Source organism: Polyangiaceae bacterium, from assembly GCA_016715885.1.
Lineage (GTDB): Bacteria > Myxococcota_A > Polyangia > Polyangiales > Polyangiaceae > Polyangium.
This window is the reverse complement of the sequence record JADJXL010000001.1, coordinates 447,672-563,014: the sequence shown is the minus strand read 5'-3', so window position 1 is coordinate 563,014 and position 115,343 is coordinate 447,672. Positions and strand designations below refer to the sequence as shown.

At 60.2% G+C, this 115,343-nt stretch carries 95 protein-coding genes (2 of these 95 cut by a window edge); 46 read left to right on the top strand and 49 right to left on the bottom strand.

What is annotated here, in order from left to right:
* The 6 genes from tssM to IPM54_02415 form a co-directional block, all read right to left on the bottom strand.
* Window positions 1-672, bottom strand: the 5' end (the start) of a protein-coding gene (tssM, locus tag IPM54_02440; GenBank protein ID MBK9258675.1) for a type VI secretion system membrane subunit TssM. The gene continues 3,096 nt to the left of window position 1, outside the view; 672 of the gene's 3,768 nt are visible here — the first part of the coding sequence; its start codon is at window positions 670-672; its stop codon lies beyond the left edge, outside the window.
* Between the two features lie 39 nt (window positions 673-711).
* Complete coding sequence (locus IPM54_02435; protein ID MBK9258674.1) at window positions 712-1,389, bottom strand: DotU family type IV/VI secretion system protein; 678 nt, start codon at window positions 1,387-1,389, stop codon at window positions 712-714.
* Window positions 1,390-1,423: 34 nt separating this feature from the next.
* On the bottom strand, window positions 1,424-2,782 hold the full coding sequence (tssK, locus tag IPM54_02430; GenBank protein ID MBK9258673.1) for a type VI secretion system baseplate subunit TssK: 1,359 nt from the start codon (window positions 2,780-2,782) through the stop codon (window positions 1,424-1,426).
* Between the two features lie 148 nt (window positions 2,783-2,930).
* The gene (gene tssJ / locus IPM54_02425; protein MBK9258672.1) at window positions 2,931-3,617 is read right to left on the bottom strand and encodes a type VI secretion system lipoprotein TssJ; all 687 of its coding nucleotides are present in this window, start codon (window positions 3,615-3,617) and stop codon (window positions 2,931-2,933) included.
* Between the two features lie 169 nt (window positions 3,618-3,786).
* A complete protein-coding gene (gene tssH / locus IPM54_02420) occupies window positions 3,787-6,453 on the bottom strand; it encodes a type VI secretion system ATPase TssH (protein MBK9258671.1) in 2,667 nt (888 codons plus the stop codon).
* A 113-nt stretch (window positions 6,454-6,566) separates the two neighbouring features.
* Window positions 6,567-8,372 carry a transglycosylase SLT domain-containing protein gene (locus tag IPM54_02415; protein MBK9258670.1) on the bottom strand — a complete coding sequence of 602 codons (1,806 nt, stop codon included), beginning with the start codon at window positions 8,370-8,372 and terminating at the stop codon, window positions 6,567-6,569.
* A 135-nt stretch (window positions 8,373-8,507) separates the two neighbouring features.
* Here IPM54_02415 and IPM54_02410 point away from each other — a divergent pair, with 135 nt between their 5' ends.
* Together IPM54_02410 and IPM54_02405 are read left to right on the top strand one after the other, a co-directional pair.
* Entirely contained in the window at window positions 8,508-9,818 is a 1,311-nt protein-coding gene (locus tag IPM54_02410) for an FHA domain-containing protein (protein ID MBK9258669.1), read from the top strand.
* A 46-nt stretch (window positions 9,819-9,864) separates the two neighbouring features.
* Entirely contained in the window at window positions 9,865-10,563 is a 699-nt protein-coding gene (locus IPM54_02405; protein MBK9258668.1) for a phosphatase PAP2 family protein, read from the top strand.
* A 113-nt stretch (window positions 10,564-10,676) separates the two neighbouring features.
* Here IPM54_02405 and IPM54_02400 read toward each other — a convergent pair whose 3' ends face one another.
* Window positions 10,677-11,561: a hypothetical protein gene (locus tag IPM54_02400; protein ID MBK9258667.1), complete on the bottom strand. Its 885-nt coding sequence runs from the start codon at window positions 11,559-11,561 to the stop codon at window positions 10,677-10,679.
* A gap of 329 nt (window positions 11,562-11,890) precedes the next feature.
* On the opposite strand from IPM54_02400, the gene tssE reads away from it, so the two are divergent.
* The 3 genes from tssE (at window position 11,891) to tssG (ending at window position 15,227) form a co-directional block, all read left to right on the top strand.
* Window positions 11,891-12,256 carry a type VI secretion system baseplate subunit TssE gene (gene tssE / locus IPM54_02395; GenBank protein ID MBK9258666.1) on the top strand — a complete coding sequence of 122 codons (366 nt, stop codon included), beginning with the start codon at window positions 11,891-11,893 and terminating at the stop codon, window positions 12,254-12,256.
* 71 nt (window positions 12,257-12,327) lie between these two features.
* On the top strand, window positions 12,328-14,097 hold the full coding sequence (gene tssF, locus IPM54_02390) for a type VI secretion system baseplate subunit TssF (GenBank protein ID MBK9258665.1): 1,770 nt from the start codon (window positions 12,328-12,330) through the stop codon (window positions 14,095-14,097).
* On the top strand, window positions 14,061-15,227 hold the full coding sequence (gene tssG, locus IPM54_02385) for a type VI secretion system baseplate subunit TssG (GenBank protein ID MBK9258664.1): 1,167 nt from the start codon (window positions 14,061-14,063) through the stop codon (window positions 15,225-15,227). The genes tssF and tssG overlap by 37 nt, the downstream gene beginning before the upstream one ends.
* Before the next feature lie 199 nt (window positions 15,228-15,426).
* Here tssG and IPM54_02380 read toward each other — a convergent pair whose 3' ends face one another.
* Window positions 15,427-16,092 (bottom strand): hypothetical protein, encoded by a 666-nt coding sequence (locus IPM54_02380; GenBank protein MBK9258663.1) that lies wholly within the window; start codon window positions 16,090-16,092, stop codon window positions 15,427-15,429.
* Window positions 16,093-16,333: 241 nt separating this feature from the next.
* On the opposite strand from IPM54_02380, the gene IPM54_02375 reads away from it, so the two are divergent.
* Together IPM54_02375 and IPM54_02370 are read left to right on the top strand one after the other, a co-directional pair.
* Window positions 16,334-16,885 (top strand): hypothetical protein, encoded by a 552-nt coding sequence (locus IPM54_02375; protein MBK9258662.1) that lies wholly within the window; start codon window positions 16,334-16,336, stop codon window positions 16,883-16,885.
* Window positions 16,886-16,937: 52 nt separating this feature from the next.
* Entirely contained in the window at window positions 16,938-18,140 is a 1,203-nt protein-coding gene (locus IPM54_02370) for a hypothetical protein (protein ID MBK9258661.1), read from the top strand.
* A 4-nt stretch (window positions 18,141-18,144) separates the two neighbouring features.
* Here IPM54_02370 and IPM54_02365 read toward each other — a convergent pair whose 3' ends face one another.
* Together IPM54_02365 and lon are read right to left on the bottom strand one after the other, a co-directional pair.
* Window positions 18,145-19,359: an FHA domain-containing protein gene (locus IPM54_02365; protein MBK9258660.1), complete on the bottom strand. Its 1,215-nt coding sequence runs from the start codon at window positions 19,357-19,359 to the stop codon at window positions 18,145-18,147.
* Between the two features lie 151 nt (window positions 19,360-19,510).
* Complete coding sequence (gene lon, locus IPM54_02360; GenBank protein ID MBK9258659.1) at window positions 19,511-21,964, bottom strand: endopeptidase La; 2,454 nt, start codon at window positions 21,962-21,964, stop codon at window positions 19,511-19,513.
* Between the two features lie 381 nt (window positions 21,965-22,345).
* Here lon and IPM54_02355 point away from each other — a divergent pair, with 381 nt between their 5' ends.
* Complete coding sequence (locus IPM54_02355) at window positions 22,346-23,176, top strand: SUMF1/EgtB/PvdO family nonheme iron enzyme (GenBank protein ID MBK9258658.1); 831 nt, start codon at window positions 22,346-22,348, stop codon at window positions 23,174-23,176.
* Between the two features lie 12 nt (window positions 23,177-23,188).
* On the opposite strand, the gene IPM54_02350 is transcribed toward IPM54_02355, so the two are convergent.
* Window positions 23,189-24,121, bottom strand: a complete 933-nt coding sequence (locus IPM54_02350) for a methionyl-tRNA formyltransferase (GenBank protein ID MBK9258657.1) — start codon at window positions 24,119-24,121, stop codon at window positions 23,189-23,191.
* Window positions 24,122-24,252: 131 nt separating this feature from the next.
* Between IPM54_02350 and IPM54_02345 the strand changes: the two genes are divergently transcribed.
* From IPM54_02345 to IPM54_02330, 4 genes are all read left to right on the top strand, one after another.
* Window positions 24,253-24,486, top strand: coding sequence for a hypothetical protein (locus IPM54_02345; GenBank protein MBK9258656.1), 234 nt, complete (start codon window positions 24,253-24,255; stop codon window positions 24,484-24,486).
* Between the two features lie 22 nt (window positions 24,487-24,508).
* Entirely contained in the window at window positions 24,509-25,216 is a 708-nt protein-coding gene (locus IPM54_02340; GenBank protein MBK9258655.1) for a YeeE/YedE family protein, read from the top strand.
* 9 nt (window positions 25,217-25,225) lie between these two features.
* Window positions 25,226-25,663, top strand: coding sequence for a YeeE/YedE family protein (locus IPM54_02335; protein ID MBK9258654.1), 438 nt, complete (start codon window positions 25,226-25,228; stop codon window positions 25,661-25,663).
* A gap of 176 nt (window positions 25,664-25,839) precedes the next feature.
* Window positions 25,840-26,877, top strand: coding sequence for a hypothetical protein (locus IPM54_02330; protein MBK9258653.1), 1,038 nt, complete (start codon window positions 25,840-25,842; stop codon window positions 26,875-26,877).
* 124 nt (window positions 26,878-27,001) lie between these two features.
* On the opposite strand, the gene IPM54_02325 is transcribed toward IPM54_02330, so the two are convergent.
* The 3 genes from IPM54_02325 to deoC all read right to left on the bottom strand — a co-directional run bounded on the left by IPM54_02325 (window position 27,002) and on the right by deoC (window position 30,451).
* A complete protein-coding gene (locus IPM54_02325; protein ID MBK9258652.1) occupies window positions 27,002-27,844 on the bottom strand; it encodes an aldehyde dehydrogenase family protein in 843 nt (280 codons plus the stop codon).
* A 106-nt stretch (window positions 27,845-27,950) separates the two neighbouring features.
* Complete coding sequence (locus IPM54_02320; protein MBK9258651.1) at window positions 27,951-29,474, bottom strand: aldehyde dehydrogenase family protein; 1,524 nt, start codon at window positions 29,472-29,474, stop codon at window positions 27,951-27,953.
* A gap of 29 nt (window positions 29,475-29,503) precedes the next feature.
* The gene (deoC, locus tag IPM54_02315) at window positions 29,504-30,451 is read right to left on the bottom strand and encodes a deoxyribose-phosphate aldolase (GenBank protein ID MBK9258650.1); all 948 of its coding nucleotides are present in this window, start codon (window positions 30,449-30,451) and stop codon (window positions 29,504-29,506) included.
* Window positions 30,452-30,553: 102 nt separating this feature from the next.
* Between deoC and IPM54_02310 the strand changes: the two genes are divergently transcribed.
* From IPM54_02310 to IPM54_02300, 3 genes are all read left to right on the top strand, one after another.
* Complete coding sequence (locus tag IPM54_02310) at window positions 30,554-31,423, top strand: alpha/beta hydrolase (protein ID MBK9258649.1); 870 nt, start codon at window positions 30,554-30,556, stop codon at window positions 31,421-31,423.
* 123 nt (window positions 31,424-31,546) lie between these two features.
* Window positions 31,547-31,858 (top strand): pentapeptide repeat-containing protein, encoded by a 312-nt coding sequence (locus IPM54_02305; GenBank protein ID MBK9258648.1) that lies wholly within the window; start codon window positions 31,547-31,549, stop codon window positions 31,856-31,858.
* Window positions 31,859-31,917: 59 nt separating this feature from the next.
* On the top strand, window positions 31,918-32,565 hold the full coding sequence (locus tag IPM54_02300) for a hypothetical protein (protein ID MBK9258647.1): 648 nt from the start codon (window positions 31,918-31,920) through the stop codon (window positions 32,563-32,565).
* Window positions 32,566-32,690: 125 nt separating this feature from the next.
* Here IPM54_02300 and IPM54_02295 read toward each other — a convergent pair whose 3' ends face one another.
* Together IPM54_02295 and IPM54_02290 are read right to left on the bottom strand one after the other, a co-directional pair.
* Window positions 32,691-34,262 carry a protein kinase gene (locus IPM54_02295; GenBank protein ID MBK9258646.1) on the bottom strand — a complete coding sequence of 524 codons (1,572 nt, stop codon included), beginning with the start codon at window positions 34,260-34,262 and terminating at the stop codon, window positions 32,691-32,693.
* A gap of 343 nt (window positions 34,263-34,605) precedes the next feature.
* Window positions 34,606-35,844: a right-handed parallel beta-helix repeat-containing protein gene (locus tag IPM54_02290; GenBank protein ID MBK9258645.1), complete on the bottom strand. Its 1,239-nt coding sequence runs from the start codon at window positions 35,842-35,844 to the stop codon at window positions 34,606-34,608.
* Between the two features lie 627 nt (window positions 35,845-36,471).
* Here IPM54_02290 and IPM54_02285 point away from each other — a divergent pair.
* The 5 genes from IPM54_02285 (at window position 36,472) to IPM54_02265 (ending at window position 41,395) form a co-directional block, all read left to right on the top strand.
* Window positions 36,472-36,867, top strand: a complete 396-nt coding sequence (locus tag IPM54_02285) for a YkgJ family cysteine cluster protein (GenBank protein MBK9258644.1) — start codon at window positions 36,472-36,474, stop codon at window positions 36,865-36,867.
* 42 nt (window positions 36,868-36,909) lie between these two features.
* Window positions 36,910-37,572 (top strand): hypothetical protein, encoded by a 663-nt coding sequence (locus IPM54_02280; GenBank protein MBK9258643.1) that lies wholly within the window; start codon window positions 36,910-36,912, stop codon window positions 37,570-37,572.
* Between the two features lie 308 nt (window positions 37,573-37,880).
* Window positions 37,881-39,119 (top strand): hypothetical protein, encoded by a 1,239-nt coding sequence (locus IPM54_02275; protein ID MBK9258642.1) that lies wholly within the window; start codon window positions 37,881-37,883, stop codon window positions 39,117-39,119.
* Complete coding sequence (locus IPM54_02270; GenBank protein MBK9258641.1) at window positions 39,116-40,141, top strand: hypothetical protein; 1,026 nt, start codon at window positions 39,116-39,118, stop codon at window positions 40,139-40,141. The genes IPM54_02275 and IPM54_02270 overlap by 4 nt, the downstream gene beginning before the upstream one ends.
* 42 nt (window positions 40,142-40,183) lie before the next feature.
* Window positions 40,184-41,395 (top strand): hypothetical protein, encoded by a 1,212-nt coding sequence (locus tag IPM54_02265; GenBank protein ID MBK9258640.1) that lies wholly within the window; start codon window positions 40,184-40,186, stop codon window positions 41,393-41,395.
* A gap of 8 nt (window positions 41,396-41,403) precedes the next feature.
* Here the strand turns inward: IPM54_02265 and IPM54_02260 are convergent, their stop codons facing one another.
* From IPM54_02260 to IPM54_02250, 3 genes are all read right to left on the bottom strand, one after another.
* The gene (locus IPM54_02260) at window positions 41,404-42,813 is read right to left on the bottom strand and encodes an MFS transporter (GenBank protein MBK9258639.1); all 1,410 of its coding nucleotides are present in this window, start codon (window positions 42,811-42,813) and stop codon (window positions 41,404-41,406) included.
* Window positions 42,814-42,917: 104 nt separating this feature from the next.
* Window positions 42,918-43,970 carry a nucleotidyltransferase domain-containing protein gene (locus IPM54_02255; protein MBK9258638.1) on the bottom strand — a complete coding sequence of 351 codons (1,053 nt, stop codon included), beginning with the start codon at window positions 43,968-43,970 and terminating at the stop codon, window positions 42,918-42,920.
* Window positions 43,971-44,054: 84 nt separating this feature from the next.
* On the bottom strand, window positions 44,055-45,338 hold the full coding sequence (locus tag IPM54_02250; protein MBK9258637.1) for a hypothetical protein: 1,284 nt from the start codon (window positions 45,336-45,338) through the stop codon (window positions 44,055-44,057).
* Between the two features lie 203 nt (window positions 45,339-45,541).
* Between IPM54_02250 and IPM54_02245 the strand changes: the two genes are divergently transcribed.
* Entirely contained in the window at window positions 45,542-46,303 is a 762-nt protein-coding gene (locus IPM54_02245; GenBank protein ID MBK9258636.1) for a hypothetical protein, read from the top strand.
* 22 nt (window positions 46,304-46,325) lie between these two features.
* Here IPM54_02245 and speA read toward each other — a convergent pair whose 3' ends face one another.
* On the bottom strand, window positions 46,326-48,197 hold the full coding sequence (gene speA, locus IPM54_02240; GenBank protein MBK9258635.1) for a biosynthetic arginine decarboxylase: 1,872 nt from the start codon (window positions 48,195-48,197) through the stop codon (window positions 46,326-46,328).
* Window positions 48,198-48,464: 267 nt separating this feature from the next.
* Window positions 48,465-48,839 carry a hypothetical protein gene (locus tag IPM54_02235; protein ID MBK9258634.1) on the bottom strand — a complete coding sequence of 125 codons (375 nt, stop codon included), beginning with the start codon at window positions 48,837-48,839 and terminating at the stop codon, window positions 48,465-48,467.
* Between the two features lie 142 nt (window positions 48,840-48,981).
* Between IPM54_02235 and IPM54_02230 the strand changes: the two genes are divergently transcribed.
* From IPM54_02230 to IPM54_02220, 3 genes are all read left to right on the top strand, one after another.
* Window positions 48,982-50,850 carry a VacB/RNase II family 3'-5' exoribonuclease gene (locus tag IPM54_02230; protein ID MBK9258633.1) on the top strand — a complete coding sequence of 623 codons (1,869 nt, stop codon included), beginning with the start codon at window positions 48,982-48,984 and terminating at the stop codon, window positions 50,848-50,850.
* Between the two features lie 80 nt (window positions 50,851-50,930).
* A complete protein-coding gene (locus IPM54_02225; GenBank protein MBK9258632.1) occupies window positions 50,931-52,412 on the top strand; it encodes a PAS domain-containing protein in 1,482 nt (493 codons plus the stop codon).
* Window positions 52,413-52,465: 53 nt separating this feature from the next.
* Window positions 52,466-53,770: a peptidase M1 gene (locus IPM54_02220; protein ID MBK9258631.1), complete on the top strand. Its 1,305-nt coding sequence runs from the start codon at window positions 52,466-52,468 to the stop codon at window positions 53,768-53,770.
* Between the two features lie 41 nt (window positions 53,771-53,811).
* On the opposite strand, the gene IPM54_02215 is transcribed toward IPM54_02220, so the two are convergent.
* On the bottom strand, window positions 53,812-54,561 hold the full coding sequence (locus tag IPM54_02215; GenBank protein MBK9258630.1) for a YkgJ family cysteine cluster protein: 750 nt from the start codon (window positions 54,559-54,561) through the stop codon (window positions 53,812-53,814).
* Between the two features lie 243 nt (window positions 54,562-54,804).
* Here IPM54_02215 and IPM54_02210 point away from each other — a divergent pair, with 243 nt between their 5' ends.
* Window positions 54,805-57,171, top strand: coding sequence for a beta-propeller domain-containing protein (locus IPM54_02210; GenBank protein MBK9258629.1), 2,367 nt, complete (start codon window positions 54,805-54,807; stop codon window positions 57,169-57,171).
* On the opposite strand, the gene IPM54_02205 is transcribed toward IPM54_02210, so the two are convergent.
* A complete protein-coding gene (locus tag IPM54_02205; GenBank protein ID MBK9258628.1) occupies window positions 57,172-59,058 on the bottom strand; it encodes an OPT/YSL family transporter in 1,887 nt (628 codons plus the stop codon).
* Between the two features lie 222 nt (window positions 59,059-59,280).
* On the opposite strand from IPM54_02205, the gene IPM54_02200 reads away from it, so the two are divergent.
* Both IPM54_02200 and IPM54_02195 read left to right on the top strand, forming a co-directional pair.
* Window positions 59,281-59,898, top strand: coding sequence for an L-2-amino-thiazoline-4-carboxylic acid hydrolase (locus IPM54_02200; protein MBK9258627.1), 618 nt, complete (start codon window positions 59,281-59,283; stop codon window positions 59,896-59,898).
* On the top strand, window positions 59,895-62,192 hold the full coding sequence (locus IPM54_02195) for a M20/M25/M40 family metallo-hydrolase (GenBank protein ID MBK9258626.1): 2,298 nt from the start codon (window positions 59,895-59,897) through the stop codon (window positions 62,190-62,192). The genes IPM54_02200 and IPM54_02195 overlap by 4 nt, the downstream gene beginning before the upstream one ends.
* Window positions 62,193-62,199: 7 nt before the next feature.
* Here IPM54_02195 and IPM54_02190 read toward each other — a convergent pair whose 3' ends face one another.
* Window positions 62,200-62,580: a hypothetical protein gene (locus IPM54_02190; GenBank protein MBK9258625.1), complete on the bottom strand. Its 381-nt coding sequence runs from the start codon at window positions 62,578-62,580 to the stop codon at window positions 62,200-62,202.
* A gap of 37 nt (window positions 62,581-62,617) precedes the next feature.
* Complete coding sequence (locus IPM54_02185; protein ID MBK9258624.1) at window positions 62,618-63,277, bottom strand: hypothetical protein; 660 nt, start codon at window positions 63,275-63,277, stop codon at window positions 62,618-62,620.
* 113 nt (window positions 63,278-63,390) lie between these two features.
* Between IPM54_02185 and IPM54_02180 the strand changes: the two genes are divergently transcribed.
* Entirely contained in the window at window positions 63,391-64,224 is an 834-nt protein-coding gene (locus IPM54_02180; GenBank protein ID MBK9258623.1) for a maleylpyruvate isomerase N-terminal domain-containing protein, read from the top strand.
* On the opposite strand, the gene IPM54_02175 is transcribed toward IPM54_02180, so the two are convergent.
* The 6 genes from IPM54_02175 to IPM54_02150 all read right to left on the bottom strand — a co-directional run bounded on the left by IPM54_02175 (window position 64,214) and on the right by IPM54_02150 (window position 74,737).
* Window positions 64,214-65,923, bottom strand: a complete 1,710-nt coding sequence (locus IPM54_02175) for a hypothetical protein (GenBank protein MBK9258622.1) — start codon at window positions 65,921-65,923, stop codon at window positions 64,214-64,216. The genes IPM54_02180 and IPM54_02175 overlap by 11 nt on opposite strands.
* A gap of 149 nt (window positions 65,924-66,072) precedes the next feature.
* Window positions 66,073-66,504: a hypothetical protein gene (locus tag IPM54_02170; protein ID MBK9258621.1), complete on the bottom strand. Its 432-nt coding sequence runs from the start codon at window positions 66,502-66,504 to the stop codon at window positions 66,073-66,075.
* Window positions 66,491-70,129, bottom strand: a complete 3,639-nt coding sequence (locus tag IPM54_02165) for a DEAD/DEAH box helicase family protein (GenBank protein MBK9258620.1) — start codon at window positions 70,127-70,129, stop codon at window positions 66,491-66,493. The genes IPM54_02170 and IPM54_02165 overlap by 14 nt, the downstream gene beginning before the upstream one ends.
* Window positions 70,126-72,156 carry a hypothetical protein gene (locus IPM54_02160; GenBank protein MBK9258619.1) on the bottom strand — a complete coding sequence of 677 codons (2,031 nt, stop codon included), beginning with the start codon at window positions 72,154-72,156 and terminating at the stop codon, window positions 70,126-70,128. The genes IPM54_02165 and IPM54_02160 overlap by 4 nt, the downstream gene beginning before the upstream one ends.
* Window positions 72,153-73,460: a hypothetical protein gene (locus IPM54_02155; protein ID MBK9258618.1), complete on the bottom strand. Its 1,308-nt coding sequence runs from the start codon at window positions 73,458-73,460 to the stop codon at window positions 72,153-72,155. Before IPM54_02155 ends, IPM54_02160 begins: the two co-directional genes overlap by 4 nt.
* A gap of 614 nt (window positions 73,461-74,074) precedes the next feature.
* A complete protein-coding gene (locus IPM54_02150) occupies window positions 74,075-74,737 on the bottom strand; it encodes a cytochrome b/b6 domain-containing protein (GenBank protein ID MBK9258617.1) in 663 nt (220 codons plus the stop codon).
* Window positions 74,738-75,001: 264 nt separating this feature from the next.
* On the opposite strand from IPM54_02150, the gene IPM54_02145 reads away from it, so the two are divergent.
* Complete coding sequence (locus tag IPM54_02145; protein ID MBK9258616.1) at window positions 75,002-75,775, top strand: SDR family NAD(P)-dependent oxidoreductase; 774 nt, start codon at window positions 75,002-75,004, stop codon at window positions 75,773-75,775.
* On the opposite strand, the gene IPM54_02140 is transcribed toward IPM54_02145, so the two are convergent.
* The 3 genes from IPM54_02140 to IPM54_02130 all read right to left on the bottom strand — a co-directional run bounded on the left by IPM54_02140 (window position 75,772) and on the right by IPM54_02130 (window position 79,241).
* Window positions 75,772-76,938 (bottom strand): acyl-CoA dehydrogenase, encoded by a 1,167-nt coding sequence (locus tag IPM54_02140; protein ID MBK9258615.1) that lies wholly within the window; start codon window positions 76,936-76,938, stop codon window positions 75,772-75,774. The genes IPM54_02145 and IPM54_02140 overlap by 4 nt on opposite strands.
* Window positions 76,939-77,143: 205 nt before the next feature.
* Window positions 77,144-77,671 carry a hypothetical protein gene (locus tag IPM54_02135; GenBank protein MBK9258614.1) on the bottom strand — a complete coding sequence of 176 codons (528 nt, stop codon included), beginning with the start codon at window positions 77,669-77,671 and terminating at the stop codon, window positions 77,144-77,146.
* 85 nt (window positions 77,672-77,756) lie between these two features.
* Window positions 77,757-79,241: a hypothetical protein gene (locus IPM54_02130; protein ID MBK9258613.1), complete on the bottom strand. Its 1,485-nt coding sequence runs from the start codon at window positions 79,239-79,241 to the stop codon at window positions 77,757-77,759.
* A gap of 180 nt (window positions 79,242-79,421) precedes the next feature.
* On the opposite strand from IPM54_02130, the gene IPM54_02125 reads away from it, so the two are divergent.
* A complete protein-coding gene (locus IPM54_02125) occupies window positions 79,422-80,201 on the top strand; it encodes a hypothetical protein (protein ID MBK9258612.1) in 780 nt (259 codons plus the stop codon).
* Between the two features lie 330 nt (window positions 80,202-80,531).
* On the opposite strand, the gene IPM54_02120 is transcribed toward IPM54_02125, so the two are convergent.
* The 5 genes from IPM54_02120 to IPM54_02100 all read right to left on the bottom strand — a co-directional run bounded on the left by IPM54_02120 (window position 80,532) and on the right by IPM54_02100 (window position 85,854).
* A complete protein-coding gene (locus tag IPM54_02120; GenBank protein ID MBK9258611.1) occupies window positions 80,532-81,263 on the bottom strand; it encodes a hypothetical protein in 732 nt (243 codons plus the stop codon).
* An 87-nt stretch (window positions 81,264-81,350) separates the two neighbouring features.
* Window positions 81,351-82,460: an arginase family protein gene (locus IPM54_02115; GenBank protein MBK9258610.1), complete on the bottom strand. Its 1,110-nt coding sequence runs from the start codon at window positions 82,458-82,460 to the stop codon at window positions 81,351-81,353.
* Window positions 82,461-82,548: 88 nt separating this feature from the next.
* Entirely contained in the window at window positions 82,549-83,082 is a 534-nt protein-coding gene (locus IPM54_02110) for a single-stranded DNA-binding protein (protein ID MBK9258609.1), read from the bottom strand.
* A 76-nt stretch (window positions 83,083-83,158) separates the two neighbouring features.
* Complete coding sequence (gene recA, locus IPM54_02105; protein MBK9258608.1) at window positions 83,159-84,184, bottom strand: recombinase RecA; 1,026 nt, start codon at window positions 84,182-84,184, stop codon at window positions 83,159-83,161.
* Between the two features lie 104 nt (window positions 84,185-84,288).
* Complete coding sequence (locus IPM54_02100) at window positions 84,289-85,854, bottom strand: YifB family Mg chelatase-like AAA ATPase (protein MBK9258607.1); 1,566 nt, start codon at window positions 85,852-85,854, stop codon at window positions 84,289-84,291.
* Window positions 85,855-86,174: 320 nt separating this feature from the next.
* On the opposite strand from IPM54_02100, the gene pqqA reads away from it, so the two are divergent.
* From pqqA to pqqE, 5 genes are read left to right on the top strand one after another with little or no spacing between them, the layout of a single operon-like run.
* Window positions 86,175-86,303, top strand: coding sequence for a pyrroloquinoline quinone precursor peptide PqqA (gene pqqA / locus IPM54_02095; protein MBK9258606.1), 129 nt, complete (start codon window positions 86,175-86,177; stop codon window positions 86,301-86,303).
* Between the two features lie 6 nt (window positions 86,304-86,309).
* Window positions 86,310-87,239, top strand: coding sequence for a pyrroloquinoline quinone biosynthesis protein PqqB (pqqB, locus tag IPM54_02090; GenBank protein ID MBK9258605.1), 930 nt, complete (start codon window positions 86,310-86,312; stop codon window positions 87,237-87,239).
* Complete coding sequence (gene pqqC, locus IPM54_02085; protein ID MBK9258604.1) at window positions 87,236-87,976, top strand: pyrroloquinoline-quinone synthase PqqC; 741 nt, start codon at window positions 87,236-87,238, stop codon at window positions 87,974-87,976. The genes pqqB and pqqC overlap by 4 nt, the downstream gene beginning before the upstream one ends.
* 11 nt (window positions 87,977-87,987) lie before the next feature.
* Window positions 87,988-88,260, top strand: coding sequence for a pyrroloquinoline quinone biosynthesis peptide chaperone PqqD (pqqD, locus tag IPM54_02080; protein MBK9258603.1), 273 nt, complete (start codon window positions 87,988-87,990; stop codon window positions 88,258-88,260).
* A complete protein-coding gene (gene pqqE, locus IPM54_02075; protein ID MBK9258602.1) occupies window positions 88,257-89,351 on the top strand; it encodes a pyrroloquinoline quinone biosynthesis protein PqqE in 1,095 nt (364 codons plus the stop codon). Before pqqD ends, pqqE begins: the two co-directional genes overlap by 4 nt.
* Window positions 89,352-89,432: 81 nt before the next feature.
* Here pqqE and IPM54_02070 read toward each other — a convergent pair whose 3' ends face one another.
* Window positions 89,433-90,680: a PQQ-dependent sugar dehydrogenase gene (locus tag IPM54_02070; GenBank protein MBK9258601.1), complete on the bottom strand. Its 1,248-nt coding sequence runs from the start codon at window positions 90,678-90,680 to the stop codon at window positions 89,433-89,435.
* A 203-nt stretch (window positions 90,681-90,883) separates the two neighbouring features.
* Between IPM54_02070 and IPM54_02065 the strand changes: the two genes are divergently transcribed.
* On the top strand, window positions 90,884-91,315 hold the full coding sequence (locus IPM54_02065; protein ID MBK9258600.1) for a hypothetical protein: 432 nt from the start codon (window positions 90,884-90,886) through the stop codon (window positions 91,313-91,315).
* A 30-nt stretch (window positions 91,316-91,345) separates the two neighbouring features.
* On the opposite strand, the gene IPM54_02060 is transcribed toward IPM54_02065, so the two are convergent.
* The gene (locus tag IPM54_02060) at window positions 91,346-93,514 is read right to left on the bottom strand and encodes a hypothetical protein (protein ID MBK9258599.1); all 2,169 of its coding nucleotides are present in this window, start codon (window positions 93,512-93,514) and stop codon (window positions 91,346-91,348) included.
* Between the two features lie 142 nt (window positions 93,515-93,656).
* On the opposite strand from IPM54_02060, the gene IPM54_02055 reads away from it, so the two are divergent.
* A complete protein-coding gene (locus IPM54_02055; GenBank protein MBK9258598.1) occupies window positions 93,657-94,313 on the top strand; it encodes an HAD-IA family hydrolase in 657 nt (218 codons plus the stop codon).
* Here the strand turns inward: IPM54_02055 and IPM54_02050 are convergent.
* Window positions 94,256-95,362, bottom strand: a complete 1,107-nt coding sequence (locus IPM54_02050; GenBank protein ID MBK9258597.1) for a hypothetical protein — start codon at window positions 95,360-95,362, stop codon at window positions 94,256-94,258. The genes IPM54_02055 and IPM54_02050 overlap by 58 nt on opposite strands.
* A gap of 387 nt (window positions 95,363-95,749) precedes the next feature.
* On the opposite strand from IPM54_02050, the gene IPM54_02045 reads away from it, so the two are divergent.
* From IPM54_02045 to IPM54_02020, 6 genes are all read left to right on the top strand, one after another.
* A complete protein-coding gene (locus tag IPM54_02045) occupies window positions 95,750-97,015 on the top strand; it encodes a PEGA domain-containing protein (GenBank protein MBK9258596.1) in 1,266 nt (421 codons plus the stop codon).
* Between the two features lie 39 nt (window positions 97,016-97,054).
* Complete coding sequence (locus IPM54_02040) at window positions 97,055-97,921, top strand: hypothetical protein (GenBank protein ID MBK9258595.1); 867 nt, start codon at window positions 97,055-97,057, stop codon at window positions 97,919-97,921.
* A gap of 59 nt (window positions 97,922-97,980) precedes the next feature.
* Complete coding sequence (locus IPM54_02035) at window positions 97,981-99,414, top strand: insulinase family protein (GenBank protein ID MBK9258594.1); 1,434 nt, start codon at window positions 97,981-97,983, stop codon at window positions 99,412-99,414.
* Window positions 99,411-100,940, top strand: coding sequence for an insulinase family protein (locus IPM54_02030; protein ID MBK9258593.1), 1,530 nt, complete (start codon window positions 99,411-99,413; stop codon window positions 100,938-100,940). Before IPM54_02035 ends, IPM54_02030 begins: the two co-directional genes overlap by 4 nt.
* A 448-nt stretch (window positions 100,941-101,388) precedes the next feature.
* Window positions 101,389-101,691: a hypothetical protein gene (locus IPM54_02025; protein MBK9258592.1), complete on the top strand. Its 303-nt coding sequence runs from the start codon at window positions 101,389-101,391 to the stop codon at window positions 101,689-101,691.
* A gap of 67 nt (window positions 101,692-101,758) precedes the next feature.
* Window positions 101,759-102,970: a hypothetical protein gene (locus IPM54_02020; GenBank protein ID MBK9258591.1), complete on the top strand. Its 1,212-nt coding sequence runs from the start codon at window positions 101,759-101,761 to the stop codon at window positions 102,968-102,970.
* Between the two features lie 240 nt (window positions 102,971-103,210).
* On the opposite strand, the gene IPM54_02015 is transcribed toward IPM54_02020, so the two are convergent.
* Both IPM54_02015 and IPM54_02010 read right to left on the bottom strand, forming a co-directional pair.
* Window positions 103,211-104,560, bottom strand: a complete 1,350-nt coding sequence (locus tag IPM54_02015) for a putative metal-binding motif-containing protein (GenBank protein ID MBK9258590.1) — start codon at window positions 104,558-104,560, stop codon at window positions 103,211-103,213.
* Window positions 104,561-104,570: 10 nt separating this feature from the next.
* Complete coding sequence (locus IPM54_02010; GenBank protein ID MBK9258589.1) at window positions 104,571-106,205, bottom strand: hypothetical protein; 1,635 nt, start codon at window positions 106,203-106,205, stop codon at window positions 104,571-104,573.
* A gap of 136 nt (window positions 106,206-106,341) precedes the next feature.
* Here IPM54_02010 and IPM54_02005 point away from each other — a divergent pair, with 136 nt between their 5' ends.
* Entirely contained in the window at window positions 106,342-108,195 is a 1,854-nt protein-coding gene (locus IPM54_02005; protein ID MBK9258588.1) for an ABC transporter ATP-binding protein, read from the top strand.
* 7 nt (window positions 108,196-108,202) lie between these two features.
* On the opposite strand, the gene IPM54_02000 is transcribed toward IPM54_02005, so the two are convergent.
* A complete protein-coding gene (locus IPM54_02000) occupies window positions 108,203-109,048 on the bottom strand; it encodes a hypothetical protein (GenBank protein MBK9258587.1) in 846 nt (281 codons plus the stop codon).
* Window positions 109,045-110,949: a hypothetical protein gene (locus tag IPM54_01995; GenBank protein ID MBK9258586.1), complete on the bottom strand. Its 1,905-nt coding sequence runs from the start codon at window positions 110,947-110,949 to the stop codon at window positions 109,045-109,047. The genes IPM54_02000 and IPM54_01995 overlap by 4 nt, the downstream gene beginning before the upstream one ends.
* 94 nt (window positions 110,950-111,043) lie before the next feature.
* On the opposite strand from IPM54_01995, the gene IPM54_01990 reads away from it, so the two are divergent.
* The gene (locus IPM54_01990; protein ID MBK9258585.1) at window positions 111,044-111,445 is read left to right on the top strand and encodes a nuclease A inhibitor family protein; all 402 of its coding nucleotides are present in this window, start codon (window positions 111,044-111,046) and stop codon (window positions 111,443-111,445) included.
* Window position 111,446: 1 nt separating this feature from the next.
* Here IPM54_01990 and IPM54_01985 read toward each other — a convergent pair whose 3' ends face one another.
* Complete coding sequence (locus IPM54_01985) at window positions 111,447-112,223, bottom strand: DNA/RNA non-specific endonuclease (protein ID MBK9258584.1); 777 nt, start codon at window positions 112,221-112,223, stop codon at window positions 111,447-111,449.
* A 466-nt stretch (window positions 112,224-112,689) separates the two neighbouring features.
* Between IPM54_01985 and IPM54_01980 the strand changes: the two genes are divergently transcribed.
* Window positions 112,690-113,388 (top strand): hypothetical protein, encoded by a 699-nt coding sequence (locus IPM54_01980; GenBank protein MBK9258583.1) that lies wholly within the window; start codon window positions 112,690-112,692, stop codon window positions 113,386-113,388.
* On the opposite strand, the gene IPM54_01975 is transcribed toward IPM54_01980, so the two are convergent.
* Both IPM54_01975 and IPM54_01970 read right to left on the bottom strand, forming a co-directional pair.
* Window positions 113,375-114,664, bottom strand: a complete 1,290-nt coding sequence (locus IPM54_01975) for a hypothetical protein (GenBank protein MBK9258582.1) — start codon at window positions 114,662-114,664, stop codon at window positions 113,375-113,377. The genes IPM54_01980 and IPM54_01975 overlap by 14 nt on opposite strands.
* 213 nt (window positions 114,665-114,877) lie before the next feature.
* Window positions 114,878-115,343, bottom strand: the final stretch of a protein-coding gene (locus IPM54_01970; GenBank protein ID MBK9258581.1) for a pentapeptide repeat-containing protein. Its footprint extends 905 nt past the window's final position; 466 of the gene's 1,371 nt are visible here — the last part of the coding sequence; its start codon lies off the right edge, out of view; it ends in the stop codon at window positions 114,878-114,880.

Below are 115,343 nucleotides of genomic sequence, written 5' to 3'. Positions count from 1 at the left end.
CTGCTCTTCGCTGGCATCGACGAGCTCGCTGATGCTCACCGCAACGATGACGCCGTTGATCGGTTTGTCAGGACGGTACTTGAGCAACTGCTCGAGGAACGCCATCCACTCGTCGTGATCGTCCGATTCGGTCGTGTAGCGACCCGCGGTGTCGAGCAGAATGGCTTCGTTCGTGAACCACCACTCGCAGTTGCGCGTGCCGCCGACACCTTGAACACCACCACCTTGTGGATCGAGGTACGGGAACTGGAGACCCGAGTGACGAAGGGCGGTCGTCTTGCCAGCGCCGGGCGGGCCAACCATGACGTACCAAGGAAGGGAGTAGAGCGCGTTGCCTCCACCGCCGAGCTTCGAGGCTTTGAGAGCCTTGATGCCTTCCTGAAGTTGGTTGTGCAGGGCGATGATTTCCGCCCGTCGTTCGGGCTTTGCAGCGAGCGCTTGTTCTTGCGCTTGCTGTGCAATCGCCTTCTCGAGCGCACGAGCTGCACGAGCTGCACGCACACGTCGATAAATGACGAGCCCAACGAGTCCGACGACGACGACGACCGTGACGACGATCGGGATCCACGTCGGAAAAACCTCGGCGCTAGGCCCCGGCCCAGTTGGCCTTAAAATGAACCACGTCCCCCAAACGAGGGCGAGGAACAGGGCGCTCAGGATCCACAACCACATGGGACTTCTCCCTCGGTCCTTTGCCAGGTCCCCCTGACGCTACTTCCCACCACCGAGCAGGCGCTTGATTTCATCTGCGGTGGAGTCGGCGTTCGAGCCAATGACCAGCCAAAGGATGAAGATCACGATCAGGGCCAAGATGAGAAAGCCGATGGCGATGAAGACATACGGCAACTCGCGACGAACAGCGCTTCCGCCGCCGTCCTTGCGCTCTGCGTTCGGAGCAAGCTGATCGTTTGCCCCTTCCGCGAGCGCCACATAGTTGCCGAGCCCTTCAACCACCGCCTGCAATCCTTCCTGGTGACGCAGACGATATTTCCCCTGAAAGCCAAGGGCCAAACAGAGGAAGTAAATTTGCGCGACATGGGCCCGATTGCGCTGCCCGTGCAGGTTGTCGAGGTTCACGAAGAACTGATCACCGGCGGTGTTGAGCTGGAAAAACTGAAGCTGCAGCGGGTTGCTCAACCACTGGGTTTTTCCAGGCCAACTCGAGTGATAGATGACTTCGTCGGCGAAGGCGGCGAGCGCAAACTTCGCGTCGATCATGTCCTGCTCGGGAATCCGCGCTTCGCGACCGTTTTGCATCATCGTGTCGAAGAGCTGCAAAACACGACGCTGCAGAATGTCGGGCGCAGGAAGCTCGCGAGAGTTCCTGAGCTGAAGGATCAGCGACAAGACGTCCGAACACACCCAATACATCGACTGCGACAGGCTCATGCGCGCCCCATGAATTGAACAGCCACGCCCTCGATCACTTGCCACCCTGCACGGCGATTAGCCGCAGATCGACCTTTTGCGGATCGATCGGCTGGTAAATCGCAACGGTTCCCGAGCCGAGAATGTCGTTCCAATAGTCACCCGCCTGATCGATTCGCAGGTAGACGACTCCGGGTTTGACCGGAATGGCCCCCGGAGGCCGGTACTCGACCGCCACACGCACACCAGGCATGGCGGCGTTGAGGATGTATCCAATCTGCGTCCACGACCCCATCTTGAGCAGTCGCGGCAAACGTTCGCGAAGCGTCGCTTCGTCCGCACCCTTCGCTTCGAGGAACAACTCGTGCGTACGCGGCAGCTTCGGATCCTCGAACTTGCCGAGGTACATGCCGTCCTCGCGCTTCTCCAGCGGCACCACGGTGTAGTTCTCCGCAAGCACGGCGGAGATCAGCGTGAGCGCTCGATCGAAGAGCGGCTCGAAAACTCCTTCGAGGTCCAAGTAATTGAACTTCGGAAGCCCCGTCGGATCACCATCGGCCGCAAACGTGCAGAGCTCGCCGATGAGCGATGCGATGAGCACGTAGCAGTCCTCGGGATGCGCGTTGCCGTGATCGACCATGTGCGACACGGCAGGGATGAACGCGTTGAGCGTGTGGAGCATCCAGAACTTCGCCGTGTCCGAGAACTGAAAGTCCACGGACGCCGCGGTACGCATCCTGCGCCCCTCGGCCAACGACTTCTGCTTGCCCACCATCGCCGACAAGATCCGGCGCAGCCCCGACATGATGTGGTCCGAGCTGCCGATGTGCGGGATGGGAGGAATGAACGTCTTCTTCAGGACGATCGCGCCCGTTCGATCACGCACGAGCTGCGCGATGCGCACGGTCTGATACGCGTCACGAGGCTCGGTGCCGAAGAGGATGCGCAAGTTGTAACGAGCCCAAACGACCGCGGTGTCGCTGCGTCCCGTGTTGATGTCGGGCACGGTCGTCGTTGCTGCGACGAAACGAATCGCGGGATTCGCCTTCGATGGATCGAGCGCGATGTTGGGATGCGTTTCGCGCACCTGGGGGATTGCGATGAACACGTCGAGCGCTTCGAGTGCTGCGGGAAAAACCCCTTCGAGCGGCCGAGCTTCGACGGCGTCTTCGCCCCGATCACCGATGAAAAACGGTGTGCCGTCCGGGAAAAACCCATGGCACTTGACGAGCTTCAACTGCCCAGCAGAGAGCGCGCGTTCGTCGAACTGCACGCCCGCCACACCCCATGGGTAACTGAGCAGGGCGTTCGTCCGCGCCTGAAGCAATGCTTCGTGATACTGGTCCCCTTGCTGCAAATGCTGAGGGGTCATGAAGAGCCCCTCGGTCCAGACGGGCTTGCGCGGGTGGATCATATCGCCCGGTCAGTCTTATCAGAACTCGCCCCCCAAAGGACGCGAGTCGAGGATAGGGCGTGTCTCGAACGCTCGCCCGGTACCTTGGGCACCCGGGCGGCAACGACGTGGAGCGGATGGGGACACGACATCACGCAAGGCTCCGAGCTCAAGGCGCCGAATTGGCGGGCTTCGGCGAATCCCCTGCCGACTTCTTGGGTAGGTTGATTTTGCGAACCGAGGTCGCGTTCGGAAACATCGACTCGTCGAATTCGCTGCCATTGTCGAGCTTGGTGGATTCGACAAAAAACGACACACGCGGATCTGCGTTTGGCGCCCCGCCATCGGCTTCACGCCCCGCACACTGCGCCTCACCGGGCATCAGCGGAAACGCGTAGAACGTCTTCCAGCTCATCCCCTTCGGGCCGTGAAAGAGTGCAACTCCCCCCAAAACACTCGCTTCCTTGGCCCGCTCGAACTTGATCTCGACCAGATCGTTCGGAAAAACCACGACCTCGTCCTGCGTGACGATGTCTTCGCCAAGCACGTCCTTGTCCGTGAGCAGTACCTCGTCGTAGCTCGCGTTCTGCAGACGCATCTCGTCCTTCAACTGGTAGAGCCGAATGACGACGGAGCGAGGATTCTGGTTCTCGTTCGGATTGATATTGTCCGCTGCGTAAATCCGAAGCGTGACGATCTGCACGTCACAAGGCTTCGGCGCAGCCGGCGGAGGAGCCTGTGCACAACCCATCCCAAACGACCCAACGACGACGAGGCCGATGCCAAGACCAAGTCCAACGAGGACGTGGGCCGCACGCCTGCGCATCCGATGGGTAAACGACGCTAAGACCGCCATGGCTCTCCTTTCTATCGGAAGGCGAGCCAAGTGGCCCAGAATTTTGGGTTCGAAGTCTGCGCTCGACGCTCGCCCATCCGGATGTGCGAGCGAAAAGCGTTGCTCAAAAACAAAGGCTCCCCTCGCACGACGAGCGCGGGGAGCCTTGCTTCATCGGTGGAAAATCAGATCACTCCGGGAACGTCGCCGTGAAGTTCTTCTGATCGTCGATGTCGATGAAGAGCTTCTTCGGCTGAATTCCCTCGGCCATCTTGCCGAGGATCTCTTGCGAAAGCATCGGCAAGAGAGATGCGCGCAGGATGTGGTCGATGTTGCGTGCGCCCGTGTCGACTTCCGTGCACCGACTCGCGATGAGATCGACCATGCGATCCGAGTATGACGCGTCGATCCTCTGACTCTTCTTCAAACGATCGACGAGCGCGTTGAGCTTGAGGCGCGTGATTTCTCCAAGGGCCTTCGGCGAGATCGGGATGTACGGGACAACCGTCATACGCGCGAGAAGCGCAGGCTTGAAGTGCGCCGACAGCGTCGGTTTGATCTCTTCGTAGATCTCGCGAATGACCGGCTCACGACCTTCCTCCCACGCACTGACGACGTGGTTGGTGATTTTGTCCGTCGCGAGATTGCTCGTCATGATGATGACGGTGTTCTTGAAGTCGACGAGAAGGCCCGTTCCATCGGTGAGCATGCCCTTGTCGAACACTTGGTAAAACAGGTTCATGACGTCCGGATCCGCCTTCTCGCATTCGTCGAGAAGAACCACGGTGTACGGACGTTGGCGCACGCCTTCCGTGAGCATGCCGCCTTCGCCGTAACCGACGTATCCGGGAGGTGAGCCGATGAGCCGGGAAGTCGTGTGTTTTTCCTGGAACTCGCTCATGTTGATCGTGACCATCATGCGCTCGCCGCCGAAGAGCATGTCCGCGAGCGCGAGCGCCGTCTCCGTTTTGCCGACACCGGATGGGCCGACGAAAATGAAGACGCCCATCGGCGTGTTCGAAGGCTTCAGACCTGCACGTGCAGAGCGAAGCTCCTTGGCGACCGTTTCGAGCGCGTGGTTCTGACCTTTGATGCGCGAGTTGAGACGATGCTCCATCTCGACGAGCGCTCTGACGTTGTCCGACTGCATCTTGCCGGCAGGAATGCCCGTCCACGCGCTGACGACCGCTGCGATCATCGCTTCGTCGACGTCGGGCCTGATGAGCGGAACTTCGCCTTGGTCCTTGTGCAGCTCGTCGATCGCCGCAACGACCTCTTTGCGAATCGCATCGCGCTCTTCTTCGCTCTTCGCCTCGTTCATGCGCTTGCGCGCTTCGAGGACCTTCTTGGCACCTTCGGACTCGTGCGCATATGCAGCGCTGACCTTCTCGAGCTCCTCTTTGGACTTCGCGATCTTTTCCTCGAGTTGCTCGATGCGCTCCGGCTCGAGGAGGGTGATGCCTGCTTCTCGATCACGCTTCAGTGCGGCGAGCTCGGTCGACAGCGTCTGAATGCGAACTTCGATGTCCTCGACTTGCGCCGGCTTCTGCTGCAAAGCGATCTTCACTTTCGCCGAACACGTATCGAGAAGATCGACGGCCTTGTCGGGGAGGAGGCGGCCCGAGATGAAGCGCGCCGAGAGTTTGACCGCGGCGACGACGGCTTCGTCCGTGATGATGACGTTGTGCGCTTCTTCGAACTTGGAACGCAGACCGCGAAGCATCGTGATGGCGACCGGTTCACTCGGTTCGTCCACCTTCACCGGCTGGAAGCGTCGAGCGAGCGCTGCGTCTTTCTCGAAGTACTTCTTGTACTCGGCCCACGTCGTCGCAGCGATCGTGCGCAGCTCGCCGCGCGCAAGAGCAGGCTTGAGCAAGTTGGCCGCGTCGCCCGCGCCTTGCTGATTGCCTGCGCCGATGATCGTGTGCGCCTCGTCGATGAAAAGAATGATCGGCTTGGGCGATCCTTTGATCTCCGAGATGACCTGCTTCATGCGGTTCTCGAATTCGCCCTTCACGCCTGCGCCGGCCTGAAGCAGACCGAGATCGAGGCCCAGGATCTCGACGCCCTGCATGAGCGGCGGGACCTGGTTGTTCACGATCATGAGCGCCATGCCCTCGACGAGCGCCGTCTTACCGACACCGCTGTCGCCGACGATGATCGGGTTGTTCTTTCGACGACGACCGAGGATGTCGATCATCTGTCGGATCTCGCTCTCGCGTCCGAAGATGGGATCGATCTGTCCCGCGCGAGCGCGGCCCGTGTAGTCGACGCAGTACTTGGCCAGCGCCGAATCTGCCGACGCGCTCGCTGCACCCTGGGGCAAACCACCGGCGCCCAATGCACCACCAGCGCCACCTGCCGCAGCGGGAATGGACTCGGCTTCTTCCTTTGAGCCCGAAATGATTTTTTGCAGGTTTGTCTTGATGTCCTCGCGCGAGATGCCTTCGAGCAGCGCGCCGATGCCGCTCATCGTGTAGCGGCTCGTCTGGATCAAGAGGCGAGCGAAGAGCATGCCGCTGCGGACCTTGGCGAATCCGTACTCGACGGAGCCCACCGTCCACGCGTCCTGCATCCACTCGAGCATCGTCGGGGAAAACACGGGTTTGCCCGCGTTCCCGGTGCGAAGATCCGACAGGCTCCGTTGCAGCGCGGTGCGCAGACGGGCCGGATCGAGATCGTAGTGCATCACGAGGAACGCGACGTCCGAGTTCGCGTCGTCGAGCAGTGCAAGAAGCAGATGCTCTACGGTCACCTCGTAGTGCCGTGCAGTGACACATTGAACGACGGCTGCCTCGAGTGCTGCGGTGCAGACGCGAGAGAGCCTTTTGATGATGGATTTGGCTTCGACGAGCATGCTCATGGCGCACGCATCGTACACAGGATCGTGGCCGTGGGTATCCCTCGTCGGATCGTCAACGATGTGCAGTGGTTGCGTTCAGGAGTCGTCGCAAAGATCGACGCAGGGAGTCAGCCGCGGGGCCGGTCGGTGCGTGCAGCGGAAGCCTTGTCGCGCGGAGCACGTTTGGCTTCGGTCTTCGGGCGCGCCTGTTCTCCATGCGATGGCTTCGCCCCCTGCACATCCGAACCTCGCCCTGCGTCATCCGACTTGTCTCCACGCTCGGAGACCTCGACACGATCATCGAGCGAGCTGAGTACGGACGGCTTGACACGCAGCTTCAAAATCGCGCCGGCGCGCAGCTTCGCGTCTTCATCGATGCGGTTGTCCTTCGCTACGTCGTCCACATCCATGGCGAACTGACGTGCGATGCCGAGCAGCGTATCGCCCGGACCAACCTTGTAGAGGAGCGTCTTGCGTCCACTTCGCTTGACCTGACGTCGCGGCTCGACCGAGCCGGAAACATCATCGTCCTGCGCGTCGTCGTCGGCGACAACGAGGCCCTCGATCGGATCACGGAGCGTCCTGCGCTTCTTGTACGGCGGGAGCAACGAAAGCAGGCTGCCTTCGCCGCGCGATGACTTGAGACGCGCTTCTCGACCACCCACGAGGTCGACGGGATCGAGAACGGCTGCGTCGTCGATCGCTACCGGCTCGGTCTGCAAAAGCACCGGCAACATGGCATGCGCTCGCGACAAACCTTCGGGCGGAATGTTGACGATGAAGTCACCATGGCCCGGAGGAACTTTGTCACCAAGCAAGTCCGGGTTGAGGGAACGGATTGTCTTGACAGACACGCCCGCTGCCTTGGCCAGCGTTTTGAGCGACAAACGAGGGGGCACCGCGATTTCTGCAACGTCGAGCGGACGCATGATCTCGACTTGGTCGAATCCGAACCGCTCGAGGTTGTTCGCAATGAGCGCCGCAGCGGCGATCTTCGGAACGTACGATGCCGTCTCGCGCGGAAGCGCTTCTTGACGTGCGAGCTCGTTGAAGTCCGCCGTGCCGTATCGATCGATGCGATCGAGGAGCTGCTCGTAGCCCATGTTGTAGGCAGCGAGCGCCAAGTCCCAGCTCCCGAAACGCATGTAGAGATCGCGCAGGTGATGCGCTGCGGCCGTCGTCGCAAGTCTGGGATTCTTGCGTTGATCGACGTGCTTGTTCTGCACGAGCCCGTAGACCGCTCCAGTCGCGGGCATGAACTGCCAGAGGCCCATCGCTCCCGCCGGAGACTTCACGCGCGCATCGAAGCCGCTCTCGATCATCGACACCCAAATCAAATCTTCGGGCAGTCGCCACTCACGCAGTTCGTGCTGGATCAAATCCTGAAACTTGCCGCTGCGCTTGAGCCACGTCTCGAACATGCGCCGCCCCTTGTCGGTGCGTGCGAAGAAGTTGACATACTTCAGCGTTCGTCGCGTGATCGTCAGCTTCAGGTCCGGCATCTGCAGACGCGACAACGCTTCGGTGCCTGCCATGTCGAGATCGTCCGGATCCGTAACATTCACTTCGGCACCGGCAGACGCGAGCCGCTGCGGCCTTGAAAACAGAGGACGCTCGATCTCACACGACTCGCCACGTGCCGCGTCGGCTGGACCAACTTCGCGCAAACGCCCGAGCTCGCGGGATTCAGGCCCGCCCGTTCGTGCCGCAAAACCGTCGCGCGCCGACTGCGCCCTGTGTGTGGGCGGAGCTACCGCCGCAGCCGATCCACGATGCGGCGCGGGATACGACATCCCCGATGTCCCGCCTGACTCCCGATGCTCCTCAACGGCCGCGCGGACTGGCGCCAAGGCCGTTTCAGGCGCGGTCATCCCAACGCCGTACCCGAACGCAAGAGCGGACACGAGAGGCGGAATCCTGTGGAGTAGGCTCATGTCAGACAAGGTCGCACCATGTAGGTGTACTGGTCAAGAAAACAGGATCGATCGTGGATTGGTAGGTGGGCGTGGAAATGGGGAGGGTGAGCGTGGGGGCTCTACTTTTGAAGTGAAGGTGGCTAGTCTCGCCGCATGGCGGTGGCGCTCGTGGCCCGGGTCATCGATACCCAGGCCAACCAAAGCTTCGACGTGACGTACGAACGCTTCCCTGTCCGCATCGGCCGCAATCAGTTGAACGACTTGCCGATCGATCGTCCGTACGTGTCGCAATTTCATGCGTCCATCGAAGTACGGGACAAACAGATCATCGCGAAGGATCTTGGTTCGACGAACGGCACGGTGTTTTCGGGCAGGCGAATGACGCGCGACACGCCCGTCGACATCACGAGTTCACCCGAGCTCACGATTGGTCCGATCGTGATTCGGATGCAGGTTGCGGATGTTGCACCGAAGAAGCGCGAGGCACCGAAAGACGGCACGGTGCTCGACTTCGATCAGTCTGGTGGAGCTGCAGCAGCGTGGAAGGAGCAGCAGCACAAGCCGATCGCGCCGGGTGCCGAAGACGCGTACATGCGGCAGCTTCAGCCGTACATCGAGTCGTATCGAGCGGCGTGGGTTGGTGTGTATCGCGTGATCTACGATCACTTGCCGCGCCTTCAGGACGATGTTCGTCAGAATTATTTGAAGCGGCTGGCGATGGAGCATGGAGCGATCGCTGGCGAGCCGGACTTTCAGAAGATCGCGCAGTATTACGGCGTCAATCCGCGCATGTTTGCCGAGCCGAGTGCGGCGACGGCGGCGCTTGCGGCGATGGCGGAATTGTCACGCACGCTCGCACCGAGTTCGAAGCCCATCGACAGCGTCGAAGACGTCTTGATGTTCGCCAAGCGTTTGCGCGACGTGATGGAAGTGTTCCTCAAGTGCTTCGTGAGCTTGCGCGACGGTTATCAAGAGTTCGAGACCGAGGTGCTTGCGCGTGACAATCAGCCTGAAGAGGGCAATCACGTCGAAGCGGCCAAGGACGAGAAGGAACTTGGTAACGTGCTTCTTGGTGGGCAGGGTGGACCGGACGCACCGAGGCAGCTTCAGACCATCTTCATCGACGTGATGCAGCACCAAGTGGCGCTCATCAACGGCGTGATGGAGGGGGTGCGCACGCTGCTGACGAAGTTGTCACCCAAGACCATCGAGGAAGATCTCGAGCGACGCGGCAAGAAGGGTGGGCTGTTCTCGAACAAGTTCGAGGCGCTCTGGAAGCTCTACGAGGTGGTCCATGGCGACTACGCTGGAGAGCAGAAGGAAACGTATATGATTATTTTTGGCCCACAGTTCTCACGCGCGTACGCTCGTGCTGCCGGTGAGGATGAAAAAAAAAGCGCCGGTGATGCGGCCGCGAAAAACCGCAACCGCTTCCTCGTGACTACCCCACAACCCAAGAGATAGCCCGCGCCTGCCTCGTGCAGCGCATGAAGACGGAAGGCTCCGCAGGATGCGCATCAAGGAGATCGTACTGGCCAGCTTGGGCCTCGTCGCTGCTTCGTGGATAAACTCCAGCGAGGCGTTTGCTCAAGACACCGTCCCCACGATTGTGGATCGCGATCCCAACTGGGGAATCGTGAGCGACGTCAGTCTCGCGATCGGCGCATCGACGGTGTTTCTGATGCCGCGCGTTTACTACAGCGATCCCGAGTCGACGGTCGGCTGGAAGGGACGTTGGCACTTCTCACATTTCGCGCCGATGATGACGATGGCTGCTGCAACGCTGCTCGTCGACGGACCCATCAAGAACGCGCTGCAATTGCCGCGACCAGGCTGCGAGGGCGTCGATCCTCGCGTCGCCGGGCCGGGTTCGAACTGCGAAACCTACGGCGGCCCGTCGACGCACGCCTTCGCCTCATGGGGCGCATTCGGTGTCGGCACGGGCATATTCCTCGTCGACACCATCAAGTACTCGAAGGGCCGCTTCCACGCTGGCTCGTTCATCGGCAACGTGGTCGTGCCTCTCGCTGCCGGCGTCATGACGTCCGTCAGTCGAAGCGTCAACGGCAGTGGCGTTCAGTTCGAGTCGGACCAGCAGGTCCTCGCCGGAACCTTCATCGGCATGGGCAGCGGCCTTCTCGTCGGCGTCGCTTACTCGCTCCTCCAGCGCCCCTCCTGCGGCTACGGCAACGCCATCTTCTGCTGGTAGACCTCATGCAATTCGTATGACGCCCAATCTTTGGACGTCATACGAACGAGCCCCCTCTCCGTACCGTGGCGAGGGGGCTCGACGTGCGTCAGCCGTTCTTCAAACGAAAGCGCTCAGTCTTGACCGACGACGCGCTCCCAAAGCGGTTCGTTCGACGAGAAAAGCGCGTCGCGTTCCACGCGCAAGAAGCGCGAGAACTCGACCTTGCGCAAGTTGCGATCGCTGTCGCGATTGGGATCCTCGTAGTGAATGATCCCTACGCGAATCTGCTCGAGAAGCTGGATGCCCTTCGGCGTGTACGACACGTCCGTGAGCAGCTTGTAGCGCGCATAGAGACCTCGCTCGGACACCGAAGGCAGCACCGCAACGCGCTCGATGTCCACCGCCGCCGCTTCGATGAGACGGCCACGGCGCGCAAGGTGGAAGTGCGCCGTCTTGCGACAATCATCGGCCTCATCGCAACGCCTCGATTCGGCGACGACGAGTGTGTCGTCACCGAGACGCACGGGCTGAATCTGCGTTTGTCGCCCCGGGTGTTTTTCCGACTTGACCGGTCCGCGATAACTGCCGATGCCGTAAATCTCGGCGCGATCACCAAACGCGCGCGCAAGGATCACCGGGCCACCCTGGTCGCCGTTCTCGAACTCGAGCACGCGATACCAGAGCACGCGAAGTCCATCGGGCCCAGCGCGCACGTCGACCTCTTCCGTTTCGATCGCGCGAGGCCACCCCTTCTGCGAGATCCCACCACGCAGCGATTCATTCGCGAACGCGTAGTGTCCCGTGCAGTCGATGTCCGTCGGGTTGAAGCCCTTGTCGCCGCTGACGCCAGGAAACGCAACTTCGGCCCATTGATCGGCTTCGAGCGTTCTGACGACGGCTCGGCCTCCCCCGGACGACGACAGCGGCGAAAGCTTTTTCGTGCACACGGCAAGCGGCGCTTGCCCGCGTGTCTGCACTTCCATGTGTGGCTGCTCGGGAGCAGCTCCACAGCCCAAAACGAGGGCACCGGCAAGAGCGAACGTGGTTACCGCGACGGCACTGCGCGTGCGGTTTGTCGCGTACTCATGGCTGTCATCGAGAGACGGCTTCACGCCTCATTTCGTATCATGTGCCGCGCCCATCACGAAAATTCCCGCCAACGCTCGGACGTAAATCGTCGACCAAGCCGCTTCTTTCGTGCGCTTTTCAACTTTTCGCCAGGACTGCCGAGCGCGCGTCGCGCGAAGGCCACATCGGCCTGTCAGCGCCCGCGCGACAAGAGTAGAATCAACGCGTGGCGGCCTCATTGCTCACCCGCATCGCCCACGCAGCCAATCCGCATTCGATGGAGCGGCATACGTGGAAGGATCAAGACCTCGAACAAGCCGTGGTGTCGCATCTCATCCGCATGCTCAACACGCGTCAGGGCAGCTCACTCACGTGCCCCGACTACGGCCTCATCGAGGTCTCCGAGATGCTGCACGACTTTCCGGATGCGATCGGCATCGTGCAGCGCGCCATCAAAAACAGCATCCAGAACTACGAGCCGCGCCTCAAGAACGTGCAAGTGCGGCACATCAAGAACGAAGCGATGCACACGATGGTGCTCGAGTTCGAAATCACCGGTCAGCTTCACTACCCGGATGGTCGACGGTCTGCGCTGCGCTTCAGCACCGCGGTCGATCAAAGCGGCAACGTGAAGCTCGGATGATTCGTGAAACTTTTGACCAGCGTTGACAGTGTCGCCACGCAGGGGTCGACTGCTAAGCGTCTTCGGGGCTCATGTTCAACAAGTACTACCAGGACGAGCTGACCTACCTGCGCGAACTCGGTCGTGAGTTTGCCCAGGCATATCCCGCGATCGGCCCAATGCTCGCCGAGCGCGGTGGAGATCCGGACGTCGAACGTCTGCTCGAAGGCGTCGCATTTCTCACGGGCAAGATTCGCCAGAAGCTCGATGACGAGCTGCCCGAGGTCATCCACTCCGTCGCAGCGCTCCTCTTCCCGCACTACCTGCGACAGATCCCGGCCACGTCGATCATCGAATTTTCACCGCTGCCCAACGTCGTTCGCGAAAAACTCATCGTCTCGCGTCACGCGGAAATTGGTTCGGTGCCAGTCGATGGAATCTCGTGTCGCTTCCGCACGACGCAAGACGTGGAGCTGTTGCCGCTGTCGGTCGAAGACGTCCGAGTCGACACGGGTGCGCAGCTCGCACAAGCACTCAGGATCGAGCTCAAGGTCACGGGTGGCGCAGCGCTCGCCGCGCTCGCACTGTCGAGAATTCGTTTCTACATCCACGGAGAGCGCCGGCTTCAAGACGACATTCGCGTCTGGCTAGGCGCGCACGTCGACAACATCGCTCTCTGCGCGGTCGACTCTGCGGGTCGCGACACGACGCTCGCGACGCTCCCAGCACGCAACATCAAGCTCGTCGGTTTCGACGAAACCGAAGCGCTGATCCCCTACCCAGCGACGGTTTATCCGGGCTTCCGGCTGCTTCAGGAATACTTCTCGCTCCCTCAGAAATTCGCGTTCTTCGATGTCTCGGGCCTCGAAGCGATGCCGGTGGACAAACTTTCCGACAAGTTCGCGATCGTCATTCAATTCAAGGACGGACTTCCGTCGGGCACGCGGGTTTCAAAAGACAATTTCCGACTCTTCTGCACGCCGGTCGTCAATCTATTCGAACACACCGGCGACCCGATCAAACCGGATCCCAGCAAGTACGAGTACCTCGCGCGTCCTGCCGGTTCGACGCCCGTCGGCTACGAGATCTACAGCATCGACAACGTCATCGGCATCGCGCGGCGCACGAGCCAACGCGTGAAGATCCCGCCGTTCTTTGCGTTCGAACACGAGCTCGAAGCAGACGCTGCAGCGCGCGGCGTGTTTTACCAGACGCACATCAAGCCTTCGACCATCGGCGATGGCGTCGACATCTACATGTCGTTCGGCTCGTCGCAGGATGGTGGAGCGATTCCCGAGTTCGACGTCATCAGCATCGAAGCTACGTGCACCAACCGTCGTTTGCCCGGACAACTCAAGGTCGGTGACTTGCGTGTTCCCACCGCGACGTCACCTGCCGTCGCGAGCTTCACCAACCTCACCGGCGTCACGCAGCCTCTGCCGCCTCCAACGGGCCGCGAGCTTCAGTGGCGCGTGCTCTCGCACATGGCGATGAGCTACCGATCGATCACCGAGCTCGAAGTGCTGCGATCGATGCTCGAGATTTACAACTTCCCTGCCCTCATCGATCGCCAAGCAGCACGCGCAAACCAACTGCGCATGCAGGCGATCAAGTCGATCCGCGTTCGCCCCACGGATCGTCTCTACCGCGGTGCGCCCGTGCGTGGCATCGCGACCGACATCGAGCTCGATGAACAAGGCTTTGCAGGTGAAGGGGAAATGTATTTGTTCGCGAGCATCTTGAACGAGATGCTCGCATCCTACGTCTCGCTGAACTCGTTCACGCAGCTCAGCGTCACCGGCACGAACTCGCGCGTGGTGTATCGATGGGAGCCGAAGAGCGGCAGCTTGAACCTCATCTGACGCCGCCAACCGACGGCGCCGAGTTGTCGCCTGCCGAGCAGCAGGCGCGAGCGCAGACGCTCATCCTCGCCAAGGTTTCCGAGCTCGAGCACAACGCTCGCCGCTACTCGTTCTTCCGTCTCGTCTACATCCTCGAACGTCTCTTCCCCGGCAGCGCACCCGTTGGCCAACTCGGCCCCGCTTCGCAGGAACGGATCCGGCTTCGCGCGGACACGAGCCTCATCTTCGCGTCGACCGACGTCAGCGAGCTCAAGCAGGAGAAGTACCCGGACGAACAGGAACGCATGCGGCTCACCGCGACGTTCCTTGGTCTGTACGGTTCGGTGTCACCGCTGCCCACGCACTTCGTCGAAGACCTTGCGCAAGACGACTATCAGGGCGGCCCGCATCCGAAGCGCGAGTTCCTCGATGTCTTCAACCATCGCCTGCTGTCGCTCTTCTATCGCGCGTTCACGAAGTACAGGCACTCGGTTGGGTATCGAAAGAAGGGCGATGATGCCTTCACGCGACGTTTGCTTTGCGCCGCGGGCATCGACGGCTTTCGCGATCACAAGAGCCCCCTGCATCGCTTTCTCTACATGCGTTACGCGCCGCTTCTCGCATCACGTTCTCGTTCGGCGCGTGGTCTCGAAGTCGTCCTGAAGGATCTCTTCGGAAGCATGGGCGTGGGCATCGAGCAGTTCGTCGGACACTGGATCCTTTTGGAAAAACCGCTGCGCAACAAGATTGGCGTAGCGAACTATCAGCTCGGCGAGAGCCTCACGATCGGCAAGTGGGTGTACGACGGAGCAGGTCGCTTCAAGATCGTCCTCGGACCACTCAAGTACGACGAGTACATCTCGTTTCTCCCTGGTGGCTCGAATCGCCCGGTGCTCAAGGCCGCCGTCGACACACTCACGCGCGGCGCGTGCGACGCGACGCTCGAGCTTCATGTCGGAACGGAGGACGCGCCGCGGTTTCAGCTCGCATCACCGCGTTCGTCGACCCTTTCACGCACGACGTGGCTTGGTGGTCCGATTGGTCAAAACTTTGTGATCCAAGTACCTCTCGACGACAAACCCAAGCCTGGTAGCGGTCAAGGCGACGACGAGGAAGAAGAGCGACTCGAGCCGCCGCCGCTTCCGTACTGAGCGCGCATCACCCCCTAGCCCCCTCTCCAGCTTCGCGTCACTGCGTGACGCTCCGTGGAGAGGGGGAACTTGCCTTTTCGCCAAAAATCTCCGCCTCTCCACGCAGCGGCGAAGCCGCGGAGTTGGAGAAGGGGTCGGGGGGTGAGGCGCAAACGAGCGCGTGCTTCATGATGCACACGCAAGTGGGTGAAGGTTTTTCCTAGAAGACGATCATCGATCGCAGCGCGCTGCCCATCTCGTCCGCAACGGACTCGATGTTCTCGCCGTGAACGACTTGCACGAGCAGGATCCGGCGATCGCTGCGCACGAGTATTTCATGCGCGTACGAATGGAAGGCCGGTTTGGCGGGGACGCGTGTCTTGACGATGTACGTGCGCGCTTGCGCGTTCGACGTCGCGACGGGCATGCGTCGCGCGAGAATTTCAGCGCCCTGTTTTTCGCAGTCTTCTTCGTAGCGTTTCTCGATGTCCGGCCAACTGTCTTCCGGATGATCGACGCGCTCGTAGATCGAAAAGAGGAACTGGCGAGGTGATTGGTACGAGATGAAGCGCTGTCCTGCGGTGTTGTCCGCGTCGCGCACGTACCAATCGATCGGCCGTGAAAGCCGCACGTCGCCTTCGAGAACGCCGACGCCCACGCGGCGCGGAAGCCGGTCGGTCTCGTCGGCATTGAGCTTCGGGTAGTACGCCTCGAAGCTCTGGTTTTTGTCGATGACGCCGCTTCCGTGGAGGTAAAACACGTCGTCGCGTTGAGGTGCCGTGGGCGAGCCGCCACATCCAACGGTAGCGAGCGAAAGTGCGCCTAGAAGCAGAGTTTTATGAAAGAGCATGGCAGTACGAAACGGAGCGAGGTCGGCGGGCCTCATCGGAGATAACTTAGGCTAGCCTTGGGCCGGGGCCAAATGTTCACTCACGAGTTTGCCCCTCATCGGCGCTTCGTTGGATATTCACGAAGCCCGCGGCTCGTTCATCTTCCGCCGACGCTGCCCCTTCGAGGAGTGCACCGTGACGCATCTTGCAGTTGGTAACGCCGTTCCGAATCGCATCGTGACCAAATTCGCGCCGAGCTTCCGCGCACTGCTCGTTTTTGCCTTGGCGACGCCGACGCTGGCGTGCGTAGGCATCGACGCCGGCGTCGATTATCCGAGTGACTTGCCCGCGCCCGACGACCAGGTCGCTGCGCCCCACCCGGACGGCGAAGCATCGATTCGGCTCAACGGCTTCGTGATCAAGGACGATGTCTGCAAGGACATCGACACGCATCCGGTTACGCAGAAGCTTTCGCCCGATGATCTCGCGCGATACCTCGAATCGCGCGGCGTGAAGATCGAGCCGCGCAAAGCGCGCGACAACCTGTACTGGTTCGACTTCCCCACGGGCGAAGCGAAGGACGGCGAGCAAACTCCGTTCGTTCGTTTGCGCCTCGCGGTGCTGCGCGATCAGTTTTCTGCATCGCGGGATCTGCACGAATCGCTGCTCGATCACGGCCCGGGCTGGTGGGGTCTTCGCCGATCGAACCTCGCGATCCTCGCGCCAAAGACCGACCTCTCCACGGCGCTCGCGTTCGCCATCAAGCACAAGCTCGTCTGTTGGGGCATGTTCACGTACGCCGGCACGGAAGACGTCTACGTCGTCCCCGGTCCCTACACGCAGCTCTGACAAGTCCGCACGCGTATGGTCCGGTCGCGCGCGCTTCGCGTAGACTCGGCGCATGCGTTCTCGTCTTCTTTTCCTCCTCGCACCGGTTCCTGTCGCGTTTGTCGCGACCACCTTTTCCGCATGTGAAACGTCAGTGCCGCTCGACGACCTCTGCGGATGGCTTGGCGATCCCAACAATTGCTACCGCGAGCTTGCAGTCGACACGCTCGATCGCTGTGGCGCGTTCGGCACGGATTTACCTGCAACCGTCGGCCGATTCAGCAAGAGCGCCGATCGTACGAACCTCGAGACGTGCGTGTTCGACAGAGGCGGCAACGTCAAGTTCGACCCACCACTCGATGTAACGATGTTTCCACTCACGTCGCTCTCGTTTGTCATTACGAACAAAGACGGTTCGACGTGTGGTTACGGTTCGTCTGGGCCCAATGGTGCCTTCAGCATCAGCATCGGATCGTCACCGGAGGTAGCTGATGGAGGCGTATGCCCCGACGGCGAGGATCAGATTTGCGGTGGAACGTTCACGTTGACGCCCGGCACGGGAAAGAACTTCAGCGTCACATGTCCTTCGAAGACGACGTTCCGTTTCAGCCACGAGCAAACCGCCAAGTGTGATTCCGCAGAAGGAGATGGAGGACTGCAAGGTGAACAAAAGCTCGCTCAACTCGTGCCGCGCGCCGAGCTGCTGATGAATTCGGGCGCCGTAGGCGTCGATGGCTTCGTGAAGTTCCGCGTGTACTACCCGCTCGCAGCCGTGACGGAAGGCGGCGAAGTCACGTTGAACGGCACGGAACTGAAGCCCGTCGAGTACTTCAACTGCATCATCCCCGGTGCTCTCGCGACGTGTGCCAATGGCGTGCTGGACGACGGTGAAGCCGACGTGGATTGCGGTGTCGCATGTCAGAGAGGATGTGAAGACACGAAGCTCTGCGAGTTCCCACAAGACTGCGCAAGCGGATACTGCGCCTTCGACGCGATGGGCATCTTGAAGTGCTCGCAGAACCCGAATTGCACGAACACAGCGAAAGACGATTTCGAGACCGATGTGGACTGCGGTGGACCGCAATGCGCGCCGTGCGAAAACGGCAAGGCTTGCTCAGAGAACAGTGATTGTGCGTCCGAGTTCTGCTCGAGCAAGGTCTGCGCGATGGCGCCAAGCAGCACGTCGAGCAGTTCGAGCAGCGGTGCGGGCGGAGCTGGTGGTGCAGGCGGTGCGGGCGGTGCGGGCGGTGCTGGCGGTGCGGGCGGCGGTCCGTGATTGGTTAGGACACCAATAGTTTGACCACAAACGTCGTGCTGCCGAGGCGCAGGCGATCGTTGTCGCGAAGCTGGCGACGATCGCCTGGCGAGAGCTTCTGCTCGTTCAAGAACGTTCCATTTCGCGAATTGTCGTCCTCGACGAACGCCTGACCGGTCGACGGATCCGCATACACCGTCGCGTGACGCGACGATGTGCTTCCATCCGGAATCGCGATGTCGACACCATCGCTACCGCTACGGCCAATCTGCGTGCGACCGCTGTGAATGGGCCAGAAGCTGCCTCCCGGATCGTTTTGGAACGTCACCAAGAAGCCGACGAGAACCTTTGGGCCCGAAGTATTGATGGCCGGCAGCGGCGTCGCTGCAGCCCCCGGCATGCCTCCTGGTGACACCATCGGCGGAGGCGCAACCATGCCCGGCGGCGACACCATTGGTGGCGCACCACCTCCTCCAAGCGCGCCTGGCGACATCATCGGGGGCGGCGCCGCAGCAGCACCTGGCATCACCATCGGCGGCGGTTGCAAACCGCCACCCAGCGCGCCCGGCGACATCATCGGTGACGCTCCCACGATGGGCGGAGGCGCAGCACCTCCAAGCTGTCCCGGACCGGCCAAGCGCGGCGGAGGCCCAGGCACCATCGGAGGCGCGCCCATCGTTTGAGGTGCAACCATTGGCGGCGCTCCAAACGAGGGCGCTCCTCCCATACCAGGCGGAGGGCCCATCGGAGGCGCTGCCATCGGAGGCGCTCCAAACGCTGGCGCCCCGCCCATCCCCGGAGGAGGCCCCATGGGAGGCGCTGCCATCGGAGGCGCTCCAAACGCTGGAGCTGCGGGCATCGCCGGCGGCGCGCCCATCGTTGGTGCTCCAAATGTTTGAGCAGCAGCGGCTTGCACCGGAGCTTTCGCGATCTCACGCGCCCACGGCGACTTCATCGGACTGTCGTCGGGTACGCCCGCGGAAAAACCTGCACCACCACCACCTGCCATCGGTGGCGGCGCGCCATAACCACCCATGCCACCCGGTGAAACCGGCGGCGGAGGCGCAATGCCCCCTGGACTCATCTTCGGCGGAGAAGGATATCCACCACTCATCGCCGGCGGCCCCGGAGGGGCATACGCACCAGCTCCACCACCAACGACCGGAGGCGGCGGCGCTGCCCCTCCTCCGCCCACGGACGCACCGCACATGTTGCACAGCGTGTCCGTGTCCTTGAGCATCCACTGACAGCTAGGACAGGGCTTCATCCGCTACGCACAGTAACACTTTTTGAGCTGAAACATCGCAACAGATCCCGCCCGGGACGAGTGCGGCAGAGGCGACAAAACGAGGACCGAACGCGCGCGCATCCGGTCCTCGTTCACACCAAGATCAGTTGCTTTGAAGTTGAGCCTTGTCGGCAACCTTCTCGCCGTCGGTCTTCTTCTCAGCGTCCTCCGTCGTCTCCGGCAAAGGCACCGGCATCGACTCGAGCGCCGCTTCGAGAACCTGCTCCATGCGAGCCACGAAGAAGAACTGAAGTTCGTCCGTGACCTCCTTGGGCACTTCCTCGAGATCTGCACGGTTACGCTCCGGAACGATGATCCGCTTGATGCCCGCTCGATGCGCCGCAAGGACCTTCTCCTTGAGACCACCAATCGGAAGCACGCGCCCGCGCAGCGTGATCTCACCCGTCATCGCCACGTCGTGCCGCACCTTGATCCCGGTCAAGAGCGATACGAGTGCCGTGAACATCGTGATGCCTGCGCTCGGACCATCCTTCGGCATCGCACCCGCCGGAATGTGGATGTGCAGATCGCTCTTCTCGAGGAAGTCCTTCGGAATCCCGTTCTTGAGAGCGTTTGTCCTCACGAACGACAGCGCCGCCTGCGCACTCTCTTTCATGACGTCACCAAGCTGGCCCGTCAGTTGAAGCTTGCCCGTGCCGAACATGCGCGTCGCTTCGATGAAGAGAATCTCTCCACCGACGGACGTCCATGCCAAACCCGTCGCCACACCCGTGTCCGCCGTGCGCTCCGCAACTTCACTCGTGTGCTTCGGTGCACCGAGGAACTCGTGCAAGTCATCCTCGTTGTCGACACGACGCTTGTGCGTTTCGCCCTCGGCCACCTTCACGGCAACACCACGAATGACGCTCGCAATCTGTCGCTCGAGCGAACGCACACCTGCCTCACGCGTGTAGCGATCGATGATCTCTTCCAGCGCGCGGTCGGTGATCTCGAGCTGCTCCGTGGAAAGCCCGTGTTCGGACAATTGTTTGGGCAGCAAGTGTTGCTTGGCGATCGCGAGTTTTTCCCGGCGCGTGTAGCCAGGAATCTCGAGAATCTCCATACGGTCACGAAGAGGCGGCGGAATCGGATCCGCCGTGTTCGCCGTCGCCACGAACATCACGTGCGACAGGTCGTACGGGATCTCCAGGTAATGATCCGCGAACGTGTTGTTCTGTTCCGGATCGAGCACCTCGAGCAGCGCCGCCGATGGATCGCCACGGAAGTCGTGACCAATCTTGTCAACCTCATCCATCATGAAGACCGGGTTCACCGTCCCCGACTTCTTCATGCCTTGGATGATCTGACCAGGCAGCGCGCCGACGTACGTGCGCCGGTGTCCGCGAATGGCAGCTTCATCGTGCACGCCACCGAGCGACACGCGGTGGAACTTGCGACCAAGCGCCCGCGCGATGCTGCGACCAAGCGACGTCTTACCAACGCCGGGGGGCCCGAGCAGACACAAGATGGGACCCTTCTTGTCCTGCTTCAGTTTGCGCACCGCGAGGTACTCGAGAATGCGCTTCTTCACCTTCTCGAGACCGTAATGATCTTCGTCGAGGACTTTGCGCACGCTTGCGATGTCGAGGTTGTCCTGCGTCGACTGCGTCCACGGAATGTCGAGGATCCAATCGAGGTACGTCCGCACGACGGTGTACTCGGCTGATCCGACCTGCATCGTGCGCAACCGCTTGAGCTGCTTCTTGGCGACCGTTTCGGCTTCGGTCGGAAGGTTTGCCTTGGCAATACGCTCTTCGATGCCGTCGAGATCTCCTTGATCGCCATCGTCTTCGCCAAGTTCTTCTTTGATGGCTTTGAGCTGCTGGCGAAGAACGTACTCACGCTGGTTCTTGCCCATCTCCTCTTTGATCTGAACGTTGATGCGTTCGCGCATCTTGAGGATCTCAAGCTGACGCGTGAGCAGACGAAGCACCTTGCGAATGCGCTCCTTCACGTCGATGGTCTCGATGAGCTGCGCCTTGTCTTCGACGGGCGCATCGAGGTTCGCGGCGACGAGATCGGCAAGCGCTCCAGGAGCTTGGATGGAGTCGATGAGGGATCCAGCTTCACGCGGAAGCTCCGGCATGAGCTGAATGACTTGCTTGGCGATGTCGCGAAGACTCATCGCCAACGCTTCGGCCTCGACGTCCTCCGACGTGGGCTCTTCGATGCGGCGAATTTTCGCGCGCATGTACGGAGACGTCGTGAGCACTCCTTCGAGCCGAATGCGTGTGAGGCCTTGAAGGATGAGCGAGTAATTTCCAGAGCTGTGTTTCAGCGCCTTGAGCACGCGTGCAGCACAGCCGACGGGATAGAGATCCTCGGCCCCCGGATCGTCCGTCGACGGATCACGCTGGGCGAAGATCGCAATGACGGGTCCCGACAAGTTGTCGACGTCTTCTACGAGCGCGACGGACTTCTCGCGGCCCACATCGAACGGGGCGACTGCACCTGGAAACAACACCGCATTGCGGATGGGAAGAACCGGCAGTTCGTCGCCAAACACCACCTCCTCCTCGGAGCGCGGCGGACTCGGCGGGTTTTTCTTTTCCGACATGAGACGATCTCCTCTGCGGAGCACCTGGGACGAAAGTGCCCCGCCGACCTCGGCGGCAGTTGCTGAACCTCGAATCCTGCAAGAGGCCAGCTATCGAACAGCATCCATCGATTGGTGCGCCCTGGACCTTTCAACATACGGCACGCGGAACGGACCTAGGGGCGCCGGTCAACGTAGACACGACGCACGCTCCGTGCCAGGCCTCTTACGAGATTTCATGCTCGCCCGTGACCACCGCAGTACCTTGCGCCGCTCGGCACGTGACACGAGGCCGCACTTGTCCGCCCGTCCGCGGCGAGTAAGGTAGGGCCCGAGTAGAGTCCTCGTCCCTGCCCACACCTCGGAACTCGGCGGTCATCTCCGAGTCTTTCCGGAGAATGCGTGCTCGATCCCCTCGTCACGACTCTGGCCCTCGCGGTGGGCATGTTGCATGTCCCGATTGCATCGCCTTTCGATCCGGGACCGCGCAACGACTGCCCGCCCGACATGCGACTCGTCATCGGCACGCACTACGACGACGTGCAGCACCTGTGCACCGATCCTCGGAAAGACGGTAAAGACACGCATTGTTTCGCTTACTCGGAAGGCCTCACGGCCGAAGAGGGCAAAGTCACCGACATCCGCGTGTGCATGGATCAATTCGAGGCGCCCAATCAGAAAGGCAAGCGCCCGCTCGTCATGCACTCGTTCCGCTCTGCACGACGCTACTGCGCACAACGGAAAAAACGTTTGTGCACCGAACAAGAGTGGGAGCTCGCGTGTGAAGGCGCTGAACGAAGGCCGCTCGCATACGGATGGCGCGTCGACAAAAGCGCCTGCAACAGCGACAAGGGCTGGCGTCCGTTCGATGTCGATGCGCTGCGGGCCGGCGGAGAAGACGCGCAACGCGAAGTCGAAAGACTTTGGCAAGGCAGCCTGAGCGGCAAGTACCTCACGTGCGTATCGATGCACGGAATCTACGACATGATGGGCAACGTCGAAGAATGGGTCATCTCGCGCCCAGGTCGAAAGTTCCCCGGTGCTCTCATGGGCGGCTTCTGGGCCAAACCCTGGACGGGTTGCAGAGGGACAAACGACGCACACGAGCCTTCGTTCGAATTCTACGAAACAGGATTTCGCTGCTGCGCCGATCCTGGATCACTCACCGATGCTGCGAGCTCGAACGAGACCGAACCATCTGCGCCCAAGAAGAAAAAGAAGAAACGCAAGTAGTACGGTTCGCCATCACGCGCCCAGGACAAACCCTTTCGCGATCACCCGACCCGATACGAGATCCTGAGCTGCCGACGGCTTGCGTCCTTCCATCTGCGCACGCAAAAGCGCCACGCTTCCGCTTGCGCACGCGATCTGCACGCCTCGTTTATCCGCGACGATCACTTCACCAGGTGCACCGAGCATGCCCTGCTCAGTTTCCACGCGTGTCGAAAGGACCTTCAGCGTCTTGCCACCTGTCGTCGTGAAAGCGCCGGGCCACGACGTCATTCCTCGAACGTGATCGTGCACAGCGCGCGCAGGCTTGTTCCAATCGATCCGCCCGTGCTCCTTGTCGAGGATCGGAGCCATCGTTGCAGCAGCGTGATCTTGCGGCACGGCTTCGATCTCACCTCGCACCGCGCGTTCGAGATCGTAACGAACGACCAGAGCTGCAAGGGCACCCAGCTCGACGGCGAGCTCATCTGCCGTCATGTCGGGTCGAATGGGCGTCACGTGCTTCGTGTACACAGGGCCCGTGTCCATGCCTTCGTCCATTTGCATGAGCGAGATCCCGGTTTCGGTTTCGCCATTGACGATGGACCACGTGATGGGCGCTGCTCCGCGGTACTTCGGCAAGATCGACGCATGCAGATTCATGCACCCGCGGCGCGGCGCTTCGAGCACGGCCTTCGTCAGGATGCGGCCGTATGCGATGACCAGCGCGACATCGGCGCTGGCCGACGCGATGAGCTGCGCGAACTCGGGTGTCTTGACTTTGATCGGTTGCTCGACACGCAAGCCCAGCGAGAGCGCCCGTTCTTTGACGGGCGGCGGCCGCATTTCGAGCCCCCGGCCTGCGGGCCTGTCGGGCTGACAAACGACGAAAGGGATGTCGGCGATCGATGCGAGAGCTTCGAGCGATGGAACTGCGATGGCGGGAGTGCCGAAGAAGATGGCGCGCACGGGCCAGGGTGTAGCAGGTTGCCGCAGGACGAAAAAACGCTCTGCTCGGTGGGTCGTCGTGGAGAAGCTCGCAAGCACAAACGGACCCGCGCGCCGGGGCGCCGTCTGCTAAGCTCGGTCGAGGAGAAGTCATGTCACTGTTCGGCCTGGGTAAGCGCAGCTCCACATCGGTTCCTCAGGTTGGCAATTGCCCGAACATGAACAAATGCGCCCTCTTCCCGCGCTTCAGCCTCGAAACGGCGCTCAAGATTTGGCAGAGCTATTATTGCAATCGGAATTACACCTCGTGTGAGCGGTACAAGAAGATGAAGGCGGGACAAACGGTACCGGACAATCTATTGCCCGACGGCCGATTCATGAGTTGATTGGGCGAGAGGAATCGTTGTTATGGACTTGGGTCGATCGGTCTTCGTCGACATGTGGCCCGGTTGGGTCGGCGGAGGCGTCATCAGCGCCGTCGTCGTGACGCTCTTGCTCACACGCAATCGCCAATTGGGCGTATCGTTTTGTTATGCGTTTTCGATCGATCGAGTGAATGATTGGTTCGAATACCGAGCCAAAAAAGCAAGTCCCGCGGCGGCATTCCCAATGCCCACCGAACCTTTGCCCCTCCCTGCCGGCGGCCCCGTCGCATCGGCGGCCATCGACGCGGAGTCAGCATTACCGAAAAACCCCGCTGATTTTCCCATGCCAGGTGAATTTCCAATGCCTGGGGCTTTCCCCACGCCTTCGTCGTCGAGCGGAGGTTCCACGATTCAAGACGAATCATCTTGGCCCATGGTTTTTCTTGGTGGAATCTTTCTGGGCGGCATCGTTTCGGGCATTTTGTCGCGTGCGTTTTCGGGAGCGCCGCTAGCCTTGAATTTCGATTACGCTGGTTTCGATGCGCTTTGGAAAATCGGGCCGGTTGCCAAAACGGCGGTCCTTTTAGCCGGAGGTATTCTCGTCGGATTCGGAACTCGAATGGCCGGCGGGTGCACGAGCGGTCACGCAATCATGGGCGCACCGGGTTTGCAAAAAGCCAGCATTTTGGCGATGTGTGTTTTCATGGGCGTCGGTGTTGCCGCGACTTTCCTTCTGCATGCACTGCTCTGAGGTTTTGCGATGAAGCGATACGGCCTCTACGTCATACTCGGCACGATTTTCGGATTCGCGCTCAGCCGCGCCGGAGCCACACGATACGACATCATTGCGGATATGTTTCGATTCCGCAATGCGCAGCTCTACTTCGTCATTGGCACGGCATTCGTGCTCAACTTGATCGCATTCCAGGTCCTGCAACGCAGCGGCATTGGTGGACGTAGTGGAATGCCCCTCAATCTCCCGGATCGCATGTTCCACCCGGGCATCATTCCCGGCGCTATCATCTTCGGCCTCGGCTGGGCCATCACTGGCACTTGCCCCGGCACCGCAATGGCACAGCTCGGTGAAGGACACCTCTCCGCCCTCGTCATCATTGCAGGCGTCTTCGCCGGCGCGTGGATTTATCCCAGAGTCCACGCACGTTTTTTCAATTGGCAAGCTTCACGTTGCGGCGAGTAGCCGAAGCGGAACGAATCACTCGCGAATGGAAATGTGAAGCGTGGCCGCACGCGATCGCTCCATGACGGAGCGTCCGTCGATGCAGAACGCGCTTCAAATCGCGCGTCATTCCAACTCCTTTTCACATTTTCTTGTTTTTATTGACAAATACGTTTCGGCCCGTACAATGCAATGTTGTGACATCGACTTCTTTCGTGGGGAGCGTCGATCTTGGGCGCGATGGCCGAGGAGAAGTCCGCGCTCACGTCGCCGTTGTTGGCTCGAACGTCGAAGCTCTGACGGGAAAGGAGACGTTTCGCATTCCCCTCGAGCGTTGTGTGCTCGCGACCGACGGGCCGAAGATCATCGTCCGAAACGATGATGGGTCGATGGCCATTGCGAGTGACGACGAAGCGTTTCTCGATGGGCTCGAACGGGCGCAGCGAGGGTTGTTGAGGGGTCCTGTTCGGCGCATTCGGAACGCACGGCGTAGGCGGCGCGCGATTGCGCTCGGTAGCAAGGGCATGATCGCGGCAGTGGTCCTTTATGCAGCATGTGTGCCCATTACGCGATGGGCCCTTGGGGGTGGTATTCCCACGATGGTGGACCATATTGGGGAATCCGCGCTCGATCAATTGGGCCTCCACATGGAGCTCACACCCGCGGTGGAAAAACAACTCAATGACATTGCGAAGCAGCTCCAACCGGCCAGTTCGCTATCGGATCGATCCCTTCGCGTGCTTCTTGCTGGTTACACCGATGCGCACACCTTCAATTTGCCTCCCGATGTCGTCGTCGTGACTTCGGGGCTCGTGTGCAGAGCCGACGATGTCAATCTCGTCACGGCGGCCGTGGCGCTCGAGCTTGCCCATTTGGAGGGACGAGACGTGCGTCAAGCGCTTGTATCGACGGTGGATTGGTCCATGCCAATGACGCTTTTATCGGGAACCGACACGAAATTGCGCGAGCGTATGCTCGACTTTGCGGATCGCCGGCGTTCTCCAGGGTATACGCAAGAGCAAGAAGAAGCCGCCGAAACGCGAGCGGTAGCCATTTTGAGACAGGTGATTGCTCCGCCGACATCCGACAAAGACGCAGCAGCGCTGGTAGCACGGGTGAAGCAGCTCCAGGCAGACGTGGAATACGTCCCACCGCAGATTGAAAAAGGCGCAGACGACGTGCCCGACTGGTCGGACGCGCGCATTGAGGCGTGCAACCTCATCGATGCGCCGTGATCTCTACGGCATTGCGTGATTCGTCAACGCGAACTGGACCATTGCCCGTGTGGTCCATTGCGTTGATTTGTTCTGAGAATTTATGTATTCGGCAGCGGTTATCGGGACCGGCAGCGAAATGCCCTCAGCTCCCCGCAGGGTGCCAAATCGATTTCATTTCGACAAACCGCTCAATCCATCGCGGGCTCGAAGCACCATCCGCATCGAACCACGCCCCATCGTCGAGCGATCGCGTGCGCACGCGCTTCACGTTGAGAATCGCCGCTTCCTCGGCCTTCTTCACGAGCGACGGCTCGACGGCGTGCAAATCGATCGCCGACACGTCCATGTGTTTGGCAAGGTGAACCAATAGCTCCGACGCGCGCCCCGTGATGACGTTGATCACGCCCGCCGGAAGATCACTCGTCGCAAGCGCTTCACCCAGCACGAGCGCCGTACGCGGATCGGCTTCGCTCGCAAGCACCACCACCGTGTTGCCACTCGTGATGATCGGCAGCACCGCACCAAGCAGGCCGAGCAGCGCCGGACGTGCAGGCGCAACGACGCCGACGACACCCATCGATTCGGGCACCGTGAAGTTGAAATGCGGCCCCGCGACCGGATTCAAACTCGCAAAGAGCGACTGATACTTGTCCGCCCATCCCGCATACGAGACGCACCTGTCAATCGTCGCCGAAACTTCCGCTGCAGCCGCAGATCCATCGAGTCCACCACGCTCGAGCGATCGCGTGAGCTCCCCATGACGCGCCTCGAGCATCTCCCCCAAACGGTAGAGGATCTGCCCGCGGTTGTACGCAGTTCGTCCCGACCAACCCTCCCAAGCTCCACGCGCAACCACGACTGCGTCACGCACGTCCTTGCGAGAACCCCACGGCACGTTCTCTTTGGTCCCGCCGAGCTCCATCGGATCCGCCACCTGGATGTACCTACCCGATTCCGATCGGACGAACTGCCCGCCGATCAACATCTTGTACGCCTTGCGCACGCTGACGCGCTCCGGCAGCTCGAACGCACCGTCAGCTCGAACCTGCGCACCGTTTGGCGTTTGCGCCTTTTCTTTCGCCCGTGCCATCTCAGTCCACCTCGAGATACGCGAGGAGCCCTTGCCGGCCACCTTCGCGGCCAAACCCGCTTTCCTTGTAACCACCGAACGGCGAGCTGGGATCGAACTTGTTGTACGTGTTTGCCCAGACAACCCCTGCCCGCAAGCGCTGAGAAACCCAGAAACTCTTCGCCCCTTTGTCCGTCCAAACCCCCGCCGAAAGGCCGTACATCGTGTTGTTCGCCTTCTCGATCGCTTCGTCGGGCGTACGGAACGTCATGACGCTGAGCACAGGGCCGAAGATTTCTTCGCGCGCGATCCGATGCGACTGCGACACGCCCGTGAAGAGCGTCGGGGCAAACCAGTACCCGCGATCGGGGAGCTTGCACGGCGTCGAAAACCTCGTCGCACCTTCTTGCTCACCGGCCAGAACCAACTCGCGAATCTTGTCGAGCTGCATCTTGGAGTTGATCGCTCCGACGTCGGTGTTCTTGTCGAGCGGATCGCCCACGCGAAGCGTCTGCATGCGATCGCGAAGCTTGCGCATGAGCACGTCGAAGATGCCTTCCTCGACGAGCAGACGCGAACCGGCGCAGCACACATGTCCCTGGTTGAAGAAGATGCCGCCGATGATCCCCTCGACCGCCTGATCGAGCGGAGCATCCGCGAAGACGATGTTCGCCGCTTTGCCGCCAAGCTCCAGCGTGAGCTTCTTGTTTGTCCCGGCGAGGGCCTTCTGGATTCGCTTGCCAACGTCGGTCGATCCCGTGAACGCGACCTTGTCGACGCCCGGATGCGCAACCACGGCAGCGCCGGTCTTCCCTGCACCGGTCACGACGTTCACGACGCCCGGAGGCAAGTCGCACTCTTCGATGATCTTCGCGAGCAAGAGCGCCGTGAGCGGTGTCGTCTCCGCGGGCTTGAGCACGCACGTGTTGCCCGTCGCGAGGGCTGGAGCGAGCTTCCACGCGGCCATGAGCAGCGGGAAGTTCCACGGGATCACTTGACCCGCAACGCCGAGAGGCCGCGGGTTGCGACCTGGAAACGCGTACGCGAGTTTGTCCGCCCAACCTGCGTAATAAAAGAAGTGCGCAGCCGCGAGCGGCAGATCCACGTCACGCGATTCTTTGATGGGTTTGCCCCCGTCCATCGATTCGACGATCGCAAGCTCGCGTGACTTCTCTTGGATGACGCGCGCGATTCGATAGACGTACTTGCCTCGTTCGATCGGACGAAGCTTCGACCAGTATTTTTCGTATGCATGCCGAGCGCTCTCGACGGCGAGAGCGACGTCACGCTCGTCCGCTTCCGCAACTTCGGAGAGCTTCTGTTCGGTGGAAGGACTGATCGTGTCGAAGTACGTGCCCGATTGCGGCGGCGCCCACTTGCCTCCGATGAAGAGCTCGTATCGCGGTGCGATGCGCACGTGATCCGGCGATTCCGGCGCGGGCGCGTATGCCCATGCTTGTCCGAAGTCGAGCGCTGCGCGGTCGGCTGCTTTTGGCGCAAGCTTGTCGCTTTGTACTGTGAGGGCCGTGGATTCCTTGACCGTCATGATGCGTCTCCGTGCCGCTTTTGCGCCGCTCAGTCCTTGCTGAAGTAGTCGCCTGATTGATACGCGCCCGTACGTTCTTTCTCGAGCTGCATGAGCACGTCGTTGAGCAGCGTCGATGCTCCGATGCGGAACAAGTCGGGCGTGAGCCACGCATCGCCAAGCGTTTCCTTGACCAGCACCAAGTAGTGCAGAACTTGCTTTGCCGTGCGAATGCCGCCGGCAGGCTTCATGCCGATGAGCTTGCCAGTCTCGATGTAAAAATCGCGGATCGCTTCGAGCATGACGAGCGTCACGGGAGGCGTTGCTGCGGGAACGACCTTGCCGGTCGATGTCTTGATGAAGTCGGCGCCGGCAAGCATCGCGATGCGACTGGCACGACGAACGTTGTCGTACGTGTGAAGTTCGCCCGTTTCGAGAATGACCTTGAGATGCGCTTGTCCACACGCCTCTTTCGTCGCGGCAATTTCGTCGAACACGCGCGTGTGCTCACCCGCGAGAAATGCGCCGCGATCGATCACCATGTCGATTTCGTCGGCTCCCCATTCGACGGCGCGCCGTACGTCTTCGAGCTTCACTTCGAGCGCGGACAAACCACTCGGAAACGACGTCGCAACGCTCGCGACCTTCACAGTGGATCCTGCGAGCGCACGTTTGGCGACGGGAACGAGCTTCGGATAAACGCAGATCGCCGCGCATGGCGGCACGCCTGGCGATGCGCTCGGGTGCATCGCTTTTTGGCAAAGCTGCGTCACTTTACCGGGCGAATCCTTCCCCTCGAGCGTCGTCAGGTCCATCATCGAGATGGCCAGGTAGAGCCCCGCGACCTTCGCTTCTTTTTTGATGCTTCGTTTGCCGAGCGATCCTGCGCGCTCTTCGACCATGACTTTGTCGACAGAGGGCGCCGTGAAGTCGGGGTACATCACCCGCTGCTTCTCGACACTCGTCATACTGCTTCCGTTGCCGCTGCGTGCAGCCATCGAGCCGCCTCCGAGGGCGCAACCTACCAGAACGCGACGCGCGATCCCATCGAGATGCCGATGCTCGCGCAGCCTTTACAACCCTGGTAAGTCTCCCGAATCGTGAAGCGCTGCTCCGAGTACGTTCTGGCAAACGGAATCAGGCTCAACGTTCATCGTTTCGAGCCGGAAAACGCAAAGGCGTCGGGTTTGACCGTGCTTCTGCTCCACGGATTTCTCGATTCGGGGGCCACGTGGGAGCTGGTCGCCGAACCTCTTGCACGCGCCGGTCACGAAGTCCTTGCGCCGGATCTGCGGGGCTTCGGGAGCAGCGATCACGTCGGGGCTGGCGGCTATTACCACTTTGCCGATTACGTCGGCGATGTCGCCGCTCTCCTTGATCGATTCGAACGAAAACGCATCGCGCTCGTCGGCCACTCGATGGGCGGAACGGTTGCATCTCTTTGCGCGGGAGCGATGCCCGATCGCATCGAGCGCCTCGCGCTTCTCGAAGGACTCGGCACCCTTCATTCCGATCCGGCGACGACCGGCGTTGCTCGCATGCGTGCGTGGCTGCGCGACATGCAAAAGATCGAGCGTCAGCAGCGCCCGCTTGCATCTTTCGAAGAGGCCGTCGAGCGCCTTGCGCGAATGCATCCGTCGATTCCACACGGCATGATCGAAAGCCGAGCGCGTCTGCTCACGCGCGTGGATGATTCGGGACAGTTGCGGTGGGCGTACGACCCACTGCACCGCACGACATCGCCAACGCCTTTCAGCGCCGACGCGTTCAAAGGCTTTTTGCGAAGCATCACGGTGCCCACGCTGTTCGTGAGCGGAGGCATCGGTGGGTGGCGCGTGCCGGACGAAAGCGAACGCCTTGCATGCATTTCCAACGTCACGCACGTCGACCTGCCGGATGCGGGGCACATGATGCATTGGAAGTCGCCCGACGCAGTCGCAGAATGCCTACTTCGATTCCTCGCTTCGTGAGAACATCGACATCGATTGCGACGAGCGCGGATCGAGCGCTCGAAGGAGATTCATCACGTGGCAGAAATCACTCGCAAGGAGCTGGTTTTGGCGCTCATTGCAGCCGGGGACAATCCGCGGCTCATGGGTCTGGATTTGTCCGGACTCGATCTTTCCGGCCTCGCGCTGCACCGCGCCAATCTTGCTCGCGCAGATCTGAGCGGCGCCAACCTGCTCATGGCCAACCTGTTTCAGGCAAACCTCAAAGGAGCAAACCTTTCGAACGCAAACCTTACACGCGCCGACCTCGAAGGAGCGTACTTGGCGGACGCCAATCTCAGCGGCGCTATCCTCGTCGATGCGATCCTCACGGAAGCCAATCTGACCGATGCGATCGTCGACGGCTGCGACATGACGCGTGCCGTACTCGACGGCGTTCGTGGACTTCGCACGTGAACTGAATCTCCGCACGGGAGGACGTGCACGATTCCACGCGTTCGTGCATGCTCGACAACATGAACCTACACAAACGCTTTTCTTCTCTGCTTCCTGTTTCGTCGTTGATGTTCATAGGACTCGCCATGCTCTCGAGCGGCAGCACGAGCTGCGGGTCGGACAAGGCGTGTTTCTACTTCACGCAAATCGAATACGACATCGACAACTCGTGCCCATCGAGCGAGGAAGCGCTCGCGTTTTTCCAGGGGGACTTCTGTTCGACGAATATCATCGCGGTCGACACCGACGGCGAGTTCGACGGTGAAACGTGCTGCTACGAAGTTACCGAATCGGATGACTTTTTCGGATGCGCTGTTGGTCCGGACGTACCCCCGCCGTTTCCTGGATCCACGGCAGTTGCCACGGGCGTCGGAGGAGCTGGGGGCATTGGTGGTGCCGGCGGTGCTGCCGGAATGGGCGGCGTTGGCGGAAGCGAAACGTGTGCGCGATGCGCCGAGTTTCTCACCGAGACAAACCCTCCGCCTTTGTGCGACATGTCGATCCCGATCTACGAGGCCTACACGGACTGCAAGTGTCTTGGCCCATGCGCAACCGCTTGTGCCGATAACTGCTCGATGCAAACAGCGTCGACCGACTGCGAGACCTGCATGACCGATGCAGCGAATGGCTGCGGCATGGAACACCTCGCCTGCGTGAACGATCAGTAGTCGTGTACATCCGGACAAACACCTCACCCCCCAACCCCCTCTCCAACTCCGCTTCGCTGCGTGGAGAGGGGGAGCCGGAAAGCTCCGAGGGATGGAGAGGTCAGGGGTGAGGAGCGAAAACGCGCTCAGAACTTGATGTTCGTCGGGACGGGCGCGGGCGCTTTGTTGGTTGGTGTGGGCGAAGTGCCAGGCGCCTTTGCCGCCGTCGACGCACCAGTCGAGCCGCCAGCAGGCGCTCCAGTCCCTTGCGGCGAAGCCGTCGACGGCAAACGTCCCCAGAGCGAAGGTGACGGAGCCGGTGCTGCCGTTTCGACTTCCATCCCATCGTCGTCATCCGCGGCCTCTACGGCTGCAGACGCGCTCGGCGTAGGCGTTGCCGATGCAACGGCCGGGACAACCGAGCTCGGAAGTGGAGGGGGCGCCGATGCAGCAACAACCTGCGACTTGGCTGGAGCACTGCTTGCAGAGACCAACCCGAGTCGTTCCCGAAAAACGAATACGCCCACGGCTCCAAGGGCCAGCACGACGAGCGCGGTAAGACCTGCGACCGCACCTCCCGACATTTTCCGCGACTGGTTGACGGGTACCGAGATCGGCGCCGCTGCACTCGTGCTCGCACTCACCGCCGACACGGAAGCGTGTTGTTGCTGCTGCTGGTGCGGTTGCTGCGACGGATGAGCCTGTTGCTGCTGCTGCTGGTAATGCTGCTGCGCGTATTGTTGCTGTGCGTATTGTTGCGGCGCTTGTGCAGCCGCTTGCGGTGCCGGAGGAGGAATGCTTGCACCACCAAGCAAATGCCGAAACCCGCTCGCTTCCAATGCTTGCGCGCGCACGGCGTCTTGCAGCGAACGCAGGTGGTTGAGCATGTCCTCGGCTTTCTGGTAGCGCTCCTGCGGCCGGCGCTTGCACGCACGCATGACGATCGCGGCAAACTCCTGCGCGATCCGATCGCTTCGCCCCGTCTCGAGCGGCGGTGCATCCGTCATCAACTTCGCGCGCGCGAGTTCCGTGTCTTGCGCATCGCCAAAAATGTGACGACCCGCAATTGCGCGGTAGAGCATTGCACCAACGGCATAGAGGTCGGATGCAGCGGTCACGTCACGCGAGTTCAAGATTTGCTCGGGCGCCATGTACTCGAGCGTTCCGAGCGCCATGTCTGCACGCGTGAGGTTCGTCTGTTCCAAATCCTCGCCAGCTCCGGATTCGATACGACCCATGCCGAAATCGACGACGATCCCGCGGTATTTCCCGTTCGGCTGCGGCTCCATGATGATGTTGCCGGGTTTCATGTCGCGGTGAATGATGTGCGCCCGATGCAGATCGCACAGCGCTCCGATCACGTCACAGCCGAGATCGATTGCTTCCTCGACAGCTAACTTGCGTTGATGAAGCGTCTTCGAAAGCGGAAGGCCTTCAATGTACTCCATTACGAGCACGAGCCCGGCGTGCGGATCCTGGATGAAGTCCACCACGCGCGCGACGTGATCACTGCGAATGCGCCCAAGCAGGTTTGCCTCGCGTCGGAACCTTGCAACGACCTCTTGGTCGTACGCCGCAGCGGGCAACAGCGTCTTGATCGCCACTTTCATGCCGATCGCGAGGTGCTCACCTGCCCACACCTCGCCCATGCCGCCTGCGCCGACGCGCGCGTCGATCCGATACCGACCCGCAATGATTGAGCCCGGAACCAAGTCCATTATCGGCACATCGTAACGGAAACGCAGCCATCGCGATATAGGATGCGATGCTCGCAGGACATCGACGCACCGCGCCATCGTTGCTCGGCACGGCCCCACGAACGGTGTCTACCTTACATTGTTAGGTCGAAGCGGTCCCCGCGCGGCGGCTTTTGACTGGGGCGTCGTACACTTTGGAATAAGGCCAAATCGGGGGGTATGGGGGGGCCGAGCCTCGCCGTGTTTTTGTGCGAAGCGCAAAAACACCGGGAGGCGAGCCTCGGCCCCCCCATCGTAAACTAGCCTCGCGAGCGCGCGTCCCACGCGCGCGAAGCGAGCGTGCAAATCTTGGCCCGCATTCAAACTAGGGCGCCTCGCACGCACCGATGCTGCGCCTCTTGCCACTCGGCGGCGGCTTGCCGAAAAAGTCACGTTGCTGCGTGATGACCACTTGCTGCACGGTCGTATCCACCACGGGGGCACGTCGAACAGCGGGTGAATCCGGCTTGAGCGTGTAGTCCCCTCGAGCTGGATCGACGAAGAGACGCCCGATCGGGACGGAGAGCGACTGTTTGTCCTGGCCGCTTTCACGAACCCACGTGTCGAGCGGCCTCACTTGATCGGCGACGGACACACGATCGATCACGTTTCCGTTGCTCGTCACGAGCATTGCATCGGCTCGCGTGGACAATTCGAGCCCTGGGCGGCGGCGATCTTGGTGGTGGAGGATGTTGCCCGAAACGACATTCGTCCCCCGACTCAACCGAATCTGCAGCGCCGGTCGAGCTCCTTGCGGCATGACGATGGTATTGTGCGTGATTTCGAGGCCCCGCGGACCAAATCGACCATCACCGTCGTCCTTCGAATGGTCTTCGACTCCATCAGCATCGCCGAATGCCGCGATCCCCATCGCCGCATTTTCGAACAAGACGTTGCCCTGCACGGTCGAATCCCAGACTCCATCGAGGTTGATGCCCGCCCCGCCTCGCCGCTTCTTGTTGGCAAGAGCTCCGGAGCCATTGCGATAAATCAGATTCCCCTCGATTTGCGCGCCGCTCACGATGCCATCGGCCTGCCCTGCATACAGGCTTCGTCCGCTTTTGTCGAATTCCGGCTTTTCATGATAATCGCCGTTTACGTGAATTCCGCAACCGTCGTTGTCATGCAACGCGTTGAATCGCACGATCGGCCGATCGCCGCTATTGGACAGGTAGATGCCATGCTCCCGCCTGCTTCGATAGACTTCGTTGTGCTCGAAAATGACGTCGTCCGCAAACGACGTAAAAATGCCCCATCGGCCATTGTTGCCGAATCGGCCATTACGTACGACGATGTGCGACGCGTACATGATTGCCACGGCCGCTCGTGGCGCACCATGAGACGTCAAGCCGTCGAGGACGACGTGTCGAGATCCGCGCACGAGGATCGTATCGCGACAGTGTTTCTTTTTGCATGTCGGATCGGCTTTCACGACGGCCGCGTGCCCCGTCGCCAGGATCGTAATCGGACGCAATGGCTCGCCTCGAATACCGCTCAGCACGAATCCTCGATACTCGCCATCGGCTACGAGCAACACGTCGCCGGGCGCCGTTGCCAACGCCATCGCACGCTGGATTTCTCTGCACGGGGTCGCTTCGGAGCAATCGTTCGTATCGCGTCCGCTCGGTGAGACAAAAAATCGCCTTCCGCCCTTTGGAGCCGCCGGCCTTACGGCCAAAGGACCCGCGATACCCAGGTTTCGCATCCGCGGTTCAGGCGCCGCTGCGCTTCCGTCTTCGTCGGACGATGCCGCCGGACGTGCGCACGAAAGTAGAAGAAATGCGAACCCGAACGCAATCGGTCGTCCCCTCATCTCGTCCCCCCGGAATACCCCCGAGCCTAGCGCTCTGAATTCGTAACGCAATCAACGAAAATTCCTCGAAGCCGTCTTGGACGTGCATCCGACGTTCCATCGCAAAAGCATCGCTGCCGAGCCCGATGCACGAACGAGCGATGTGGTCAAGACCGTTTGCCCGTTATGGACACGCGGCCGTCGAGGGCGCTGGTCGCGCTTGCGAACGGCGCGATCGGCGCGGGTGGTTGACATGTCCACGCTGGCGGTGCTACGTGCCGAACTGTCGAAATTCTCGGCGCATCGTTGCGTGTGCGGTTCTCGGAAAAACAGGCTCCTCCGCCGAAGTTCATCTCGACCAACCATTGGATCACACCAACCCATTTTTGGAGACGACCCGTGGCCGGCGAAAAAAAGCGCCTCCATTACGATTGCACGAAATGCATTGCATTCTGCTGCTCCATCTACGAGCGCGTCGAAGTGTCCGATTTCGACATCAAGCGACTTGCCAATCATTTCGGCGTTTCCGTTGCAATCGCCAAGGAAAAATACACCACCATGCGGGACGGTTCACGCGTCCTCAAACGCACCAAAGACCCGCTCTTTGGTAAATCATGCAAGTTCCTCCATCCGGAAACGCGTGGCTGCACCATCTACGAAGCTCGTCCGAAAACTTGTCGCGAATACCCCGGCCGCACCCGCTGCGCCTATTACGACGCGCTGCGTTTCGAGCGTACCATTCAGGATGATCCCACCATCATCCCCATCGTTCGACTGATGTTTCGTAAGACATGATCGAATGGACCTCCGCCCACCAGTCAATGTAGAATGATTCGCATGGCGCCCCCGCACCCCAATCGATCGACGCTCGAGCGAACGACGGCCTGCGTATTTTTCGCGGGTTTGGCAGGGCTCGCCAGCACGAGCACGCTTGGTTGTCAGCTCGTCGGAGGACTCGACGAATTGAGGCTTGGCGCAGGCGCAACCGGTGGCGGCGCGGGCAGTGGCGGAAATGGCGGCGGCGGAGGCGGCGATGTTGCGAGCAGTTCGTCGAGCTCGTCGTCGTCGTCGAGCAGCGGCGTGCCGATCATGGGCGACATCGCATGTGGCGGCGAGATTTGTCCAGTCGGTATCGAAAGCGCATGCTGCTATGACGATGGCAAGAGCAATGCGGTATGCGTCAATGCGCCGCCGGCAACCGATGGGTGCGATACGGCCGGCGGTGCCAGTGGATACGAAACGCGCATAGAATGCCAGCTCCCGGCGCATTGCCCCCCTGGGCAATTCTGTTGTGGCAACCTGGAAACAATTGAAACCACGACGTGGTATCCGATTCTAGGCTGCGCTTCGACGTGCATGTGGCCCGACACCGTGGTCTGCGATCCAATGAGCGCCATTCCTGACGAGGTGTGCCCCATCGTCAACGACCAAGGCATGATGCGACAAACCAAGTGCCAGGTCAGCGATTTCCTCCCGACAAGCTACGCCGTTTGCAGGTAAGGCGCAAAACCACAACTCGACGTCAATTGCGCAACGTGGACCACTTATTTGACTGTGGTGTTGCCACCTTTTCGATGGTGCCACCGTATACCCCGCTGCGCACTCGGCGCATGAATTACCCAACGCGACGCGTCAGCCACTTCGCACCGCGCCAATGCGCTCCGTCAATTGTTCTGTTTTTTTAGAACAAACGGGAGTTCCCACCCCGCATGAAGGCTCGGGCACGACGCGTGCATTCGGTGCTACGCTATGCGTGCCATGCGCCATGGCCTTTGCACAGCGGCATTCTTACTCCGAGGGGAACCACCGTGCCACGCTTTTCCCAAAAGCTGCCCTTTCTGACGTCAATCGTCGCCACGCTCGCGTTCGCATCATCTGCACGTGCAGCGGACGAACCCACGATGCCCGTCATCAACTACGATCGCAAAGTCACGTGTTATGACCTCGCGGACGGGAAATCGGTGCGCGTTCAATGCGACACCGATGCAAAAGGGAAAACGGTGTGCCTCGTCGCGCCGAATCAAATGCAAGGCACCGGCGACCCGCTCGAACGCGTGCAGCCTTGTGAACACCGCACCGACGCCGATTACAGCGCGCTATCGAAACGCGCGAAAATGGTCCCGGCCATCGCAGAAGCTCCGCCAGGATATGCCCGCAGCGAGCTTGGTCGAGCATTCCAAGTCAAGTTCGACTTATTGAAGAGGTTCTATATTGGGGCTGGTTGGGCACCTACGCTTCAATCGAATAAGGGATTCGAGGTTCCCGCTGGATTCCCCTTTGCTCGCGGACATGCCGAATTGGGCATCGTCCTCAGCGTCTTGTCGCCTCGAGGTCGTTCACGGCACGACATGCATCTTCTCGAAGGCTCTGCGAGTTTTGCGGACCTGGAAGTACGCGGCACGCTTTTTTCCTATGATTATCAGCACGAACACCGACGACCGGCATTTTGGATCAGCACGTTCTTCGGCGAACCGGAAGTGCATCCCTTTCTTCCCCGCATGGGCTGGGGTTTTCGCCTCTTGAGCGTCCTCGATCGGCAACCCTCCTACCGCAATTCGCTCGACATGGAATTCGGTGAAGTCCACATTGCTTACAATCCGTGGCAATCGAGCGACATGTACAGCAACTTCCGATTGGAGGTCGGCGTGGATGTCGGGGCCCATTGGTCGGATAGACAAACGATCAAACGCGAAAATGGTAATTATTTCATAGGCCCGACGTTCGCCGCCAAGTCACGCATTTCCCTCGGAAAAGGCGGTCTGCACTACCTCTTCTCCGACCTCAATGTACGTCGATCGACCATCGTCTCCGGCGAATATACAGGAGCTACGGTCAACAGGCTCACGGGATCGCTCGCATACGAAGGCGTGCTCATCGCCATCAACGATCAGCCCGTTTCATTGCGCCTAGCGACCGAAGGTCGCACGCAAAATGATTTCATGCGCGACGTTCGAGCGGTCGAATTGCGTTTTCTTGCTGGATTGCGCATGTCGTTTGGCGCTCCACCGCGCGTTTTCGAGCCCATGCCGGATTTCGAGGATCCGTGAAAGCTCTTCCCCTCGTCACGGCATGCGTGATGTCGGTTTTGACCATGGCATCGTTTGCCGCGGCCGATGACCGAGATTTTCGCATTTCCAAAGAGGGGCGCCGTTTCCGCGTGCAATTCGACCCCGAAAGCCGAATTCGCGTCGGAGTCGCAGGGACGCTCGCGCGGACGACGGAAACCAGTATCGGCGCATCCGTCGAGCTGCATGCGGGCATTGGCTTCAGACGCAGGCGCTCCTGGGGCGAGGGGCCCGAACGTATCGAATGGCAAATCGATAATCGATTTCTCACAGGTTGGGTCGCCCCCACGGTGCAACCATTCGGAAACATGCCCGCATTCGATGCCGTTTTGTACGCGCTTTCCGCTCACCGGCACGACTTGGCGCCGCGGATCGTCCTGCCAAGCTCGCCTCCGGCGAGCATCCCCTTCCCTTTCGACGTCGGCCTCGATAGCGAATTTGGACGCGTCACGGTCACGCGCGTTTCGCCCGTCGGCGCGAGCGACCGCGAGCCCGTTGCATTCATGCGCGTGGGCGTCGCACATGCAACGGCGTTCATTGATCCTTTGCGCTCCAACAATCCCGGACGCAGCATCGAAATTGGCGTAGGCGTACGTTACGACATCGATTTGTTTGGTGCTCGAACGGGTACCGGCGCGCCGGATTCGCTCGCTGCGCCGCGCGTCGTGCACCGAATTGCTCCGGGAACGGCGGGATCTCTGCGCTTGCGCTTCGAATCGCTCGACGGCCTCTGGGTCATGGATGCCCGCGGTGAAGTGGTTCCTCATTGGACGAGCGAAGGCAAATGGGCCGTGGGAGCGCTTGGACAAACCCGCATCGAACGAACGCTCATTGCCATCAACGACGAGCCGATTGCAGCATTTTTCGATGCCGGTTGGCGTTTGGTCCCCGCATCGCTGGAACTCGCCGCCCTGCACGACGTTCGCGTGAGCCTCGGCGTGTCCCTGGGCCTCGACCTCACGCCCGACGTTCGCGTGGTCCATCGCGAACCTCGAGGGCGCTAGCAGCCGTTGGCGCAGCGCCTTTTGCGTGCCACAATGCGCGCGATGTCGAGACTGGCTGCCGTTTTTCTCTGCGCAACCTTGCTGAGCTGCGCTCCCGTCAAAGTCCCCCAAGCGCCCGCCATTGCGCCGGTCACGCTTTCGCTCGTCGAATCGGAGCCCGTCGAAACGAATCTCGATAGACCCGACATTCCAGATGCGTCCGCCGTGTGGCTCGAAATGGTCAATGGCGCCAAACGAACCATCGACGTGGCTCAATTTTATGCGAGCGAAGCGGAACCTCAGTGGATTGCATCGAGCAAACTCACGCCCATCATCGACGCGCTCGTGAGCGCGCACGAGCGTGGAGTCAAAGTGCGGTTTCTCGTCGATGAGAAGTTCGTCCCTCAGTATCCAGGCACGATTGATCGCTTGAAAAAAGCTGGCATCGAAGTACGACGCATCGATGGTGACGCAATCTTCGGCGGCGTGGAGCACGCAAAGTACTTCATCGTCGATGGATTCACGTCATTCATTGGAAGTCAAAACTTCGATTGGCGAGCTTTGACGCACATCCAAGAAATGGGCGTATGCCTCCATTCGACCGAATTTGCTCATCAATTACAAGATTTGTTCGACACAGATTGGGCCATCGCGGGCGGCGCTTCAATGGAAGCGCGCATGCGAAAGCACCCGCCAGCAGGAGCATTGCCGGGCGTCGAAGCACAACGCGTCGAATTGGTTGCCAGCCCCAAGGGATGGCTGCCCGACGAAAGTTCTTGGGATCTGCCGCGCATCATCGCTTTGCTCGATGGAGCCAAACAATCCATTCAGCTTCAGGTGCTCAAATACAAAACCATCGACCGGTCGGGACATCGATTCACGGAAATCGACGATGCAATCAGGCGGGCGGCAGCGCGTGGCGTCAAAATTCGATTCATCATCAGCGAATGGGGCATGAAGGACCCCTCGATCCAGGCTCTACGTGACCTTACCCCGGTCGTCGAAGTCCGCGTCATCACCATACCGAAATGGTCGGGCGGAGACATTCCTTTCGCACGCGTGGCCCACGCCAAGTACCTCGTCGTGGATGAAAACGTCGCGTGGATTGGCACGAGCAACTGGGAAGGCGACTATTTCATGAAGAGCCGAAACGTTGGCGTCATCTTGCACGAGGGAACCATTCCGAAAAGGCTCGCAAAGTTTTTCGATGAAAACTGGACGAATGGCCTCGTGACGCCCGTTTTGCCAGCACCTGCACCGAATCCATCACCTTGATGGCCGATTCAATGGATGCTGGCCGGCGCGTCCGGAGGATCGCTCGCAGGACGCACGTTCGGGAAAAAGAGCGCGCAAAAGAAGGCTATCGCCGACAAACTCGCGATCATCCAGAAAACCGTCCCAAGCCCCGTCTCCAGGTATCCGGCAATTTTGTCGACGATTTCCGGCGCTATTTTGGCCATTCCTTCGCGCGACAACAACTGACTCGCAGCATCCTTGGGAATGGTTGGATCGACGGCGAGTGCCGTCACGATGACACCGCCCATGACGCCGACGGCAACGGTTCCGCCGATGATCCGAAAGAACATCGTGCTGGCCGTCGCAACGCCGCGGTATTCCCACGACACGCTCATTTGAACAGCAATGATGAGCGAGACATTCGCGAAGCCCATGCCCGTGCCGAATAGAACCGCCGCGATTCGTAATGCCCACGGGCCATCCTTGGCGAAGAGCGCGAGCAGCAACGTAGCCAACGCGGTAAGCGTAATCCCTCCGCGTACGAGCGCGCGAAAACCTGCTTTCGTGACGATTCGCCCCGCAATGGCGCTCGCAATGGGCCACGCAACGAGCATGGGTGCAATGGAGCTGCCCGCTTCGGTCGGCGTACCGTGACGAACCCCCTGCACATAAAGCGGCACGTACGTCAGAAGCGCGAACATGCAGCCACCAGCAGCCGCATTGATGACGGAAGCAAGTGCAATCGTGCGACTCTTGAACAACGCGAGCGGCAACATGGGCTCGACCGCGCGGCGTTCGACGAAGATGAATGCGCCCAAAAGAACCACGACGGCACCGATGAGCAATGCCTCGGTCGATTCATTTCGCCCTCCCGCAGCGAGGAGCAGACAGGCGACGAGGGCCGTAAAAATGGCAGCACCGGCGATATCCAAGCTAGGCTTCTTGTCGCGAGAAACCTTTTCATGGAAAAAAGACGCGAGCAGAAAGGCCGCGGCAATGCCAAAGGGAATGTTCATGTAAAACACCCACCGCCACGAAACGTGCTCGACGATCACGCCGCCGATGAGCGGTCCGACGAGCCCGAAAAACCCCCAAGCAGCGCCGAAAAATCCCTGTATTTTTGCCCGTTCCTCGATACCGAAGATATCGCCCAAAATGGTAATCGGCATCGGCTGCATGGCGCCTGCACCGAGTCCCTGAAACGCGCGAAACGCAATCAACATGGGCATCGATTGCGCCGCGCCGCTTGCTGCCGACCCCACGAGAAATACAAAAATTCCGAATAAAAGCACGGGCTTGCGGCCGTACAAGTCCGCCAATTTCCCAAAAATCGGGACCGTGATGGCCGATAAAATCAAATACGCATTCGTTACCCAAGAATAGTATTCGATTCCGCCGAGCTCTCCCGTCACCGTGGGCATCGCCGTCGCCACGACCGTGGCTTCGAGCGCAGCCATCGCAAGCGCGAGCACGAGCGCCGATACCGTCAAGCCTCGGTGGGTTTTGCGGCCTTGCGATGCGGTCATGGCCTCGCACCCATGCGCGGATTTCGATTCATTCGTCAGAAAACTCCGAACCTACGAACGAGCATGCCGATCTCTTCATCCTCGAAAAAGACGCTATCGAGCCCCGTTTGAAATGTGTACGTCAGGCTCGTGGCTTCTTTGAAGAGCGCATCCGTACCGAGCGCATCGAGCGACAAACTCGAAAGATGCTGGCGCTTTTCGTCGTCCGCAAGAATGCCCATGAACGAGTCGTACGCGCCAATCACCTGCAGCGCCGTCTCCGGCGATATGCCAGGCCGCAACAGCACCTCGCACATCTGCTCGAGCGGCGACAGGCGAAGCCTGTTTCGGACGAACCGCACGACGCGCGCAGGATCCACGCCGCCTTCGTCTCGCCACTGTTCATCCTTGCCAAACAGCTCGAGCGAGAAACATGCAAGCATGCCGCTCGCAAACAAAAGCTTGCGGCTCATACGAAGCTTGACGTTTCGCAGCGCCCAGCCGCCCTTCGTCCGCTGCTTGTTGACGAAGTCCACGGTGATCGTGCGCCAGTAGCGGATGATGTCGTTCAGCAGAAATCGCGGGACGAGCGGATTTCGTTTTGAGAACAAAAGACCTCGATCGTCCGACACGTAACGATGCAAGACGAGCTCGATCACGCGCTCGTGCGCCTCGGAGCGGCACACCGCGAGGGACTCGAGCAGGAGCAGAATCCGCTGCGTCGTGTTGCGATTCGTGTCGTCGTGTCCGCCGATGAGGTGCAACAGCGGATGACTGAACGACACGTTGTCGAAGACGCCATAGGGGCTCGGTGGCTGAAACTTGGCGTCATCGAGGATGCGCGTGATCGCGAGCGCACGCTGAAAGTGCGCGTCGTCCGCGCGACCATCGACGAGCAGCGTCCAATCGATGTCGCTGCCCGGCGTGTACTCGCCGCGAGCGAACGAGCCGAACACGACGATGCTCGTGTCTTCGACGTCTTGGCCGGTGAGCAGCTCGCGCAGGCGTTCGAGCGTTGCTGCGGAAAACGCACGGGCGGCGATGACGTTTGGGAACGCGCGATTCGCCTTCGCTTCGAGCCGTGCGATCAATTCCGATCTTGGTTCCATCGCGTCCTCGCCGTGCGGCCGGGAGGCTAGCGCGCGGATCCTGGTCGGTAAAGGTGCAGCGGATACGCAGACTTACGAGGCAGCTCATCGCGCCGAGGGAGTCGCCAAAGAACAATCTGCAATCATGGCACGAAGCGTGTGCTGTGCGCCATCGAGCGTCGGATACGCAAACAGAAACGTGCGGCCGGTCCAAACGAACCGCGCATGCGTTGCGTCGACACGTGGATCTCGACTGCGTAAATCCATGTCGACTCCGATGATGCGCTGCAGCCACGAGCTGCGGCGAAAACGCCCGTCTTCGTAATGCGGCTCGACGTACTCGGCAAACGGCTCGCGAAACCCTCGACGTTCGACATCGCCAACTTGACGCACTTCGTGGCCCTCGATCACCGCATAGTGGATCGCGTCGAGCGATTCGAGCCACGCTTGTCGGGCAACGTGGATCCGGCCGCTCGAATCCCAACGAGCTTGCAAGCGCGCGTCGACGATCCTGCCCGAGCGCGGATCGATGAGACTGCCTTTCACGGCATGCACACCACGTTCGTCGATCACCCTTGCGGCTCCGTCTTCTTCGAGCGCAAGCAGCGTCGGCGAGCCCATCCCGCGCACGGGGAGCGCGTACTGAACCTGCGGCAAATCATGACGCGTCAGAGCGATCGAGCCGCGATCGTTCGTACGGATCCAAAATATTTCGTGGCTCGTCATGAAACCGAGCGAGCGGCCATCCCCTAGAAGCATGGCTTCGACATCGATGAAGCCCGCCTCGGCGATGATGGGTGCGCCAATCGTTTGACCTGCAATGTTCACATACTGAATGACAAACTCGTGCTTGGAAGGAATCGTGCACGGTTTGGGACACCGGTATTCGCAGACATGCGGTTGCGGTACGTTCCGAGGCCAACCGGAACACGTGGCATCGACGCACCTGCCTTCGCACGTCGCTTGGCGATATTCGATGCGTTTTGCGATGATGACGAATCCGCGTCCCAAAGGCGCAACTTCTACCGCCATTGCATCTGCGGGCAGGCCAATATCCATTTCGCGGCCAATCGGAGCGCCGTCAGGCGAAAGAGCACGCACTCGAACGCCCTCGGAAGTCGACCACGCGATGAGTCCTCCGCGCGCGCCAAACCCAATGGCGAACTGGCCGTATTGGACGATGGCGCCGATCTCCGTCGGCACGCCCAATTGGCACTGCGTCGCGCCTGCATTTTGCGCCGTCGCCTCGACAGGACCGACATGATTCGGCTCGGCAAGATGCACGGACGGGCTCGACCGATGGCCATTCGTAGGCGCAGAGCAAGCTCCGCAGGCCATGAGCGACAGGACGGCAGCGACCTTGCCAAAATGTAGGAGGCTTCCAATCATTCGTGATGAGCCATCTTCGGTTCTTTTCGAGCGACACGCGCGCATGAAATGAAGCGCTCGGCACGAATGCGGCGGTGAACGTGCTCGCACACTTTACCGCTAGACGTCGGATTCAAGATAATGAATGTATTCCCGTATTGAACAGCGAGCACCGAACACAACCCTTCTATCGAACGACGGTTTCGTCTCCGGAAACCATTCGAATGGTAGTGACCGACGGCAGTCAACTCGACGAAGCCGAGGTTCGGCAGATCCATGCGTTGCGCTTGGCGCTGATGCGCCTTCGCTCGGACGTCGATCCGGACACGGATTATGTAGATGTGGCAGCATTCGTGCGCAAAGCACGGTACGTCGTTCGAGCGTTGACGCCTCGAGGTGAGCTTCGGGCGTGCTTTGTGCTGCGTTCCACGGAGCGCGACATTCTAGGCCGGCGCTGCATTGTATTGCTGCCGGAGTTTGGCTATGCCGTGCCAAATCTGCGAGGGGGGCAGGTTGCGCGGATGTTCACTCGTGTGATGTTTCAGATCCGCACGTTGAACTGGAACCGAGACATCTTCATTGCTGGCTGTGGCTATCCACATTCATACAACACGTTTGCAACCGCCTATGACGGTGCCTTCCATACGCTCGCAAGCAAAGACATTCCCGCATTGGATCGCGCGGTCCTCGAGGACTTTCTCCGGGAAAAGCTGGGACGAGACGACATTGGGGCCGGGCTTTTACGGGTGAATGTATTGCATGTCGAGATCGAGCCTCGACATTTGGAACGCCTCCAGCGCTCGCGATTCTATCACGAATACGTCGCACAGAATCCTCGCTGGCAAGACGGCTACACGCTTGGCTTCGTGGTGCGGGCGGATTGGCGCACGCTCATGGCGAGCATTTGGTTGCGATTTTTCCGCCCGAAACACGGCGAGAAGCCCAACGCCCCTTCGACGAGCGTGAGCTTCCGAAGCTCCAAATGAGCCGAACGATGAGCCGCGCGGCTCAACCGAAGCTCAAATAGGTCTGATCCTTGAGCCCGCGCTCGTAATCCGCAAGAAGACGCATTCCTTCGGTCGGCCTCAATAGATCCTGCTTGATGGCCCCGTCGACCTGCGCCTTCACCTTCGCCATGAGCGTCTGCGTGTCGTATTGCGTGAGCGCAAGGACCTCGCGGATCTTGTTTCCCGCAATGGTCTCCTCGATGTAATAACCGCATTCCTCGTCGTCATCGAGGAACACATGAACCTCGTTGACCCGGCCAAACAGGTTATGGATGTCGCCCATGATGTCCTGATAAGCGCCGGTGAGGAAAATCCCCAGGTAATAGGGCTCTTCACCTCGCAACGGATGCAATGGCAACGTGTCCCTCACATCGTTCCGGTCGATGAATTTACTGACCTTGCCCTCGGAATCGCACGTGATGTCGACCAGCGTGCTCTCGGCAGAAGGGCGTTCATTGAGCCTGTGAATGGGCACCACGGGGAATAGCGCCCCGAGCGCCCAATGGTCGAGCAGCGATTGGAACACCGAGAAGTTGCAAATGTATTGGTCGGCGAGCTGCTTCCGAAGTGCCACCAAATCCTCGGGCACCTCCGCCGGGTCGATCGAGCCGAGCAGCTCTTGCATGCGCTCCGCCGTCTCCCAAAACAACGCCTCGACACGCGCTTTCACATCGAGCGCCAAGTAGCCAAGCTCGAACATCTTCTGCGCCTCCTCCTTGACCTGGAGGAGATCGTGAAACGATTCGGCAAGGTTCGTCGGAGACAAACCATCGCGCGTCTCGATCAGGTTCCGGATGAGCTTGTGCTCCTCGGTCTTGATGTCGATGGGCGCCTCGGGCGTCTTCTCGATCGAGCCGAACGCTTGCACGGCGAGCACCGAGTGGTGCGCGACGATCGCACGACCCGACTCGCTCACGATGTTCGGGTGTGGGACCTTCTCGTCGTCGCAGATGTCCGCGATGTTGAAGACGATGTCGCGCGCGTACTCTTCGATGGAATAGTTCATCGATGAATGAAACGTCGAACGCGAGCCGTCGTAGTCGATCGCGAGGCCGCCGCCGACATCCATGTACTCGATGCGATGCCCCATCTTGCGAAGCTTGGCGTAGTGCCGAGCAGCTTCGCGTACCGCGCGCTTGATGACGAGGATGTCGGGCACCTGCGAACCGATGTGGAAGTGCAGGAGCTTGAACGCAGAGTTCATCCCGGCTTCGGCCATGATCGCGCATGCCGCAAGGATCTCGGCCGTGGACAAACCAAACTTTGCGTGCTCACCACCGCTGTCTGCCCACTTGCCTGCGCCTTGCGTCAAGAGACGAACACGCAAGCCGACGAGCGGCTCGACGTTCATCTCCTTCGCCACACGAACGATCGTGCGGACCTCGGAGAGCTTCTCCGCGACGAGGATGACCTTCTTGCCGAGCTTGCGGCCGATCATCGCGGTGCGGATGAAGTTCTCGTCCTTGTACCCGTTGCAAATGATCAGCGACTCGTTGTCCGTGTGAACGCTGAGGCCGGCGAAAAGCTCGGGCTTCGATCCGACTTCGAGGCCGAAGTGGTAGAGCCGCCCCGCTTCGAGGATCTCCTCCACGACTTCCTTGAGCTGGTTCACCTTGATGGGGAACACGCCGCGGTATTGACCGCGGAACTTGAGGTCCGCGATGGCCCGGCCAAACGCCTCGTTCAGCGTGCGAACGCGGTGGTGCAAGAGGTCCTGGAAGCGGATGAGGAGCGGCGTGCGCAAGCCTTGCTTACGAGCCTCCTCGACGACGTCAATCAACGCGATTCGCCGACCTCGCTCCTGAAGCGGCGCGACGGTGATGTTGCCCTCGGGGCTCACATCGAAGTACCCGCGGCCCCAACGGTCGATCATGTAGAGATTGTTCGCGTCTTCCGTGGTCCACGCGTCGGCGGATGGATGCTCGTATTCGCTCAACTTCTTCGTCTCCCTCAGAGCACGATGTTCGGCCCGGGCAAGCGACGCCGGCAACGATGTGACGCGCGGCAGCGGCTCAATACGCTAGGAATGCCAAACCTTCAAGGTGGTTGGGCAATTTGAGATGAAGTCGGAGAAACCATGCGAGCTGGAGTTTGGGGCGAAGGACGGTCCGACGCCCCAACAACTCGAACGGGCGCTCGATCAGGAGGCGTCCGCGGGAGGCGCGGCAGCCTTCGCTCGCTTGTTTGCAGACTTGTAGTGATCGTAGAGGCGCGGCACGGGGTGGGCCTCGAGGCGCTTCTTGTAGCCAGGATCCTTCGTCCGGTTCTCGGCTTTGAGGATCGCGTCGATGAGCTTGTCGCGTGAGCCGAACTTCTCCTTGACCTCGGAGAACGTAGCGTGGAGGCGCAGGAGCTTTGCGTTCGAGACATGCTCGAGCCCTTTGTTGCCACCGCGGTCCGAGCTCGCGCGGCCGAGCCAGAGGTCCTCGCCGACGAACGTCTTGACGGCCTCCACGAGTTTCGCTTTGTCGCCAAAGCGCTCCTTGACGATCGCGAGCGGTGCTTTGCGTGCCATGTTCGATGTCTCCTCGAATGGTGGCGCGAGTTGACTCGCGCGGTTGTTCGAGGCGGCGGTGTAGCAGAACGACGGGGCAGCGCGCAAGAAGAGTGGCGTGCTGACGATCGCCACAATCGCCACACTCTGCTATGGGCGTCGCATGACTGCTGTCGCGATGCGCGGCCGAATATCGGTCCATCCCCGCGGGTTCGGATTTTTTGTGACCGACGCGCCGAGCGCGACGTCGGCATTCGTCACGCCACCCGATCTCAATGCATTCCTCCATGGGGACATCGTCACGGCCGACGTCGCGACGAATGGCGGAAGGTCATCTGCGACAAACCTCAAGCTCGTCACTCGATCGCGTGCGGAAGTATTTGGTCACGTTGTGGTGCGTTCGGGCAAGCCATACTTGAGCATCGATCGCTCCGTCGCCAACACGGATTGGCCACTCGATGGGGCGAGCCGTTTGTCCGAAGGAACGTACGTCGTCGCGGAAGTATCCGGCGATCGGCTGGTCGTGTCGCGCGTGCTTCCGGCGGATTCGGACATCGGCATCGAACGGTGCATCGCGCGGCATGGTTTGCGCGCGGTGTTCAACGCGGAAGTCGAATCGGCTGCCGAAGAAGCGGCGCGACGTTCCATTTCGACAAACGCTCGTCGTGATCTGCGTCATCTGCGATCGGTCACGATCGACGCCGAGTCGACGCGTGACATCGATGATGCGCTGGCAGCTCATCCGGCCGATGCTGACGGAGCGCTGCGTGTGCTCGTGTCGATTGCGGATGTGGATGCATTCGTTCCGCTGCGATCGATCCTCGATCGCGAAGCGCGGCTTCGCGGCACGAGCGTGTACCTTGCGGGACGAGTATTGCCGATGCTTCCGGAAAGTTTGTCCGCGAACGCGGCAAGCTTGGTCGAAGGTCACGATCGACCTGCGCTCACGGTGGAGATGCGCATCGATCCGGAGGGTCGCATCACGTCGGTGGACATTTACGAGAGCCTATTGCGATCGCATGCGCGACTCACGTACGACGCAGTGGACGAGTTTCTCACCGAGGGACATTCAGCGGGCGTGCCGCAGCCCGTCGAATCGACGCTGCGATGGTTGCGAACGGCAGCGGCGCGTTTGACTGCCGTGCGGCAAGCGCGCGGTGGCGTGAACGTGGCGCGAGAGGAAGCGCGCATCGAGGTCGATGCACGTACGGGACAACCGACGACGATCACGACGCAGCGAGACACGGCCGCTCACAGGCTCGTCGAACGACTCATGGTGGCGGCGAACGAAGCCGTCGCAGGATGGCTCGTGGCGCGAGGTTTGCCCGGGATATACCGCGTCCATGACGAACCTTCGGCGGATCGCGTCGAAACGCTGGCGAAAGTCGCGCACAATTTCGGATTCGAAGCGGGTTTTGGCCCACGGCTCACGCCTCGCGGGCTCGCAGCGTTCGAGGCACAATTTGCCGAGGGTCGATCGGAACCGGCCATTCGCACTGTGCTCGGCCAAGCGCTCGGACCCGCGCGTTATACGCCCGAACCTGGTCCGCATTTCGGTCTCGGCGCACCGCTCTACCTGCATTTCACGTCGCCCATACGCAGGTATGCGGATCTCGTCGTGCACCGAATCATCAAGCGATACCTCGAAGGACATCGCGAATACGACGAGCTACGCGCCGAGCTCGCGGTGCTTGCGGCAGATTGCGATCGTTCCAGTGCGGCGGCGGGCAAAGCCGAGGCGGAGCGTTACCGCATGCTCATGGCTCGCATGTATGCCGAGAAGCTTGGCGACGAAATCGTTGGCAACATCGTCGCAGTAAAGCCGTTTGGATTGATCGTACAGATTGCGGGGACGGGTGCGACGGGCTCGATTGCAATCGATTCGCTTCCAGGAGGTCCCTTCCGCAACGACGTAACAGCTCAAGCACTCGTGGGTCCGGGTCAAAAGTTCGCCGTGGGTGATCGCGTGCGAGCGACCGTTGCAGCCGTGCACGAAGATCTCGGCCGAATCGACCTCGTGCTCGTGGCGTGATGCTCTCGTCGCGCAGGCGTCATGCTGCGTAAAGAAACGCTACGCTTGTGCGCTGTACTTCGATTTGATACTCCTTGATCATGTCCGACATTACGTCAAAGACGGTTCCGAACTACGGGTTGGTGTTCGAGGGGTGTCCGGATCCGTGTGCAATCGTCGATGGCGACGTAATCGTAGCAACGAACACCGCATTTCGAGCGCACTTTGGGGACGCCGTGCAATCGTTTTCAGCGTGCGTCGATACGGCCGATCACGAAAAAGTTCCGCGTGAATTCCCGGCCACCGCGAGGTTCATTGCGCGTCCAGCCAATGGCGCAAGCGCGGGCAAACCCATGCAATGGACGGCTTGGCCAATGGATGGGGGCCTTGCGTGCGTGAGAATGGATGGTCCTGCACCCATGCAGCCCGAAATTCCTCCAGCACTGGCCCCGATGTTCCACGAACCTCTCACGCTTGCTGGAATGCTCGCGGGCAAGATGTTCGAACGATTGGACGCGACGATCTGGGCCATTTCTCACGAGGGAACGCTTCTCATTTCGGAGGGCAATGGATTGAAGCATTTTGGCATAGAGCCGGGACAAACCGTCGGACTCAATGCTTTCCAGATTCATCCCAAAGGGTCGCTCGCCGCGATGGATATGGAAACCGCATTGAGCGGCAAGAGCGTACGCCGCGACCAGGTAGAGACGAACGCGCATTGGCGCATCGCGTGCGAGCCGGTGCAAGACGCGAACCGATTCGTCACCGGAATGGTCGGATTCGGCTGGTGCATGGCGGAAGTCACAGGAAATGACAGGCAAGCGAAGGCGCTCCTCAGCGCGGTGGCCGAATTGCCCGTCACGGTATGGGCCATGGAGGCCGACGGAACATGCACGCTGTCCGTTGGCAAGGGACTGCGTCATTTCGGCTTGGAATCCGGAGCGCTCGTCGGGAAAAACCTGTTGCAAGTCTATCCGCCGGGCTCGGAGACGTACAACCACATTCTGCGAGCTCTGCAAGGCGAACACATCGCGCAAGAAATACGCATTGGGGAAATGACTTGGTTCAGTACGTTGCTGCCGGTGAAAGATGCATTGGGGAAAAAGGTGACGCAGGTGTACGGCGTTGCCGAGAACGTGACGGAAAGATCCAATGCGCAGCGGCGTATCGAGGAACAAATCGCACTCATCAAGTCCCAGCAAGAAGCAATTGCTACCCTCACGAGTCCCATTATCGAGGTTTGGCAGGGTGTGCTCGTGGTCCCAGTCATCGGGTCTCTCGATGGCAATCGTGCCACGCGGCTGCTCGAGCACTTGCTTGCAGAAGTGGTGAGCCGCCAGTCCAAGGCGGTCATCTTGGACTTGACGGGAACCAATGTCGTCGATCCGTCGACAGCCCAAAACCTCTTCGACATCATGCGCAGCGTGCGCCTGCTCGGCGCGGAGGGACTCGTGTCCGGAATCCGGCCCAATGTCGCACGAACGATGGTCGAACTCGATGTGGCCAGCGCTTCCTGGAAAACATTCCCTACCCTCGCCGAAGCACTACGACGTCTCATCGGAAAACGCTCACGAGCCGAGTGACGGCGTCCATTTCGACATTGCGCAGCCGTCGGCAATGAACGTACGCTGATGCAATGGAAAAACTGGTCAGCTCGCTGGTTGCTTCACTCTCTATCCTCGTACTTACCGGATGCGACGGCGCGCAAGATCCCAAGCCCGGTCCTGTTCCAATCGCGCCCTCGATGGATACGAGCCGCGATATCTTGTCGACGAACCTCGCGCTCGACGTGACAGCCATGACGGGAGAAGCGACGATTGTGCTGGCGGGGTCGGAGAGCACCGGAGCTTCGCTCGAAGTGCCGGGGCTTTCCGTCACATCCGTTGCAAGCCCGGACAGCACACTGCCCATTCAATACGCGGTGCAAGACGGACGGCTCGACGTGGGTGTCCCCGAAAGCTCCGATCCCATCGAGCTACGAATATCGTATTCGTTTGCCACGCAAAGCAATTTCGACGGCTACCTCGCCGAGAAGCTCACCTTCTTGTGGCCTCGTTTTTGCGGCAATCTTTTCCCGTGCAAGTCGGCTCCCTCGGAAGGAGTGAGCTTCACCATGCAATTGTCGGGAATTCCGATGGGTGATACGGCTGTGTTTCCAGCAGAAATTCCTTCGGACGCTCCGACATACATGCCCGCGTTCGCGCTTGGAAATTACACGTATGTCATGCTTGGAAAAACCACGGCGGGAACCGAGGTCGGGGTGTATCACTTGCCTGGCGAAGAAGCGGCCATGATGGAGGGAACGAAAGATTTGACTGCGTTCTTCGATTGGCTTGAAAAAACCTACGGCGAGTACACGTTTGGCGGAAAAGTCGCGTCAGTTTCGGCGAATTGGGGTCCAGGCGCTTATGGCGGCATGGAGCACCATCCATATTGGCACATTGCGCGCGACGCAATGAACGATCCGGTCACGCACGCGCACGAGGCAGCGCACGGCTGGTTTGGCGATGGAGTGCGGATTGCGTGCTGGGAAGATTTCGTTTTGTCCGAGGGAACGGTTTCGTATTTAGCGGCCCGAGCAATCGAAGCCGTCGGTGGTACGACCGCGGGTCAAGCGGTATGGGATGGTTATCAATCGGAGCTCGACGCGGTGCTGCCGACGGAAGACACGATATTAATGCTGGACACGTGCAACGAGATCGACCTCATCGTACACCCTTTGTGGTCGAATGTAACGTACATGAAGGGGGCATTTTTCTTCAAGGCGGTGGAGGCGCAGGTTGGTCGAGACAAGCTCGATGCGGCGATCAAGAAGTTTTACGGAACGCACAAAAACGCGGCCGCTCGAATGCAGGACATGATCGACACGATTCAGGCAGAGACGGGAGCGGACATTTCCGTGCACGTGAATGGGTGGCTGAAGGGAATGGGGAAGCCGTGATGCGCGCCGGACCAATACGTCATTCGGGGCTCGCACCATAATCACTCGAAGCCATTCGCTTCCGCCCATTCTTCATCGCGCGCCGCCAGAAACACGGGCAGCTTCTTCGACCACCGCTCACCTGCATTCGGGCGTTCGAGCACGATGCGCAGCGCTGCAATGAATTCGAGCGGCACGCCGTCGAGACCTCGATCGAGACACGCTTTGCCCAATCCGGCGAGCACGGCTTGCGACAGCTCATATCCAATGGGCCATTGAGGTGGCGTCAGCTTATATCGAGGCTCTTGCCAATAGGCTTCACACAGCAACGCATCGTACGATGTCCAGCTACGACAAACCAAGGGGCGAACTTGGTGAATGCTGCATCCACCGTCGGCATCGAGGAGCGGGCATTGCACGTGAGCTTCGGCTCGAGCGGCACGCGTGAGCCCTCGCGCTATTGCGTCGGCTTCACGAATGCGCTCGAGAAGCCCGTCGAGCTCTGCAGGCGTCCTCGTTTTTCGTAAATGGTCGCCAATTCGAAGTATTTCGGGCGCGACGACGAGCACTTTTGCTTGGCAGCACGTCGAACAGCCTCGACCGCACGCAATCGGCCTGTCCGGGGGCTCGTGGTTCATCGCTGCAGCCGTTAGCTCGTCGGCACGCGCCGTCGCCATGGCGGCCGCTTCCATGGCACCCGTTGCATCCCGCGATACGAGCGGCGCCAATGCCGCCGCCTCACCCAATGCAATGCCTGCCAAAACGTCGGGCGTATACCGCGTCGGAATCGTTTGCGGCGATTCCGTAACCATCGGCAAGCTTCGTGGCGCATGGCGCGCGCGGTCATCGGTCATCGGACGATGCATACCATGGGCCACGGGAGGCCACTTGGAAAAGGGGTTGGCACCTCTAAATGTACTCACACACACTTTTGTCTCAAAAAGGGTTGGCTCCTTTTGATGGAGCACCACGTTCTTCGAAACTTTCCGCTCGCTCCCACGTTCCATGCTGCACCCCGCGCAATTCGCGTATCATCTTCCCGTAGGTTTGCCGCCATGGAACACCGCCGCCTCGTCGCCATCCCGCTCGCGCTTTTCTCCGCATTCGCCGCTGCTTCCAGTTGCACCGCGCCTCCCGAGCCGGCCCCACGTGTCGCAACCCAACCACCGCCACCCAAAAAAGCCGCCGCCCCGCTCGTCGTTGCTACGACGCCTCCGCCGCCCGCGCGAAAACCATCGCCGCCACGTCCTCCGCCGCCCATCGTGAGCTCACCCATGCCGGGCGAACCTGCCGAAACAGCCCTCGGCGAAGCGCGCTTGATTCCGTCGAGCTGCGAGAATTACAAGGAAATTGCCCGCAAAATGGCCGACGCTCGCATCAAACAAATGCGCGCCCAGGTCGACGATTCGTTCCGCTCGTGGCACGAATCGCAACCCGATTGCTGGGCAGAATCCCGCTGGCGCGCCGAAGAAGAACGCGCATTGCAAAGCGGAGGAGGATATGGCGTCGGATACGGCCGAGCGTACGGCATTGGCAAATCGCTCGATGGTGCAGTGCTCGGCGGAATGGGCGGCGTGCCGAGCAAGCCAAGCCCACCGCGTCCCACTCGAGCAGCACCTGCGCCAATACCGAGCGCAGGACCACGCCCAGTTCCGACCGAACGATCTGCGCCGACCAAGAAGCCCGCGGACAGCCCCGCCGCGGAACCGAAAGCTGCCGAGAGTGCGTCCGGTACGAACAATCAAGTAGTCGGCGTGGACGAAGCCGATATCGTCAAAACGGACGGTCGGTACGTGTATTTGTCCATGAATGGGGCTCTCCGTATCGTCGAAGCGCTCAATCCCAAAGTCACATCCGTCACGCGCTTGCCCGGTGACGTACGCGAAATGTTCATCGAAGGCGATCGCGCGGTCGTGTATACGGCAAGCGGCAAAGGCGGCAGAAAGTGCACATACGCGTACGATTGCCAATTCGCCGGCGACGGCACGGCGACGCGCATCACCGTGCTCGACATCGCCGACCGCACAGCTCCCAAAGCCGTGCGCCAAATCGATTTTTCCGGATCGCTCATGGCTGCTCGCCGCATTGGCCGCACCATCCACACGGTGGTCTCCGATAACGATGCACCGACGGCAGGCTACAGTACGTGGCCCGAGAATTTGGATACCTGCGGCAACAAGGAAGATTTCGTCCGTAAAGAGTTTGCCAAACTAAAAATTGAAAACGAAAGAAAAATTCGCCAGGACATCTGGTTTCCCACCATCAAAGAAAAAGGCGTCGAAAAACCGATGTGCGGCGGGCTCCTCGAAACCGCCATCAAAGACGGCCAAGCCTTCACGACGCTCGCGTCGTTCGACATGTTCGACGATAACACGCCCGCCGTCACGACCACCATTCAAAGCCGCCCTGGCGCCGTATTTGCCTCGGCCAATACGCTCTACCTGTCCGTCGTGCACCACAAGAGCGCCTCCAAAGGCAAGTGGTATTCGTTTTACCCATCGGTCAGCGAAATCAGCGAGATTCACGCATTTCGTATCGGCGAAACGCCAAAAGCCACGCAATACATGGGCAGCGGCGTCGTCCCCGGTCACGTGTTGAATCAATTTTCCATGGATGAATGGTACGGATACCTTCGCGTCGCGACATCGAAAGGTCGCGTACCGGATCCGAAGGTGCACAGCGTCTTGTCGATCCTCGCGCCCGGCAAAAATGGCAACCTCGTGCGCGTGGGTGCAATCGATAAAATCGCGCCCGGAGAAGACATTCGCGCCGTGCGTTTCGATGAAGATCGCGGATACATCGTGACGTTCAAAAAAACCGATCCGCTCTTCGTGATGGATCTGTACAACCCAGCCAAACCGGCCATTCTCGGTGAGCTCAAGATCCCCGGGTTTTCCACGTACATTCACCGTATCGATCCGGATCACTTGTTATCCATCGGATTCGATGCAAACGACCACGGAGATTTTGCGTACTTCGACGGCGTCATTCTGCAGCTCTTCGACGTATCGAAACCCACCGACCCGCAGCTCATTCACAAAGAAAAAATTGGTACGCGCGGATCGAGCTCGGAAGCTGCGACGAACCATTTGGCGTTCAACTATTTCGCCGATCGAGGGCTGCTCGCGTTTCCGATGACCGTGTGCGAAGGCGGCAGCGACGGCGTGAACGGGACCAAGCTCGCCTTCAGCGGCTTGCTCGTCTACAACGTCGATATCGACAAGGGTTTTACCAAGCTCGGCGGCGTGGACCACGGCAAGCGCGGGGCGAACTGCGGGACGTGGTGGAGTAACGCGACCTCGCACGTCAAGCGTAGCGTTTTCCTCGACGACCTCGTATATTCGATTGCCATCGACCGCTTGAAGGTGCAGCGAATGGAGAGTTTTGGTACGGACTTGGCGGACATTCCGCTCATGCCGTGATTACTTGCTGAACACACCCGCCACGACGAGCAGCGCAATCACGATTCCCATCAGGCTCTCGCCGGCAATGAAGCCCGACGAAACGGGAATGGTCATGCGTTCATCGACTGCGGGACGGAACTTCTTCAAGAGCGCAGCGATCGCCGAGCCGATGAACATGGCAATCGCGTTGCTCGCGGGAATCACGAGCGCAATGCCGAGCCCCGCAGGCGACGGAATGAAGGGCACAATCTTTTTAGGTGCAAATTTTTCGGCGAGCGCGAGCGCTACACCCAGCGCAAAACCAATGCCTACCGCCGTGCTTGCCCCCGGGGGCAAACCACCCAAACCACCGGCGAATGCTTTCGATACGCCGGCCCATACGAGGCACGACGGAGCGGGCCATTCTTCACCGCCCAAAACGGACGGATCCGGAATGATGAGCCAAAACGCAGGCACCACGACGAGCGCGCCCGCGACGACACCAAAAAGCTGCCCTTTGAATTGCTGACGAGGACTCGCTCCCAACAAATATCCGCTTTTCAAGTCCGTCAAGAGGTCCGCGGCGTGCAGCCCAATGCCGCCCGTCACGTTCGCGCTCATGATGTTGCCCGTGAGATTGCCGGGGGCAATCACGCCGTAAACCGCCTGCGTCACCGGCCCGAGCGCCTTCGTCGGCGTCACGTCCGTCTCGCCCGTGACGCGTGCCGCGACAAACCCCATCACGATGGCGAGCGGCACGGCGATGATCCCAGCCCACAGCGGAATCTTGAAAAGAAACGCCATGAGTCCCACGACGAGGGGCGCAAGCAGGACGAACCCGACGGGAAACCACCATTCGGGGCATTCCACTTCGGTCAGCGGATCCTTGTCGTCGACAGGCTTTTTCGAGAAAAGCCCGGACAAACCACGAAACGACCGACCAATGCTCTTGTAATCCAAGAAAAAGCTCGTCAAACCCGACGCGACGAGAATCGCGGCGCCTGGCCATAACGTCCATCCCACGATGGCCTTGTAACTCGCCTCGGGTATTTTACCCTCGGCAACGAGCCGCGGCGCCAGCACCGCATAACATCCAAGCCCCGACAAGAGCAGCGACCAACCGGTGCGAAAGTTCATGAGCGCGCCGGCGCCAACCAGCACGAGCTCGCTCTTCAGGGTAATCGTCCAATCTTTGGCAGCCCTGCCGGCAATGGTGAAAGGAAGCGCAATCGAGCCGGGAATGTTGAACGGTATCCAGGACGCTTTTGCATCGCGGAAAAACGCGAGGATCGCACCTACGAGACCCGCATAACCGAGCAACTTGGCCTTGTAGCTGCCTCCCGTACCGTCGACTTTTGCCTCGGAGTGATGCACCGCTTCGTGCATCGACTTGAGCGTCGCTGCAGTTGCCGTGCCCGTGGGAAATGCGAGCCCTTCACGATTGATGAGTTGTCGCTTGATGGGAATCGCAGCAAATACGCCCATGGCTGCAATGACACCAAACCATATCATCATCCATCCGGCGCTCGGCCTTGCCGTCGTCACCATCAAGAGCGCGCCGAATGCAGCCATGTTGCCGCCGCCGGTCATGTATCCGGCCGCCGAGGCCACCGAGCCCATGGCATTGTTTTCGAGAATCGTGAATTCGCTTCCCGACAAACGCACCGCCCGGAGCAGCTCGAAGATTGCAAAAGCCAAAATGCACGCGGTCAGCGTGACACCCAAGCTCCATCCAGTTTTGAAGAAAACATAGAGGTTCGACAAACACATCACGCCGCCAATGAGCATTCCGGCAATGACGGCACGAACCGTGAGCTGTTTTTCCCCGCGGCGGTACACCTTTTCGAGCCATTCCCGTTCGGGATCAGGGCTGTTCGCGGCTTCCGGCTCCATAGATTGTTCGGATTGAGAGCTCGCAGTCGTCATGGTTCCAGCTTGTTCCTCCGCGAACGGCAACTTCGGCGCATGTACAATATTCAGAGAGCCATCTTACACAAAATCGTCCAGTGAAACACGGAAAGGACTTGTCAAACGAATGGGAAGCGTGGATCCAGGCGGATCGACCGAAGCGGAGCATAACCGAGACGGGGCACGGTTCGAGAGAAAAAACGTCAGGCCAGGGGCGGTAGATGGTGATAACGTAGAAACATGGCGCCTGACGAGTATCTGGAGATGATCCTAAAGCATGGTCAACGTTCGGCTGCGGAATCGCTCGGGGACGAACCTGCACAGGCCCTGAGCTCGGCCGTTTGGAAGCGATACTACGCGCTCGAACGAACGACGCCTCGTTTCCATGAGCGGACAAACCGCAAACTTTTCGTGGCGGCCGTGCCGCTCGTCGCGCTCTACCAAACATTGCGACAAGATTTTGCGCTGGAGCAAGATCCAGCGCTCGTGCTGGCGGAACGAATGTTGCGGGATGCCTATGCCGACCGCATCGGACCGGTCATGATCACTGCGGTCAATGCGATGTATCAGCTCCGGCCGGTACGAAGCCTGCTCGTAAAACGTTTGATGAAGACCAATGAGCCGGAAGGGTTTCGTTTCGAAAACCTCGACGAGCCGGAGACGGTCATGGCATTCGACGTGCTCGCATGTCCCATCGTGAATTTCGCAAAGCAGCATGGAGTTCCGGAAATCGTGCCGGTCATCTGCCGACTCGATGATCTCGTCGCGGAGCATTTGGTCGGCATCGAATTGCGACGCGAATCCACGATTGGAATGGGCGCGAAACGTTGCGATTTTCGTTATGTGCGGACGAAATGAACCGCGCCCCGCGTGCTCTGTGCGTGGGCATTGCCGCGCTGCTCGTCGCGCTCGTCGTCCTGCGTATCCGTCTCACCGATCCACCGGCGATTCCTGTCGATCATGCGTCTAGTGAGGAGTTTTCCGCGACGCGTGCACTCGAGCACGTAGAAGCTCTCGCGGCGCGACCGCGTCCGGTTGGAACCCCATTTCACGCGGCAGCACGGGAATACATCATCGCAGAAGCGAAGCGAATGGGACTGCCCGTCGAAATCCAGCACGCAACCAGGATCAACACGCGCTGGGGCGTACCGTACGACGTGGGACGCGTCGTCAATGTGATTGGCAAAATTCCAGGACAAACTCCGGGCAGCGCCGTCGCGCTCTCCGCTCATTACGATTCCGTACCGAATGCGCCAGGAGCTGCCGACGATGCGTCGGGCGTCGCCGTGCTGCTCGAAACTGCGCGTTTGTTGCAATCGGGTCCGGCACTTCGTAATGACGTGCTTTTCTTGTTCATGGACGGCGAAGAAGCTGGCGTGCTCGGGAGCCGAGCGTTTGTCGCGGAACATCCTCTCGCCAAAACCATCGAGCTCGTGCTGAACTTCGACGCGCGTGGCGTGCGCGGCCCGGTGGGGCTCATCGAAACGAGCGCCGACGCGGGCGGGCTCGTGCGGCATTTCGCGGCCAATGCGTCATTTCCCGTGGCATCTTCATTATTTCCCGAAGTGTCGCGGCGCCTTGGTCACGAAACCGATTTGCGTCCGTTTTTGCTCGCCGGAAAGAAAGGCCTGAACTTTGCTTTTGCCGACGGTGTTGCCCATTATCACGCTCCGACCGACCGTGTGGATTACCTCGATCCACGCAGCGTCAGGCACGCGGGCACGCAAGCTGTGGCGCTTGCGCGATCGTTTGGTGATGCGAACCTGAACGAGTTTGCCCCGGAACGCGTTTTTTATTTTGACCTGCCCGCAATTGGCGTTTTGGTTTTTCCCGAACGAGCCAACTGGTTCATCGCGGCTGCGACGCTGATTCTTTTCGGAATCGTATTTGCAATCACCATGCGTCACAAGAAGACAAGGACTTTCGGTATTTTTGCAGGATTGATCGGTATTCTGGCGTCCGTGGCTGCAACGGCAACCCTGGCAGGCGGTGCTTCCCTTGCTCTGCGCGCGTTGTTGCCAGCGTTCGGCGCCTATCGCGGCGATCCTGCAGATCCGACGTTCATCCGCGCAGCATTCGTTTTCCTTGGCGCAACCTTTTGCATTGGCACGTATGCGTCACTTCGGCGCCATCATTCTTGGTGGGACCTTGCAGTCGGCGCCATTCTCTCCTGGGTGGTCCTCGCGCTCGTTACGACAATATGGCTTCCCGGCGCGAGCTACCTATTCGCAATTCCAGCACTATCACAACTCCTCCTTTGTCTCTATCTGCTTCGCTTCGACCCAGAACAAAACCGTCCCCAAACAACCGCGCTTGCCATGATCGTCGCGGCCTTGCCGCTCATCCTCGTCGCCGTACCCGTTCCTTATCTGCTTTTCGTCGCGCTCGGTCTGCCTCGATCGGCAATTGCCGCGGGTTTCGTCGCGCTGATCGCGAGCCTTGTAGCGCCCCTCTGGGAACTGCTCGGTGCCGCGCGATCGAAGTGGCCGGTGCTTGCCACGAGCGCCGCGTTTGCCGCTGCTTTCATGATTGCCGTGATTCGCGCCGGTTTTTCGCCAGAGTCACCGCGCCCCGTTTGTCTTGCGTATGCGCTCGATGCCGCAGCGCAAAAGGCCGTATGGCTATCCTCCGACGAACACGCGGACCCGTGGGTCGCGGCGCATGCGACGAAGGAAGTATTTCTGCCGAGTTTTCCGCTGCCTGGGCAAGGGATGATTGCGCGCGAAGGACCTGCGCCCATTGCCGACCTTGCCGCACCAATCCTCGAAAAAGTCGCGGACGAAACGCAGAGTGGCGTGCGCACGCTGCGAATGCGGTTGCGCTCGGCGCGAGGTGCACCGTTCGTGCTCGTCACGGTAGCATCGCAATCACCTATCCTACGAGCAACGATCGATGGTCAAACGATTGACGAGGACAAACCGTCGTCATGGCCGGGAGACGACCCCTGGGGTTTTACCTTCCAAGGTTTGCCGCCGGAAGGCATCGAATGGTCGATCGATGTGACGGGAAGCGCCAAAGTAACGGTGCGCGTCGTGGATCGCACGTACGAGCTACCCGAAAACTTGCTGCAAGACAAACCTCCGGCAGACCGAATGCCCATGCCATTTCGCCTGTCGAATTCGACGTTCGTCGCGACGGCGGCGCAATTTTGAACGGCATTCAAGGTTGAATTTTGCCGGCCATATCGAAGACGGGGACGTACAAGGCGTAAAAGCAGAAGACGATCCCACCGAGGCCAATGGCTATCCCGGCCAAACCGAGCGACAGCGCCAATGCATTCGATCCGCGATGACGCGCGACCATGCCGAGAGCACCAACGATGACGGCGGCGACCGCCGTACCGAGCGGCACGACATGCGAAAGCACGGCGCGCGTGACGAAAGGCACGTCGGAACTGAATTCCTTGTACGTATTGATGAACGCGGGAATCGCAAAACGGTCCAGGAGCACGAGCGCCGCGGAAAACGACAGCACAACGAGCATGAGCACGAAGTCTACGGGATGAATGCCCTTGTTGTCACTCTCGTCATCCGATTGCACGAAAAACCTCCAGGAACCTTCTCGAGACCGCCCGCAATCAACCACATCCCCCGTCGACTGGCAATGCATCCACGTCGAATGCTTCGGTCATGGGCTCCGACGTATCGAACGTAATGTTCGCATGAACGGATACGGAACACGGGAATGTGCCTTCGACGACGATTGTGCCGTTGCCGGAGCTCGCGGGCGCAGAGGTCATCGGCTGCGGGGGAAAACCACTGGACATCACGCAGTCGCTGATGTCGTTCGTCACTTCCGCGTGACTTGCGGCCCATGGAGCGGTCACGTCAATCATGAGAGGTCCGCCGCCACTAAAGCCCTCGACCCAAATGCGAAAACAAAGATTTTGCACGGGGTCGGTCTTGAAAATGATGAAACGCGGCACGTGCGTGAAGAGATTGTACGCCGAATACGCGACGTCCCCCGATCCGCCATCGTCGGGCACGACGGCTCCACCATTGCCGCCCATTCCGCCATTCCCAGCCGTTCCGCCGCTGCCGCCAGCGCCCGCCATGCCCCCTGCCCCGGCCGATCCCGAGCTGCTCGATGCGGCGGTCGTGCTCTGGTCCTGCACTTCCGCCTCACACGCAATCGAATGAAGAGCCGCCGCAATGACCAATGCTCCAAGCGCCACGGGCGCAGGGAGTAATCTTGCCGCCCCCGTCGAACGCCGAGCCAATTCTACGTCAAGCTTCATCGTGAACCTCCAGTAAGGCAAACCGTACACCGTTCTGGTCGACCTGCGAAGCAATTGCAAGTGGGCACGCTCGAGGCTTGGTTTTTCTTGCCCGATCGCTGTAACATCGAGGCGTGCTGCCTTTGTCGCCTATCGAAACCCGTCATCTTTTCCGCGAAATCAACGCCGGCCTTCTGGATCTTTGCGGTGCTTTGTCCCCGGATGATTGGTCCAAACCCACCGTTCATGCCGATCGCAACGTGAAAGACCTCGTCGCGCACCTGCTCGATGGATCGCTACGACGCTTGTCGATACAGCGCGATGGTCACTTTTTGCAGGCGCCCGACATGCGGTCGTTCGCGGACATGGTGGCGTTCGTGCAAGAGCTCAATCGGGAATGGATCATGGCGGCCAAACGCCTGAGTCCTCGGGTGCTCATGGATCTCATGATGCGAGCGGACGAAGAGGTCGCGGCGCTTTTCTCGAGCCTCGAACCACACGCTCCATCGCCGTTCGGCGTCGCGTGGGCGGGTGAAGAGTGGTCGGAGAGTTGGTTCGACATGGCGCGCGAGTACACGGAAAAGTGGCATCATCAGCAGCAGATTCGCGATGCCGTGGGTCGTCCGGGGTTCAAGGAGCGCAGGTTTTTGCATCCCGTGCTCGACACGTTTCTTCGCGGTGCGCCGCACGCATTTCGCAACACTCGAGCAGCGGATGGGACGACCGTCGAGATCGCGATCAGCGGAGAAGCCGGCGGAAAATGGCATCTCGTATGCGATGGTGATCGCTGGGCGCTCGCGACCGATTGTCAAACCAAACCCACGACATACGTCGAGCTCGATGCAGACACCGCTTGGCGACTTTGGACGAAGGGCATCGATGCAAAGGCTGCGCTTTCGCGTGCAATCGTGCGAGGCAACGAGTCTTTCGCGGCGCCGCTCTTCACGATGGTCACGATCATGGCATGACGACGAGCGTGCTCGACACGATGTGGCGCATCGACTTGTTCTTCCCTTCATGATGGCTTCGCTGTTCGTGGAGCCATTCGTAATCCGTTGGAACCGTCAGCACCGGCGCTCCCGAAGCCGTGTCGAATACGGCAATGCTGGGAGGTTTCAAGTCCATTGCAATGGCCAATCGCGCTCCATCCGGGGAAAACGCGGCCCCACGCGCCGGCGTTGCCGGAAATCGTTGCCGCACACGACCCGATTCCAAATCGAAAAGCGTCGATCCTACCGCAAGCAACTTCCCATTTGGATGATATGCGATCCCTTCATCCAGTGCCCGCCGCTGTCCCTCGAATCGATGCACGACTGCGCCCGTGTCGAGGTCCCAAACATACACGAGATCATCATTCGGCGACATCGATGCGATTGTGCGGTTGTCGGGAGACGGCGCAAGGAAAAGATCGCTGCCGAAATGACCGTGATAATCATGTAGTCGCACACTCGCTTTCAAGTCCCAAAGAAACGCTGCATTGCCGTGAGCAAATGCAACGACCGTTTGCTGGGGTGTTCTGCGGATGGAACCAACCTTATCCTCGAACGCCCCAAGGCGCTGACCCGTGATCATGTCGTGCACACCGATCGCAAGCCAACCCGTTTCTTTGTCCTTTTCGTCCGTGAATGCAAAGCGCTCGGAAAACCGTGGCTGCCCACTCGTTGGCGGCGTTCCGATGAACCACTTTCCTGCGACGATATCGAGACGCCCCGTCATCGGTCGAGAATCTCGCCTATCATAGAAGTACACAAATAAATTGGCGCCATCCGGTGACATGTGGCCTTGCAGGGGCCACCTTTGCACGTTGAATTCCGGGGGAAAAGGAACCTCCACGCGCGCCGTCGGCGTGACGATTTCCATACCAACTAGCGTTTCGATGACGACATTCCCCGGCCGAGGGCTCAAGAAGGCCGTGCGCACGCGCGCTCGCGTACCGATTGTCTTTAACGTAATGCCATCGGGCTCGAGGACGGCAATCCCCCCGGCAGCCCCATCTCGTGACCACGCGGCGACGCGACCATCCACCGCGACGGCCAGTTCTTGGGCCGGCATGGGTGTCGCAATGACGCGAGGCATGTTTGGCGCATCGATATCGTAAATCAAAAGATTCTTGCCATCTGTTCCAACGAGTCGCCGTCCAGATGCCGCGAGACGCACTTGCGTCGACGTGACCTGCTGCCAAATGGCGCCCGTGCGCGGATCGAATATCGACCCCGGTCGATTGTATTGCGAGACGCACAGACCAAATTGACCATCCGGCGCAAAAATGGGAGCCGAAGGCGCGTCTCGTACGACTCCGCGAAAACGACCGGTAGCGACATCGAAAATATCGATATCGTGCATGCCCAATTGGGGCGCGTCGTAAATGTTGCGACAAACGAAAAGCGTCGAGCCATCGGGCGTGAGTACCGTGCAACTTGCTGCTCCCGCCGTTCTGAGGCGCGTCGTTCCAAGTCGCCGAATTGCACCTTCGGGCAGCGGAGCCGGCTCGGGATCGAGCACCACCTGCCCTCGGACAAACGGCGCATCGGGCTCGAATGTCGACGCCGCGGGCGCTGCCGGATACGACTTTTCCGCCGTCCCATTAGGTACCCAATGCGGAGCGGGCGAGACGTGACAAGCCGCAGAGAGAAGCGACGACGCAAGCAAACCAATGCGGGCATTCATATGTCGTTCGTTCTCCTGGATCGCGGTAGTAACACACATCCAATCCGATCGTGAAGCCTTTACGACCTTGGCAAAGGACAATTTTTATCGAATGATGCCCGCCACTTGCCGAGGGTCGCATCACGCGCCTCACCCTACCAGCAGCCTGTTCAGCGAGAACGCCCCCGCAGGCGCGCGTCCGTCCCCGTGAGCACGAGCTCCAGCCGATCGGCCTCCCGCGCCACGATGAGCAAATAATACTGTAGTTCCTCGCTGGAGAGCGTGCTTGCTCGACAAACAACGGTCGCTTCGATGTGGCCATGTAGCACGGTGCGGCGGAATGCGACGACCCGCGTGGCCCGGTTTTGCAGAAGCATAATCCGGCAGAGATCGGATTGGGAGATCTTTTCGATCTGCGCCGCGCGTGCGACGAGCGCGACGAGCATGAGGGTGTCGCTCACATTGTCCTGAAGAAAGCGCACCTCGTGACCGCGCCCGAGCTTGGGCCATATCACCTCCACGCTGTCGCGATGAAGCTCGAGAGAAACCTCGGCGGCGCGCAATGCGCAAGCCTCTTGGAATAACGCTTCAATGTGCCCCATGATCGCGCTCCTTCCGCAGATCGGGCGCAAAACTCTCGAATGCGCGGTCTTCCTCCGACAAGAAAACGCCCTCCACATCATCGGCCCCGAGAGCCACCGCCGCAATGAGATCGTAAAGCTCCTCTACGTCCGTCTCCTGCGGATCCAATAAAATATCTCCCTCCACCGTTACCGTGTAGCTCGTCGGGCCGTCCTTCGACTCCTCGACGAGGCAAATACGCGTGCCAGCAAGGTTTGTCTGGTGACCGAAAAGCTCGACAAGCCGGTCCTCATCAATCCGACCCACAGGGCTCGTCAAGTGAATGAGTGCCCGTCCACCCATGGGAGCCCCCTCCACATACAGCAGGATGGGCTGCTGCCGCACGCCATTTCGACCAGGTTTGTCTCGCTCCTCGGGGCGAAGCACCTTGGGGCCTCGACGATATGTCGTCCCGACATACTCGCCGTCAGGGCTCACGTTGTGCCAATCGATGCGGATCTTCGATCCCAGAAGCTTGATGAGCTCCGCGAATCTCTGCAAACATGCATTGGCCCGCGCCTCGGCCTTTTGCCGATCGATTTGCTGGCTCCCGCAGAGCAGCGCTTCATCCACCTCGAACTTGGTCTCGAGTAGCCCCTCGATGGGCCTGATGTCCCGCTCCTCCGCGGCAAAGGCGGAATCCACCGAGATCGCCGAGGCACGCCCTCGCGCGGGCTCTTCGCCGCCAAACGAGGTATGCATGGATCGGACAAACTTGTTCATCTTGCGAAAGAGCCGCGCCATCTGCAAACGCTCGACCGTTTCCAGGAGGTAGGGATACTGCGTCTGAAGCTTTTCATGCTCATTGATGCGCCCTTCGAGTTTGGCGAGCCGTCGATGCGTCGCCGAGCCAATCCGGTCGATCCGCCCGGTCTTCTGCTCCATCTCCGACGGGTTCCACGCAATTCCGTAATGAATCACCTTCGAGCAGAACGTGTGCAGATCCTCGCCTTCCTTGAGGACGTCCGTGGTGACGAGGACGACGGGATACCCCGGCATGCGGAATTGCTTCACGATGCGTGGGGTCACGCCTCCACTCATGCCCGCGACAGGGCGCTGTGAAGACAGCTCGTCGCGAATGAGCTTGCGTATCGCCTCGGTGTTCTTGGCCTCCGCGGCTTTCTCGAAGTTGAGCCGAAAGATCTCGTGGAAATGCTCCGCAATGCTTTCAAGCTCGCGCATCGCGGAGAAGCCAGGCTTTCCGCGCTCGGTTTCAAGACGATCGCAATATTGATCAATGAGCCGCGTTGCATAATCTTGACCTCGCTCGGCCCGCCGCGCCTCGAGCGACCCAAACATCCTCGCCGCGAGCGAAAAGAGCGTAATGAACGAATGTCCGAGCCGAGCCGCGTGGGCCAAAAGCTCGCGCCGAAGCTCCCGATCGCGAGCAAATTCACGGGAATCCGCGATTTTTTCCGGAAAGAGCGATTGCGCAAGCGCAGGGCGCCTCTCGACCTCGGAGAAGAACGTCCGGACGCCCAGGTACGCCTCGGGTCCAGGGAACGAGTGCTTCACGTCGACCTCTGGCTCGCGCTTCGCGCCCGGAAAGCGCCATTCGAGCAGCGTTTCCGCGCGTTGCTTGTCTCTGAACGACCGCGCCTCCGCGAGCGCCACCAGCGCCGCGGCCTGATAGGCCTCGAAATAAGCGCGCCGCGAGATCTCGCCCCGTCTTTTCTGCACCTGCGTTGCAGCAATACCCCGCAGCCGCTCCGTCAGACGCCCTCGATCCTCATCCACCGCCTGCACAAGCGTGCCAAGCGGATCTTGCAAAGCTGCTGGCCCAAGCAAGAGCGCGACGTAATTCTCCTCGAAGAACGTTCCAAACGGCGATGTCTCGCCCTGGAGCTGGTTGTTCCGGAAAGACGCCCCCGAAAAACGTTTTTCTGGGCCTTTGCCGCGGAAAAACCAGGCGAAGAACGTCACGTCATCGTCCAGCTCGTCGAGCTCCTCGCGCCTTTCCTCGGGCACGAGCTCCGCCTCCCCCGTGTTCTCGTCCCCTTGCGGCTCAACCCGAGCCTCTTCGTTCTGCTGCTGGGCGGCTCCTCGCGATCGTCGCCAGTCACGATACTCCTCGAAGATCTTTCGAAGCTCCCCGCTCATTGCCTCGCCAAGCTCTTGGCGGAGTTTGTCCTCGATCCACGCATCGTAACCATGACGGAGTTTGTCCCCGATTTCCCGGACGCTCGCGACCCGGCGCACGAAAATGAGCGCCTTGTCTCCCTGGTCGAAAACCGACCCCAGGCTCGCGTCGACTAGGCTCGCGACGACTGCGTCCATCTTGGGGTGAGGCAAGCCTCTGTCCTCCACGTTCTTGGAATACGATTGTCGAAGTCTGCCGATGATGTCGACGTCCGCTCCCTCGCGCTCCTCGGGCTCGTCCGTTTGGTCCGATCCTGCGAAAACGGCATCGCCCTCGCGCGCGGCGTCCCTCTTCTTTCGCCCCGCCGTTTGTCCGAAGCTTTCAAACGAGGCGAGCATGCCCATCTGGAATGTCTTGTCGAACTTCGGATGTCGGATGACCTCCGCCACCTTGCGTTGCACGAGGGCCACCGTCAGACGCTGTTCGTCGTTCGGAATCTCCAGCGGCTCGTCGTGCATCGTCACACCGCCGCCGCGCCACTCTCGCCGATACATATTTTTGGTATGAGGCTCTCCTGCCACGTGGATGCGCGTCAGGCGGCGAATCAGAATCTTCTTGGCGTGCTCTTCCGCCGCTTCTCCATGGAGGTCCTTCACGGCCTCGCCAAACCCGAACAACGCCAATTGGCGGTAGAGTTCAGCGTAATCGCTCTCCAGCGGCGTTGCCGACAGGAAGAGCACCCGGTCGAAGCGCCGCCCGTAGGACGGAAATGCCTCATGCGCTCCGTCCGTCGCCGACCCGAGCGTGAGCGCGAGCAAGCGGTTTCGGGAGGAAACGCGGCCCACCTCGCCATACCCATGCTTTAGATTATGCGCTTCATCCACGATCACGAGATCGTAATGCGGCAGCAGAGCGTTCACGCCCCGCGCGAAAGCATCCTTGAATGCGTCATTGTCGAGCGATGCCGGATCCAGATCGATCCGCTTCAGCATCGGCGCGCCCTTGGCGAGCTTGTTCCAGAGTGCCTGTTTGCCTTCTCGCGCCTTACCTTTGTCTTGAGACAGCCCGAAACTGAAGCTCGGGAGTCTGATGAACGTGTCTCGATCCGGGTTCTTCACGGCCTCGATGGCCCAGTGAACCAAATTCGAGCAAACGATTGCAGGGCGAGTGGGCAAACCTTGGAATGAGCGAACCAGGAGATCCGTTGCGCGGTAGTTTGTCTTGACGAGGTTCTTCCAATCCTTCAGCCATTTTTCTTGGATGTTTTGCTTGGGCGCGATCACGAGCACGCGGAGGTTCGGATGCGCGAACCTGAGCAGGCACAACACACCCAGCGCGATATATGTCTTTCCCATCCCGACCTCGTCCGCGAGGTAGGCGAACCCCTCGGAGGCCAGGATGTTGTGAAGCGCGACGGCGCCGCGCAATTGACCGTCGGCGATGTCGCGCTCGATGACGCCATTCGCACGAAAATCGAGGAGCTTTTTTGCCTCGTCGAGGCCAATGCGTGCGATGTCTTTTTTCATCCTGCATCCTCCTCGTCGTCGCGCATGACGTTTTTCTGAAACCAGCGCTCGAACCACTTGAAGAATTTTTGCCGATGAACATCGTCCCCAAACGAGAAGGTCTCGCGTATCCTCTCGGCGCTCTTTTTGGCACGACGCACAATTTCGGTCTTTTTGTCTTGGCGCTCCGCGAGGAAATTCGACATTGCCCCTTCGCGGCGAAGCAGACGCGTGAAAATCGCCTCTGCACAGAGCAATGTGATGTAGCGCTTGACGCGATCACCTGCCTCGTCCTTTTCGATCTGATCGAGCAGAGCTGGAAGCGTATCGTACCCTGTGCCGAAGAGCAGAAAGTCGGCCTCTTTATGCCGGCCCTTCTCCACCGCACCGATGACACGCTCTTCCAGCCGGAAGAAACCTTGATAGATGCCGGCCACGGTATCGAACAGGCTCTTGCCGGCATTCTCGAGCGATTCCGTCCGCCCCCCTGTATCTCCCAGCGAACCCGCAATTTCGAGCGACCGCTCCAGCACGATCTGCCGTTGCTCGTCGCTGAGCGAGGACCACGCGAGCAAAATGTCTTCGGCTGTCCAGCGCAATCCCGCAACGCACGAGGGTTTCAGGCCCGTCTCCTCGACGAGCATGATCACCTCCGGCAGATCGTCCGCTTTCACGGTGACGAACGACGTCCCGCGGAGCTTTTCACCGAGCGAGCGCGCGGCGTTTGGCAACAGCTCCTGCCATTCTCCGCCCACGACGAGCGAGATCGTCGTAATCGGTACACCTGCGGACGATATCGCCATGCTCGATGGCGGCTTTCCGACCTTCTTGTCCCAGAAATAATGGGCTGTCCGTTCTGACCAGTCATAAACCAGGGTGAGCGGTAGGATCACTACGTCTGTTGCGACATCGTCCGAGCCTCCGTCTTTCGCCTCCAAAAACTTCTTGGGTTCTCGCTTCTTGTCGAGGGGCTCGAGCAAAGGGCGCGGGCCGCTGTGCTGTTTTTCTTGGATGAAGAACGCGGCCTCTTGATTTCCCTTGTTCGCACCATCGTGAGCCGCATTCGTGAGATTCACAGAGCCCACGAGCGAGTATTCCCGCCCGTCGTCCACCAAGATTCGGTAATGCTTTGCGTGCACTCTGCGCGGCAGCGCCTTGTTGTCCTTTTCGGAGGATCGCAGGTGCTCCGCGGGCAGATCGGACCACGTGGCGATTTTCTTCACGGTCGCGAAGTATTCGGCTGAGCACGTCGCGTTTCCGTGCTCGTCTGTCGGCAAATAGATGCGTGTCTCCCTGGGAGAGAGCGCTTCCTGGAGGGCTTTGAGCGGAGCGGCGTCCTCCTCGTCGAAATACGGAGATACAATCTCCAATTCGCAACGATCCCGGACACCCCGCACGAGCTTTGGCTCGAGGAAATCTGTAAGCGACTCTCCCCCCACGTAGAGCCACTTTTTTCCGCGGTCGTCGTTCCCGACGCTCCGATGCAGAAAACGCGCGATTGCGTCGAGCGCCGCATGCTCGGTTTCGGGGGGCATGCTGCGGCGAATGTTTTGCAGGAACGTGCGGAGCGCGTCTCGAAACGAGCATCTCCCATTCTCGTATACTTCCTCGATATGCGCGCACTCGAGGTTGGTGAAGTACCCAGCCTCTGTCAGATTCGCCGAGGAGACGCAGACGAGGAGGCGTCTTTCGCCATCTTTGGCCACGAGCGCGAGGACCACCTTGGGGTGGAAGCGCGTGCCTCTTTTTCGGACAATTCCGTGATATTTGACGCGGAGGAGCGGAGAGGCCGAGGTGTCGAGCCCTGCTCGATCGTAATATACGGCGATGTCCGTATTCATCTTGAGCAGCTCTCGCTCCATTTGGGCGAGTCGCGCCCGGACGTTGTGGGAGAGGGTCTTGTCCCAGAGGACGGGCAGCACGTTCTCCTCGAAGAACGACGGCTCGAACGCGTACGTCGTGAACAACGCGGCCTCGACGTGGCTATCGCCGATTGCGTCGCGAAGTGCGTCGCAGAGAGCTTTTTGCGGAATGGGGCTCGCCATCATCGCGCCTGCTCCCGGAGCGAGCGCCCGATGGCCTTCAGGCTGCCCAAAAAATAGGAATTGACCCAGAGCCCCAGTAGTTCGCTCTGGGAAGGGAGGGGAGGAAAATCGTCGCCGCGAAAGCGGACAGAAAGTTTATCGCCTTCGATCTTGATCCAGGGCGCCCCGCCTCGAGCCTGCATGACGGCCTGATTTTGCTGGAGCACGAAGTGAATTGCATCTTCATAATGCCCGGCGCGCATCGCCTCGCCGAGCTTCATGATCCGCTCGCGCGCATCCATTGACGAGGCTCGATCGAGGAGCAAGAGCGCGCCTACTGGCAATACGCCGGGGTCGAGGTGAAGGAGCCCGCGGCCCCAGGCCTTGCGGACATCGGCGGCGACGCTCTTTACGGTTCGGCCCCCACACCGCATCAAATATCCGAAGAACCGTGCCGAGGCACCGAGAATGGGCTCGATGGTGCGGATGTACGAGAGCCGCTCTGCCAATTCGAGTCGGCCTTCTTTCTCCGCTCGGCTCGTAAGCTTGGAGAGGTCGTTCATGCCAAACCAGGTCCCCCACAGCGATGGCTGCTCGTCATAGACCTTCACCATCATTTGCCAGAGATCGCGTTGCAGAGGTTTGCCCTCACCGCCCTCGACGAGTGCCTTCAGGTAAAACCCACCTTCGACGCCGTCCACGTGCGGCGCGTGCTGCTCGGCGAGGAGCTTGGCGCACAATGCGTGTTTGTCCGATGGATCGAAGCGAAAGGGGCCCTTCTTCGCGAGGATCTCTTCAATCAGGCGGGAGACCTTCTTGAGGCGTTGGTCGTGGAACTTCTCCATGAACTCCGTCGCATGGGGCGTGAGCCTTTGCGAATATGGATCGAGCAGACCGCTCTTCCGCGCAGCTTGGCTATACAAGCCCCACAAGCCATAGGTCCGCTGATCGCTCAAGATCTGGTGTGCCGGTTCTTCCGAGATGGTGACGTTCTTTTCGTTTGCGAGGCGTGCTTTGACGCGTTCGATGCCGCGAAGATCGCCCGAGAGATCGTCGGTGCCGCTCGCGAGTCGGCAATACGCCACGAGCTGCTCAGCGCGCAGGAACAGGGCGAGCCGCTGCTCTTCGCGCGCTGCTCCTCGCTCGATGAGGCGATCGGCGAACCAGAGCCCGAGCAAGAGCGTGGTAAAGCTCCGCAGCGAGGTCGTGACCGTGGTCAAATTGCCGATCACCTCGCGCCCGAAGGCGCTCCAGATCGGTTCGATACCGAGGGGATCGCGAGATCCCTTCACCTTGGCGCGATCATCAATCTTGGTGAAAAAGACCATGTTCGAAGATGTGTTTTGAGGATTCCGCAGCGATGTCGTTCGAGGCTACACCTCGCACCGAAAACAAGTCATCCATTTTCCGATGATGCGCTTACGTCGCCCAGTTACCGACCCGCCCGGTCACATCCGCACGGCGTGAGCCATCAAGCGCTTGGGATTTGGTCGGACACGCTCGCTTCATCGAGCCTCGCAGATGCCATACAACCAGACGAAACAACACACCAATTGGAGACCCGCGCCTGCTGAAGCACCGCTCGGCGCGCCGTCCATCGCGCACCGACAGATGCGCCATCAACCCATGATACGTATTCGACTCGACATCGTCGGTGGTCCATCGATCGCTGACAGGTGCTCCATCGAACGGGCGTCGGCGCTCCATCGATCGATGGTAGGTCGTCGACTCAACACCATCGGTGGTCCATCGATCGCTGACAGGTGCTCCATCGAGCGGGCGTCGGTGCTCCATCAATCGATGGTAGGTAGTCGACTCAACATCGTCGGTGGTCCATCAACCGCTGACAGGCGCTCGGTTAAAGGAAACAACCCGCCCATTTTGCCGATGACGCGCCTACGCCGCCTCACGTCATCGGCCACGCCTTGGATGAGGCACGCGACTATTCTGAACGTGGATTTTGCTCCGATTTTCCGCCATGGATCATATCGGAAACAATTCCTGGGTCCGAGCGATTTTCAGCCAAGACGACTCCAATGATATGACCACCGACAAAGAATACAAAGAACCACATCATGATTTCGTGAATCTCTTTGGTTGTAGCAGCAAGGTCTCTGGACAGCCCAATCTCCGCTTTGAAATTCAGAAGAAAACCTGTAATCACCATGAGTAGAGTTACAACGTAAAAAATGGCGTATCCGGCCTTTACAGCCGTAAAATGCAGGGCCCTCGTTCTTTCTTCCTTTGGAACCTGTTTGATGCCGAAGGCGACTTTGATGGCCGAAAACCCAGGGCTTTTCTTCTCAATAATAATCGCGATCAGAATTCGAGCGAGGAGAAGAAATCCCAAAACAAATCCCAAATAGATATGCCAGTCCCATAACGGGTTGCGAATGGCGACGGCAATCTCCTTAGCAAGTTCTGGCGTGACTGGAGTACCCTCCGCTTTCATTTTCTCTTCGATCAAGGCCGCATTCGTGCGCCAGCTCAAAAATGTTTTTCTGATGAGAACCGTCCCAAGTAAGCCCAAGATGACAATGGAATTCGCCCAGTGCCAAAGGCGCAAACTGAGAAATTGGTACTTCCGAAAACTGTAATTTTGCATTTGAACTCTCCTCGACTTTCTCAATCGCGCTTTTCTATGCCTTTTGTGCCCATTGCAACCTTTACCACAATTCCTTCATGAAGAGGATACGCGACGGCCTCAGGCTCACGAGTGGGGGGCTGGATTGGCTTAGCTTTTCTGAGAGCAGTTGTCTTGTTTGTTTTTGAGAAGCTTTGGCTTCGAGCGTCGCCGAAGATGCCGACCCCTGATGATGCGCAGCACAACCCAGGTGACGTAGGGTCCGAAGCGTAGTAAGACGCGGCCATGCACGTTGCCATTACGGGTGCTTCGGTCGGGATTGGTGAGGCGATGGCTCGCGCCTGGGGCGCCAAAGGAGCGTCGCTGACGCTGGTCGCTCGGCGTAAGGATCGCCTCGAAACGCTCGCCAAAGAATTGGGCGCCCAGACGAGCGTACACGAAGTGGATTTGTCGATCCCCGAACGCGCGACGGATTGGATTGCGCCGGCGGAGAAGGCCCTCGGGCCGATCGACGTGCTCGTGAACAATGCGGGCGTGCAGCATATCGAGCCTGCGGAGCTGGCGGTTCCGGAGGAGGGCGAGCGGCTCTTGCGATTGAATGTGTTTACGCCATTGCGGATCGTGCGCGCGGTGCTTCCAGGAATGCTCGAGCGCAAGAGCGGCACGATTGTAGATATTGCATCCATGTGCGCGATTACGCCGATGCCCGGAATGTATTATTACAATGCATCGAAGGGGGCGCTGGCGAATGCATCCGAGGGACTACGCGGGGAATTGCGTGACACGGGGATTCATGTCGTCACGGTGTATCCGGGGCCGGTAGCGACGGACATGGGGATCACGGGGCTCGGGAAATACGAATCGACCTGGGCATCGCGCCTGTCGCCGCTTGGCAAGTCGGACGAGCTTGCAAGGCTCGTGGTGCGTGCGGTGGACAAGAAAAAGGCGCGCGTGGTTTATCCAGGGTCGCTTGGGATTGCGCTATTGTTTCCGCGGCTGGCTCGATGGGTGACGGCGAGGCTGACGCCGCCGGTGAAGAGGTTGCCGAGTGGTGGCTAGCCCTTGATCCCGTATTCGGCTTGCAAGAGCTTTGCTATCGTCGAGAGCTGCATGTTCGACGTGCCTTCGTAAATCTTACCAATTTTCGCGTCGCGGTAATACTTCTCCGCGGGGTATTCCTTGGTAAAACCCACGCCGCCGAAAAACTCGACGCATTGCGATGCCGTGCGTTCGGCGACTTCGGACGCGAAGAGCTTGGCCATTGCCGCTTCCTTGACGAACGGCAGTCCGGCGTCCTTCAGGCGCGCCGCGTTGTACACCATGAGCCGCGCTGCTTCGATTTCGACGGCCACCCGCGCATATTGGAATTGCATGCCCTGAAAGCTCGCAATCGATTGGCCAAACTGCTTTCGGTCGCCCATGTATCGCATGGCATGATCGAAAGCTCCCTGCGCCGTACCAATCATCTGCGCGCCAATGCCAATCCGCCCCTCGTTGAGCGTTTCAATGGCAATTTTGTATCCCTTGCCGACTTCGCCGACCACGTTTTCCGCGGGCACTTCGCAATCCTCGAGCACCAGCTCGCACGTGCTCGAAGCGCGAATCCCAAGCTTGTCTTCCTTTTTGCCCACGGAAAAACCCGGAAAAGATCGCTCGACGATGAACGCCGTGATGCCGCGATATCCCTTCGACGGATCGACATTGGCGAATACCAAGAAGACCGAACTTTCATTGGCATTGGTGATCCAAAGCTTGCGGCCGTTGAGCACCCAGCGGCCATCTTTTTGCACCGCTCGCGTCGCGAGAGCAAATGCATCGGATCCACTGCCCGCTTCGCTCAAGGCATACGATCCAACCCACTCACGGCACAAACGCGGCAAGTATTTTTGTTTTTGCGCTTCCGTCGCCCAGCGCAAAAACGCATTGGCCACGAGGGTGTTTTGCACGTCGACGAGCACACTGATGCTGGGGTCGACGACGGCGAGCGCCTCGACGGCAAGGATCGCATTGAAAAAGCTCGACCCTGCACCACCATACGCCTCGGGAACTTCGACGCCCATCAAACCGAGCTCGAAAAGTGGCGGCAGAAGCCCGGACTCGACGGCACCTTTTTCGTCCATTGAGGACACGAGCGGGGCCACGCGTTTTTTGGCGTAATCGAGCACCGAGTCTCGAAAAAGCCGTTCTTCTTCCGACAGTTGCGTGAGCGGAGGATGCGACACGTTCAGAGCTCCTTGGATAATCGAGAGGCCGGATGATGAATCGCTCGGTGGCTGGTGTCAAATGGCTTGGGAGGGGCTTTCTGTTTGAAACAAGGCAAATTCGGGGGGTATGGGGGGGCCGAGCCTCGGCCCCCCCATCGTAAACTAGCCTCGCGCAGCGCGCGTCCCACGCGCGCGAAGCGAGCGTGCAAATTCTGGCCTGGTTTCACTGCCACTGCCAACGAACACGAACCATCGTGCCCGCAAGCCAGTGGTTGACAGGTTTGCCATCGATGAGCACGCCTTTTTTCTCTTCGGTGATGGCTACTTCGAGGTTTTTCCCGTTGATGAAGTCCGCCCCGATTTCCGCATCCGCAATCAAAAGCCATTGCGTTTCGGTCCCGGGCTTGTCGACGACCCTAAACACCTCCGCCTTGTTGCCCTTGAGCGGCTGCGTCGTGCTCGTCGACACGAGCGGCTCGACCAAAAGCTTCTTCCCCGCGCGAAGCTTGATCTTGCCGTGTATCTCGGCTTGGTGGATCACCACCTCGGTCGTGTACTTGAGCGGCGCAGATGCCGACGGCTCCGGCGGAGGCGGCGGCGGTGGTGGCGGAGGCGGGGGCACGACTGCCGTCGCGGACGGTTGAGGCGGCGGACGCACGGGTTCCGATTCTCCACCACAACCAAGCATGCACAGAATGAGCGAGCACGCAGCAGTCCACCGTGCAGCGCTCGTCAACGTCGTCATTCGCATCGAAGCTCCTTCACATCGAGCGCCCGAACCGAAGTTTCGAGCACCAAGTATCAAACGTTTTTCATTCATTGGAACGCCAACTACTTCACACGCCAGCCGCAATTCCAAGGCGTTTGCGGAGCGCGCCATACCTGTCGCCCGTGGAAAACACGATGAGGTCGTCGAGCAGCGCGGACGCATCTTGAACGTTCTCGAGCGCGAGCATCCGGTCGGCGACGCCCAGATCACCCGCAAGCAAGAAGCCGGCGCGAGCCGTCGTGCGATCGACGGCCGAGGCCCATCGTTGTAGGTTTGTCCGGCCACCCTCTTCGACAAACCGCAAGAATGCGCCGCGAAGTCGGTCGATTTGCACCGATTCGAGCAGCGGCTCGATGGCCCGCGCGATGGGCTCGACCTTGCGCTTCTTCGATTCGTGCAGCGGTAGCGACGGGCTACCGATGAGCAGCGCCGCAAGGAAAACATCCTCGAGGTCCGGCACGTCGGGAATCAAGAGACGCACGAAGTGATCTTCACGGAACCAAGCAAGGTGTTTGCCCGCGAGAAACGCGAGCTCCGTAGGCGAACGCCCCGAGAGCGCCAGTTTGCCCACGCGCAAAGCGGGCGGCAAATTCGGAACGACTTCGGCGCCGCCCGCAAAGTCGGGATCGGCAAACACGCCCGGCGAGGGCATGCCGAGAATGCTCGCCGCCCAGCCAAAACATCGTCCCACGGCGACGGTCGTGGTGCGAGGATCGAGACGTCGTTCGGGCGATAGCGTCGGAAGCGCTTTGCTACGACGAAGCGCAGCGACGCGACCAAGCAGAACGGCTGGCGCGATGACGGCAAAGATCTCTCCGGTGAGCACCTCTTGATCTTGGTGATAAAGCGACCTTCGCCAAAGATCGCCAGACAGCGACGTGGACGGCCTAATCAGACCGTTTGTCGCATAGGACTCGTGCACGGAGCGTTCGTCGTCATTGGCTGCGCCGAGCCACACGAGCGCATGGGCCACGCGGAACGCCAAGTCGGCGTCACTCTCACGATTCGCCGCGCGAAACAGGGCGCGAAGCGTGGCAACGTCGCGAGGATCATGACGAAGTCGCTTGTGGATCGTCTGGCTGTCTTCGGTTTCTTCAACCTTCGGCGAAACGAACCCCGAGACGTCGATTTCGACCGCGGCTTCGGCACGCGCCTCCTCGAGCTCATTCTCGAGCTCGGCGATGCGCACTTCGAGGCTTTTGACTCGGCGCTCGAGCGTTGCGATGTACGCATCGCGCTCGGCGTCCGTGCCGCGCAGCGAAGGACGCAATTCATCGCCGGGCGCGATCTCTTCGCGAACGCGCACTTTGTGCCGGGCTTCGTACGATGCGAGCAGCGCTTGTTCGAGTCTCCGGAGTCGTTCGGGATCGAGACCAAGCGCCGACGCTGCGCGCTCGAGCTCGACGCGCTCGTCCGCCGTGATCACTCCGTCTTCGAGCACCTCGGCGAAAAGTTGCTCGTAATATGCCTCGTACTTATCGACCTGGACGTGCCCGGACAGCTCGCCCGCCTCGAACGTCGCCGCATGCTCGAAGATCCGTTCCTCGCTCATCGAAGCCAGTGCCTCCCGCCGGTGTTGGTAACCGGCGGCGCGAGACTACCAAAACGTTGGGACCAGGTGTGCGGCGAATACGAGCGTATTGGTTGGCCTTGTTTCGGCTTGCAAATGTAGCTTGCCCGAAGCGAGCGACGCCTCTTCACGCGAAGAGCGTTTCGTGCTCCCATGCGCCGCGTGAGTAACGTGTTCGTTGGCTACATCTACGACAAACGGCGGTTTTCCGCGCGATTCATCGCCGGCTACTGGGCGAACGTCGAACCGTGCATTCCGAACGAGCGGCTCGTCCAGGTGGCGGTGAGTCCGCGGGTCGAAGCGGTGTTTTACTTCGGAACGCAATCGCTCGGCAGATCGCTCGAGTTCGGATATGGCTGCGAGGCATTGATTCGTGATGGTTACGCCGGAGGGCCAGCCCGCAAGCTGCTCGAAGCAGGAAACACGGATTTTCAATATGCCGTGTGGGTCGCATCGGAAATATCCGAATACGATGTTTCGATTTGTTATTCGGGCAATGCTCTCGAAGGACGCGCAATGATCCGCGGACAAGCCGAACGGGTATCCGTCGAGAACAATTCCGTGCAATATCACGAGGTTGTCCGACTTGCGCAAAGTCCTCAGGAGCTCGGAATGGTCGTCGATGGTTCGACGACGTTCGACGAAGAGGAATACCAGCGGCGCCTCACGGAAAAGGAAGAACCGTTTCGACCGGGGCTGCTCGTGCACGACGAGATTGGTGTACCGCGAGGAAAGGTGATGGACGCGCAATCCAATGCGCAGATGGGTTCCGGCACGGTGCTTTGGCCCGAAGGAGGTCCGGTGGATACGCCGGAAATGCGGCGCGAAAGCCTGAGCATGCTCGCGCCGAATTCGCCAACGATCCCGATATGGGCCCACTTGGTGAATGAATCCGCGACCATGAGCGCTCGGATGTTGTCCCGACGGCGCCGGAAGGGTTGAACTACAATATCATTCGGCTCGAATCCGGGCCAAGAGCGCTTCTCGAGCCCCAACCCCGCGTAAGCACCCCCCCCACCCGCGCTCATGGCGTCCTCGCGCCGCTCGGACTAGCGTCATGGCTGCATGGCGACGCCTGCACGATGCGAAACGCAGGATTCTCGAGACGATCCGGCATGCAAAGGCCAGTCCCGAACGGTAGTGAGGGACTTTTGAATGTGTAGCGCGGGATTTCAATCCCGCGCGGGGGTGCAAAACGGGTTGAGTTAGCGCTCATGCCCCCATACCCCCCGGATTTGCCTCATTCCGAATAGTACGGCGCTTTCGATCCGCTCACTTCTTCTTTTTCTTCTTCTTTTTCGGCGGCGGAGGCGGCTCGTCTTCCTCGTCTTCGTCCGCCACCGGTGCAGATCCCGATCCGAGCGACGCATTGTATTTCTTCGCCACGGCATTGGCGCGCGCCGGATCGTCAATGGGATGCTCACGCTTGACCTTGGCAATACCGATCCAAGTCAATACACCACCAACCGACACCGTAAGCAGCCCACCCGTCATGAGGTAAGGCGTCCATGAAGGCGACGTCTCGATTCCGTTGGAATCCGTCGTCGTAAGCGCAGGCCCAAGAATGATGCCCGCAAGCGCCAGCGCCCCACCACCAATCAACAAACCTATCCCCACCTTGTTCATCGTGACGCCAGATTGCCGCGAAGCCGCAATCTCTTTGGCGCTCGCAATGTCGCCCCCAATGCGAAAGAAATCTTGATCGTCGATGGGCGTATCGCCCTGAAAAACCTGCCATCGCGTAACGTCGTACGTGCCCGTGCGATTCTCGTACACTTCAGACGTTCCAATCACCCGCCCCGACGAATCGCGGCTGACAACCTCACCCACCTTCGCTTGCGTGGTATACGTGTGGGTCTCCGTACGAACTTCGACGTTGAGGGGTTCCCCTGTGGACTCGATGCCGGTTTTGGGAAGACTCGCGCATCCCCACGCTCCTGATGCGAGAAAACCGGAAACGAGGAGCGATGCGCAGGAAACGCGACGAGATGGAATCGACTGCATGCATGCCTCCGACTGATTTGTCCGGAGCAGAGCGGAGTCGAGCACGTTTGTCAACGCCAAACCGACATCCACAAAACGAAAGACAGACTACGTTCCCAGAGCTGCTCGAATCGTTTCTTCAAAGTACCTAACGGCAAGCCCCACGGTGCGCCGCTCGCTGTCGGGTTTTGGGCGCAAGGGCGGCGCAACTTCCATGATGTCGCCTGCAATGATTCCTATGTCTCGGCCAAGACGCCGAATGAGCTCGACGAGGAAATCAGGCTCGAGGCCTCCAGGCTCGGGCGTGCCCGTTGCATCGGCCCAGGCTGCGTCCGTGCCATCGATGTCATTGGAAAAGTAAACGCCCGTGATCCGACGCTCTCGCAAATGAGCAATGATGGCTTCAATGGCCCCGCTGGGATTTTCCAAGCATTCTTTGGCCCAAAACTGCCGCACACCCAGATTCGATTCCCAATGACCGCGATCGTGGCGTGTTGCTCGAATTCCCACCTGCACGAGCCTGCCATCGCGCCCGAGGAGCTCATTGGCGTGGTACGACCACGTGCCAAAACATATTTTGACGCCCAGACGTTCGGGCAAAAGATCCGTATGCGCGTCGGGCTGCACGATACCCCATCGATCCTGGCGATGACGCGACAGTGCCACGGCGACTGGCCATGCCGTGGAATGGTCGCCACCGATGACGAAAGGTTTGACTTTTGGATTGATTTGAAAAACGAGATCGAGCGCTCGTTCGGCAATGGAAAGAGGTGATACGGGCAAACGCGCGCTCACGGCCGGCGCGACCGACGGATAAACCGCTTTACGGGACGCACTCTTTTGAGCCTCGCCGAGCATGTCGTCGTGGAGTAGTTGCGGCACGACGAACACATCGCCAATATCGACGATGCCAAGGCTTTCTGCAACAGCCGGCCATTCGGGATGTTCTTCGATGAGACGAGCTCGAATGGCTTGGGGGCCCCAGTTTGCCCCGCGCACGACACCTCCACCAACATCGGATGGAATGCCGAGGATGATACCGCGCGCCGATGCAATGCGATCAATCGCGGCACGAAACGCAGCGTCGACTTCCGCATCACTCGAAACTCGATAGAGAGCGCGCTGAATGGCAAGCTGCTCAGCGCGCCCGGTGGAAACGAGGTGAATGCCGCCGGCGGCGGGACGCAAGAGGATCGCGAGCTCTTCGGACGGGGTCATGATGGTGGGAGGTTAGCACGAAGGGGACGCCGGACGAGGTTCCACGCCGAAAAACCGAATCCCCAGCGTGGAACCAGCGCCCACGTGATCAGTGCGGGTACGGCTCGACCTCGTGCACGGGCATTCGATGCGCCGATGCGGCCCCTCGCCGACTGCGATGCGAACGCGTCGTCGACGCTGCAGGTCGCTCGTCGATGACGACCGGCGACTCCTCGGGCAGCGGCGTCATTTCCTCGGGTACGAAGCTTTCGTCGGGCTCGCGTAGCGACGGAGAAATGTCCGGCATTCGTGGACCACTGCCGGTAAAACGGATGTCCCGCGCGTGAATTTCGGTTCGATAACGTTTCACGCCGTCTTTTTCATACGAAGACGTCCGCAAGGTCCCTTCGACGAGCACGCACGTTCCTTTCGTCAGCACCCGCGCAATCCCTTCGGCGCGCGACCCGAACATGACGACGCTGTGCCATTCGGTTCGTTCCGTCAGATCGCGATTGCGGTCGAGAAACGATTCATTGGTCGCCATGCGAAAATGCATCACCGCCGTGCCGCCGGACGAGTATCGCAGCTCCGGTTCCGTGCCGAGGTTGCCGAGGAGAAAAACCTTGTTCATTCCGTCGCTCATGGTCGTATCCCTTTCCTATGCAATGCGTTTCTGCTTCTGCTTTTCCCGAGTTTCTACCCATTCATCGCTTCTGCGCTCAGTTCTGCGTTTCCTTCGCACGATTGGTGTGCGCTTGTTTTTCCATGCTCACCATGATTGCCGTGCGAAGTGCCGACATGAGGCGCGGATCCGCCAAGATCGCCTCACGCGATCGCTCGCGCCCCTGCCCGAGGTGTTCTCCGCCAAACGACATGTGCGCGCCGCTTTTCTCGATGACGCCGAGCTGACACCCGTAATCAATGAGGTCCGCAGCTTCGTCGATGCCCTTGCCCCAGCGCAGGTCGAATTCGGCTTCCTTGAATGGCGCGGCCATTTTATTTTTCACCACCTTGACACGCGTGCGTGAACCGACCGCTTCATCGCCGACTTTCACGGTTCCGATGCGACGAACATCCATGCGGACGCTCGCGTAAAACTTCAATGCATTGCCGCCCGTCGTCGTCTCCGGACTGCCAAACTGCACACCAATCTTGTGACGAAGCTGATTGATGAACACGAGCACGGTATCGGTGCGATTCACCACGGCAGTGAGCTTCCGCAATGCTTGGCTCATGAGCCGAGCTTGCAGACCCATGTGCGCCTCGCCCATGTCACCGTCGATTTCCGCCTTGGGCACGAGCGCCGCAACGGAATCGACGACGACGATATCGACGCCGCCGCAGCGAACGAGCATTTCCGCGATTTCGAGCGCCTGTTCGCCGCAATCCGGTTGCGAAAAAAGGAGCTTGTCCGTGTCCACGCCGATCGCCTTCGCGTAATTGATGTCGAACGCATGCTCGGCATCGATGAACGCCGCGACGCCTCCCTCGCGTTGCGCTTCCCGAATGGCGTGCAATGTAAGCGTCGTCTTGCCGCCGCTTTCCGGGCCGTATATCTCGATGATGCGACCGCGAGGATATCCGCCAATGCCGAGCGCTTGACCGAGCGCAATCGAGCCCGAACCAATGAAACGTGCGCTCGTCACTGTCTGGTCACCGAGGGGCATGATGGTACCTTTGCCGTATTGCTTTTCGATGGAGCCAACTGCGGTTTTGACTGCCTTCGACTTTTCGACCATTTCCATCTGCATGTGCGTATCCTCTCTTCCTTTTTCTTTGCTTTTCACTCAATCGATGATCTGCGCCCCTCCGCATGCGGAGAAGCTTTTCGAAATTCAGTGAGCTTGCCTCAAGCGGTCGCGGCCACGTCGCCAGACGGCGTGCGACCATCGGACCTGTCGAGCAATCTCGAGCAAATCGCTTCGCTCACGTGATGCGCCTTGACGCCTACGCTTCCGTCCAAATCCGCAATGGTCCGCGCCACACGAAGAACTTTGCTATAAGCTCGTGCGGACAAACCCAGGCATTCGACGGCTCGAGCGAGTAGCGACAGGCCCGCTGCATCGGGCGCTGCCACGCGTTCGAGGTCCCGCGGACCAAGCTCGCCATTCGTTGCCACGGTCGTTTCTTTCGCCAAACGCCGCGCCGCTTGAATCGCCCGCGCCGCAATGACCCGCTTTTGCACCTCCAAGCTGCTTTCGCCTCGAGTTTTGCCCACGATGTTTGCGACATCCACGGGCGGCAGCGGAACGTGCAAGTCGATTCGATCGAGCAGCGGCCCCGACAAACGCGCTCGGTACATTCGCACGCGCTCCGCTGAACACGTGCACCGGCGCTGCAGTTCCCCGTAAAACCCACACGGGCACGGATTCACCGCCGCGATCAAGAGCGGCCTCGCCGGAAAGGTGGCCCGACTGCGCGCTCGGCAAATGGACACGATGCCGTCTTCGAGCGGTTGTCGCAATACCTCGAGCGCTCCGCGTTTGAATTCGAGCAGCTCGTCCAGAAAAAGGCAGCCATGATGCGCAAGCGATACTTCACCTGGACGAATCGGATCGCCTCCTCCAACGAGCCCGACGGGGCTCACGGTATGATGCGGCGCACGAAATGGCCGCACCTGCACAATGCCGCGTTCGGGCTGCAAGAGTCCCGCAATCGAATGCAGCGCCGTAATTTCGAGCGCTTCTTCGTCCTCGAGCGGCGGCATGATCGTCGGCAACCGCCGCGCAAGCATCGTTTTGCCCGCACCGGGAGGGCCCATCATGAGCAAATTGTGTCCGCCCGACGCGGCAATCTCGAGCGCCCTGCGAGCCGTATGCTGCCCTCGCACATCCGAAAGATCCACATAATCGACAGGCACGATTGCCGCCGCCACGGGCCGTTGACCCACGGTTTCGAGCGGTTTGCCCCCACCGAGCGCCATGACGACATCCGCCAAATGCTCGGCCTTGTAAACTTCAATGCCTTTGACGCTGGCGGCTTCCGGGCCATTGAGCGCCGGTACGATGGCCCGACAAACCCCTTGCGCCGCAGCACCTCGAAGCGCTGGAAGCACGCCGCGCACCGGACGAATCGCGCCCGTCAGCGACAATTCCCCGAGAAATGCAATTCCCGCAAGAGCATTCGCTGGGACCTTGCGCAACGCGCCCAAGACCGACATTGCAATGGCCAAGTCGAATCCGCTGCTGCTTTTGCGCAAATCCGCGGGAGCAAGATTGACCGTAATCACGTGTTCGTCGAGAGCAACTCCAATCTGCGACAAAGCCGCTCGAACGCGCACGCGGCTTTCGCGCACGGACGCTTCGGCCAAACCCACGAGGTGAAAGGCCGAAGGGCCTCGCCCCGAATCGACCTCGACACGAACCGGGTACGCATCGAGCCCTACGAGAATGAATGTCAACGCCGTCGCTTGCATGCCAAACGCTATATGCGACGACCGTGCCAACGGGTTTTACATCAAAAACCTCGGGATTTTCAAAGATGACTTGGCGTCAAAAGGTGGCGGCCGCCATGGCGGAGCCTGGCGGCCGCCAGAGGGCGACATTACAATGAGTGATAGGTTACGAGACTACGGCAATCCCAGCAGACACGCGTTGCTGTTGCGGCATTGCGCGTCCGGTCCCCCCCCCCCCCCCCCCCCCCCCCCCCCCCTCCAGGTACACCGCCCGAAACGAAAGGTGCGTCAGCTTGCCACCGCTCGCCTGACACCTATGAGATCCAAGTGGAGGGAGGCGCATGGACAAGAAATCTGCCTGGAAAACGCCGAAGGTCGTCGAGATCCCCGTAGGATTGGAAATTGGCGCATATGCACCTCCGGAAATCGACCGAGAGCGCCTCGTGAAACGACCGCCACCCCGTGAGTAATCGACAATGTCGCTCGTGATCAGGGTCCTGGGTTCCGGCGCCGGCGGCGGAATACCGCAATGGAACTCGACGGGAGCGGCTTGCGCACGGGCGCGCAAGGGAGATTCCGCCTCACCTCGACGGGGACAAACCTGCCTTTGCGTGAGCGCTGATGGTCATCATTGGCTGCTGCTCGACGCATCGCCGGACCTGCGCGCCCAAATCGAGCAATGCGTCGATCTCTGGCCGGATCCAACGCACGGACCTCGCCATTCGCCCATTCTCGGCGTCGTGCTGACCGGAGCAGACGTCGATCGCATAGCAGGATTGCTCTCGCTGCGCGAATCCCAGCCCTTCGCACTTTACGCAACGCGCACGGTGCTCGCAGCGCTCGACGAAAACCCCATTTTCGACGTCCTCGCCTATTCGTCCGTCCCTCGACGGCATTTACCGCTTCATAGGGAACTGGAACTTTTCGGGCCGAACGGCGAACCTAGCGGCATTCTCGTCGAGGCGTACGCGGTGCCGGGCAAGGCGCCCTTGTGGCTCGAGAGCCGCGCCGAAAGCGGAGATCCGGAGTATACCGTCGGACTTCGCGTCCGCGCGACACGCGGCGGGGCGTCCTTCGATTACATCCCAGGCTGCGCGGAAATCACGGACGCACTGCGCGATCGCCTTCGAGGGTCGGCGCTGCTTTTTTTCGACGGAACGCTTTATCGTGACGACGAGATGATCACGTCGGCTGCGGGCCCAAAGACCGGGCGAAGAATGGGTCACGTGAGTATGTCGGGGCCGGATGGAGCCATGGATGGATTCGCAGATGTCGATATAAATCGAAAAATATTCATTCACCTGAACAACACGAACCCTGCCCTTCTCGCCGATTCCCCCGAACGGCGCATCATCGAAAACTGCGGGTGGGAAGTCGCGTGGGACGGAATGGAGGTTCGGTTATGACAGAGCCTGCTGCGCTCTCGCCCGATGCGTTCGAGGCAAAGCTTCGGGAAATCGGCAGCGAGCGTTATCATCACAAGCATCCTTTCCACGTGCTGATGCGCGACGGGAAGCTCGGGCGCGGGCAAATCATGGCCTGGGCGCTGAATCGATACCATTACCAATCGATCGTCCCCCGCAAGGATGCAGCCATCATCTCGCGAATGGAGGATCCTGCATTACGACGCATATGGCGGCAGCGATTGGTGGATCAAGACGGCGCGGATGGTTCGGGCGGCGTGGATCGATGGCTCGTGCTAACCGATGGGCTCGGGCTCGATCGCGGCGATGTCATGGCTGGCAGAGGCATTTTGCCTGCGACGCGATTCGCGGCAGACGCGTATTTGCATTTCGTTCGCGAACGCCCGTTACTTGCTGCCATTGCGTCATCGCTCACCGAGATGTTCGCGCCGTCGATCATTGCAGAGCGTGTTGCGGGCATGCTCGCGCATTATCCATTCATCCAAAGCGAGACGCTGGCCTACTTCAATGCAAGGCTCACGGAAGCGCCGCACGATGCCGATTTCGCGCTCGCCTGGGTGAAGCGCGAGGCACGTACGGCCGCGGAGCAAAAGCTCGTCATGGAAGCATTGTCGTTCAAATGCGACGTGCTCTGGGCGATGCTCGACGCGCTCCATCACGCGTATGTCGCGCCGGGGCACGTCCCGCCGGGTGCATTCGTCCCAGAAGAGGAAATATGAAGGCGCGGGCAATGATTGATGGGGCGAGCGTGCTGCGGCTCGGCGCACGCGTCCGATTGCGCCACGATCCCGCGCGCGGCGCGTTCGTGTTGCTCGCGCCCGAGCGTGTTCTATTGCTCGACTCAATCGCCGCGACGATTCTGCAATCATGCGACGGACAAACGAGCGTCGATACGATGACGAATAAGCTCGCCGAAACATTCGCGGGCGAGCGCGAACGCATTCGTGCGGATGTGATGACGTTGCTGCAAGACCTCGCCGACAAGGGGCTCGTGGTGACATGAGTGGTGTGCCGCCGCCTCTCGCGCTGCTGCTCGAGCTTTCGCATCGGTGTCCGTTGCAATGCCCGTATTGCTCGAATCCCGTGCATCTCGATTCTGCGAGGGAAGAGCTCGACACGGAGACGTGGATGCGGGTGCTGGAACAAGCGGCGGATTTATCGGTGCTTCACGTGCACTTTTCCGGCGGCGAGCCTGCGGTGCGGTCGGATTTGGAGGCGCTCGTGGGCCGCGCGGCGGGTCTTGGGCTTTACACGAATCTCATTACGTCGGGGATGCTGCTGGATCGGGCGCGCATCGGGGCGCTCGCCGAAGCGGGGCTCGATCACGTGCAGATCAGCGTGCAGGACGCGCGCGCCGCGCAGGCCGACGCGATTGCGGGATATGCCGGGGCGCACGAGCACAAGCTCGAAGTTGCCGAATGGGTACGGGAGCATGGGATGTCGCTGACGCTGAATGCGGTCATCCACGCGAGAAATGCCGAACGCGTGGGCGGAATCATTGAATTGGCGCATACGCTGGGCGCTGGGCGTGTGGAAATTGCGCACGCGATTCACCATGGTTTTGGGCGCGTGAATCGCGCGGCGCTTTTGCCAGCGCCCGAAGCGGTGGCGGACGTGCTTTCCGTCGTGGAGGAGGCGCAGGAGAAATTCGTCGGCGTGCTGGTCATCGATTACGTTCCGCCGGATGCGTATGGGAAGCTGCCGAGGGCGTGCATGGGCGGATGGGGGCGGCAATTCATGAACATCACGCCGAAAGGTCTGGTTTTGCCTTGTCATGCGGCGGAAACGATTCCCGGGCTCGTCTTCGATTCGGTGCGTGAGCGCGATTTGCGCGCGATTTGGGAGCACTCCGCGGCATTCCAACGATTTCGAGGCACAGCGTGGATGCATGATCCTTGCCGGAGCTGCGAACGGCGCGATATCGATTTTGGTGGATGCCGCTGCCAAGCGCTCGTGCTGACGGGCGACGCGGCGAATGCCGATCCGGTGTGCGAGCGATCGGAGCACCATGCAGTTTTCGCGCAAAGCGTGGAGGAAGCGGATCGCCGCCGATTGCCGCTCGTCCCGCGCCGGCCAAGCGTGAGGAAACGTTAGATGGCGCAAATACCAAATTATATTCTTTGCGCCTCTGCGTCTTTGCCCCTTTGCGTTTGTTTCTTTTTATTGAATAGCGCGTCAGCGAGGGGACTCGCTGGATTCGGCAGGCGTGAGGCGCAGCAAATCTCCCGCTGCGGCGTCGACGATGACGAGGATGGCACCATCGGGCGCCTGGGCGACGTCGCGAATGCGCCTTTTCATGTCGATCCGTTCTTCAATCGCCACGCGCTCGCCATCCAGGACCAACCGGACCAGAGCTTGCGACGAGAGTCCGCCGACGAATATGCTGCCGCGCCACTGCGGAAAAAGCGCGCCGGTGTAAAACATGGCGCCTGAGGGGGAGACGACCGGCGTCCAGCTTCGAATGGGCGCCTGGTATTCGTTGGTCGTTCCGTGGCTCGGGATCAGCGTAAGGGCGGCAGAATAGGAGGGATGACGATAATGAGCGCCGTTGCTCACGACCGGCCAGCCGTAATTGCGCCCTTTTTCGATGAGATTGACCTCGTCGCCTCCTCGGGGGCCCATCTCGAAGGTGTACATCCGACCCGAAACCGGATCGATGGCCGCGGCGAGAGCATTACGATGACCGTAACTCCAGACGTCGCCGCGCGCGCCCTTTTGTCCGACGAATGGATTGTCCGTCGGAATCGATCCGTCGCGGTTGATCCTCACCACTTTGCCGAGATTCGATCCGAGGTTTTGTGCCGGCTCGAAGCGCATTCGGTCGCCGGAGGTGATGAAAAGCGTGCCGTCTTTTGCAAACAACAAGCGATGACCAAAATGGCCTCGTCCCACGGTCTTTGGCGTCTGGCGCCAGATGACCTGCGTATCACGCAGCTCGTTGCCGACGAGCCTTCCGCGCGCAACGGCGCCTCCGCGTACGATGTCGTCGGTCAAATCGACTTTGCCCAGGCGAAAATCGCCCGTTTCTCCAAGGCTCGACGGCTGCACTTTCGCGGCTTCCACGTACGACAGGTAAATGAACCTATTCTGGGTGAAATTGGGATCGACTGCGACATCGAGCAAACCTCCTTGGTCGTTGGGGCCGCGATACACCACCTTCGGCACGCCTCGGATCGGCTTCGACATTTGGCCGTTTGCCCAGATACGCAGCCGTCCCGGCTTTTCCGTGACGAGCAGCCTGCCATCGGGCAAGAACTCCATACCCCACGGAAATTGTAATGTCGCCAGGCGCTCGACGCTGAGCTTTCCCGAGCTCGAGGAAACTGCGTCCGGCGTGGCTTGGGCCTCGGCGAATGCGTGTGGTGCCAATCCAAGAACGATGCTCACCGTGGCCGTCACGCGAGCCATGAACGATAAACGCATACGTCACCCCTTCCCAGCGACCGCGGTCACTCGTGACCTCCCGTGCTCTGTTGATGATGAATCCCTGAACGCTGCATCGTCATTGGGGAACGACCGTACGGGCAGCGCAGCCGGGGCTTGACGATGCGCTCCGTCATCGGGAGGATCGTGGCGATTTGTGCAAGGACTCTGGCGCTCGCGGGCGCATGCGGCTACGTTAAGCCATGCACTCCGATGGTTACTTTGCTCTCGTGCTCGATCCAGCATCCGCGAGCGTGTTACGTCAATCGTTTGCAACGCTCGCATACCCCATCGCGCATCATTGCACCGTGCGATATGGAACGGATCGTCCCGCGGACTTGCCATATCCATTTCGTGCAAAGGATTTGGGGCAAAGGTTTCTCTTGAGAATCATGGGCTATGGTCGAGCCGGCGACAGGGTCGAAGCGGTCGTGGTTGCTTTGGTTTTACCTGACGGTACGCTGCTCGAACGAGGTTTTACCGAAAATGCCATTCCACACGTCACGGTCGCGACGGACGGCGTCGAAGAACCGGTGCGGGCAAATGACGCGCTGGAATCGGTTTACGTGCGCTTCAACGGCCCGATTCTCGAAGCGACGCTCGAGCATACGCGGGTGTCGAGCAAACAGCTCTGAGGAATGGAAGCACTGGAGGTCAGCGAAAGGTCAACGTGACAGCTTGCCGAGCAGTGCGCGCGCGCGACCTCGAAACCCTTCCGCTTCCGTACCGATGGACGCAATACGCGTGCGCAAATCCTTGATTCGCTTTTCATGCTCCAAAATGGACGCCGAAAACCTCTCCGCATCGTTTTTCGACTTCGTCACCGCCAAGTAACCTCGAAGCCGTTCGACATCGGTCAACGCTTCCGCCAAATCTCGGCGGCGCTGCGGCAGGAGACTCTCTCGAGCTTCCGCATCGACGAGCATATTTGCTGCATCTTCGAGCTTCTGTTTTTGCGCCACGGGCAACTTCGGCGACTGCGCAATCGATCGCAACGCCCTCGCATCGAGCTTTGCAATCGGTGTTCGCCGAGAAAGACCTTCGTCCGTTTCGATGCGTCGCACCTTCTTCGACCTTGCTTCGGCCGCAAACACGGCGAGCGGTTTTTCCGTCACGAAATCGAAATCGAGCTCGTCGGCACCTTGCACGGTCGCGTTTCGCACGAGCCTCAAATTCAAAAACACCGTGCGTGGCGTGCCACTGCGATTCTCGATGGTGTAATCCGTTCGGTGGTGCCGAATGAAGTGTTCGATGAGATGATCTCCGTCTCCCTCGACGAGATGCACCGTCTCCGTGACGTCGTCCGTGTTCAATTGCAATTCGACGTCGATGTCCGTTCCAAATGCCAAAAGGCGAATCTCGGAAGGCTTCAGACGATCGATCTCCGCTTCACCGGCAAACCCGCCATCGGCAAAGAATGCAACGGGACCCGCGGGCAATGTTTGCTTGGTGTCGTTTTTGATTCGCGCAGCGCTCCGACCCACGTCCCCGGCATCGGAAAACCAGACGATGCGCCTGGCCGAAATGGATTGTTGCAAAAATGGTACGAGCGCCGAGCCGCGCGGCCGTAAATCAATGGGGTTCGCGAGCGAATATCGGAAAAGCGCGCCGGACTCCATTCCCTCGGCTTCCGCAATCTTCGCAAGATCTCCCACGGAAAGCACCGTGCTTTCGCCCGATCCCGTGCCCGTTCCGGAACCGTGCCCAATCGTTCCAATGCTGCCGAGACCTATGCCCTCACCCCGTCCACCACCACCTTCACCAACCCCGGACAAACCCAATCCACCCACACCGAATGAATCTCCAATGGCTTCGCTCCACATCGCATCAGCCGTGCGTCCAATGAGCTGAGGCACCGTGGAGAGCGCTTCTGCAGGGGCACGAAGCTCACGACGAGCATATCGAGGCGCCGCGAGCGGATAAAGGAACGAATCGGGACGCCCATTGACGAGCTCGATTTTGACTTTTTTCCACTCCTCGTCGGTATCGTTGTGCACGAGCGCCCAACCTTGAAGCGTGCCGCGTTCGGCCTTGGGATCGAAAACCATTCGATACGTCGATCGCCATACGGGTGCTTCGGCAACGTAGCCAATCGTCACGTCGCCCGTACTTTCCGCCAAGATGCGCAAATCACGACGCGATGAAGCGCCTTGCGAAGATGCAACCGATACGCTTGCACCAAGGCGCGCAGCAAGCGCCGGATCGGTGGGTTTGACCCCGACCACATCGGACAAGAAAAACTTCCTTATTTCGGCATCGTTCGTCAATACGAGCAATGTCGTTTCGCGTCGAACGGCACAAGGCAATGTCCCCGAAGCCGTGCCCTTTTCCGGTTTTGCCGCATCGATGGGCGCTACCGGCAAACACGGTCCTCCATCGGCATCGGACGGTTCGAGCACATCGACGAGCTTTCCTCGCACGGTTTCTCGCGACGTACGCAATTCGACGGCGCCTCCCTTGAGGCTCCGGAGCATTCCCGCATGCGAAACGCCGGTCTCCTCCGCCGGCAAACCTGCAAGCGCCCGTCCCATTTCCACGCTGATGCTGCTAGCGAACTCAATCCCCGCAACGCTCGTTTTTCCGTCCGTTCCCAGCACGACGAGCGTTTTCAGGGCATCGTCGAGATGCGATGCGGGCACCGGCAGTCCCAGTCCCACGCCGCGCCCTACCCTGCCCGATCGCTCGAAATACCCTACCCCAGCTTCGTACAAGCGAACGGTCTTCAGCGGAAGCGAAGCTGCTCGAGGCGGCGCAACTTGCGCAACAGCAGGAGCTGCGGACGTAAATGCGGCAGCCAAAAGGGCGATTGAGACGAAGCGAGCTGTGGGAATCATAGGTCGGGTGCCTCGAGTGACTTTGCGAGCCGGCGGGCAGCGACACGCAGCTCGAGCAGAGGTTCCCGGAAAATCGCCGCACGATCTCGAGTGTAAAAATGCAGTATACACGCGGGTCAGAACGTGATAACCGGCATCGACAATGCCTCGCTACTCGACCGTGCTCTTCGATCTCGACGGAACACTGCTGGATTCGACCCGGCTCATCCTCGACAGTTTCCATCATACGTTTGCCAAACACGGTTTGCCCGCGCAGCCCGATGATACATTCCTAGCGGGCGTGGGGACTCCGCTGCGTGTCGAATTCGCGAAACATTGCAATCGCTCCGAAGAAGTGGAAGCCATGATTGCCACGTATCGGGAGTACAATTTCCAGCATCACGACCGGATGGTGTCTGCATTTCCGGGGTCGGTCGCGTGCGTTCGAACGCTCGCTGCGGCGGGCGTACGTCTGGGCATCGTGACGAGCAAGGGTCGGCACGGCGCCCAAATTGGGCTCACGGCGCTCGAATTGCTCGATGTTTTCGAAGTCGTGGTGTGTGCCGAAGACGTGACGCGACACAAGCCGGATCCGGAGCCGGTGCATCATGCAATGAACCAGCTTGGGTCGAGTCCCGGACAAACGCTGTTCATTGGGGATAGCTTGCACGACATGCGTGCGGGTCGGGGCGCTCGCGTGTCGACGGGAGCGGCGCTGTGGGGCCCGTTTGCTCGAAAATCGTTGGCGCTTACCGAGCCAACCTATTTTTTCGAGGCTTTCGACGACGTCACGTCGCTCGTTTTGGACGCGCCCCAATAACGAACCAAATCGGGCAGTGCGGTCGTGGAAAATTGAATGAGGTGGAGCATGTGGGTCATCGGGCCCGATCCATCGTATCCGCGCACGTGCAATTCGCCCTGATGCGCCTCGGTGAGCGGTTCGAGCGGCCGCATGTAGGCGTTCGGCACGACGTTTTTCATCGCCACGAGCGTGGGTAAGGGTTGTTCTACGCTCGTGGGACGACGGCGCATGTTCACCCAATCGAGCACGAAATCCGTCGTTTCGTGCGCGTTGTGATACCCGTACGTCGCGATCTCCGAATGCACGATCGTGAGCAGTGCGTCCCCTCGAACGGCTTTTTCAGCATATTTGCGAATTGGATTGATTTGATCGGGCTTGAGCTTTTTGGAATGCGGGTCGTATCCGCAATGAATGGAATCGATGAGGACGATGGCATTGATTCTGTCGAAAAATTCGTCGTGCGCTAGGATTTTGATGATGCCGCCATATCCAGAGCTCCACGCAGACAAACCAATGCGCCGAAGCCGAGCATTCTTCAATCCTCGGGTTTTCATCACGTTCTGCGCGCGCGAGAGCATGAGGCGCATGCCCGCAGGATCCGCAAAACGGTCTTCGTACACGCCCGAGCCCACGCCGAGATTCAAAATGGCGATGACCGCATTGACGCCCGCGAAGCCGTAACTTTCCTCGACGAGGTCCGTGTTGCCATTGAGATGCAAGACGAGATCGTACTGTCCATCGGCGGATTCGAAGGAAGGCGGAAACATGAGCAGACCGCCCGCAAGCGGCGCACGCCACGAGCGATCGAAATGCGCATCCGCGCGTGTGGAAGGTGCCGAGCTCGCAGCGGTCGCGACAGTGCCCGCGTGATCTTGCAATGCAACCGCAGACGCAGACGGCATGGGCGTGGGCACCACTACATCCGGCAGCGTCACATGTGCAAGCGGCGCGGAGAGCGTCGGCAACGTGCTGGCGCGGGATCTCGAGGAAGCCACGAGGGTTCCAGAGACCAGTGCAATGGCTGCAAGGGCGACGAGAATCCAGGTGGTATGGTGGTGACGAGACATCCGAGCATCTACCAGAAAACCGGAATTGTGGACGATGTCAAGCCCTTACGTCGGAAAGAATCGATTCGAACGGTCAAGATAGTCACAGTACAAAGTTGTGACGACAGCGGATCGATTGACGCGTTCGAGGACCGACGTTCCGATACGGGACGTGCTTCGTGAACGGCTGAATGCGAAGAGCAACTCATTGGATCCGAGGACGGTCGCCGAACGAACGCGCGACAAACCCGGCCCGGGGCAGGTCGTCGTGACAAGTCCACTCGAGCCTTCGTGTGCGCGGCCGGTGATTGTCTGGGAAGTCGGGTGACCGGTCGAGAAAAGGTTCGGCGGGGCGAGCCACGGAAGGTACGTACTTTTTTCTTGAGTATGCTGCGTGAGTGAGTTTGAATGACGCCGATGGAACGACACGACTTGCCTCGACCGGATTACGTGGCCGGATTTTCGACGAAGGCCCGCCGGAATTTCGGTGCGCGCTGCGCGGTGCTGGGAATGTTGCTTACGGCGAGCCTGATGGCATTGCCGGCTCGAGCGGCGGACGCACCCAAGGCGGGAGCCGCGGCACCGGCCAAACCTGCGGCACCGGCCAAACCAGCAGCAGCACCCGCACCGGCCAAACCGGCAGCAGCACCCGCGCCGGCCAAACCGGCAGCGGCACCCGCGCCAGCCAAACCTGCACAGCCCGCGGCGGCGACGCCCGCGCAACCGGCGTCCCCGGCGACGCCTGCGACGCCTGCAGTTGCGCCACCGGATGCGGCCAAAGCTGCGACGGATGCGCAAAAAGAAGCCGCCAAGAAAGTCGACGAAGGGACGAAAGCCCAAAAGGCGGGGCAACACGACAAGGCGCGGGAAGCGCTCGAAGCGGCGTTCAAGTTGACGCCCACGCCTGAAATTGCATTGGCGCTCGCGAAGAGCGAAATGCAGCTCGGTAAAGCGCGGCAGGCGGCCGAGCATCTTTCGTTTTACCTACGAAAAGCCGAAGGGGCCAAACCCGACGACCGGCAAGCCGCGGAAAAACTTTTTGCCGAAGCAAAAACGAAGGTCGGTTCGGTCATCGTCACGGTGGATGTCGAGGGCGCAGAAGTTTTCATGGATGGGGCATCCGTGGGCAAAGCGCCGCTTCCCGGGCCCGTTTTTCTCGACCCTGGGGCGCGAGCGTTCGAGGCTCGTAAAGAAGGCTCCGAGCCCGTGAAGAAGCAAGTCGATGCCGTGGCGGGCCAAGAAGCGACGCTGCAATTCACACTGATGGCACCGCCGCCGCCACCTCCACCGCCGCCGCCTCCTCCGCCTCCCCCGCCGCCGGCCAAAAACCAAACGCTCATCCTCGCAGGATTCGGCGTTGCTGGAGGGCTGATGCTCGTCGGGATCGGAACGGGCATTGGCTCGGCAGTGACGGATTCGAACAGCGTGTCGCAATGGAACGACAACAAATGCGCGCGTGCAAATGCGCAATGCGTGGCGGATTTCAACGATGCGCAAGACACGAGCGTCGCGCTCGGTAATACGTCGTGGGCGACGCTGGTGCTCGGAGGCCTTTTGGGTGGAGCGACGGCGGCGTATGCGTTTACGGATTTGTTCACGCCCAAAAACCAATCAGCGCCTCAGGCGCGCGTCGTCGTGACGCCGGGCGGCGTCATGGTGCAGGGTAGCTTTTGATCGGGGCCTTTGGCCCATGGAAGGAATGAGGAGCTTGGAATGAAGATCGTTCGCGCATCGATGACATTGGCGGTGCTGCTTGGCGCTGCATTAGCGAATTTCGTGGGTTGTACCGCGGATGAACCGCCGCCGGACAACCCCACCGGCGGAACGGGTTCGAGCAGCTCGAGCGGCATGGCGACGACGTGCGGCGACGGCAAGCTCGACATGAACGAGACGTGCGACGACGGGAACAATTCGCCCAATGATGGTTGCACCGATTGTGCAGTGGACGCGTGCTACACTTGCACGTCGGAAGCGGGAGCACTGAGCACGTGTGCGTTCGCTTCGGCGGGTGAGCCGTGTGAATCGACGAAAGTTTGCAACGGCGCGGGCGCCTGCGTCGAATGCATCGTCGACGCGCAATGCCCAGGTGGTTACTGCTATCAGAATGCGTGCGCCAAGTGCGACGATACCATCAAGAACGGCGACGAAACGGACGTCGACTGTGGTGGCGCGAATTGCAGCACGTGCGGCGACGGAAAGATGTGCGGCGTCGGAGGCGATTGCACGTCGACGTTCTGCACGGACGGCGTCTGCTGTGGCGAAGCATGTGACGGCGCGTGCGTCGTTTGTAACCTCGAGGGGTCCAAAGGCGTATGCGACTTCGTTGCCAAGTACGGCACCGATTCCAGCGACGGCATGGGCGGCACATGCGACGGAACCAAGGCTTGTAATGGTCTCGGCGGGTGTGGCGGAGCGCTCGGCGAACCGTGCACGGGACCGACTCAATGCGCAAGCGCCAGGTGCGGCGATCCGGATGGCGACGGGACGAAAACGTGCGTGAAAAACACGGGCGAAGCGTGCACCGACAACAATGAATGCTTCAGCGGCACGTGCGACCCCGGCACGATGATGTGCATGTGATCTCAGGCGGCTGACCATGCTTGGTTTTTCCAATCGAGCATGGTAGAGTCGCCGGCTGCATGCTCACTCCCCTGCGCCACCGCGCATACGTCCCTCTCGCCACGCTACTCTGCGTCCTGAGCATATCGAGTTTGCCCTCGGCCGACCCCAAAAAGTCGCCGGGACAAACCGAAGCGCCCCTGGCTTTGCCGCTCGAAATCAAACGCGTCACGCTCGACAATGGTTTGCGCGTCGTGATGAACGTCGATCACGCATCGCCCACGGTCGCGATTGCCGTCACGTACGACGTCGGATCGCGTGACGAAGAGCCGGGTAAAACGGGATTTGCGCACACGTTCGAGCACCTGATGTTCGGGGCGACGAAAAACCTCGCCGAAGGGCAATTCGAGGCGCTCGTCGTTGGGCGCGGCGGGTTTCTCACGGCCATCACGGCCGTCGATCGCACGGCGTACTACATGGTGGTCCCGGAAAACGAGCTCGCGCTCGGGCTCTGGCTCGAAGCCGAACGCATGCGATTCATCGACGTCAGCGCGGCATCGTTCGAAGCGGAACGCAAGGTCATCGAAGAGGAGTACCGGCTTCGCGTTGCGAATGCACCTTACGGGCGCGCGTATTGGCGCACGCAGGAACTTGCATTCGACGGGTGCTTTGCCTACGGACACGCACCTCCAGGCGCTCCGCAGGACCTTGCTCGCGCCAAACTCGAGTGGGTACGCGCTTTTCATGCGGCACATTATGGTCCGAATACCGCCGTGCTGTCCTTGTCGGGCGATTTCGATCCCGACACGGCAATGACGCTCGTGCACCGTTATTTCGACGACATTCCACGTATCCAAGCCAAACCATTTTCTGAACCGACCCTTGCCGAACCTCGAGCGGAGCGCCGCGAAGTCATTCAGGATCCGCTGGCTCGCGTGCCCGGGCTTTCGTATGGGTTCGTCTTGCCAAAACCTCTCACCCGAGAACACGACGCGCTACGTTTTGCTGCAATGATTCTCGGCGACGGCGAGCGCGCACGATTGCCCTCCCTGCTCGTACGTGACAAAGCCCTCGCAACGGCGGCAACGGCGAGCATCGACGAATATAACTTTGCCACGGGGCCGGGGCTTCTTCGCATGGAAATTCGCTTTTCGCAAGATGCCACCATTGCAGAAGTGGAAAAGCACGTGGACGCCATTTTGAACGACCTTGCCGCGCGTCCCCCATCATCCGAAGAAATGCTGCGCGCTCGAAGGAGACTCGAAACGGCGCTTGCGCTGCGCCTCGCATGGACGCGAGACCGGGCCATCGATTTGGGCAAGTACGAGCTCTCTTTTGGTGACGCGCGGCTTCTCACGCGAGCATTCGATCGATTTGCCGCGGTCACTGCGGATGACGTGCAAAAGGCAGCAGTGAAGTTTTTGGACAAGAATAGACGCGCCATCATCGAATCGCACCCTGCTCCGAAAAAACCCGACGCCGATGTGAAAACCGCGGCGGGAGGTGCACCATGAAGCGCCGATTCGCATCGTTTGCCGCTGCATGCATTGCAATCGGAGGTTGCGCGAGCAGCACGCACACGTCGGTCGTCCCGGTGCGTAAAGACAAACCAACGCCACCACCGGTCGTCGAAGCCCAAGCGCCCAAAGAGCCGCCTCCCGAATCGTTTCCAGCGCGACCGTTCACGCCAGCACCGGCCACGTGGGCAGAGCTCGGCAATGGGCTGAAGATCGTGAGTCGCCGCGACAAAGCCGTGCCGATCGCTCATTTGCGCATTGCCGTTCTTGCGGGTTCGTCCGTGGATGGAGAGGCCACGGGGCTATCCGCGGTATGCTCGAGGGCCGTTGCTTCTTCGGGTGCGGCGACGCTCAGCGATACCGAGCTCCAGGGGAAACTCGAGACGCTGGGGGCATCGCTGAACGTCGACGTGGATGTGGATCGAGTGGTCTATGGGCTATCGGTCGTCAAAGATCGCATGCCCGAAGCATTCGATTTGCTCGCGCAGGTCGTCACGAAGCCGCGCCTCGGCAATGACGATATCGTCCGCGTGCAAAAGCGCCTCGCCGAAGAAGCCGCGGACAATGCGCGTGGAGATGGACGGTGGGGCGCCATGATGATGCTGTATCGGGATTTATTTGCTCTGCCGAGTGAATATCATCCTTATGCCTCGTACGACGCAACGGTCGACGACATCAACAAGCTCAAACCGGGTGATTGCAAGAATTGGCACCGTCGTTTTTTCGTACCGAGCAACATGCTCGTCGCGGCATCGGGAGACGTCGACCCGGTCGTGTTACAATCCGCGGCCCAAAAGGGATTGGGTAAACTTCGCAAAGCCTCTGCACCGTCGATATCGTTTACGGATCCATTGCCTCCCGGATCGATGAAAATCACGCTCGTCGACAGGCCTGGAAGCGAGCAAAGCGAAGTGGCCGTGGGCACTCTGGCGCCAAAACAAGACGAACCCACGTACCCATCGTTTCTCGTGGCCGATCAGGTCGTCGGTGGAACCTATACGGGTCGTCTTTTCACGGACCTGCGGGAAAAACGCGGGCTGGCCTATCTTTCCTTTTCGAGCGTCGATTCGTATGCCAATGGCCCGTCCGTGTTTTATCTGTACGCACAAACGCAAAACAGCTCGACGGGCGAAGCGCTCGCGGCTCTTCTGGATCACGCACAAAAGATGGTCACCGAAGCGCCGACGGCAGCCGAGAACGAAACGGCATCGCGGTTTCTTGCCGGATGGCACTCGATCGATGCCGGTGTGCCCGGAAAAACCGCAGATTCGCTGTGCGATTCATGGGTGAACAAACAACCGGACGACGCTCCGGAAGAACTGGCGAAGGCCATTCGGAAAACGACACCCGAATCGACGCAAAAAGCGTTCGCGGAGTATGTGCGACGGGGGCACATGATTGTCGTGGTTTCGGGTGACGTATCGAAGGTGGGCGCTGCGCTACAACCCTTCGGAGAAGTCAAAGTCGTCGATCCGATGCGGAATTTTGCTCGGATCAAAACGCTACCTGCGACAAGAAACTGACTCTGCGCCGGGTGCGCATGGTTTGCGTGGGCTCATCGCGCGATCGAAATGGACTCGCTCGTCCACTTTGCATTCGTGCAAGGCTTCTGCCGTGCTCGCGGGAGCAGAGCTGCCGAATTCAAAGCATTTGCGCGGTCCTCGGGAGTTGGCCCGATGGTTGCAAAAGGACGAGCAAGGCCATGCAGACGGTGAAACGGCATGGTCCTCGGCGGAGCGCCTGGGCTCGCTCCCCCGAGGACTGCGCCGATTCACGCTGTGGCGTCGAATTGTCGCGCGCGCGAATCCTACGCAACCAAGCGTGACGGGAGCCCACACGCGTTTCGTGATTTGAATCACATTTTGTTAGCGACACACGCTTTTTGTGCGAGGCTGACTACTGAACAAGCGGCCTGAACAAAAAGTTGTCAAAAACTATGCACGCGTTCAGTGGATGGTGTAGGGTCGGTTCATGATGACCCCGCAACATATCGCCCCTTACATTCTCCGCGCGTTGGCCAAAGCACAGACCGAGGGTCGGTGCATGGATCTCGAGACGTTGTCGCGAGAAATCGAGGTACGTAAAGTTGATGTGCGCAAGGCCGTGAGTGCGCTGCATCACGAAGGATTGCTCGATGCCTTGCGTCTGCGCTTGTCGCTCGAGGGTTTTGCCCTGGGCAGAGCGCTTTTGGCCATCGAGCTTGGGCCGATTCGGCGGCCGGAGCAAGCTGCTGAGACACCTGAACAAGCTCCCAAGCGTGTCGAAGCAGCGTGAGGAGCGAGTTGTCACGGGGGTGCCGCAAGTGCTTGGCCGTGGGCCGTTCTGGGAGTATGGGATGGCCATGATCAAGCGGATTGCCGTGCCCTCACTCGCTCGAATGCTCGTCGTGGTTGGAGCTGCAACGGTTGCGTCGTTCGGCGCTGGTTGCGACAAAGGTTCGTCCGGGCCAGCGCCGAATCCATCGACGGCGACGCCGGAGGCGAAGCCGGATGCGAAGGGGATCGACGCAGCGACGAACGATCCGACGTTGGTCGGGCTTGCCAAGAAAGCGCTTGGGTGCAAGTGGGCCGCGTATGGCTTCGATACGAAGTGCCCCGAGCTGAAAGTGACGCTCGAAAGCGAAGCGATGCGTGATGGCAAGGGCGACGCGACGCTCGTGAATTTTTTGGACGATCCGAACGAACAAGTGCGTTGGCTCGGGGCGCGAGCGCTTTCGCAGCGAGGCAAGGCGTTTCGTACGGACAAACAGTTGGCCGAACGAATCGTGACGGTGGCCGAAGGCGAGAAGGCCAAGGTGGTGGCGCAGGAGCTTGGAGGCGTCGTCGGAGGCATCAAGCATGCGGAGACGGGCCTCGGCGAGCGCATCAAGGCGATGGCGAAGGGGCATCCGGTGCAGCAGATGCGGACGGGTTTGCTTGCGCGGATGTTGTTTTCGAATGGCGAGACGCTTTACGACTTCGTCAAGGACATCGCGGTGAACGACAAGGACACGATGGTGCGCAAGGCGGCGATTTCCGCTTTCTGGACGGGTACTCCGCCGACGCGCGCGGCCGATACGTGCAAGATGTGGCTAGGTTTCATGGATGATCCGGTCGACGACGTTGCGGGCGAGGCGGCGTATCTTTGCTCGTTTTACCCGCAGAATGGCGGTTGCAAAGCCGAATGGGACGGCGTCATCGACCGGGTCGAAAAGCGCGCGAAAGAGGGGACGATCAAGTCGACGCAGATGGCGTCGGCGATGTCGTATTTGTATCGGCAGTCGGGTGCATCGGATGCGCAGAAGAAGCGCGCGCTGGCGACGGCTCGATTGATTGCCGAAAACACGGCGAACCATGGAATGGCGCGTGGTCGAGCGCTCGAGCTCCTGGCGGAGAAGGATCCGGATGCGAAAAAGGTGCTCGAGAAGTTCAAGGACGACCCGGATGCGTTCGTGAAGGCCCGCGCGAAAAACCTGGCCGAGCGTCCTGTGCCCAAAGAAGCCGACAAGGCGCCTGCGGGCACGAACAAACCGGCCGCTGCGCCGGGAAAAGTGGCAACCGAGCCGACGAAATAGCCTCACCCCCTAGCCCCCTCTCCAACGATGTTGGAGAGGGGGAAGAAGACCTCACCCCCTAGCCCCCTCTCCAACATCGTTGGAGAGGGGGAAGAAGACCTCACCCCCTAGCCCCCTCTCCAACGATGTTGGAGAGGGGGAACTGAGCCTCTTTCTCCCCCTCTCCCTTCAGGGAGAGGGGGCCTGGGGGTGAGGCTTTCTCCCCCTCTCCCTTCAGGGAGAGGGGGCCGGGGGGTGAGGCTACTTTGGTACCGGATCCGTAATGACGACGGTTCCGGGTTTGGCGATCCACTGCCAATTATCCACGAGCGACGTGGAATCGAGCGATCCGTCACCGGAATCGTAGACGGCCCAGCGCATGGTAATTTCCGAGCCTGGCTTTACGGGTGCCTGCGTTTTCAGCCAATCGGTCGCGGCGTGATCGCTACCTTCGGTATCGAATCCGAAGCCCGTACCGATGAGGCCGATGTTTCCGCGCGGGCACGTGAACGACTTGCCGCCGGCGCTGCACGGTAGCGGAGGATTTTCGGGACAACCGCACACTTCGAGGAATGCGTTGTTGACGCTGACCGGGTTGCCTTGACTATCGAATGAAACGTTTCCGTCCATTTGGCCCATTGGTTTGGGGGACAGGAGCGCCACGAAGAAGTCGTTGTATTGGCTGCAAATGAACCCGGGCCATTCGTACGTGAAGAAGTTGAAGTCGAACGAGAAGCCGTGGGCATTGAGCGGCACGCGAATTTTGACTTCGAGTGCCACTGCGTCATTGGGCATCCCCGTAAAGGAACCGGGGCACGCAGGTGATTCTTTCGGAAAACCCTCGGGATGTTGAGCTTGGTATCCCTTGGAAAATCCGTTGACGGGCTGATATCCAGGGTCCTCCGGTTGTCTTGCCGTCCCGCTCGAAAGAGCAAGCAAACGCGCGCCGTGTCGAACGCTGTTGTTGGGACCAAACGCCGTAAGCAGCCCGTGGCCCAGGTGAAAGCTCGATTCGAAGCCGACGGGAGGAGGCGATCCATCGGCCAAAACCCACGCTGCCGAGACGACGCCCCATTCGAGAACGGAGCTACTCATTTTGCAGAGCTCGATGGCACGAGCGCCGTCGAGCGCGTCTTTCGAATCGATGGCGAGGCTATCGTCGCAAGGAGGATTGGGAACTTCGTCGACCGTTCCGTCGCAGTTTTCGTCGAATGCTGGAGCGCCGGGTTCGTTGATGACTTCTACGGAATTGGGATTGCGATATTTGTCGCAATCGTTGCAGTCGCCTTCATTGGGCGTATATCCGTCACCGTCGACGTCATCGTCTGGTCCTTTGGGAGTGCAATCGATGCCGCCGCCGCCACTTCCGCCCGTGCCGCCTTGGCCGCCAAAGCCAATATCGTCGCCCCCTTCCCCGCCGCCCGATGACGTCGAGCCGCCTCCTCCGCCGGAAGAGCTCGACGAACTTTGCCCCGTGGATGCAAATGTCGACGGCTCCGATGTCGCTTTGCATGCCCCCGGAACGAGCGGCGCGATGACGAGAATGCCAAGCCCGAGAATGGTGGCCGATTGCTTGCGCATGCGTGTTTCTTTGGACGTTTTCGGTGTCATGGTCATTCCCTCAGTGAATGCAAATCTTTTGTGGCAGGCCTATGTCGATGCACGCGTATCCGGTACGGCATTGGCTATCGGCAACGCACGTGCGCATGCATGTCCCCGCGCCGCTTGGAAAGAAAAACCACGACGAGCAAATCGCGCCCGGCCCGCAGTCATCCATGAACTGGCAGTACTCCGAACAGTACCCGTCGGGCATACCATATTGCGGCTGCGACAAACAAAGCGGATCGTTTTGCGCCGAATAACACTCGTTGTGCTCCGTGCAAGGTTGTCCAGCCGCTTTTGCTCCGCCCATGCAAGACGCCGTCGCTTGACAATCCGGATCCTCGCAGTCGACGAGCGAATCGAGATCCTCGTCGAGGAAATTGCCGCATTCGGCCTCCGGCCCCAGCGTACAAACCTTGGTGGACAAACCTTTGTCCACGCACGCATATCCCGGCCGGCAATCGGAATCCATGGTGCACCCATCGAGGCACACGCCGTGCACGCTCTTGAGGCCGATGTCCGCGCAAACGCCATCGCCAGGACAATCTTGCGTCGCGACGTCGCACCATTCGGAGCAATAGCCGTCGGGAAAACCTTGTTTGCTGTTCAAACAAACCGGATCGTTCATGTTGGCCGCGCAATCGGAATTGGCAAAACACTGTTGTCCAACTTCCGTCATTCCCGGCATACACTCGAACGTGCTCTGACACGCCGTGGAATCGTCACAATCGATGTAGCCATCGGCGTCGTCGTCGAAAAAGTCGCTGCACCACGTCTCGGGCTGCGGCATGTTCGTGCTGATGTAGAATTGCCCTGCGCCTCCATTGACACCATCGACGACGATGTAATACGTTTGTCCGCTGCTCACCTCCCAATTCAGGATTTCTTCCTGCCCGGTATTGGGAGTGACGTTGTTGACGCACGCGAGCTCCGAAGCGCCGTCATTGCACGTCGTGCGCAATGAAACGCTGAAATCGACGCCCGACCACGAGCCGACGTTGACGGTGAGCATGCCCGATTGCGGTGCATCGATGCGGAAAATCGCCTCCGGTCCGCTTTGTGGAGAACACGAAGGTGCTTCGACGGCCGGGCGACCATTGGTATCACCATCGCCCCAGCCGGGAACTGCCAAATTTTTGGGCGAAAAACAGGAATCGATGCACGCGGTTTGATTCATGCAATCGCTATCGAAGCAATCGACGGCACCGTCCTGGTCGTTGTCCTTGAAATCCGTGCAAGACTCTTTTGGCACGCAGTTTGACGCAATCACGCCGCAAAACATGTTGCAGGTCAAATTGCCCGAACCGAGGCCGAAATCTGCGCACGTCTTGCCGCCGAAATCGGTGCCGTCGCATTGTTCGCCGGAATCTTTGACGCCGTTACCGCACGAGTTTGTCCCGCCACCACCGCTGCTCGACGCGCTCGAACTGCTGCTCGTTCCGCCGCCGGCGCCAGCCTCGCCGCCTGCGCCCGCGTCACCACCTGCACCCGCATCGCCACCTGCGCCCGCATCGCCGCCTGCCCCAGCAGTGCCGCCTGCTCCAGCAGTGCCGCCGTCACCGCCCGAGCCAGGTTCGTCGATGCTCGTCGCGCACGCTGAAAAACCGCACGCCATCAAGGCGGCAACCCCAAATAACTGCCAACGACCGCGCATTTCGCGTCTCTCCTCGGTTCAAGCAAGTACGGCAAGTCGGCGCGGGCTCGCATGACTGCGAGTTTGCACCGCCCGCGCCAGTCTGACGCGCAGCATGCTGTTGCGTCAATGGGGCCGAAGTGTAATTCGTGCTGTCATGAACCCGAAAGAGCGAACGCACGACGCGCCTCGCACCACGTCGCAAGAACCGAAATCTTTTGCAAGTCGACTACGCGGCAGTTTCGAACACTTTCCACGCGCGTTTGCCATCCTCATGCGAACGGCCAAGCTCGGCACGGTCGCGCTGCTCGTGTTGACGCTCGTCGCCGCTGTTTTGCCGCTCGGAATTGCCTACGTGGGCAAAGCAATCGTGGATGCGGTTGCGCAGCGTTCGCCAGGACAAACGTTCACGTGGGTCCTCGTCGAACTCGGGCTCGTCACGGCGCTGGCGCTGGTCGAACGAGGTCTCGGGCTATTGCGAACGCTCATCGGCGCGCGCATGTCGCTCGACATCAACGGAGCCATCCTCGAAAAGACGCTCGCACTGGACCTGTCGCACTTCGAGGATCCGGCCGTTTACGATCAGCTCACGCGAGCGCGGCGCGAGGCTTCGTCGAGGCCGCTTGCGATGGTGATGGAAACACTGGCAATCGTGCGCGCCACGGTGACGCTGATTGGATATGGTGCGCTTCTTTTGCAATGGAATGCGCTCGCGGTATTGGCGCTCGCGGTGGCGTCGCTTCCAAGCGCCATCGCGGAAGTGCGATTTGGTAACATCGCGTTTCGCTTGCGGAATTGGCGTTCGCCCGACACGCGAAAACTGACGTACCTCGAATACGTGCTGGCGAACGACGCGCACGTGAAAGAAGTGAAATTGTTTGGTATCGGCCCGCTGCTCCTCGATCGGTACCGGTCGCTCGGTGAAAAGTTTTATCGAGAAGATCGCGGGCTTGCGATAAAGCGAGCGAGCATCGGGTGGGTTTTGTCGCTCATTGGCACGGGGACGTTTTACGGATGTTATGCATGGATGGCGCTCGGCGCCGCGCGAGGCGAAATTACGCTGGGTGATTTGGTGCTTTACGGTGTTTCGTTCAGACAAGGACAACAAGCGTTTCAGTCCATTCTTTCGTCGCTCGGCGGCATGTACGAACACAACCTCTACATGTCGAATTTGTTCACGTTTCTCGCGATTCCCACGTCGAACCCCGCGCTCGCCGCATCGAATCGTGACGATGATTTGACGTCAAACGATTCGGCGGAAGGCATCCGATTCGAAGGGGTGAGTTTCCGTTATCCGGGACAAACGAATTGGGCCATCGAAAAGCTAGATTTGACGGTCGCACGCGGTGAAAGCGTGGCGCTCGTGGGGCACAATGGCGCGGGAAAAACGACGTTGATCAAGCTCTTGACGGGCCTTTACGCGCCGACCGAAGGCCGCATCACGATGAACGGCAAAGACATCGCGGATTGGGACCAGGAAAAGTTGCGAAAACAAATTGGTGTCGTGTTTCAAGACTTCAATCGATACCAATTGACCGTGCGCGAAAATGTCGGGTTTGGCAGCACGGACCACATGAATGACGAAAAGCGATTGTCAGAAGCCGTCGATCGTGGTGGGGCAACGGAGGTCCTGAAGACGTTGCCCGGCGGGCTCGAAACGCAACTTGGTCGGTGGTTCAAAGACGGAACGGAATTGTCTGGTGGGCAATGGCAAAAAATTGCCCTCGCACGCGCCTTCATGCGCGAAGACGCGTCGGTATTGGTCCTGGACGAACCCACCGCGGCGCTCGATGCAGAAGCTGAACACGCGGTATTCGAACGATTTCGTTTGCTCTCCAAAGGTCGAACGACGTTCCTCGTGTCGCACCGATTTCCGACGGTGCGCATGGCCGATCGAATTTTGGTGCTCGATGGCGGCCGCGTGATCGAAGAAGGGACGCACGCCGAGTTATTGGCGCAGAAGGGCAAATACGCGAAGATGTTCGAGTTGCAAGCGGCGGGGTATCAGTGAGATGCGCTCAGAACAAGATATCGACTTCTCGCGGGATCTTGTGAATGTGAGGAGGCGGATGACGTCGAAACCTGGGAAATACGAAGGGTTGCGCTCGACTCGTTGCCAATAGCGAAAACGACGGTTTTGTTTCTCCTGGCAATACACTTGCTTCGGCTCGAATGACGTGCCCGACGGACCCTTGCGAATAACCGAGCACCACGGCGTCGACGCCATCGCTGCCCGCGTCGAGCTCCGCTCGGAAAAACTTCTTGTCCTCCGCGTCGATGGTATTGATCCCCGCCTGAGGTTTGTCGCCGAACACGCGTGCTGCACCCGCCGCCCAAGAGTCGATGCGGCACACCACCGTGACCGCGCCATTTCCGCCATCGAATGCCTTGCAATCGTGCCGCGCCGACGACGTTTCACCCACGGGCGACAGCAATGCCGTCGCTCGGAGCCGAGCCGATTGCCCATCCCATTCCACTTCGCCTCGCAACGTCTCGAATGTCGTGCGCTCGGATGTCTCCCACGCAATGGGCAACGTACCCGCCGGAGACAACGATGCCGAGTTGTCGCCAAACACTCGCTGATCGCCCTGCATGAGCGTTACGAGATGGCCCGGACGAACCAGCGTGAGCATCGTGCGCCCTGCCTTGGACGTGACGACGACCCGCATGTCTCGCGGCAATTCGGGCATCGCAATGGGCAGCTCCGGCTTCTCCGCAGGCAACTCGGCCGCCGGAGCAGGCGCGAGCAAATCTACGGGAGCAGCGGGTGCGTCTTCGGAGACGCTTGCGGGCGCAGCCATGGTCTCGGTCACGCCATGATCGAGAAACAACGCGGCAAAGAGAGCAAGGTAGGAGAGCTTCACAGGGTCCTCAAGAAGGCAAGAAGGGCAGCGCGATCGTCGGCGGCGAGATGGCTGGTTTGTCCCATGCGATCGAGATTGTCGTCGAGCAGAGCTTCGAGCGTCGCGTAGCGCCCATCGTGAAAGTACGGCGCCGTAGCTTCGAGCATGCCGAGCGGCGGCGTACGAAACGCCGTGCGCGATTCCCCGGGCGCTTTGGAGCTCACGTCGTGCACTGCGCGATCGCTCGTGCCCCGATCGAGGTCGTGACAACCATTGCAGCCGAGCTTTTCCGACATGTAGAGCTCGCGACCACGCGCCACGAGCGCTTCGGATGCAGCAGACGGCGCCGGCCGCTTCGGCACGAACATGCCTTCACGCATGTACGATGCGAGCGCGGCGAGATCCGCATCCGACAGGCCCGAGCCACCGAGCCGCGTGATCGTCTCGCGGACGTTGCCTTCGAGCGTCGCGTGCACGCCATGCCATCCGTACGGACCGTTTTCCACGTGGCCCGCCAGCGTCATGGTTTGTCTCGGACCGTCACCCAAACGCCAGACGATGCCGTCGTCGCGCCCTTCGGGATGGCAACTCGCGCACGCACGGCCATCACGCGAAATGCGCCCGTCCTTTTCAGCATGAAACAACGTGCGTCCACGCGCGATGTCTGCGCGAAGCGGATCATCCGCCACCGAGATCGTGTCGACATCGCCAGAGCCAAGGCTCACGACGGCGAGGTCATGCGAGTTTTGGTTCCATACGACGGCGATGTTCGTGCGTGGATCGACGTCGACACCGGTCGGGCCTTCGCCAACGGGAAACACGCGCCGAGGAGCGAGCGCTGGGTCGAGTGAGCGAGCATCGAGCTCGACGAGCTCGCCCGTTCCGTGGGACGCCACGAGGAGCACGTCGCCCATGGTCGCGGCGGCGCGAGGTTGCCGTGCAGGCGAGCCCGCGGGAGCGACGGCGCTGCTGGCAAATGCATTGCCGGCGATGTTGACGAAGTCGCGCGGTGCAGGACCTTCTGCCGCGCCGAGCGGGCGTTCGCGAGCCACGTCGATCACGGCGACCGTGGGGACCGACGTGTCGTCTTCAATCGAAACGCCGCCATACCCCGAAGCAACGAAGCGCGTGGTGCTCTCACCGTTCTGCACGACGAGGTGCGAAATGAAGAGGCGCGTCCCAGCTTCGTTGAGCACCGGTGCGTACGCGAGAGACGACGTGGGGTGAGTCGTTTTGGCTCCAACGATTTCGTCGACACGGTTGCGGTACTTGCCGCCGAGCAAGCGAACGGACCTTGCACGCGGCGCTTCGCCGGATGCTCCGCCATCGAGATCGACGACGGACACGGCATCACCGACGGCGTGCGTCACGAACGCTCGAAGGCCATCGGGAGATACGGCGATCCCACGAGGCTCGCGCGCGAGAGGCACGGAAAAACGAGTCGCGAGGGATTCGGAGTCGAGCGACGTCAACGCGCGTCCATATGCGGACGTGACAAACAGCGATCCACCTGCACCGAGTGCCAAGCCCCAAGGTTCTGCGGGTACTTCTGCACGCAGTGCGGTGGCTCCTTCGCCGGCCGCATTCACATCGATGACGCGAACTTCGTTGCAGCCTCGCATCGCAACGGCCACGCGATCGGCAGATAGAAGAAGGACATCAGCAGGGACGCATCCGAGCGGCGTCGTGACGACGGATCCCGTGATGAGATCGACACGATGAAGTGCCTGGTTGTCGCTATCGGCGACGTATGCAACGAGGCTCTCTCGATCGAGAGCAACGGTGCTTCCGCGCGGGCGAGACGCGTGGGCAGCGGGCGCCGATGACGAAGCGACTTGATCCGTCGCGGCGCTGCCTGTGGGCGCAAGAAGAAATGACGCAGCGAGGGTCGTTAGACTGAGAGCTCTGGAGGGCCAACGCATGACCGGCCCATGGACGCGTGGCTGTGAAAAAAGATTTGAACCATTTTCGGTCGACCTCGATCATCCACCAACACCCCAATCCGGGAGCCCACGAATGACGTCCGACACGAAGGCCGCGTTGCGAACACTCGAAGCTGCCGCACGGGGACTTCTTTTTCCGAGCGAGTCCGACTTCCCGATCGAGCCGTTTTTCTATGGAAACGAGGAGCCGACGCCTGAAGGACTGCTCGACGCGCAACGACTTCCACCGAAGACGCGTGTCGAAGAGACGACGCTCGCAGGCTTCTTCGAGGGACTCACGGAAGTTGCGAAGGATGCATCGGACGACGAGCGGGAATCGGCAGAGCGATTTCGTTCGCTCATGAGCGTGCTCGAGGAAAGCCTGACCGACGTGCGCGTCTATCGTGTGGGCGAGATTGACATCGAAGTGTTCGTCATCGGTCGCCATCCTTCCGGCGAGTGGTTGGGCGTCCGGACAAACGTCGTGGAGACATGATTCAGTCTGCGCGGCGCGCTTCGATCGCCCGCTGAACCGCTTCCGGCACGGCGGAGAGAAAGTCGTACCCCGAGCGTTTTTCGATCTCGTCGACCGTCACTTGGTACTCATCCCATTTGCGGTCTTGGATGCCGGTTTCGTTGGGCATGATGACCGCAAGGATCGGCGTCGACGCCTGCACGTCTTTGGGCCCTTGCCCCGGCTGTAAGATCACGATGATTTTGAAGAACGAGCTGGGGACTGCGACATCTCGACCGATGATCTGCGTTGCGCGTTTGGTTCGAGGAAAGATGCCGCCTGCCATCACGAAGAGCTGCTGACCTTCACGCTTGGCGAGCTTCTCGCAATGTTCTTCGAGGCGAAGCCAAGGGCCCGCATTGAGGTCGTGGTACTGCGGGAGAATGTTTGTCATGAGAAACGTCGAGCGGTTGTCATCAGCCGTGCGCGTGCGTTCCTCGGAGCGGACCATGTGGCCTCGATCGAAGCCCGATCCGGTGTAGTCATCGTGGTTCGTGCGCTTGAAGTCTCGAGGCAAGTCGCGGTCTTCTAGGAACTTGCCCTTGTGGCGCGGTACCGAGCCAAACCAAGTTTCATCGAGTTGCCAGCTCACCCAGTTCGGCACATTTCGCGTCGAGTTGTACGAAAGGGCGTACTGTGGTTTGCGCATCACGTAGTCGTCGTCGGGCGAATCGTCCGTGGGCACGCCCATGGCGAGATGGATGCTCGGATCGGCGGGTTTGCCCATGGCGCTCGCCGTTGTCGACGTGGGCGGAAGCATTGGGACCGAGCTCGTGCGGGGACGGGTTTTGCCCGTAGCGTCACTCTGGCGTGGGGAAATTCCGTCGAGCAATCGTTCGGCGCGGCATGCCGCAGCGACGACGCTCGGGACGCCCAAGAGCAGTATGACGAACCCGTACAGGAGCCGAGATTTCCGTCTGCGTCTCGTAGATTTCCGGCTCACGAAGATACGCCTCGCATCGAAGATCCTATATCATGCGGGTCATGCTGCCGCCTTTTGGCGACCGCCGTCTGCACCTCGGGTCGATGCAGGCTTTGTGGCGATGTTCGATGTGCCAAGAAGGTGGCCCTCATCCACAACAACGCGCTAAGGTCGCGTCGATGTTGTCCGGACCGAGCGTGTCACCGAACGCTCCCGATGGCCACACGCGCAACGCGCTGCGCCGTGAGTGCCGCGGTGTCCGTGCGACGAATGGACTTCTCGTCACAGCCCTGGAGATCGCCGCGTGAGGATCGTTCAGGGGTACTCGATCGGCTCGTATTACAAGCTGGGTTCGCCCCAAGCGGGGCTCAACGCGAACCCGATGCGCGGGCTCGTGTACCTCGTGACTAACCAGCGCAAAGAGCCGATTCCGAGCACCATCCAGCACCCGATGCATCCGAGCAACCAGATGGTGCGGCTCGAGACTCCTGCGAGCGCGTATTCGTACGTTGCCGACATTTTATCGGTGCATGGTCGCGACGTGCGTGCGGCCCTCGGCATCACGCGACCAAACATCGCGCTCGTACCGGTCCCTGCGCCGAACATCATGCGTCAGAACCGCATGACGGACAGGTGGCCCGCGCGCGAGCTCGCGGTCGAGCTCGAACGGCTGGGTTTCGGCCGAGTCAGGCAATGCTTTGTGCACAAAGAAGCGACGCGACCTCGGTTCAGCTACGAGGAAGATCCGGCGCACGAGATTGCGCAGAACCTCGTGAACATCGGCCGCCCACTGCCGAGTGAAGTCGTGGTGTACGTGGATGACCTCGTGGTTTCAGGCGATCGCGTGGCGGCGCTCGATCATGCCTTTGGTCAGCCTGCTGGTGCTGGCGTCATCACGACCGCGTTCGCCGACGAGAAGGCGAAACACGATGCCTATCGCGCTCGGATGATTGCGCTGTCGTACGATCCGACCCTGACGCCCTGGAAAATCAGCCTGCTGTAGGAGCGAGTTTTTCCGGGAGGAACATCGTGAGTATCTCGCTCAGACGAGGATCGATGTCTCGACTCGCTACGACGTCTCTGATGTCCTTCGCATTGGCTAGCAATTGCGCGTAGCTCTCGAGAAACGCGAACCCTTGCGCCACGAGTGGTTCGAGCAGATCTCGCCGCTCGATCACTCGGTCCATGAGAAGGATTTTTTCGCGGAGAATGTCGCCCCAAAGTTCGTGAGCGCGCGCGACGGTCGACAAACGTGCTGATTCAATGAACGAGAAAAACCCTCGCTCGCTTCGAAACCATTCCTCGATGTGCTTGATGATGCGCGCGTCTTCCGCACCGAGCAGCTCGCGTTCGGCCACGAGGCGCGTGCGCTCGGCATTACCAAGGTTCGCGTCGGCCAGTTGGGTGTCGATCGCGCGCAGCTCGTGAGGAAGTTGCGCGAGTCTTCTGCGCCAAACGGGCAGTTTTTCTAGAAGAACCGGCGCGCCTACGTGCGTGAGCCAGAGATGCGGAGGCAAAATGCATCCCATGATGTCCGCAAGCGTCAACTTGCGTTCGAACTCGGTAGCGGCGTGGATGCGATCACGCCCGGGGCGAGAATGGAACGTCGTCGCTCGGATGCCCGCCATGCTTTCGAGTACCAGTGCGACAGGCATGCCGAACTCGAGTCCAATCGGTGCGACATGCTTTTCAGCCATTTCTTCGTGCGTGAACGGAGCTGGCGTGCCGCTTGGATCGAGCCGATCCGTACCTCCCGAATGACCGTAGTCGTGTCCCGCTGCTGCGAGCACGTCACGTGCAAGTACAGCGGACGGAACACCCATCTCCAGAAGCGTCGCGAGAGCTTCTTTCACGACCGAAGCGATGCTGTCGATCGTCGGATGCACGCACAACGCCGCGCGGCGAATGTGTTCCGGCGGAGCCGTCGTGTCGGGCCACTCGAGCAGCAGAAGTCGCAGCAGAACCTCGTGGTTGTGCAGTGCGCGATGGAACGCGTTGTCGAAACCGAGCACGCGCTCGATGCGACTCATCCGCGTATAAAAAACGCGAACGAGGCGTTCCATGGCGTCGGCATCCATCGCGAACCGTCGTGATGCTTCGAGGTCGATTCCTTCGGCGAGAACCGTTCGTCGAAGCAAGGGCGACAGGATCGGCCATGCATTCGGGCTGATCCGCGTCTGAATGAAAACGCGCAACGTCTCTTCGTCGCGACACGCCGCGGGCGGTAGAACGCAATCGCTCACGACGTCCATGCGCATGCGCTCCATCCGCAAGTGCATCGCGCGCCCTCGACGTCACGGGCCCAGCGAGGCGGAAGACGCGACGCGCGCAGGTGTTCGGACGCGATGGAGCCCCTCATGTCGACAGCGTGTCGCAATACTAGCGCCAAGCCGAACGTTGCCGCGACAGAAGATCGCGCAGTCGCGACGATCGAATGCTCGAGCGGCAGCCAGGGGGTTCGCATGTTCACGGGTCGAAGGACGGACGAAACGCTACCCGTTCGGATCGTTTTCGATCGCGTCTTTGGTGTTCGCACCGCTCAGCTTCGCGCCCGTTCGAGATGCCTTGAAAAGCACGCTGCGCTTGAGATCCGCATCGCGCAAATCCGCGCCATCGAGGCACGCGTGGGCCAGGTTCGCGCCCCCGAGTTGCGCTGCGCGAAGGCTCCCGTTCGACAAATCGGCATGGCTGAAGTTGGCGCGCGCAAGGTCGGCACGAGGCGCAAGGAGGTTGGGCAATTTCGCGCCCTCGAAACGAGCATCACAGAAGCGAGCTTGGCGGAAATCGGCGCTGTCCAGGTTCGCCCCACCAAGATCGGCACCATCGCCTTGGGCTTTACCAAAGTTGGCGCCGCGAAGGTTTGCATTGACAAACTTCGTCGCACGACAGCTCGTGCGCACGAACACCGCATTCTCCATGCGAGCTTCGTCGAACGACGATCCGTCGAGCGTTGCGTTT

Coding starts and splice junctions, on each gene's coding strand:
- IPM54_02435 (MBK9258674.1), bottom strand. CDS start 1,389: ATGAGCCTGTCGCAGTCGATGTATTGGGTGTGTTCGGACGTCTTGTCG.
- tssK (MBK9258673.1), bottom strand. CDS start 2,782: ATGATCCACCCGCGCAAGCCCGTCTGGACCGAGGGGCTCTTCATGACC.
- tssJ (MBK9258672.1), bottom strand. CDS start 3,617: ATGGCGGTCTTAGCGTCGTTTACCCATCGGATGCGCAGGCGTGCGGCC.
- tssH (MBK9258671.1), bottom strand. CDS start 6,453: ATGCTCGTCGAAGCCAAATCCATCATCAAAAGGCTCTCTCGCGTCTGC.
- IPM54_02415 (MBK9258670.1), bottom strand. CDS start 8,372: ATGAGCCTACTCCACAGGATTCCGCCTCTCGTGTCCGCTCTTGCGTTC.
- IPM54_02410 (MBK9258669.1), top strand. CDS start 8,508: ATGGCGGTGGCGCTCGTGGCCCGGGTCATCGATACCCAGGCCAACCAA.
- IPM54_02405 (MBK9258668.1), top strand. CDS start 9,865: ATGCGCATCAAGGAGATCGTACTGGCCAGCTTGGGCCTCGTCGCTGCT.
- tssE (MBK9258666.1), top strand. CDS start 11,891: ATGGAGCGGCATACGTGGAAGGATCAAGACCTCGAACAAGCCGTGGTG.
- tssF (MBK9258665.1), top strand. CDS start 12,328: ATGTTCAACAAGTACTACCAGGACGAGCTGACCTACCTGCGCGAACTC.
- tssG (MBK9258664.1), top strand. CDS start 14,061: ATGGGAGCCGAAGAGCGGCAGCTTGAACCTCATCTGACGCCGCCAACC.
- IPM54_02380 (MBK9258663.1), bottom strand. CDS start 16,092: ATGAGGCCCGCCGACCTCGCTCCGTTTCGTACTGCCATGCTCTTTCAT.
- IPM54_02370 (MBK9258661.1), top strand. CDS start 16,938: ATGCGTTCTCGTCTTCTTTTCCTCCTCGCACCGGTTCCTGTCGCGTTT.
- IPM54_02365 (MBK9258660.1), bottom strand. CDS start 19,359: ATGCTCAAGGACACGGACACGCTGTGCAACATGTGCGGTGCGTCCGTG.
- lon (MBK9258659.1), bottom strand. CDS start 21,964: ATGTCGGAAAAGAAAAACCCGCCGAGTCCGCCGCGCTCCGAGGAGGAG.
- IPM54_02345 (MBK9258656.1), top strand. CDS start 24,253: ATGTCACTGTTCGGCCTGGGTAAGCGCAGCTCCACATCGGTTCCTCAG.
- IPM54_02340 (MBK9258655.1), top strand. CDS start 24,509: ATGGACTTGGGTCGATCGGTCTTCGTCGACATGTGGCCCGGTTGGGTC.
- IPM54_02335 (MBK9258654.1), top strand. CDS start 25,226: ATGAAGCGATACGGCCTCTACGTCATACTCGGCACGATTTTCGGATTC.
- IPM54_02325 (MBK9258652.1), bottom strand. CDS start 27,844: ATGTTGATCGGCGGGCAGTTCGTCCGATCGGAATCGGGTAGGTACATC.
- IPM54_02320 (MBK9258651.1), bottom strand. CDS start 29,474: ATGACGGTCAAGGAATCCACGGCCCTCACAGTACAAAGCGACAAGCTT.
- deoC (MBK9258650.1), bottom strand. CDS start 30,451: ATGGCTGCACGCAGCGGCAACGGAAGCAGTATGACGAGTGTCGAGAAG.
- IPM54_02305 (MBK9258648.1), top strand. CDS start 31,547: ATGGGTCTGGATTTGTCCGGACTCGATCTTTCCGGCCTCGCGCTGCAC.
- IPM54_02300 (MBK9258647.1), top strand. CDS start 31,918: ATGAACCTACACAAACGCTTTTCTTCTCTGCTTCCTGTTTCGTCGTTG.
- IPM54_02295 (MBK9258646.1), bottom strand. CDS start 34,262: ATGGACTTGGTTCCGGGCTCAATCATTGCGGGTCGGTATCGGATCGAC.
- IPM54_02290 (MBK9258645.1), bottom strand. CDS start 35,844: ATGGCGTTGGCAACGGCGCCCGGCGACGTGTTGCTCGTAGCCGATGGC.
- IPM54_02280 (MBK9258643.1), top strand. CDS start 36,910: ATGGCGCCCCCGCACCCCAATCGATCGACGCTCGAGCGAACGACGGCC.
- IPM54_02265 (MBK9258640.1), top strand. CDS start 40,184: ATGTCGAGACTGGCTGCCGTTTTTCTCTGCGCAACCTTGCTGAGCTGC.
- IPM54_02260 (MBK9258639.1), bottom strand. CDS start 42,813: ATGGCTGCGCTCGAAGCCACGGTCGTGGCGACGGCGATGCCCACGGTG.
- IPM54_02255 (MBK9258638.1), bottom strand. CDS start 43,970: ATGGAACCAAGATCGGAATTGATCGCACGGCTCGAAGCGAAGGCGAAT.
- IPM54_02250 (MBK9258637.1), bottom strand. CDS start 45,338: ATGATTGGAAGCCTCCTACATTTTGGCAAGGTCGCTGCCGTCCTGTCG.
- IPM54_02245 (MBK9258636.1), top strand. CDS start 45,542: ATGGTAGTGACCGACGGCAGTCAACTCGACGAAGCCGAGGTTCGGCAG.
- speA (MBK9258635.1), bottom strand. CDS start 48,197: ATGATCGACCGTTGGGGCCGCGGGTACTTCGATGTGAGCCCCGAGGGC.
- IPM54_02235 (MBK9258634.1), bottom strand. CDS start 48,839: ATGGCACGCAAAGCACCGCTCGCGATCGTCAAGGAGCGCTTTGGCGAC.
- IPM54_02230 (MBK9258633.1), top strand. CDS start 48,982: ATGACTGCTGTCGCGATGCGCGGCCGAATATCGGTCCATCCCCGCGGG.
- IPM54_02225 (MBK9258632.1), top strand. CDS start 50,931: ATGTCCGACATTACGTCAAAGACGGTTCCGAACTACGGGTTGGTGTTC.
- IPM54_02220 (MBK9258631.1), top strand. CDS start 52,466: ATGGAAAAACTGGTCAGCTCGCTGGTTGCTTCACTCTCTATCCTCGTA.
- IPM54_02215 (MBK9258630.1), bottom strand. CDS start 54,561: ATGGTTACGGAATCGCCGCAAACGATTCCGACGCGGTATACGCCCGAC.
- IPM54_02210 (MBK9258629.1), top strand. CDS start 54,805: ATGGAACACCGCCGCCTCGTCGCCATCCCGCTCGCGCTTTTCTCCGCA.
- IPM54_02205 (MBK9258628.1), bottom strand. CDS start 59,058: ATGACGACTGCGAGCTCTCAATCCGAACAATCTATGGAGCCGGAAGCC.
- IPM54_02200 (MBK9258627.1), top strand. CDS start 59,281: ATGGCGCCTGACGAGTATCTGGAGATGATCCTAAAGCATGGTCAACGT.
- IPM54_02195 (MBK9258626.1), top strand. CDS start 59,895: ATGAACCGCGCCCCGCGTGCTCTGTGCGTGGGCATTGCCGCGCTGCTC.
- IPM54_02185 (MBK9258624.1), bottom strand. CDS start 63,277: ATGAAGCTTGACGTAGAATTGGCTCGGCGTTCGACGGGGGCGGCAAGA.
- IPM54_02175 (MBK9258622.1), bottom strand. CDS start 65,923: ATGAATGCCCGCATTGGTTTGCTTGCGTCGTCGCTTCTCTCTGCGGCT.
- IPM54_02170 (MBK9258621.1), bottom strand. CDS start 66,504: ATGGGGCACATTGAAGCGTTATTCCAAGAGGCTTGCGCATTGCGCGCC.
- IPM54_02165 (MBK9258620.1), bottom strand. CDS start 70,129: ATGAAAAAAGACATCGCACGCATTGGCCTCGACGAGGCAAAAAAGCTC.
- IPM54_02160 (MBK9258619.1), bottom strand. CDS start 72,156: ATGATGGCGAGCCCCATTCCGCAAAAAGCTCTCTGCGACGCACTTCGC.
- IPM54_02155 (MBK9258618.1), bottom strand. CDS start 73,460: ATGGTCTTTTTCACCAAGATTGATGATCGCGCCAAGGTGAAGGGATCT.
- IPM54_02150 (MBK9258617.1), bottom strand. CDS start 74,737: ATGCAAAATTACAGTTTTCGGAAGTACCAATTTCTCAGTTTGCGCCTT.
- IPM54_02145 (MBK9258616.1), top strand. CDS start 75,002: ATGCACGTTGCCATTACGGGTGCTTCGGTCGGGATTGGTGAGGCGATG.
- IPM54_02135 (MBK9258614.1), bottom strand. CDS start 77,671: ATGCGAATGACGACGTTGACGAGCGCTGCACGGTGGACTGCTGCGTGC.
- IPM54_02130 (MBK9258613.1), bottom strand. CDS start 79,241: ATGAGCGAGGAACGGATCTTCGAGCATGCGGCGACGTTCGAGGCGGGC.
- IPM54_02120 (MBK9258611.1), bottom strand. CDS start 81,263: ATGCAGTCGATTCCATCTCGTCGCGTTTCCTGCGCATCGCTCCTCGTT.
- IPM54_02115 (MBK9258610.1), bottom strand. CDS start 82,460: ATGACCCCGTCCGAAGAGCTCGCGATCCTCTTGCGTCCCGCCGCCGGC.
- IPM54_02110 (MBK9258609.1), bottom strand. CDS start 83,082: ATGAGCGACGGAATGAACAAGGTTTTTCTCCTCGGCAACCTCGGCACG.
- recA (MBK9258608.1), bottom strand. CDS start 84,184: ATGGAAATGGTCGAAAAGTCGAAGGCAGTCAAAACCGCAGTTGGCTCC.
- IPM54_02100 (MBK9258607.1), bottom strand. CDS start 85,854: ATGCAAGCGACGGCGTTGACATTCATTCTCGTAGGGCTCGATGCGTAC.
- pqqA (MBK9258606.1), top strand. CDS start 86,175: ATGGACAAGAAATCTGCCTGGAAAACGCCGAAGGTCGTCGAGATCCCC.
- pqqB (MBK9258605.1), top strand. CDS start 86,310: ATGTCGCTCGTGATCAGGGTCCTGGGTTCCGGCGCCGGCGGCGGAATA.
- pqqC (MBK9258604.1), top strand. CDS start 87,236: ATGACAGAGCCTGCTGCGCTCTCGCCCGATGCGTTCGAGGCAAAGCTT.
- pqqD (MBK9258603.1), top strand. CDS start 87,988: ATGATTGATGGGGCGAGCGTGCTGCGGCTCGGCGCACGCGTCCGATTG.
- pqqE (MBK9258602.1), top strand. CDS start 88,257: ATGAGTGGTGTGCCGCCGCCTCTCGCGCTGCTGCTCGAGCTTTCGCAT.
- IPM54_02070 (MBK9258601.1), bottom strand. CDS start 90,680: ATGCGTTTATCGTTCATGGCTCGCGTGACGGCCACGGTGAGCATCGTT.
- IPM54_02065 (MBK9258600.1), top strand. CDS start 90,884: ATGCACTCCGATGGTTACTTTGCTCTCGTGCTCGATCCAGCATCCGCG.
- IPM54_02060 (MBK9258599.1), bottom strand. CDS start 93,514: ATGATTCCCACAGCTCGCTTCGTCTCAATCGCCCTTTTGGCTGCCGCA.
- IPM54_02055 (MBK9258598.1), top strand. CDS start 93,657: ATGCCTCGCTACTCGACCGTGCTCTTCGATCTCGACGGAACACTGCTG.
- IPM54_02050 (MBK9258597.1), bottom strand. CDS start 95,362: ATGTCTCGTCACCACCATACCACCTGGATTCTCGTCGCCCTTGCAGCC.
- IPM54_02045 (MBK9258596.1), top strand. CDS start 95,750: ATGACGCCGATGGAACGACACGACTTGCCTCGACCGGATTACGTGGCC.
- IPM54_02040 (MBK9258595.1), top strand. CDS start 97,055: ATGAAGATCGTTCGCGCATCGATGACATTGGCGGTGCTGCTTGGCGCT.
- IPM54_02035 (MBK9258594.1), top strand. CDS start 97,981: ATGCTCACTCCCCTGCGCCACCGCGCATACGTCCCTCTCGCCACGCTA.
- IPM54_02030 (MBK9258593.1), top strand. CDS start 99,411: ATGAAGCGCCGATTCGCATCGTTTGCCGCTGCATGCATTGCAATCGGA.
- IPM54_02025 (MBK9258592.1), top strand. CDS start 101,389: ATGATGACCCCGCAACATATCGCCCCTTACATTCTCCGCGCGTTGGCC.
- IPM54_02020 (MBK9258591.1), top strand. CDS start 101,759: ATGATCAAGCGGATTGCCGTGCCCTCACTCGCTCGAATGCTCGTCGTG.
- IPM54_02015 (MBK9258590.1), bottom strand. CDS start 104,560: ATGACACCGAAAACGTCCAAAGAAACACGCATGCGCAAGCAATCGGCC.
- IPM54_02010 (MBK9258589.1), bottom strand. CDS start 106,205: ATGCGCGGTCGTTGGCAGTTATTTGGGGTTGCCGCCTTGATGGCGTGC.
- IPM54_02005 (MBK9258588.1), top strand. CDS start 106,342: ATGAACCCGAAAGAGCGAACGCACGACGCGCCTCGCACCACGTCGCAA.
- IPM54_01995 (MBK9258586.1), bottom strand. CDS start 110,949: ATGCGTTGGCCCTCCAGAGCTCTCAGTCTAACGACCCTCGCTGCGTCA.
- IPM54_01990 (MBK9258585.1), top strand. CDS start 111,044: ATGACGTCCGACACGAAGGCCGCGTTGCGAACACTCGAAGCTGCCGCA.
- IPM54_01985 (MBK9258584.1), bottom strand. CDS start 112,223: ATGCTTCCGCCCACGTCGACAACGGCGAGCGCCATGGGCAAACCCGCC.
- IPM54_01975 (MBK9258582.1), bottom strand. CDS start 114,664: ATGCACTTGCGGATGGAGCGCATGCGCATGGACGTCGTGAGCGATTGC.